Origin of the sequence: Campylobacter sp. CFSAN093238, from assembly GCF_012898015.1 — a bacterium.
Lineage (GTDB): Bacteria > Campylobacterota > Campylobacteria > Campylobacterales > Campylobacteraceae > Campylobacter_D > Campylobacter_D jejuni.
This window is the reverse complement of record NZ_CP040611.1, coordinates 286,560-401,902: the sequence shown is the minus strand read 5'-3', so window position 1 is coordinate 401,902 and position 115,343 is coordinate 286,560. Positions and strand designations below refer to the sequence as shown.

Genomic DNA, 115,343 nt, shown 5'->3' with positions numbered 1-115,343 from the left:
AAGGTTTGGAAAAATTTATCATTTTTCCATCAAATTCTATTGTTTTTCCTAAATTAAGTTTATCCAAAAGTAAAGCAAAAAGTTCTTCGGTTAAATCCATTAAATCTTTATAATTATGATAGGCCCAATAAAATTCTATAGTTGTAAATTCGGGATTATGAGTTAAATCCATACCTTCGTTTCTAAAACAACGATTGATTTCAAAAACCGCCTCAAAACCACCTACTATAAGTCTTTTAAGATAAAGTTCTGGAGCAATTCTTAAAAATCTTTCTACGCCTAAAGAATTATGAAAAGTTACAAAAGGCTTAGCGTTTGCTCCACCTGCAATCGGATGCATCATAGGAGTTTCTACTTCTAAAAAGCCTTTATTTTCAAAAAAATGACGGATTAAACTCACCACTTTAGAACGCACTAAAAAATCTTTTCTAACTTCGACATTCATTATCATATCAACATAACGTTTACGATATCTTTGCTCAATATCTGTTAATCCATGATATTTTTCAGGTAAAGGAACAATAGCTTTTGTAGCGAGTTTTACTTCGCTTGCATGCAAACTAAATTCACCTGTTTTAGTTACAAAAGGAAAACCTTTAACCAAAACAATATCACCCACCTCTAAATTCTTTTTTAAAATCGTATAAAGCTCTTCGCCTACGCTATCTTTACTAAAATAAATTTGTAAATTTGTATCCTCATCTTCAATGTTTGCAAAAATTGATTTCCCAGCTATACGCAAAAGTTTCAAACGTCCTGCAACAACAGCATTGACACTTTCATCTCTTTTTTCAACTTGCTCTAAAATATAAGAAAATTTATCCTTAAAAGTCTTTAAAGACATTTCCTTTTCTAAAAAATGAGGATAAGGATTAATCCCTAATTTTTTTAACTCTTTAGCTTTTTCTATTCTTTGCTGCTCTAAAATATTATCAAACATTTATATTTTTACCTTTGCTTTTTGATTATTACAATCACCACAAACACCATAAAGCTGCATCAAATGCCCTGTAAGTTTAAAACCATGTTCTTTTGCAATCAAGGCTTGCTGTCTTTCTATAATAGGATTTTCAAACTCTATAATTTTTCCGCAATTTTTACATATCATATGATCATGGTGAGGTTTATTAGCAAGCTCATATTTTTTACCTGCTGAACCAAAAGAAATGGAAGTTACCATTTCTGCTTCTTCAAGTAAATTTAAAGTACGATAAACAGTTGCAATTCCTACATTTAAATCAGGTTCAGCTTGTTTGATTTCCATATATAAACTTTCGGGTGTGTAATGAATATCACTGTGATAAAGAGTTTTTAAAAGTACTTCTCTTTGCTTGGTATATTTAAGTCCGCCTTGTCTTAATATTTTTTTAAATCTCTCAAGTAAAACATCATATTCCACATTTTCTATCAGCATATCACTCCCCTTTTTGAGTATTGTTTAAATCACTTACAATATCTTGCAACTTTTCACTAGCATGATCTAGACTATTTTCTGTTAAAGGTTGATTCATAATAAAAGATCCCGTTTCTTTAAGTAAATTTAAAGTATAGCTATTTTTAGCAAAATTATCTAATTTATCATTTAAAAAATCAATTCTTGCCACACAAAAAACTAAAATTGCAAAAATTAAAAAGATTTTTGCTCCACCAAATATAAAGCCACCAATACGATCTAAAAAACCTAGGCCACTTAATTTAATCAACCTAGAAAGAAAATTACCCACCAATAAACAAACTATCCAAAAAATAATTAATATGGCTAAAAATCCAGCAAATCCAGCTAAGCTTTGATTTTCTATCTTATAAAAAGTACTTTGTATAAATTCAGCTGCTTGAGTTGCATATTTTGAAGCAATAAAAACACCACCAATAATACCCAAAAGTCCAAAAATTTCTTTTATCAAACCATTGATAATACCCTTAAGCCCTAAAAGCAAGGTAAATCCTAAAATAAAAGCATCAAACCAATAAAAATTCATTTCAATCACTCTCTGATTTTTTTGTTTTAAATTTATTCTACAAATAAGCACTAAATGCTAAGTTAATCATTCTATGATTTTAGGAACAACAAAAAAATGTTCTTGTTTTTTTGGAGCACAATCTAAAACCTCATCAATAACATTGCTATTTCTTATCTCATCAATCCTCAAAGGAGCTCCACCTTTTATAGTACTCACAGTAATCTCTTGGGAATCTAAATCAAGTTCGTTTAATTTTTCAACAAAATTCACAATTTCACTTAACTGTGCAATAGTTTCATTTCTGTTTTTTGTTATTTGTAAAGCACTTAATTTTTCAAGCTTGCTTAATAATTTCTCATCTATTTGCATTTCTTAAACCTTAATAAAAAAGTTAAAATTTTGAAAATTATATCATAAAAAGCTTTAAATTGTTTAGGATATTTTGCAATTTATATGATACAATATCATAATTTTTCTATACAAAAATAAAAATATTTTTTCAAGGATAAATTTTGGGACTAAAAGATAATTTAAAAGCTGTTAAAAATGAACTTAACACAGAAGAACAATTTATAGAAAATTTTATCAAAGGAGAGAGATTTATACGCAAGTATAAATTTTATATATCTGCTGTTGTGATAATTTTAGTTGCTTGGTTTGCTGGAAATTTTATAATCTCAAAAATAAACGATTATAAAACAAAAGAAGCAAATGAAATTTATGCCAATCTAATACAAGATCCTAGCAATAAAAATCTTTTAGAACAACTTAAAAATAAAAATACTAATCTTTACACTATCTTTTTACTAAAAGAAAATATTAATGATCTTAATAATACAGCCTTTCAAAATGAACTAAAACAAATTTATAATAATGCTCAAACAAACACTTTACTTAAAAATATTATTGCATTATCTTTAGGAGATAAATCAATATTTTTAAAAAATTATGATAAATTATTAGAAGCTTACAAACTTTTAGAGCAAAATAAAATCGAAGAAGCTAATGTTTTACTTTCTCAGATAAAAGAAAATTCAAGTTTAAATCAAATAGCTAAAAACCTCAAACATTATCAAGGCATTACACAATGAAAAAAATATTTTTAACACTATTTTGTTTAATATTTCTATGTGCTTGTGGCACCAAAAGACAATATTTTGAACCAAAACAAACCGATGGAGATTTAAGTCATAATAGCAATTTAAAAAGTAAAATCGTTGATTGGAATCTAGTTTCTGCAAAACTTAGCAATAATACAGCTATCTTAAAAAATAATATCTCCATAGACAAGTTTAAACTTCCTAAAAATTATATGCTTCTAGCTTATCAAGATGGGGAATATTTTACTGCAGATAATAATGGAAATTTAAAAATTTTTGACAATTCTTATAATGAAATTTATAATTTTCAATTTGACGCTAGTGTTGTAGGAGTAGCTTCTAATGGAGATGATTTAGCCCTTGTACTTGCAAACAATACTATAGTTCTTGCAAATCGTTCTTTGGGTATTAAATTTAGTCAAACCCTAACCTCAGCTCCAGCTCAAGACAGTCGTACCGCTAATCCTATATTTTTAGACAATATCATCGTATATCCAACGCTAGATGGCAAAATTTTAATTCTTTCAAGAAACAATCTTCAAGTCATTAAAGATGTGGTTATTTCAGCAGAAAATTTTTTCAACAATGTAATCCATCTAAGTGTAATCGGAGATAAACTTATAGCAGCAACAGCTAAAAAAATCATTGTTGTAAGCCCTGCTAGAACTCTTTATCTTGACGCTGACATAAAAGATGTTGCACTTAGTGATGATGGTATTTTTATACTAGAAAAAGATGGCACTATTATTAAAACTGATTATAACTTAAGAAAAATTGCAGAAAAAAAATTTGAATTTGCTATTTTTGTAAAAAGCAATATATACAATAATTATTTATATATTTTTGAAAAAACAGGCTATCTTATCAAAATGAATCTAAATTTAGATAATACACAAGTATTTAAACTTTCAGAAGCTGTTGATAAAATTTCTTTCATGGGGAATGGTAAATTTTACTACGGAGATAAAATTTTAGATTTGCTATGATAAAAATTTTAGAACAAACAATAAAGTCTTTAAAATTAAATTTAAAGCCCTATGACTTAAGTATGTTGACTAGAAAAAAAAGTTATATTTGTGCTAAAGATCAAAATAACATTCTTTTTATGTATACAGGAAAAACAAAATTTTTAATGAAAGATGCCTTATTTTTAGAAAATCTAGCACAGCAAATTAACATAAATAACAAATATTTTTTTAGTATGGCTTCTCTTTGCTCTAAAGCAAAAAATCATCTAGAAATGAAAGGATTTAATATCTATGTTGCTCTGTGATATTGGGAATTCAAATGCTAATTTCCTAGATGATAACAAATATTTTACTCTTAGTATAGATCAGTTTTTAGAATTTAAAAATGAACAAAAAATTTTTTATATCAATGTCAATGAACATCTCAAAGAACATTTAAAAAATCAAAAAAAATTTATCAATCTTGAACCTTATTTTTTATTTGATACAATTTATCAAGGATTAGGAATCGATCGCATAGCAGCTTGTTATACTATTGAAGATGGAGTTGTTGTAGATGCAGGTAGTGCTATTACAATTGATATTATTTCTAATTCTATACATCTTGGTGGTTTTATCTTGCCAGGTATTGCAAATTATAAAAAAATTTATAGCCATATTTCACCGCGATTAAAAAGTGAATTTAATACTCAAGTTAGTCTTGATGCATTCCCGCAAAAAACTATGGATGCTTTAAGTTATGGTGTTTTTAAAGGAATTTACCTACTGATAAAAGATGCCGCTCAAAATAAAAAGCTTTATTTCACTGGTGGAGATGGACAATTTTTAGCAAATTATTTCGATCACGCAATTTATGATAAACTTTTAATCTTTCGAGGAATGAAAAAGATTATAAAAGAAAATCCCAATTTACTTTATTAAAAATGTTACAAAAATTCTCATTGATATCAAACCTTAATGAAATTTAACTTTTTGTAAAACAAATTCAATTAAACTTTATTTAGAAAAAAGTTTATTAAAATAAAAAAAGGAAAAACAATGAGCCAACAAGAATTTGATGTGCTTGTCATCGGAGCTGGAATTTCGGGAGCAGCATTATTTTACGAGCTTGCAAGATATACAAATATTAAAAATATTGCTTTGATAGAAAAATATAATACAGCTGCAACATTAAATTCTAAGGGAACGAGTAATTCTCAAACCATTCATTGTGGAGATATTGAAACCAATTATACTTTAGAAAAAGCGCGAAAAGTAAAAAGAACAGCTGATATGATAGTTAAATATGGACTCATGCAAAATGCGCAAAATAATTTCATGTTTTCTCATCAAAAAATGGCTCTAGCTGTTGGAGATATAGAATGTGATTATATGAAAAAACGCTATGAAGAATTTAAAGAACTTTATCCTTATATAAAATTTTTCGATAAAGCAAAAATCAAACAAATTGAACCCAAGGTTGTTTTAGGAGAAGATTGCAATCAAGATAGACCTGAAAATATCTGTGCCATGGGTGTTGAAAGCGGCGAGGTTTTTACAACTGTAGATTTTGGGAAAATGAGTATAAATCTAATAGAACAAGCCCAAAAACAAAATAAAAATACTTTCGTTGCCTTTAATCAAGAAATTATTCACATAGAAAAAAAAGATGATATTTTTATATTAAAAACCTCAAATCATCAAGAATACCATGCCAAAAGCGTAGTTGTCAATGCTGGGGCGCACTCTTTATATTTAGCACATAAAATGAACTTAGGTATGGATAAGTCTTGTTGGCCTGTTGCAGGAAGTTTTTATTTAACCAAACAAAAACTTTTAAATGGCAAAGTTTATATGGTGCAAAATCCTAAACTTCCATTTGCAGCCCTTCATGGAGATCCTGATTTGCTTGCTGATATGAACACTCGCTTTGGACCTACTGCACTTGTTATTCCAAAACTAGAACGTTATCATGGTCTAAAATCAGTTCCAGAATTTTTTGAAGCACTAAAACTTGATAAAACTGTTTTAAAAGTAACTTTTAATATGTTTAAAGATGCAACAATTAGAAATTACATCTTTTATAATTATCTTTTTGAACTACCTTTTATTGATAAAAGCTTATTTGTTAAAGATGCCAAAAAAATAGTCCCAAGTCTTAAAGCAAGCGATATTTATTATGCGAAAGGTTTTGGAGGCGTAAGACCACAAGTTATTGATAAAACTAAAGGAGAATTAATGCTAGGTGAAGCAAGCATCACAGAAACCCCTGGTATTATTTTCAATATGACTCCAAGTCCTGGGGCAACAAGTTGTTTAGGAAATGCTGAAAGAGATGCAAAGCTTATATGTAATTACCTAGGAATGGAATTTAACGAAGATAAATTTTCTTCAGAATTATTGTAATCATTTTGTTTCTATTTTTAGCTACAATAATTTCAAAAGGAGTTTACCATGCTTAAAAAAACAAAAATTGTAGCCACAGTAGGTCCAGCAAGTGAAAAGGAAGAAATTCTACGCCAAATGATTATCAATGGTGTAAATGTTTTCCGTTTAAACTTTTCTCATGGAACACATGAGTATCATAAAAAAAACTTAGATACCATAAGAAGAGTAGCTAAAGAATTGCATACTCGTATTGGAATTTTACAAGACATTAGTGGTCCTAAAATTCGTACAGGTGAACTTAAAGAACCATTTGAATTAAAAAAGGGTGATAGACTTGATTTTTATCGTGAAACAATTTTAGGGGAGAAGATTGCTCAAAATCATTATAAAATCAGTATTAATCAAAAATCTATTTTAGATATGTTAAAAATTGATGAATATATTTATCTATATGATGGATCAATTCGTGCTAAAGTAGAAAACATAGATGATCAAAAAATTGAAACCATTATAGAAAATGATGGTTTTTTAAACTCAAATAAAGGTATTAATTTTCCGAATACTAAAATCAATATTGATGTTATTACACAAAAAGATAAAAATGATTTACTTTGGGGTATAAAAAATGAAGTAGATTTTTTAGCAATATCTTTCGTACAAAATGCACACGATATTGATGAAGTTCGTGAAATTTTAGCACAAAATAACGCAAAAATATCTATTTTTGCAAAAATTGAAAAATTTGATGCAGTAGAAAATATTGATGAGATTATTAAATCTAGCGATGGTATAATGGTTGCAAGAGGAGACTTAGGTATTGAGGTACCTTATTATAAAGTTCCTAATATCCAAAAAGAAATCATACAAAAAGCAAACAATGCCTCTAAGCCTGTTATTACTGCGACTCAGATGCTTTTTTCATTAGCCAAAAGCAAAACCGCCACAAGAGCTGAAATTTCAGATGTTGCAAATGCTGTTTTAGATGGAACAGATGCAGTAATGCTAAGTGAAGAAAGTGCCGTTGGTATAGATCCTGCAAACGCTGTTGATATAATGTGCCAAACTATAATAGAAACAGAAAAACGCTATCCATATAACAAATTTAATGATTTTAATGATTTAGACAATACAGATAAAATCATGCGTTCTTCAGCTCATCTTGCAACAGATCTTAACGCTGATGCTATTTTTTCTTTAACAAGTAGCGGAAAATCTGCTATTAAGATTGCGAGATATCGTCCAAATATAGAAATCATAGCAGTAGGGCATTCTGAAAAAACCTTAAACTCTTTAAGTATAGTTTGGGGAGTTAATCCTGCGATCTTGGTTAACAAAAGTAATGAACTTACAGAATTATTAAAAGACTCTGTAAGATCAAGTGTTGAAAAAGGTTTTATGGATGAAGATAAATGCTATCTTCTAACTGCAGGCTTTCCAACAGGAGTAGAAGGTACTAGCAATCTTATCCGCATTCTCAATAAAGAGCAAATTGCTTATTATCTACAATAAAACATTAAATTCCTTTGAAAATAAGGAATTTAATGTCCTTATAAATTTTTTAAGTCAAAAGTCGATATAAATTAAAGCCTCACACAAAGGAGCAAATATGCAAGTGAATACTTTTTCAAATATCGCTAGCATGGCACAAACACAAGTTAGCAATAAGAAGGCAGATGATGCTAAGGAAAACACAAAAGACAAAAATGTTCAAAGTGCTAATTCTAGCAAGGATGTAGATAAAAATACCCTTGAAAAATTAAATGCACTTGGTGGAAAAGGCATTACACAAATTTACCTAGTTCAGTTTCAACAGCAAACAATGAATGCTGTAATAGGTTCGAGCAATGCCCAAACTGGACTAGATAGTCTTTTAAATGGTGCCAATTTAGATGCTGCGAAATCTATACTTACAAATATTGATTTTGCATCCTTAGGCTACAGTGGCAAAAATCCACTTGATATGAATACAGATGAACTTCAACAACTTGTAAGTGAAGATGGTTTTTTTGGAGTGGAAAATACAGCCAATCGCATCGCGGATTTTGTTATTAAAGGCGGTGGCGATGATGTTGAAAAATTAAAAAAAGGTCTTGAAGGTATGAAAAAAGGATTTGAGCAAGCAGAAAAAATGTGGGGTGGAGAACTTCCTCAAATCAGTCAAGATACAATAGATGCGGCACTTAAAAAAGTTAGCGATCGCATCGATGAACTAGGCGGAAAAACTCTAGATCTTCAAGCTTAACTAAAAATGCTTAGAAATTTCTAAGCATTTTTAGTTGTTATTAATATCAAAAGTAAAAAATTCACTCTTAAAATTATTAGGTAAAGTTTTATACTGAGATATCGCAGCTTCATAGTTCTTTACTTCTTGATACAACATACCAAGAGCTGCTTTACTCTCTTTGTTATTTTTATCTGTAAGTTTAGAAAGCTGCAAAAGCGCTATAGCTGAATTTGGATTATTTGCACCTACGGCTGCTACGGCTGCTAAAAATAAAGTTTTAGTATCTTTAGCTCCATAATCATCAATCAAAGAATTATAAAGCGCATAAGCCTCCTCGTATTGCTGTGCAAAAATATCCAAATAAGCTAAAGTTTGTAAAATACCCTCATCTTTTGCTCCTGAAACATTAATCAACTCTTTAAATTTCTGTCTTTCTAAATTTAAAAGCCCTGCAATATGCATTAAATTAACATAAAATTCCCTAGCTATATTTGGCCCACCAAAAACACTACGATAATCAAGTTTTAAATTTTTAAAATGAATTTGAGCATTTTGAGCATATTCTTTAATATTTAAATTTGAATTTAAAGAATTAAAATACAAAATATTTGCCAAAATATCTTCAGGCAACTCTGAACGCAATTTAGCAATTTTCACATCTACTTGATTATTAAGGTTATTATTTTTAGCAACAATAGCTTCAAAAATCAAACTCAAAGGCGTATCTTTTTTTGTTTCATCTAAATAAGGAAGTATAGAAATATAATTATTATTAACTAAAAATAACATACTTTTTTGCATATTAGCTTTAAAATTAGAATCAGCAGCTATATTATCAAGAATTTCATTGTAAAGTTTAGTTGTATCAATATCAATTAATTTTGCACAAAACATAGCAAAAGCACCTGCTAAGTAATTTTTAGGATTAAGATGATATGAACTTGAAAAATGCTTATAAGCAAGTTCATAATTTTGCATTTGGGCATAAGTTAAAGCCAAATTATAATGTAAAATACTATGTTCTGGATAATCCTTGATAAGTTTTTGAAATTCTTGGTTAGCAAGGCGTAACTTCTGATTTAATGCATAGTTAATAATATTGGCAATTTTTACATTGGTAGATGAAAGAGCCTTGCTTATATTAAGATAAATTCCCACATCAGTACTATCATCAACGAAATCTGTAACATTAGCTTTTTTAATATATAAAGCAGCCTGCTTACTATCAAAAACCTGATAAGGTGCAAAATAAAAAAGCAAATCGAATTGATCTTTTTGTTTTTTTAGCAAATCTTTTGAAAAAGAATTTTGAGCAACTGCTATATTAAAAAGATCCTTATTTAAACGAACTTGAATTTTATAAGTATCTAAAATCTTATATCTATCTTTATCGTTATCATAAGAATTTTGCAAGCGCGCTAACATATCTTGATAATTTCCTGTTTTAATATCAACCAATGTTAAAGCCGCCAAACTCTGATTAGAATCTCTTTCAATTTTCATCGCTGTACTTAAAGCGACTTTAGCTTTAGCATATTCTCCTATTCTAGCGTATAAAAGACCTAAAGATAAACTAGATTCAAAATTGCCTTGAGAATTTAATTGCTGTATAGCCTTGGAATCAAAGTCCATTTTTGCATAAATTTTAGCAGACAAATACTTTGCAACATCAGAATACGGCTCCACATCTGTTCTTTGTAACATTTGTAAGGCCTCAGGGTAATATCCTTTGTAATAATTAATCAAGCTTAAATAATAATCATATAATTTTGATTTTCCTTCTTTTGGAAGATACACTTGAGCTAAATCAATATAATATCTAAATTTTTCCTTATCATTAAGCTTTAAAGCACAAACAGCAGCATTGATAGCAGCTACACTTTGATTTTCTCCATTGGCTATAGCTTTCTTGAAGCTTTCAAAAGCTTCTTGGAATTTATTCTCATTCATTTGAGAAACGCCTAAATTATAATTAGATAAAGATTCGTTATATACGGCAACTTGCTCATAAACTTTTAAAGCCTGTTCAACCTCACCCTTTAAATATAAAGCATTTGCTTTTTGGATCATACCATCAATTCTTTGCATATCATTGTATTTATATGATTCATCAGGCATAACAACAGGTTGTTCTAAAGGCTTAGAAGCTATAATATCTGGTTTAATTTTTCCTTCACTAAAAGTTAAATAAAAAAGTGTAAAAACTAAAATACAAATAATCCCCAAAGATAAACCCACAAGAGACATAAACTTACGATCTTTATACCAAGGCGTAGGCTCTTGACTTTCAACTTCTTCAAAAGTTGATACATCTTCAGGCGCACTTTCTCTTGTAAATTTAAAACCACTATCACTATTTTCTTGAGGTAATTCTTCTGGCAATGATGCAAATTCTTCATCTTCTGGAGCTTGCCCCTCTTGCCCCTTAAATCCCTCTAAACTCTCATCAAGTCTTGGTTGATTTAAGCCATCTTCGGGTTTTTCTAGTATTATATCTTCTTGTTCAGCCATCTATACTCTTTAAAAATATTTTTTCAAAACATCAGGAATATGAATTTTTCCTTCTTTATCTTGATAATTTTCCATAATCGCTACCAAGGTTCTTCCTACTGCCAAAGATGAGCCATTAAGAGTGTGGACGAGTTCATTTTTTCCTTGTTCGTTTTTATAGCGAATTTTAGCGCGTCTTGCTTGAAAATCACGACAATTTGAAACCGAGCTGATCTCACGATATTTATTTTGTCCTGGAAGCCACACTTCAAGATCTACAGTTTTTGCTGCACTAAAACCCAAATCTCCAGTGCAAAGCATCAAATGTCTATGCGCTAAACCTAAAGAACTCAGCAAATCACTTGCACACTCAAGCATTTCATTAAACACACTATCACTTTGCTCAGGTTTAGTGATACTTACAAGCTCTACTTTTTCAAACTGGTGTTGTCTTATAATACCCCTTGTATCACGCCCTGCACTGCCTGCTTCTTTTCTAAAACAAGCACTATAACAAGTCATTTTTATCGGTAAAGTTTCACTCGCTAAAATTTCTCCGCTGTAAAGATTGGTTACTGGAATTTCAGAAGTTGAGATCAAATACAAATCCTCATCATCTACCTTATACATATCTTCTTTAAATTTTGGCAACTGACCCGTCCCAAACATAGTAGCACCATTTACCAAAAAAGGTACATTAACAAATTCAAATCCACGACTTCTATTAAAATCTATCATATAATTTACCAAAGCACGGCTTAATAAAGCTCCTTCATTTTTAAGCACACAAAAACGACTTTGTGAAATTTTTACCCCACGCATAAAATCAAGCCAATTTAAACTCTCGCCTAATTCAAAATGTTCTTTTGGAGTAAAATCAAAGCTAGGTGGATTTAAAACTTTTTTAAGCTCCACATTTTCATTTTCATCTTCACCCACAGGCACACATTCATCAGGGATATTTGGGATGGCATGAGCGATTTCCTCAAGCTCATTTTCTAAAGCATTTACTTTAGCGCTTTGCTCATTAATTTTGCTTTTATTTTCGCTTAATTTTGCTTTTAAACTTTCTTTATCTTCGGCTGTAGCAAGCTCTTTACTGAATTTATTTTGAAAAGCTTGAAATTCTTCCAAGGCTATTTTTTCTTTTTTTAAACTTGCAAAAAGTTCAGCAAGTTTTTTTAAGATATTTTCATCAACTTTTTTATTTTTTAACTTTTTAGCTACTTCATCAAAATTATTTTGCAAATTTTTTAAATCTAGCATTTTCTACTCCTTAAAGTCCGATTTTTTCATAAATTTTTTGCATTTTTTCTTGGGCGATTTTTCTTGCTTTTGTCGCACCAAAATCCAAAATTTCTTTCAAATGCGAAGGCTTTTCTAAAAGCTCATTATATTTTTCTCTTGCTTCTTTAAAATAAGCATTTACAAGCTCGTTTAAATATATTTTAAAATGTCCATAACCCTCACCACCTTTTTCATAGCGTATTTGTAATTCTTTTTGCCCTGATTCATCTAAAAAAAGCTTTGCGATTTTAAAAATATTGCAGTTTTCATGATCTTTTGGATCTTCTAAAGCGGTACTATCTGTAACTATGGAAGAAATTTGTTTTTTTAAGGTTTTTTCACTGCTAAAAATATCTATAGTATTTTGATAAGATTTACTCATTTTTGCTCCATCAGTACCCACAACCACAGCTACTTCTTCATTAACTCTCGCTTCTGGAAGGGTAAAAATTTCACCCCATTCATTATTAATTTTTAAAGCAATATCGCGTGCGATTTCAACATGCTGGATTTGATCTTTTCCTACAGGGACAATTCGTGTATCAAAAAGTAAAATATCTGCCGCCATTAAAACAGGATAAGAAAAAAGCCCATGTGAAGCACTAAGTCCCTTAGCAACTTTATCCTTGTAACTATGTGCACGCTCTAATAAACCCATAGGAGTAAATTGCGATAAAATCCAATAAAGCTCCATAACTTCCTTAACATCACTTTGCAACCAAAAAACGCTTTTTTGAGGATCTATACCAAGGCTTAAAAAAGCCGCAGCAGCTTTTAAGGAATTTTGTTTAAGTTTTTCTCCATCTTGAGAAGAAGTCATGGCATGATAATTAGCAATAAACATAAACATTTGGCTTTTTTCTTGTGCATCTACCATTTGCTTAATCGCACCAAAATAATTACCTATATGCAAATCGCCACTTGGCTGAAGGCCTGTTAATACTCTCATTTTATCACCTTTTTAATCTCGCTTAAAAGCTCATCTATATTTTTATTTTCTATATTTAAAATAAAATTTGCCTTTTGTTCATACTTGCTTAAACGCTCATTATATAATTTTTTTGCTTTAATTTCATCATAAAATAAAGGTCTTTTAGAAATTTCATCTTTGTCTAAACGCTTTTTTAAATATTCAAAATCTGCTTTTAAATAAATACAAAAACCTGCTTTTTCTAAATTTGAAACATTAACAAAACCCCCACCTGTAGCAATACAAGTTTTCTCACAAGAACTGAAAAAATCAGCCATTTTTTGCTCTTGTTCTCTAAAAAAATTTTCCCCTTTTTGTTCAAAAATTTCACTGACTTTTTGATTAAATTTTTGTTCTATTAAAAAATCACTATCTAAAAAAACAAGATCTAAATCCTTAGCTAAAGCTCTTGCTAAAGTGCTTTTTCCAGAACCCATAAATCCTATAAAAACGATATTTTTAGCTTTCATCATTTTCTTTACTGCCCTTTTTACGCGAAGCAATCACTAAAGGCACACCTTCAAAATTAAATTCTTTTCTGATTTGATTTTGTAAATAACGCTTATAGCTAAAATGCAAGGCCTTAGGACGATTCATAATAAGTGCAATTTTTGGCGGTGCTAAGTCATATTGTACTGCATAATAAATTTTAACCAATTTCCCATAATCATGCGGCAAAGGATGTGCTCTTGTGGCATTTTCTATCAAGATATTAAGCTTAGAAGTTTGGATTTTTTGAGTGAAATTTTCAAAAATTTGCAAAATTTTATCGAGTAAAACATGCACCCTTTTTCCACTTAAAGCTGATACGCTAATCACGGGTGCGTAAGCTAGAAATTTAAAACGATCAAGACGCAATTCTTTTACAGTCTTATCAAAATCCATCTCACTTTTATCCCATTTATTTAAAACAATAATCACACCCAAATAATGCTTAGCCACAAGCCCAGCAATGCGTTCATCAAGCTCGTTAAAGCCCTCATGCGCATCTAAAACCAAAAGTGCTATTTGAGAATGAGATAAAATTTTTTCCGTGCGATTTAGGGCAAAGCGTTCGAGTCCTTGAATTTTACCCCTTTTTCTAATACCTGCAGTATCAACAAATTCTATCACTTTATCTTTATGAACTACACTTTCATTAACAGGATCTATAGTAGTTCCTGCAATAGAACTTACAACACTGCGTTCTTGTTTAACCAAAGCATTTAAAAGACTTGATTTTCCAACATTTACACGCCCTACAATACCCACTCTGATATGATTTTGATCGACTTCTTTAAATTGAAATTCTTTTCCTTCTTCATAATACTCTAAAAAATCTTCTAAATTTTCTTCTTCATCGGGGATTAAAAACTCTTCATGTAAAAATTTTTCAAGCCATTCATAAAGTTCATCTAAGCCTACATTATGGGTTACTGAAAGATTAAAGATTTCCTTTATACCAAAATTTGCAAACTCCCAAGCCCTTTCTTCATCTTTTTTATTATCTACTTTATTAATCACTAAGGCTATAGGTTTTCCAAGTTTTTTTAAAGAATAAAAAAATTGTCTATCCTCATCATCAGGCGCTAATTTCCCATCAACTAGATAAAGTATGATATCGCTTTCTTTGGCTACTTTTAAAGTGTTTTTTTTCACATTTTTAAAAAGTTCATCACTTTCATCAAGCCCTCCACTATCAATAAGCATGGCTTTTTTTGAATGAATATGAATTTGCGTTTTATTTGTATCTCTAGTTGTACCTGAAATATCACTTGTAATAGCTATTCTTTGTCTTGCCATTCTATTAAAAAGGCTTGATTTACCAACATTTGGCTTGCCTATAAGTATGATGCTTTGCATTTTTTTCCTAGAAAATTATATTTTTAAAATTATATAAAATTTGGCTTAATATTAAGCAAAAAAAGACTAGAATTAACCCAGATTTTAGTCAAGGAAAAAAATGCTAAAAGTAATCAAGCATAATTTAGGAATTTATTTCATGATTTTAGCATGTTTGGATTTTGCACTTATGGGAGCTTGTGCAAAAATTCTTAGCAAGGAAATGAGTTCTATAGAAATTATGTTTTTTAGAAATATCATAGGAATTTTTTTCATAGTCTATCTTTTAAAACGATCTAAGGCGCATAAAGAAGGGGGACATTTTTGGCTCTTGGTATTTCGTGGAGTAGTAGGCACGCTTTCACTATATATGTTTTTCTATAATGTTTCAAATATTACACTAGGTGGAGCTTTTGCTTTTCAAAAAACTGCTCCTATTTTTATTACTTTAATAGCTTTTGTTGTTTTTAAAGAAAATATTGGTATCAAAGGCTGGATAGGAATTTTAATAGCATTTGGTGGAGTACTTTTAATCGCTCAGCCTTGGGCTCATAATTTAAATCATTCAGGCTTTGATTTAAAAAATTCAGTTATAGGTATCACGAGTGGATTTTTAGCCGCTTTAGCTCTTACAAGTGTAAGAGAACTTAGAAAATCTTACACTACAGAACAAATTGCCTTTTCTTTTATCCTTTTAGGAACCTTAATGCCTTTAATTTCTATGATCAGTGCTGAATTTTTTGAACCACAGCATCTTGATTCTTTACATTTAGATTTCATTCTAGCGCCTTTTGTGATGCCAAGTCTTGCAGCTTGGCTTATCATTGCCATTATGGGAACTTTAGGCACCATTTATCAAATTCATGTCACTAAAGCTTATGGTATCGCTAAACAAGCAGGAGTGGTTGCCGGAGTTAGTTATCTTGATGTAGTATTTAGTATGATAGTTGGGATAATTTTGGGAGATAATTTACCAAGTACTATGGTTTTTTTAGGTATAATAGGCATTATTTTTGGTGGATTAATTTTAGTTAAGAACAAAGGAAAAAAATGAAAAAAATGATACTCATTGCTGGTCCTTGCGTGATAGAAAGCAAAGATTTGATTTTTAAAGTTGCTGAACAGTTAAAAAATTTTAATGAAAATCCAAATATAGAATTTTATTTCAAATCAAGTTTTGATAAGGCCAATCGCACAAGTATTAATTCTTTTCGAGGTCCTGGTCTTGAAGAAGGATTAAAAATTTTACAAAGCGTAAAAGATGAATTTGGTATGAAAATCTTAACCGATATACACGAAAGCAATCAAGCAAACCCTGTAAGTGAAGTAGCTGATGTCTTGCAAATTCCTGCTTTTTTATGTCGTCAAACCGATTTACTTGTAGCCGCAGCAAAAACTAAGGCAAAAATTAATATCAAAAAAGGACAATTTTTAAACCCAAGCGATATCAAATACAGCGTTAAAAAAGTTCTACAAACCCGTGGTATAGAAGATGAAGGCTATGAAGCTGCTCAAAGAAATGGTGTTTTTGTAGCTGAAAGAGGGGCTAGCTTTGGCTATGGAAATTTAGTAGTAGATATGCGTTCTTTAGTTATCATGCGTGAATTTGCTCCAGTTATTTTTGATGCTACCCATAGCGTACAAATGCCAGGGGCTGCAGGTGGAAGTAGCGGAGGGAAAAGCGAATTTGTAGAACCTTTAGCAAGAGCGGCAGCAGCCGTAGGCATAGATGGCTTTTTCTTTGAAACACATATTAATCCTTGCGAGGCTTTATGCGATGGACCTAATATGCTTAATCTTACACGCCTTAAAAATTGCGTTAATACATTACTAGAAATACAAAATATCATAAAGGAAAACAAATGAATATTATTGAAGGAAAATTAAATTTAGACTCAAATACAAAAATTGCTATCATTAATGCAAGATTTAATCATATCATCACAGATCGCCTTGTAGAAGGAGCAAAAGATGCTTTTTTAAGACACGGGGGCAAAGAGGAAAATCTAAGCCTTATACTTGTTCCTGGTGCTTTTGAACTTCCGTATGCGTTAAAAAAAGCTATAGAAAGCAAAAAATTTGATGCAATTTGTTGCGTAGGCGCAGTAATTCGTGGCTCAACTCCGCATTTTGACTATGTTTCAGCAGAAACCACCAAAGGCATAGCCAATGTGAGTTTAAATCATAATATCCCTGTAAGCTTTGGTGTTTTAACTACAGATACAATAGAACAAGCCATAGAAAGAGCTGGAAGCAAAGCAGGCAATAAAGGCTTTGAAGCTATGACAACTGTAATCGAGATGTTAAATTTAAGCAAGGAGCTTTAATGGCAACGCGTCATCAAGTTCGCCAAAGCGTCATCTCCTTACTTTATGCTTTTGAATTAAATTCTCAAAACAACGTTTTTGTAGATGAAATTTTAGATGAAAAAAAAATACGCAATGAACAAAAAAATTTTACTTTAAATTTATATAATGGAATTTTAGATAATTTAAACAATATTGATGAAACCTTAAATTCATTTCTAAATGATAATCAAATTACAGCTTTAGGACATGTAGAAAGAGCTATACTAAGACTTGGAGCTTATGAGTTACTTTTTACCGATACTCCTAGCGCCATTGTCATCAATGAGGCTATAGAACTTGCTAAAGAACTTGCTAATGACAATTCTCCAAAATTTATAAATGGAGTTTTAGATGCCTTAATAAAGGCTAAAAAATGAAGCTTTGTGTCGCACTTGATCTTTCTACAAAAGAAGAATGCTTACAACTTGCCAAAGAATTAAAAAATTTAGACATATGGTTAAAAGTAGGTTTAAGAGCATATTTAAGAGATGGTTTTAAATTCATAGAAGAACTTAAAAAAGTTGATGATTTTAAAATATTTCTTGATCTTAAATTTCATGATATTCCCAACACTATGGCAGATGCTTGCGAAGAAGTATCAAAACTTGGTGTTGATATGATCAATATCCACGCAAGTGCTGGAAAAATAGCCATACAAGAAGTTATGACACGGCTTAGCAAATTTTCAAAAAGACCTTTAGTTTTAGCAGTTTCTGCTCTTACGAGTTTTGATGAAGAAAATTTCTTTAGTATTTATAGACAAAAAATTGAAGAAGCTGTAATTAATTTTTCAAAAATATCCTATGAAAATGGACTTGATGGTATGGTATGCTCTGTTTTTGAAAGCAAAAAAATTAAAGAGCACACAAGTTCAAATTTCTTAACCCTTACTCCTGGAATTCGTCCTTTTGGAGAAACAAATGATGATCAAAAACGTGTTGCTAATCTTGCAATGGCTAGAGAAAATTTGAGTGATTATATCGTTGTGGGAAGGCCTATATATAAAAATGAAAATCCTAGGGCTGTATGTGAAAAAATTTTAAACAAAATACACAGAAAAAATATAAGCGAAAACGATATAGAGCAAAATTATGAAGTAATTCAGCAAAAAGAATGGGATATGTGTAATCACTTTGAAGAATGGATTAAAACTCAGCCTGATAAAGAACATGCTTTAAAAGAATTTTATGCTAAGTGTGGGATAAAATATTGAATTATCAACAATTAGAATGCGATTACTTTAATCTTTACAATCAGTTTCTTAGCGTGGATTTTCAAATTTCATTATTTGAAAAAGATCATAAAGGTTTAATTAAAGATTTTATATTTTTTTATTATCAAATTTTAAAACAAAAAGACTTGAGCTACTTGCTTGAGGTAAGAAATAAAATTTCCCTGAAAGTTTATAATTATATGCAAGAGCACTCCACTTCTCCAAAAGATTTAAGTCTTATTTGTCTAAGAGAAAATAAACATATTGAATTTTTTCAAATATTTTACAAGGCTCTCGCTTATTTTGTAGCCTTTAGAAAAAAACTTGATGGAGAACAAAAAATTAAAAATTTGATTTCAAATATCAATGACTGTTTTGGCTATCATTTCTTGAATTCTGACTTTAACAATCTTCAAAATTTTCAAAAAAGCGATTTGTTCACCTTACCTGAAAAACATCTTAAATATTTTCACTTCGCCATGATTCATCTTTGTTTCATGGTTTTAAATCCTTTAAATTTTAAAGACTCTAATCGGCATCTTGATAAAGCGATTAATTATCTTGTCGATGGAACTTTTGAAATTTATGAGCTCATCTTTAAAGAATATTTTTTATTGTTTTCAAAAGATAAAGAGCTCAAGGATGAACTTAGAAAATTAAAAAAATTAGAATTTAAAATTCTAATGCAAGAAACTTCAAAAATTAAACTACTTAATCATTATAAAGAATTTTGCGAAGAAATATTCTACAATATAGAACTTGAAAAAATCACACAAAATTAATCCTGTATTAACATTGTTATAGTTTAATAATAAAAATTTTTAATAAGGAAAAATTATGCTTATAACACCTGAAAAACTTTATAAACAAAGGAGAAATTTTTTAAAACTTGGAGCGGGTGCTTTAATAAGTTCAAGCGTGCTTGCTTCTAAACTATCTGCTTTAAATTTCACAAGCGATACTAATCCAAACAAACTTGAAATCAGCGATGAAGAACTAGCTACAAATTATGTCAATTTTTATGAATTTTCAACAGATAAAAGAAAGGCTGTATCATTGGCACAAAATTTCAATACTCAAAATTGGAAAATCGATATCAGTGGAGAAATAGAAAAACCTTTAACTTTAAGCATGGAAGATATTTTAAAATTTCCACTAGAAGAAAGAATTTATCGTTTTCGCTGTGTTGAAACTTGGTCTATGGTGGTACCTTGGGTAGGCTTTGAATTGCGTCGTTTGATTGAAATGGCAAAACCTACAAGCGAGGCAAAATTTGTTAAATTCACCACTCTTTTAGATAAGAGTCAATTTCCCGATCAAGACGCTTTATTTCCAACTATAGACTATCCTTATGTAGAAGGACTTCGCATGGATGAAGCTATGCATCCTCTTACCTTGCTTGCAGTAGGAATGTATAAAAAAGCCTTAAAGCCTCAAAATGGCGCTCCAATACGCCTTGTTGTTCCTTGGAAATATGGCTTTAAAAGTATTAAATCTATAGTTAAAATAGAATTTACTAAAGAACAGCCTAAATCCACTTGGGAAAGTTACGCTCCAAGTGAATATGGTTTTTATGCCAATGTCAATCCTAATGTTTCTCATCCTAGATGGTCTCAAGCTAACGAAAGGGCTTTAGGAGACTTCTTTACCAAGCCTACTTTAATGTTTAATGGTTATGAAAAAGAAGTGGCAAGTTTATATAAAAACATGGACTTGAAAGTGAATTTTTAATGCAGACAAAATACTTTAAATTTCTTGCTTATTTTAGCTTTATCATAAGTTTAATCTATGGCTTTTATCATATCATAAAAGCCTTTGATTTTGTAAAAGAAGCCTATATTTACACCGGAATATTTGCTTTAATCTTTTTAAATTTAAGTCTTTTATTTTCTTTACTTAAATTTAAAAAAACAAAAAATTATCCTAAAATTTTAGGTATTTTTGCAGCTTTTTGGGCGATTTTGCACTTTTTAAATTATTTTATTTTTGATAGAAATGCTCAAATTTTAAGGCTTTTTGATGATATTTCACATCGTTTATTAGAAGCAATTGGATTTATCGCATTTTTAATCATATTTTTAATGCTTTTAAGTTCTTTTAAAATCTTTAAAAAACTTAGTAAAATCAGAAAACTGGGATATTTATGCTTAATTTTGGCAAGTTATCATTATTTTTTAACCCCAAAAATTCCTATGTTTTGGGAATGGAGTGCTTTAATTATAGCTTTGTTTTATTTTATAGTTCGCTATACAAAAACATTAAAAAGTTAAAATCCAACAATCTTACTTTTATCAAAACTTGAATTTAATTCTTTTTGTATACTTTCTATAAAATCTTGCATTTTAAAAACCCCATCTTGTGATACAGCTACTTTCAAAGCTGTATTCTTCACTACCATTAAAATTTGTGCTCCGCTTAATTCATAATTTGATAAAATATTTATATTAAAATCTTTTTCAAATAATGCTTTTTTAGGTAGAAATTTTTCCCAAATTTTAAGCCTATCTTTAAAATCAGGTTTTTTAAATTCTATCTTATAATCAAATCTTCTTGAAAATGCACTATCTAAGCTTTCTAAAAAATTTGTCGTAGCGATAATCACACCACTAAAACGCTCAATTTGCTCTAAGAATATATTTTGCATTTGATTATGCATTTTATCGCTACCACTACTTCCATCTACACGCGTACTTAAAAACTGATCAGCTTCATTGAGAAGTAAAATAGGACTTTGTTTGCAAGTTTGCACGATATTTTTATAAGTATCAAAAATTTTTCTTACATTTTGCTCACTCTCTCCAACCCATTTGCTCAAAATTTTAGAACAGTCAAAACTAAGAACAGGTTTTTTCATTGATTTAGCCATAGCTAAAGCTGACATAGTTTTTCCAGTACCAGCAGGACCATAAAAAATAATTTTAGCTTCTATATTTTTATTACTCTTTATACCCCAAGAATGAAGTCTTTCTAGGACTTTTTTATCTTGTTGTTTTAAAATATTTTCTAAAAGCTCTTTTGTATTTTCAGGCATAATAATATCATTGATGTCAGCGCTTGGTTCTATAAGCTCGAAAATATCTTGATCTTTTAAAACACTTTCAATTTTGATTTTTTTACTTTGTTTTGGTTCAAAATTTATAATTCTTTGTAAAATTTCATCGATAATAAAAAAACTTTTAGAAATATCTCCAAAAGCATTTAAATATTCATCATACTCGATTAAGTTTAAAAGAGGAGCATTTTCTTGTAATAATTTTTTGTTTTTATGTCTTTCTAAATCATTTTCACTGATTAAAGAAAGTAAAGAATTCATTTCTCTAGAAATCGAACTTTCATTACTTAAGGCGTATTCTTCTTTTAAAAGTGCTAGAAAAATAATTTGTTCTTTATGTTCAAGATTGTATTCTTTAAAAATATCAGCCAATACATTATAAAATTTACTTTTTTTTAGTCTTTCTTTGATATGTTTTTCATAAAGTTTAATTTGATTTTTTATTTCACTATTATAAGCACTTTTTTGTATAAAACTTAATCTTTCGTATAATTGAATACGCGCAAATTCATCTTTTAAATATTCTAAATAATCTGCATAAGCCTCTTGTTTCTCAAAATTTAAACGAGGTTTTGCTTCTAAAAATTCTAAAAAATATTCACTTAGACTAAGCTCACTTTGCAATAAGGCAAGAGTTAATGTTTGAGTTTTATTATTTTCTAAACTTTTAAAAAAACTCGAATTTTGATTTACAAAACCTCTTTCGATAAGTTTTTTTAAATCCTCCAAAGCATCAAGATAAAGATACTTATCATTTCCAAAAATTGTCGATAATAAAGTAAAGGCATTGATAGAAGAAATAGAAACGACATAATTTCTACAAAGTTCTCTAAGAATCAAAGCCTCATTTTTAGCACACTTAAGCTCTTTATAAATTTGAGTATCTTCTATATTTTTCAAACTTAAAAAATTTTTTAATTTTTCCATTATTTTTTAAATTCCTTAAGCTCATCTTCGTTAAATTCTACGCAAATATTTTCATCTAAAAAATGACCTTCAAAAGGTAGATAACAAATTTTTAGTTTTCCATTATTAAGCAAAAAATTATTATTAAATTGTAAATTTTGCAGATCTTCAAAACACTCATCACATGTATTTTTAAGCTTCTCATGTAAAAGATTTTGAAATTTTTGATTTTCAGTATTATACAAATCATTTAGTTTTACAAATGCGTGAGCATTAATATCATAAACAAAATTATTTAACTCTAAAATAGCACGGCTCATACCATCTTCATAAAAATAATACCATTCTTCAAAACTAATTTTTCCATCTTGTAAAAAAATAGGCTTTTGGCGAATTTGTTCAAAACTAAATACACTCTTATGAACAGGATGAAATTCTTTAAAATCATCATTAAAACCTATAAAATCAAGACTACGCTTTATACGAATGCCATCTTGCGTTTCGACAAGTTCTAAAGTAGTTGTTCCTAAATTTTCTCCTTGAAAATTTTTATTATCATATGTAAGCATTTTAGAAGAATTGATTTTATATTTTTTACGCTCATCCTGCCAAAAATCATTTGTCTTAACGAGCGGAATCTCTAAATTTCCATTTATATCATCAATAATTAAAAAACTAGAACTTGTTTGATTTTTATCCCTGTCAAAAAGTGGAGTCATAGGCGCATTATCATAAACTATGGCAAAAATTTCTTTATCCTGCAAATGATAAAAATACAATTCACCTTTATAAACTTGCGCTAAAGCTAGATTTACAAAGCAAAATACCAGTAAAAAAAATTTCAAACTCTATCCTTCAATTTTGAATATGCGTTAAGATAATTTTAGTATGTGAAATTTTATCAAAAAAACTTACTTTATTATCACAAACTTGATAAAAAATTTCATAATTTTTTGCTTTTAAATTTTGTTCAAAACCACAATCAGTTTTTTCTAAATTTTTACCCTGCCATAAAGCATTTGCCTTTAAAATATCACTTAAAATATCATCATAATATACATTTTTAAAAAATTTTTGATTAAACACTTTTTTATCATAACACACTGCATTGATACAAATTTTATCTTTGATTTTGAGTTCAAAAAAAGCTTGCCCTAGTTTATAAACTTCTAAATTTAAAGCATTATTTTCTTTTTTTAAAAAAGCTGCGTCATTGATTTTTATCATAGGAGAAGCAATCAAAACCATCAAGCTTTGACTCGAAAAATTTTGATTTTTCACACTACAAGCACAAAGAAAAAAAATAAAACACAGGGCTAAACAATGCTTCAAATTTGACCTTATTTAAGATTTTTAAAACTGATATTTAACTCTAAATCAAGCTCTTTTACAAGCTTCATCACAGCTTGTAAATCATCAATTTGTTTTGCTACAACACGAATTTCTTCACCACGAATCGAAGAATTAACTTTAAGTTTGCTATCTTTGATAGCTTTATTGATTTTTTTGGCATTTTCACTATCAATAGCATCGTTTGCTTTCAAATTTAAACGAAACATTGCTCCACTTTCACGAGAAAGCTCTTTAATAGCTTTAGGATTAATTCCTCTTTTGATAAGTTTAGAAATCACTATATCTTTTAAAACATCAAGCTTTCCTTCACTAGAAGAACTGAGTTTAAAAATACTCTCTTTTTCGCTTAAATCAATCTCACACTTAATTCCTTTTAAGTCATAACGACTATCAAGTTCTTTTTTAGCTTGTTCAAAAGCATTTTTTAACTCTTGTTTATCTAAAGCTGCTGAAATATCAAAACTATGTTCACTTGCCATTTTCTATCCATTCTTTTAAATTATTATAAACTATATCCATTAAAGCATTTAAAGCCTCCTTGCTCGCCCACGCAACATGAGGAGTGATAATAAGATTTTCTTTATTTTTAATGCTTAAAAGTGGATGATTTTTCATCATAGGTTCAATTTCTAAAACATCAAGCCCTACACGAATATTTTTTTCATCTATGATTTTAGCTAAATCATTTTCATTGACAATCCCACCTCTTCCTACATTAATCAAAATCGCATTATCTTTTAAAAGCTTTAATTCTTCAAAGGCGAGTAAATTTTTGGTTTTTTCATTTAAAGGTGCGTGGATACTTATAATATCGCAAGTTTTTAATAAATCTTTTAATTCCAAATGTACAAAATCTGCGTTTTTATTAGCTCCACTCGTAGAATAATAATAAATTTCGGCTCCAAAAGCCTTTGAAATTTTTGCCACTTCTTTACCTATGGTTCCTAAACCTATAATACCATGTTTTTTACCACTTAAGGTGTTTAAAATTCTACTATAATCTGTAAAAATAGGACTTTCACACCATTTACCCTCTTTGCTCCATTTGTCATAATAAAGCACTTGATTTAAAAAAGCAAACATAAACGCAAAAGTATGTTGCACCACACTCATAGTAGAATACCCAGCAGCATTTTTTACAATAATACCTTTTTCTTTAGCATACTCAATATCGATATTATTAACCCCTGTAGCAGTTTCCAAAATGAGTTTTAAATTTTTACAAGCATCAATCACATCTTTATCAATTACAACCTTGTTTGTCATGGCGACATTAGCATCTTTTAAACGCTCTATGGTTTGCTCTTTATTTGTTGTGGTATAAATTTGCAAAGAACCAAATTTTTCAAAAACACTTAAATCATAATCCCCTAAAGTTGCCGCATCTAAACAAACAATTTTCATTTTTCAATCCTTTATAATATGTCCTACAAATTTAGAATAATTATCAAGCACAAGTCCTCCTTTTCTAAATCCTAAGCCACACCCTTCATAAGCAAAGAAAACACCTGCTTGATAGTATTCGTTTTCACATGAATTAAACTCTACATATTCTTGATAAATAGCCTTATTATTCCCATAAGGACCTACATTCTCATGCAAAGTTTTTCCATCTTTAATTATACTGATGTTTGCACCTTCTCTACCAAAAACAGGTTTTTTAACATAGTTTTTACCTTCCAAAGGAGTATCTTTTGTTTCTAAAAGTAATGGATGATTTGGATAAAGTTCCCATAGAATTTTTAAAATTCCCTTAGATTGAAATAAAAGCGTATAAGCAGGATTTAAAATAATTGCTCTTTGATTACGCATGATTTGAGTTAAAAGCATGGCAAGTTCACCCTCTTCTATGGCTATATCTTCCCAAGGAATAAGCTTAAACCAATACTCATAATTTTCGCCCTCTTTAAAAATACCCTCTTCGCTAAATTCCACCTCATCCACAAAGGAAAAATTAGTTTGAAAACCTGCTTCATTGGCTATATGTGCAAGCAATTTTGTAGTGATTTCTTCTTCTTTACTTCCTGCAACACTTGAAAAAAGAATTTTCCATCCTTGATAATGCTCTTCAAACCCTTCAACACTTTCATCAAGGGTAATAAGTCTTTTAAAATTATCCATCAAACTTTCATAAATGCTATTAAATTGTGCGCTTTCATCCATTCCATTTTGTTTTAAAAGTGCCCATTGTAAAATCGCACTTTCAAAAAGAGCAGTAGGGGTATCAGCATTAAATTCTATAAGTTTTATAGGCTTGCCATCAAGTCCACCCGCTAAATCAAAACGCCCATATAAATGCCAATGAACCTCATTTTCCCAACTCATCTTAATTGCATCAATAAGATTAAAAGGAATTCCAAGCTCATCAAAACGATCATTATCAATCACTTCTTGCGCTGCAGCAATAAACATATCATAAAGCTCATTTACCGCTTCATAATAAGCATTAGCTTCACTTTCCTTAACACAAACTAACTTATTGCTAATATAATCACTTCCATCTTCATCTGTATACCAAGAAAAACCTATATTTTCTAAATAATCTTTTTGAAGTTTATCTACTTGTAGTAATTGCATTATTTATCCTTAAGAACCAAAAGAAGAACTAGAACTTGTGGCTTTAGAGCCTCCGCCAAAAAAGCCTGATTTTTTAGCACTTGAAGCAGAGCTTGTTGTGCCTGCTTTATTAAAACTATTAACACTCCTTTGATAAGCACTTTGATTTGAAAAAGCACCGCGTTGTTGGTTGGCAAAATTTTGATTATTGAAAAGTTTTGAACCTATCCAACTTCCTAAAATAGCACCTGCAGCACTTGCGAGTAAAGTTTCCCCTAAACTCAATCCCCCACTACTGATTTGTCCATTGTCTTTAGTTAAATTTGAAGTTCCATTATCAATTTTAGCTGCTTCTTCTTTAATCAAAGCATCCATTTCTTCTTTGGATAAAATTCTTTCTGTGCCATTAAGATCTTTTAAAACTACCCTTGTTTCATCACTTGGATATTGATCTTTGATTTTATACTGCCCTGGAGCTGTTTCTTCGATAATTACAAAAGCTCCTTGAGCATTAGCTGCTTGATTTAAAGTATCTGAATTGTCATTATTACTTCTACAACCTGCTAAAGCACCTCCAGCAACAGCTGCTAAACCACCTATCATACCAATTTGAATGATTTTTTTGATTTTTTTCATAAGTTTATCCTAAAAACAGAAAATTTAAATTAGAAATTTTAACAAAAAATAATAAATACTTTTTAATTTAATACCAAATGAAGTTTGTAGATATAAAAAAGCCCTTTCGGGCTTTTGGGTTAGAGTCTTGACTCGTAGCGTCTAAGCATATAAAGTCTTTTAAGCATTTTTTTGCGTGCTGAAATTTTTTGTTTTTTGCGAATTTCAGTCATAGGCTCAAAAAATCTTCTTGCTCTTACTTCAGTCACAACTAGATTTCTATCTACTTGTTTTTTGAATTTACGATACGCTTCATCAAAAGACTCGTTAGGATGCACCTTGATTCCTGGCACAGTCCTCACCACCTTTCTGTGTAAATTTTTGTTGTGAAATATAATTATAAAACACTTCTTATTAATTCTAACTTAGAAAGCATTTAAAAATTGTTTTAGTTTTTATCGGTTATAATCCTTAATTACAAAGTACTAAAAAATTATAATTTAAGGTCTAAAAATGCAAGGACACATTACAAACTATACAAAAGAACGATATTTTGTATATTTAATTGCAAGTATTATCATATTTGCCCTACCTTTCATAAGAATTAATGAGAATCATTTTTTTCTTTTAAGTTTTGATCATTCTAAATTAAACCTATTTTTTATTTCTTTTTCAACACAAGAATTTTATCTCATGCCTTTTGTTCTTATATTTCTTTTTTTATTTATTTTTTTTATTACAACTTTAGGTGGAAGAATTTGGTGTGCTTGGAGTTGTCCACAAACGATTTTTAGAGTTATATATAGAGATATCATACAAACTAAATTTCTTAAAATTCGCAAAAATATCAATAACAAACAAAAAGAATATGAGGGACAATATTTTAAAAAATTTCTTGGAGTAATATTTTTTTATTTTATATCTTTAGTTGCTGTTAGTAATTTACTTTGGTACTTTATTCCTCCTGAAGATTTTTTCAATTATATTCAAAATCCTGGCGAGCATCTACTTTTACTTGGAATTTTATTTTGTGCTAGCTTACTTTTTACTTTGGATATTACCTATTTACAAGAAAAATTTTGTGTTTATGTCTGTCCTTATGCAAGAATACAATCTGTAATGTTCGATCATGATACAATGCAAGTGATCTACGATGAAAAACGCGGGGGCTTGATCTATGATGGACACACCAAACTTCATAAAAAACCGCCTGAGGGAGAATGCATAGGTTGCGAAGCCTGTGTTAGCATCTGTCCAACTCATATTGACATACGCAAAGGAATGCAACTTGAATGTATTAATTGTCTTGAATGTGCCGATGCTTGCTCTAAGGTTCAAAGCAAATTTAATCGTCCAAGTTTGATCAATTGGACAAGTGCAAAAGCTATTGAAACGCGTTCTAAAGTTCATTATTTAAGATTTAGAACGATAGCATATTTTATAGTTCTTCTAATTGCTTTACTGGCTTTAATCATCATGGGAAGCAAAAAAGAAAGCATGCTTTTAAATATCAATCGTAGTAGTGAATTATATAATATTTCAAATGTTAAAGGTGAATTAGTCATTTCAAATGCTTATACCTTTTTGTTTCAAAATACAGATTCTAAACCTCATGAATATTATTTTACAGCAAATTTAGAAGGAATAAATGATGGAATTGAAATCATAAGACCAAACAAACCTTTTAAATTAAAAGCAGGAGAACAAGTCAAAAAAATAGTTGTTATCAGGGCTACAAAAAATTTAGCAAATAATGATAAAAAAGACGTAATCTTTCCTTTACATATAAAAGCTTACGCAAAGGATAATGAAAAAATTTCGGTTTTTAGAAAAAGTATATTTGTATACCCTAAAAGCACTCTTATAAAGGATAAAAATGAACTCAAATAGAACACCATCACAAAAAGTTTTAGCCAGACAAGAAAAAATCAAAGCAGTGGCCTTAGAGCTTTTTTTAACAAAAGGATACCAAGAAACAAGTTTGAGTGATATTATTAAATTATCTGGAGGATCTTATTCTAATATTTATGATGGTTTTAAAAGTAAAGAAGGGCTATTCTTTGAAATTTTAGATGACATATGTAAAAAACACTTTCATCTTATTTATTCCAAAACACAAGAAATTGAAAATGGCACTTTAAAAGAAATTTTAACTTCTTTTGGTTTAGCTTTTATAGAAATTTTCAATCAACCAGAAGCTGTAGCTTTTGGTAAAATTATCTATTCTCAAGTTTATGACAAAGATAGACATCTTGCCAATTGGATAGAAAACAATCAACAAAATTTTTCCTATAACATACTTATGGATTTTTTCAAGCAACAAAATAATTCTTATATGAAAAAAAATGCAGAAAAACTTGCTGTTCTTTTTTGCACTATGTTAAAAGAACCTTATCATCATCTTAATGTTTTAATTAACGCTCCTTTGAAAAATAAAAAAGAACAAAAAGAACATGTTGAATTTGTTGTAAATGTTTTTCTAAATGGAATCAATAGCTCCAAAGCTTAAAAAATAATTTTATTAACCAAAATTAAGATATAATTAGCCAAAAATTTTTGTAATAAAAATTACAATTTTTAATTTAATTTTTCAAGGCAAAACCATGAAATTATTTCAAAAAAATACTATTTTAGCTTTAGGTGTTGTGCTTTTACTCACTGCTTGCAGCAAAGAAGAAGTACCAAAAATACAAATGCCGCCTCAACCTGTAACAACCATGAGTGCTAAATCTGAAGATTTACCACTTAGTTTTACTTACCCTGCTAAACTTGTCAGTGATTATGATGTCATTATAAAACCTCAAGTTAGCGGCGTAATAGTAAATAAACTTTTTAAAGCTGGAGATAAGGTAAAAAAAGGACAAACATTATTTATTATAGAACAAGATAAATTTAAAGCTAGTGTTGATTCAGCTTACGGACAAGCTTTAATGGCTAAGGCAACTTTCGAAAATGCAAGCAAGGATTTTAATCGTTCTAAAGCTCTTTTTAGTAAAAGTGCAATCTCTCAAAAGGAATACGACTCTTCTCTTGCTACATTTAACAATTCAAAAGCTAGTCTAGCAAGTGCTAGAGCACAGCTTGCAAATGCAAGAATTGATCTAGATCATACCGAAATAAAAGCTCCTTTTGATGGTACTATAGGAGATGCTTTAGTTAATATAGGAGATTATGTAAGTGCTTCAACAACTGAACTAGTTAGAGTTACAAATTTAAATCCTATTTACGCAGATTTCTTTATTTCAGATACAGATAAACTAAATTTAGTCCGCAATACTCAAAGTGGAAAATGGGATTTAGACAGCATTCATGCAAATTTAAATCTTAATGGAGAAACCGTTCAAGGCAAACTTTATTTTATTGATTCTGTTATAGATGCTAATAGTGGAACAGTAAAAGCCAAAGCTATATTTGACAACAACAACTCAACACTTTTACCAGGTGCTTTTGCAACAATTACTTCAGAAGGTTTTATACAAAAAAATGGCTTTAAAGTGCCTCAAATAGCTGTTAAACAAAATCAAAATGATGTTTATGTTCTTCTTGTTAAAAATGGAAAAGTAGAAAAATCTTCTGTACATATAAGCTACCAAAACAATGAATATGCCATTATTGACAAAGGATTGCAAAATGGCGATAAAATCATTTTAGATAACTTTAAAAAAATTCAAGTTGGTAGCGAAGTTAAAGAAATTGGAGCACAATAATGTTTTCTAAATTTTTTATCGAAAGACCTGTTTTTGCTTCAGTTGTTGCAATTATCATTTCTTTAGCTGGAGTTATAGGTCTTACAAATTTACCTATAGAACAATATCCTTCTTTAACCCCTCCTACAGTTAAAGTAAGTGCAACTTACACAGGAGCTGATGCACAAACCATTGCTTCAACAGTTGCAAGTCCTATCGAAGATGCAATCAATGGCGCAGATAATATGATTTACATGGATTCAACTTCAAGTTCTTCAGGAACTATGAGTTTGACTGTTTATTTTGATATCGGTACAGATCCTGATCAAGCCACCATAGATGTTAATAATAGAATTTCAGCCGCAACTGCAAAAATGCCAGATGCAGTTAAAAAACTTGGAGTAACAGTTAGAAAAACTTCCTCAACAACACTTGCTGCAATTTCTATGTATTCAAGTGATGGCTCAATGAGTGCAGTAGATGTATATAACTATATCACTTTAAATGTTTTAGATGAGTTAAAAAGGGTTCCAGGAGTTGGAGATGCAAACGCTATAGGAAATCGTAATTATTCTTTAAGAATTTGGCTCAAGCCTGATTTATTAAATAAATTTGGAATCACAGCTACTGATGTAATTTCTGCGGTTAATGACCAAAATGCCCAATACGCAACTGGTAAAATTGGCGAAGAACCTGTAACCCAAAAATCCCCTTATGTTTATTCAATCACTATGCAAGGAAGACTACAAAATCCTAGTGAATTTGAAAACATTATTTTAAGAACAAATAATGATGGATCATTTTTAAGACTTAAAGATGTAGCTGATGTGGAAATAGGATCACAACAATACAGCTCACAAGGACGATTAAATGGCAATGATGCAGTTCCAATTATGATCAATCTTCAATCAGGGGCAAACGCATTGCATACAGCAGAACTTGTTCAAGCCAAAATGCAAGAACTTTCAAAAAATTTTCCAAAAGGTTTAACATATAAAATTCCTTACGATACAACAAAATTTGTAATAGAATCAATCAAAGAAGTTGTTAAAACTTTTGTTGAAGCTCTAATTTTAGTTATCATTGTTATGTATATGTTCTTAAAGAATTTCCGTGCAACACTTATTCCTATGATAGCTGTACCTGTTTCATTGTTAGGAACTTTTGCTGGACTTTATGTTTTAGGTTTTAGTATTAACTTGCTTACGCTTTTTGCTTTAATTTTAGCCATAGGGATCGTTGTAGATGATGCGATTATAGTTGTAGAAAATATTGATAGGATTTTACATGAAAATGAGCAAATAAGCGTAAAAGATGCTGCTATCCAAGCGATGCAAGAAGTTAGCTCTCCGGTTATTTCAATTGTTCTTGTGCTTTGTGCTGTTTTTGTACCAGTTTCTTTTATATCAGGTTTTGTTGGAGAAATTCAAAGACAATTTGCTCTTACCTTAGCTATATCTGTAACCATATCAGGTTTTGTTGCTCTTACCTTAACACCTTCTTTATGTGCACTCTTTTTGCGACGCAATGAAGGAGAGCCATTTAAATTTGTAAAGAAATTTAATGATTTTTTTGATTGGAGCACCTCTGTATTTAGCGCAGGAGTAGCATATATCCTAAAAAGAACCATTCGTTTTGTTTTAATTTTTTGTATTATGCTTGGAGCAATTTTTTATCTCTATAAAGCAGTACCAAATTCTTTAGTTCCTGAAGAAGATCAAGGTTTGATGATTAGCATTATTAATCTTCCTTCAGCTTCAGCACTCCATAGAACAATTTCAGAGGTTGATCACATAAGCCAAGAAGTTTTAAAAACTAATGGAGTTAAAGATGCAATGGCTATGATAGGATTTGATCTTTTTACAAGTTCACTCAAAGAAAATGCCGCTGCAATGTTTATAGGTTTGCAAGATTGGAAAGATAGAAATGTAAGCGCTGATCAAATTATAGCCGAACTTAATAAAAAATTTGCTTTTGATCGCAATGCTTCAAGTGTATTTATAGGCTTACCTCCTATACCTGGATTAAGTATCACAGGCGGTTTTGAAATGTATGTTCAAAACAAAAGCGGAAAAAGCTATGATGAAATACAAAAAGATGTAAATAAACTTGTTGCTGTGGCCAACCAAAGAAAAGAGCTATCAAGAGTAAGAACAACCCTTGATACAACTTTCCCTCAATACAAGCTTATAATTGATAGAGATAAATTAAAACACTACAATCTTAACATGCAAGATGTTTTTAACACGATGAATGCAACTATAGGCACTTATTATGTTAATGATTTTTCTATGCTAGGTAAAAATTTCCAAGTAAATATCCGCGCAAAAGGTGATTTTAGAAATACACAAGATGCGTTAAAAAATATTTTTGTAAGATCAAATGATGGAAAAATGATACCACTTGATTCTTTCTTAACTTTACAAAGAAGTTCAGGGCCTGATGATGTAAAACGATTCAACCTTTTCCCAGCAGCACAAGTTCAAGGTCAACCCGCACCAGGTTATACTTCAGGTCAAGCTATAGAAGCGATTGCTCAAGTAGCAAAAGAAACTTTAGGGGATGATTATTCCATAGCTTGGAGTGGATCAGCTTATCAAGAAGTTTCTAGTAAAGGAACAGCAAGTTATGCTTTTGCTTTAGGTATGATATTTGTCTTTTTAATTCTAGCTGCTCAATATGAAAGATGGCTTATACCTTTAGCAGTCGTAACAGCTGTACCTTTTGCGGTATTTGGATCATTTTTATTGGTATATTTAAGAGGATTTAGCAATGATATATATTTTCAAACAGGACTTTTGCTCTTGATTGGACTTTCAGCTAAAAATGCTATCTTAATCGTAGAATTTGCAATGGAAGAGCGCTTTAAAAAAGGTAAAGGAGTTTTTGAAGCAGCTGTTGCAGCAGCAAAACTTCGTTTTCGTCCTATCATAATGACTTCTTTGGCATTTACTTTTGGGGTCTTACCAATGATTTTCGCAACAGGAGCAGGAAGTGCTTCAAGACACTCTTTAGGAACAGGGCTTGTTGGTGGAATGATCGCAGCATCAACTTTAGCGATATTCTTCGTGCCTTTATTTTTCTATCTTTTAGAAAATTTTAATGAATGGCTAGATAAAAAAAGAGGTAAGGTTCATGAATAAAATAATTTCAATTAGCACTATAGCAAGTTTTACTCTTTTGATTTCAGCTTGCTCTTTAAGTCCAAATTTAAATACTCCCGAAGCAAACTATAGCATTGATAATAAGCTTGGAGCCTTATCTTGGGAAAAAGAAAACAATAGCTCTATCACAAAAAATTGGTGGAAAGACTTTGATGATGAAAATTTAAATAAAGTGGTTGATTTAGCACTTAAAAATAATAATGATTTAAAACTTGCCTTCATACACATGGAACAAGCTGCTGCTCAATTAGGTATAGATTTTAGCAGTTTGTTGCCAAAATTTGATGGTAGTGCAAGCGGAAGTCGTGCAAAAACAGCTATAAATGCTCCAAGCAATCGAACTGGGGAAGTAAGTTACGGTAATGATTTTAAAATGGGACTTAATTTAAGCTATGAAATCGATCTTTGGGGAAAATATCGCGATACATATCGCGCCTCAAAATCAGGCTTTAAAGCAAGTGAGTATGATTATGAAGCTGCAAGACTTTCTGTTATTTCAAATACAGTTCAAACTTATTTTAATCTTGTAAATGCTTATGAAAATGAAAATGCTCTTAAAGAAACCTATGAATCGGCAAAAGAAATTTATAGGATTAATGATGAAAAATTTCAAGTTGGTGCTGTAGGTGAATATGAACTTGCTCAAGCAAGAGCCAACTTAGAAAGTATGGCTTTGCAATATAATGAAGCAAAGTTAAATAAAGAAAATTACCTTAAAGCTTTAAAAATTTTAACTTCAAATGATTTAAATGACATACTTTACAAAAATCAAAGCTATCAAGTTTTTAATCTTAAAGAATTTGACATTCCAACTGGAATTTCAAGTACCATCTTGCTTCAACGTCCAGATATTGGCTCTTCTTTAGAAAAATTAACTCAGCAAAATTATCTTGTTGGAGTAGCTCGCACGGCTTTCTTACCTAGCCTTTCTTTAACAGGATTATTGGGATTTGAAAGCGGGGATTTAGATACCTTGGTTAAAGGAGGTTCTAAGACTTGGAATATAGGTGGAAACTTTACTCTGCCTATTTTTCATTGGGGTGAAATTTACCAAAATGTAAATTTAGCCAAGCTTAATAAAGATGAAGCTTTTGTAAATTATCAAAATACTTTGATTACTGCTTTTGGAGAAATTCGCTATGCTTTAGTAGCTAGAAAAACTATACGCTTACAATACGATAATGCACAAGCAAGCGAACAATCTTACAAAAGAATCTATGAAATTGCTAAAGAACGCTATGATATAGGAGAAATGTCTTTGCAAGATTATTTAGAGGCACGTCAAAATTGGCTTAATGCTGCCGTTGCTTTTAATAATACTAAATATTCTTATGCCAATTCCATAGTAGATGTAATCAAAGCATTTGGTGGAGGATTTGAGCAAAATGAAGACACGAGTAAAAATATAAAAGAAGAATCAAAAAATTTAGATATATCTTTTAGAGAATAGTTCGTTCTATTCTCTAAATAAATTAAAAATCTTTATCTAAATCTGTATCTGTAATTTCATAAACCTTGTAAATAGCAGGCAATAATTTTCTTATAGCATAATCAAAATGATAAAATTGCTTATATACCTCTTCTGGATTTAAATTTTTAGCATTCTTAAAATCAAATACTTCAGTATCATTGATTTTGGCAATATTTTCATCAAAATAAGAGTAAAACTCTGCTCTTTGTTTAAACAAAGCATTTAAATTTTGAACAATTTTGGCTTTATCCATTTTATATCCTTTTTAAATAATTTAAAAACTTAATCCCATTTTTTATTTAAGAAATAAAAAATTTACTCCTATTTTAGCTAAAAATTGATAAAGTTATATCTTAAATATTTTAATATATAGGCCACTTATGAATTTATTTCAAAATTTAGCTTTAAAATACTCTCATACTATGATGGAAAAATCCCTCCAAAAAGGTTTCAATGTCGAACTTTTAAAACAACCCGAAGAAAAAATTCCAAAACAAGACAAAAGCTATATGCTTTATGCCCATGTACCTTTTTGCCATACTTTTTGTCCTTATTGTAGCTTTCATAAATATTATTATGATGAAAATTTAGCCAAAGTATATTTTCAAAATCTTAGAGAAGAAATTAAAATCATGAAAAATAAAGGTTTTGATTTTACCTCCATGTATGTGGGTGGTGGTACAACACTGATTGATGAAGAGGAATTATTAAAAACCTTAGAACTTTGTAAAAAGTTATTTAATATAAAAGAAATTTCATGCGAAAGCGATCCAAATCATATTGATCCAAATAAGCTTTCTATGTTTAAAGGTATAATTGATCGTTTAAGTTGCGGGATTCAAAGTTTTGATGATGAAACTTTGAAAAAAGTGGCAAGATATAATAAATTTGGTTCATCTAAAGAACTTCAAGAAAAAATTTCAAAAGCTTTAGGAATTTTACCTATTTTTAGTATAGATCTTATTTTCAATCTTCCAGGACAAAACGAAAAACAACTTTTAAATGACTTAGAAATTGCTAAAAATTTAGCCCCGCAACAAATCACAACCTATCCTTTAATGAAATCAAATCTTACCAAAGATAATATCGCTAAAAGTCTAGGAGTGAGCATTAAAGATAATGAATTTACTTATTATCAAATCATACGAGAATTTTTTAAAGACTATACCCAAAACAATGGTTGGAGTTTTTCTTTAGAAAAAAACAAGCTTAATGACGAATATGTCAGTTCTCATCATGAATACCTAGGAGTAGGCAGCGGAGCTTTTAGCTTTTTAGATGGGGAGCTTTTAATCAATGCATTTAATCTAAATGATTATGCTAAATTTATACAAGAAAAACAAAATGCTAATATAGCCAAAGCTTGTTTTGATAAAAAAGAAATTATCAAATATGTCTTTTTAACTGAAATTTTTTCAGGGAAAATAGAAATTGATAAATTTAATAAAACTCTAAATTGCAATCTCGAAAAAGAACTTTTCATAGAACTTTTAGGACTTAAAACAAGTGGTGCCATCATAAAAGATCAAAATGCTTTAATCGCAACTGAATTTGGTCAATATCTTTTTGTGGTTTTAATGAAAGATTTTTACACAGGAATGGATCTTGTGCGCGCAGTATTTAGAGATGATAAGCGTCTTAAAAATAAAGATTATATCGATATCATGAAAGAAAATATTGATCCGCTTAACTCCGCTAGTATGGAATTTAAAGCGGAGACAAACTAAAAGGGACGAACAACCATCATTAAAGCGATGATAATAAACATTATAGTTGGAAATTCATTATAAATTCTAAAATATTTTCCACTTTTAGTAGAAGTATCATTTGCTAAAGCTTTTAAACAATAATAATTATGTATATGAAAAATAATCAAAAGTGTAACACAGGTAAGTTTAACATGCATAAAACCCGCACCTACCATTAAAACTTCCTTATGAGCATGCAACATTAAACTTCCTGTGATTAAAGTCACAATCATGGCAGGAGTTTGTATATAATAATAAAGCTTTCTTTCTTGAATTTTTACAACCTCGACAAAACCTTTATTGTCTTTATGTTCAGCATGATACACAAAAAGACGAGGTAAATAAAAAAGACCCGCCATCCAAGAAACAAATGCCAAATAATGCACCCATTTAATCCAAAAATAATAATCATTAATCCATTCTGTCATCTTTTTTCCTTTTTTTAAATATTTCTTGTATTAAAATCAAAGCCACACTTATATTTATCATGACATCTGCAACATTAAAAATAGCAAAATTAAACCATTTATGCCAAAAAAACATATCCACTACACCTCCATGTATAAAACGATCCAATAAATTTGAAACGCCGGCACCAAGCATCATTCCAAAAGCTATGCTATGAGTTTTTAAAAGTGTTCTTTGCCAAAAAAGATAAATAAAAAGCACGCCAATTAAAGCAAGATGTAAATATTTTAAATTATGTTCTAAAAAACTCAACATTGAAAAAGCTACGCCTGTATTTAGAGCATAAGTTAAATCTAGGTATTCACTCTGCCATCTAAATCCTGCTAAAGTTAAGGATTTTACCCATTGATCAAGGGCAAAAACCAAAACAAAGGCACCCCAAAAATAAAAAATAAATTTAAAAGTTTTAGTCATTTAAAGCTTTCTTAAAAAACTCCACAACATTTTTCATTTCTTTTTCTAAGAGCTTAATATCTCTGGCTTCTAGTAAAAGTCTTATCAAATTTTCTGTTCCAGAATAGCGAAATAAGGTATTAATATTTTTATTTTCTAAATCTTTTTTTAATTCTTTTAAACCTTTAATTTTATCTAAATCTTTTTTTTCTGCAATTTTAAGATTGGTTAAAAGCTGAGGATAAGGTTTGACTTGACCCAAAATAGAGCTTGCAGATTTTTTCTTAGAAAGCATTAAAGCACTAAATTGCAAAGCAGCTATCAAACCATCTCCAGTTTTTGCATAATCACTAAAAATAATATGCCCACTTTGCTCTCCACCAAAATTTCCACCATTGGCTTTTAATTTTTCAAGCACATATTTATCGCCCACATTACAAGTATCAAGTTCTATACCATGTTTATTTAAAAATTCTTTTAAAGCACCATTACTCATTATAGTGGCTACAACACTTGATTGTAATTTACCTTGTTCTTTAAGATAAAGTGCTAAAACCCCTAATAAACTATCTCCATTAGCCACTTCGCCTTTTTCATCTACAACCACCAAACGATCTGCATCACCATCAAAAGCAAAGCCCACATCTGCACGCAAACGCTTTACCTCAGCAGCTAAATTTGCAGGATGTAAAGCTCCACAATTTTCATTGATATTAAGTCCATTAGGTTTATCGCTCATTACTATAACTTCAGCACCTAATTCCTTAAAAACAGTAGGTGCTACCTTATAAGCTGCCCCATGAGCCACATCTAAAACCACACGCAAAGACTTTAAAGTAAGATCTTTTGGAAAAGAATTTTTAATAGAAACAATATACCTTCCTATAACATCATCAATTCTTTTCGCTTGACCAATTTTCTCCATATCTACCTTAGAGGCTTGTATAAGCTTATCATCAAAATAAATTTCTTCTATTTTTTTCTCTATATCTTCACTGAGTTTGTTTCCATGAGCATCAAAAAATTTAATACCATTATCATAATAAGGATTGTGAGAAGCTGAAATCATAATCCCTGCATCACAACGCATATCTTCAGTTAAGAATGCAATCGCAGGAGTTGGCATAGGACCAATTTGTATAACATTATATCCTATAGAAGTAAGCCCTGAAACAATAGCATTTTCTATCATATAGCCGCTTCTTCTTGTATCTTTTCCTACTAAGATATTATTAGTAATACTTTTATCTTTAAAATAAATACCCGCAGCCATTGCTAAACGCATAGCCAAAAAACTATCTAAAAATTCACCCGCTTTTCCACGAACTCCATCAGTTCCAAAAAGTTTCATTGCAAACCTTTCTAGCAAAATTTAAAGACAATTATAACAAAGCTAAGATAAAGAAATTTAAACAAGCTCTAAAATTAGAGCTTGTTTGGAACCTTATAGTTCAGGTTTAGGAGTTTTTTCAGTAGAAATAGGAAGTTGTGGATAAACAATTGCTGGTTTTGTTCCTGTTAAAGATTTTAAGAAAGTTTCAATACTTTTTGCTTCTTTATCAGAAATTTTAATGCCAAGTTGCACACTACCCATTTCCTTAATAGCATCTTTTAAATTCCAAATCGCACCATTATGAAAATATGGAGCAGTTTCAGCAACATTTCTTAAAGTTGGAGTTTTTACCATGCCATTTGCATCACCTTTAAAATCACCTAAATTTGCAAATTTATATTTACCAGCAACTTCAAACGCTTGCATATTGCCACCTAAATTCACACCATTATGACAAGCTACACAACCTTTATCTATAAAAAGCTTTAAGCCTTTTTGTTCTTCTTTTGTTAAAGCTTTTTCATCGCCTTCTAAAAATTTATCAAAACGAGATGGAGTGATCAAAGTTCTTTCAAAATTTGCAATTGCATCAGCAATATTGTCAAAATTTACACCGCTTTTACCATAGATTTTTTTAAACTCACTCACATATTCAGGCAAAGATGAAATTTTTTCTACTGCAAGTTTAGCAGGAGTTGCCATTTCAGGATCAGCTTGGATTGGACCTTTAGCTTGATCGGCTAATGTTCCTGCACGACCATCCCAAAATTGAGTATTATTTAAAACTGCATTATAAACTGTTGGTGAATTTAAATGATGAGGATTTGCTGTCCATTTATGACCTATTGCAGTACTGATTCCATCTGTTCCACCAAGTCCTACATTATGACAGGTATTACAAGAAATGATACCACTTTTTGAAAGACGTGGTTCAAAATAGAGCTTTTTGCCAAGCTCTGCTTTTTCAAGAGTAAATTCACTAGCCTTTACTCCATTTTGTTTTAAAATTTCATCAACGCCTTTTTGATCTTTTGGTAAGGCAACAAGACCTGAATTTTTAGCTTCATCTATAAGACTTGCAGCATTTAAGCTTGAAAAAGCAACTAAGGATGCGATTAGCAATGATTTTACTTTCATTTATAAACTCCTATTAAAGATAAATTAAAATAAAATAATAATCATTTAGAGCTTAAATAAAAATAAATATTATTAAAAAATATTTACAATTAATTAATACTATTTTTATCTTAAAAATTATTTTTTGTTTATTTATTTTCATAAGATATAATTTTTAGTTATAAATCTTAAAATTTTAAGATGATTTGAAAAGGATATTATGGAAAATTTAATAATTTACGCTTTTATATATCTTTTAGGTTCAATCCCTTTTGGGCTAATCCTAGCTAAATTTTTTGCTAAAACTGATATCAAAAAAGAAGGTTCAAAAAGTATAGGAGCAACCAATGTTTTAAGAGTAGTAAAAGAAAAAAATCCCAAACTAGCAAAAAAACTTGCCATTGCTACAATAATTTTAGATTTTGCAAAAGCAGCTATTCCTTTACTAATCTTGAAATTTCTTCATTATGATCAAGCTTTGCTTTGGAGCGTCGCAGTTTTGGCTATTTTTGGACACTGTTTTTCAATTTACTTGTTATTTGAAGGAGGGAAAGGCATAGCAACAGGAGCAGGCGCTATGATAGTTTTACTTCCATTGGAAGTGCTTACAGCATTTATTGTGTGGGTAGTTATTGGAAAAATTTTTAAAATATCTTCGCTAGCTTCTTTGGCAGCGTTACTTGCTTTTGTTATAAGTTCTTTTATATTTAATTATGACTTAGAAATTCATACACATGCACCCGTTTTCATTATCGCTTTTATTATAGTATATAAACATCTACCTAATATTAAAAGATTGATTTTTAAAGAAGAATGCAAAGTCATATAAAAATAAAATTTCACTTTAAGTGTATTATTGGTATATTAGATTTCGAAAGAAAAAAAAAACAAAAAATTATTATCAAGCTTAAAGCTAAAGCAAATGAATTTTTAAATTATGCAGAGGTAATTACCAAAATTAAAACATGGTATAAAAAAGAAGAATTTTACACCCTTGAAGAGTCTTTAGACTTTGTAAGCTTAAATTTAAAAAAAGATTTTCCTAATTTAACCAATCTTAACATAAAAATTTTCAAACCCCATATAATAAAAAATGCTACAGTTGGGGTTAAATTGAAAAAAAAATATTAATTTTTTTTTAAAGATATCTAAACATTTACTTAAGCTATGATATAATTCTTTAAATTTTTCTTAATAAGGATAGAACAAATGAGAATTTTAGTTATAGAAGATGAGATTAGCCTAAATAAAACAATTATAGACAATCTTAATGAATTTGGTTATCAAACTGATTCTTCTGAAAATTTTAAAGATGGAGAATACTTTATCGGCATTAGACATTATGATTTAGTTTTAGCAAACTGGACTTTACCTGATGGAGATGGAGCGGAACTTGTTAACACTATTAAGCATAAATCTCCAAGAACTTCGGTTATGATTATGTCTTCAAAAACAGACAAAGAAACAGAAATCAAAGCTTTGAAAGCTGGAGCTGATGATTTTGTTAAAAAACCTTTAGATTTTGATATTCTACTCGCAAGAATTGAAGCAAGACTAAGACTTGGCGGAACCAATGTTATTAAAATTGAAGACTTAGTTATTGATCCAGATGAGGAAAAAATTACTTATAAAGGTCAAGATATAGAACTTAAAGGAAAACCTTTTGAAGTTTTAACGCACTTAGCAAGACATTCGGATCAAATTGTATCCAAAGAACAACTTTTAGATGCCATCTGGGAAGAACCTGAGCTAGTAACTCCAAATGTTATCGAAGTAGCTATCAATCAAATTCGTCAAAAAATGGATAAACCATTAAATATATCTACCATAGAAACAGTTCGTCGTAGAGGATACCGTTTCTGCTTCCCTAAAAAATCTTAACAATTTTGCACCTTCGGTGCAAAAAATTTATCTTTATTTCTATTTTTATATTTTATTTAAGTTTGGTTATTGTATAAACTAAAATTATTTTTTAAATTTTTGAAAGGTTATGATGTCTCTTTTAATTACAAAAGACTGCGTATGTTGTGATGCTTGCAGAGAAGAATGTCCTGATGAAGCTATTTATGAAAATAGTCCAATTTATGTAATAGACCCTGATCTTTGTTCAGAGTGCGTTAATGATTTTTCAGAGCCTGCCTGTATTGTTGCTTGCCCATATGAATGTATCATTCCTGATCCTGATAATGTAGAAACTATAGAAGAATTAAAACTCAAACATAGAGATAGAGAATTTTAATGGCAAAAAAAACAGCCGTTGTTGATCTTGGCTCAAACTCCATTAGAATGGTGATTTTTGAAAAAACTTCTAGATATGGTTTTTATACAACTTACGAATACAAACGCAAAGTAAGACTTGGAGAAAATGCTTATAATAATGGCAAAATTCTCCAAGAAGAAGCCATGCAAAGAGCCGAAGATGCCTTAGCTTTTTTCAAACAATGCGCTTTAAAGCATAAGTGCAAAAAAATATTTATAGTAGGCACATCAGCCTTAAGAGATGCCCCAAATTCAAAAAATTTCATTAAAAGAATCAAAGATAATCTGTCTTTAAATATACGCTGTATAGATGGAAAAAGCGAAAGTTACTTAGGTGGTCTTGCAGCTCTAAATTTATTAAGTCCTTTTAAAGATGGAACCACTTTAGACATAGGTGGTGGTTCTAGTGAATTGTGTTTAATAAAAAATAATAGAATTATTTCTTGCATATCTCTTGATATTGGCACTGTTAGGCTAAAAGAATTGTTCTATGATACTGGAAAAATGGATTCTTTAGAAGAATTTATAAAACCAATTTTAGAACAAATTCCTAAAGAATTTTGCAATCAAAACCTTATTGCAATAGGTGGAAGCTTAAGAGCAATATCTAATTCCATCATGCAAAAAAATTCCTATCCACTGAAAAATTTACATGATTTTCGCTATATGCTAGATGAAGAAAAAGGGCATATTTTAAAAATTTTTAATTCAAACTTAGACTCTTTAATCAATTTTGGCATAAAAAAGGATCGTTTTGATACCATTAAAGAGGGTATATTTATTTTTTTAAAGATTGCGGAAAAAATAAAAGCCAAACAAGTTATCACGAGTGGGGTTGGAATCAGAGAAGGAGTTTATTTGCAAGATTTACTTCGTCCTAAAATCACTTTTCCACCAAATTTTAATCCTAGTTTAAAATGTTTACAAGATAAATTTTTACAATCAAAACAAAAAAATAAAACTCCACATTTTGCTCTGCAAATTTTTACAACCCTTAAAAATCTTCATAAACTTAACGATAACTATAAGCATACTTTACTAAATGCTGCTAAATTATGCCATATTGGAGAATATTTAAATTTCTATTTTGCTAATGAACACTCTGCTCATTTTGTACTAGGTGGATTAAATTATGGATTTTCACATAAAGAAAAAGCTTTAATTGCTAGCATTATTAAGCTTAATGGAAAAAAAGTTAACCCCTATAATCTTGAACCCTATAAACAACTTTTACCCAATATTCATACCATTTCATGGCTTAATTTTATTTTGTGCCTAGCTAAAACTTTAAGCACAAATGAAGATAAGATTGATTTTGCTTTTGCAAACAATACTCTTTATATATATCAAGAAAACAAAATTCTTAATTTACCCAAAGATGAGCTCAAAAAAATTGCAAAACCAGCTACCATAGCATTAGCAATCAATCAAAAAATTTAAGATTTTTTACCTTTTTGACGCTGCTCTATAAGATTTTGAATTCTTTTTTTATTCTCTTCAAAAAAAGAATCAAAATTTTTCTCTGTTTTTTCTGTATGTTTTATTATTTGTTCCTCTGGAATTTCAACACTTTCTAAAAGCACATTGGAATTACCTATTATCATTGTATAACGTTTATTAGCGTGATCAAAAACAACAAGTTGATTATTTTTATCTAAAAATCTTTGGAAAATCATAGTAAAATCTCTAGAAACATTGTTATTTTTATAAACCATAGTCTTTTTAAACCACCAAAGCACTATTAACAAAATAACTAAAATCAGCATTACTAAGATATAATTTGTATAATCATACCCTTCTAAACTTGTACTTTTTGGTTTAGGCATTAATTCTTGAGAATTATTCGCAGTAGTTGTAGGTACAGATTCGATATTTGCTTTTCCTTGCTCTATAGCTCGTATTCTTACTCCAAATTTATCATTGATAGAACTAAGTTCTAAATTAATATTTTGTTTGTTTTGTAGCATAATATAGGTATTATTATTTTTAGAACTAATACTAATTTTATCTACAAGTTGAGAGTTAAGTTCTTTTAATTCATCTTTAGAATACGTTAAATCACTAAAAGTTAAAAGAGTTAAATTTTTTTCTTTTTTTTGAGAAATCTTGCCATTATAGGCATTATCAAAAGAAAGCATTAAATCTACTCGATCATTTCTATCGTAGATATTATAACTAATCAACTCAACACTATATAAAGGTAAAATTAAAAAAAATAATACTAGCAATCTCATTTAAATTTCTTTTTTAAAGTATTGAAGCACAGTCTTAGAATCCAAAATTTCATTAATTCTTATAGCGAGATTTTTTTCATAAACCATAACCTCGCCTTTACCAAAAATTCTTTTATTGATATAAAGCTCAACGCTTTCTCCAGCAGGCTTTTCAAGATCAATAACCGAGCCTACTTCAAGTTTTAAAAGCTCCGCTACACTCATATTTGTAGTTCCAAGCTCGCTTACAAAATCTACTGTAATATCTAAGATATCTTCATAAGATTGTAAAAGCCCATGATGAATGTTAAACTCTATATCATCGCTCATTATTTGCAATATCCTATTCTAAAATAACAATTTTCAAATTTATAAGTTAAAGCTTCATCTAGAACTATTTCAGAAAAATCAACTTTTCCTAAATATTCCGGAATTCCGAGTTTATACTCGTCATCACCCTTGGCATCATTTAACAAATTTTTAGCATAACCTATAATCTGATTGGCACATTCTTTAGTTAAATCGCACCAGTCATCTTCTTTAAATTTTTCATCATTAATTAAAATTTCTGCAATTTTTTTTAAAAATTCTTTTGGAAAAAATAAATAAAAATTACATTCTCCTTCGCTTTTGCCCATGATAGGAATACTCGCTCCATAAAGTTCACCGCTTATATCTTGAGCTGCTTCAATGCGAAGTCTTAAGATATGCTCGCAAAAATGAGTGATGGAATACTCAAGAATCTTTAACATAACTACCACCTTTATAAAAAACTTAATTTAAAATTATAGTAAATATAAAATAAAAATATGTTTTAAAATTTTATTTTTTGAAAATTTCTTCAATATCTTTCATTATTATATCCAAATTTCCTTGTTTAAAACACTTTACTATACTAGTTCCTACAATCACTCCGTCAGCAACTTTTCTCATTCTTTTTACATCTTGATTATTTTGAATACCAAAACCTACAAAAATAGGCAAATTTGTAAAAGATCTGATTTCTTTTACTTTATCTTGCAAGATTGCTTCTTCGACACTTTTCGTACCTGTAATACCTATACTTGCTAATAAATAAATAAAACCTTTAGCATGTTTTACTAACTTTTTAACCCTTTCTTTAGGGGTTGTAACGCTTACAAGTGTGATTAAAGCTATATTATATCTTTCACACTCTTTAATTAAATCATCACTTTCTTCAAAACTTAATTCAGGTACAATCAAAGCACAAATCCCTAAAGATTTTGCTTTTTTCACAAATTTTTCCAAGCCATAAGAAAAAATTAAATTATAATAAACCATAAAAACCAAAGCTTTTTTAGTTTTTATCCTAGCTAAAAGCTCAAAAACACTATGAATATCCACGCTTTGATCAAGAGCTATTTTTGCCGCATCTGCAATAATCTCACCATCGGCAATAGGATCACTATAAGCAACACCAAGTTCTAAAATATCAATAGGGCTTTGATCCAATCTTTGCAAAAAAGCTTCACTTGTTTGAAGATTTGGATAACCTAAAACCGTATAAGCCACATTTGCATTTTCTTTATAAAATTTTCTAAAATCAACCATAAATCACCCCTTTTTTATAATCTCTAATCATTTGCATATCTTTATCTCCCCTGCCTGAAAGATTTACTACTATCACGCTTTTCTTTTTTAAAGTTGGACAAAGTTTTTCTAAAAATGCCAAAGCATGCGAACTTTCAATCGCTGCAATAATACCTTCTTCTTTACAAAGTAATTTTAAAGCCTGCATACATTCTTCATCACTTATAGCATGATATTGCGCTCTTTTGCTTTCAAATAAAAAAGCATGCAAAGGACCAATTCCTGGATAATCAAGCCCTGCAGAAACACTATGTACAGGCAAGATATTGCCTAAATCATCTTGTAAAACCTTGGTTTTCATACCGTGAATAATGCCTGTTTTTCCCTTATTTAAAGTCGCTGCATGATAAGGCGTATCAATGCCAAGCCCCCCTGCTTCAATACCTATAAGTTTAACATTTTCATCTTTGATAAAATCATAAAAAATCCCAGCTGCATTGCTTCCACCCCCAACAGCTGCGATAATATAATCTACTTTTTTATTGAGTTTTTGAAGTTGCATTTTGCATTCTTTTCCTATAATACTTTGAAAATGCATTACCATTTTAGGATAAGGATAAGGACCTACCGCACTTCCAACCACATAAAAAATATTTTTAATATCTCCAACCCAAGCTTGAATAGCCGCAGTAGTAGCTTCTTTTAGAGTTTTAAGCCCACTTTGTACTGCATGAATTTTAGCACCCAAAAGCTCCATTTTATAAACATTTAAAGCCTGTCTTTGCACATCGGTTGCCCCCATATAAATTTCACATTCAAGTCCTAAAAGTGCTGCTGCAGTGGCTGTTGCAAGCCCGTGTTGACCTGCTCCTGTTTCTGCTATGATTTTTTTCTTTCCCATTTTTTTTGCTAAAAGGGCTTGAGCGATGGCATTATTGATTTTATGTGCTCCGGTATGATTTAAATCCTCGCGTTTTAAATAAATTTCATGCTGATATTTTTTGCTTAAATTTCTAGCAAAATAAAGTGGAGTAGGACGCCCTACATAAGTTTTTAAAAGCTCGTTTAATTCTTTTTTAAAGAGTTTATCTTTAGAAAATTTCAAAAAAGCACCTTCTAGCTCATTTAAAGCAAACATTGCACTTTCAGGCAAAAACTGCCCACCAAAATCCCCATAATACGCTTTTTTCATTTTTTCAACTCCTTTAAAATTTGTTTTATTTTGTTGATATCTTTTAAGCCTTTTTCATCTTCAAGTTTTGAATTAAGATCTAAAATTTTAGCTCCCGTTTGTACAGCCTTATGAACATTATCCAAACCTATGCCTCCGGCTAATATAAAATCTTTAGTATAAGAACCTAATAAAGTCCAATCAAAACTTATTCCATTACCGCCCTTTAAAATTCCCTTAGCATCAAAAAGTACTAAATTAGCAAAAATTTCACTTTTTAAATCTAAACTATTTTCCACACTAATCACCTGCCAAACAAAAACATTTTGCACCTTTAAAATTTCAAATTCTTCTTTGGTAATAGTGCGATAAATTTGTATCCCATCAAGCTTAGCTTCTTTAATACATCTTAAAATTTGTTCCAAATTTTCATCTACAAAAACACCGACAACTTTTTTATCTTTTTCATGAAAAATTGCACTTAAATTTCTTGCTTGTTCTAAACTCACTCTTCTTGGACTTTTAGCAAAAATAAGTCCAAAAAAATCAATATTTAAAAAAGCTAAATCTTTGGCATTTTTTTCATCTTTAATACCACAAATTTTAAGCTTTAGCATAAGCTTGATACTCCTTAAAATATTCTATAACCTTACCTGAATAAATGGCTTCTAAAATCATATCTTTAGCCACTAAAGGCGAACTTGCTTTATTGGCTGTATAAAGTGCAAACATAGCATTTAAAACTACCAAATCAAATTTTGCCCCTTGCATTCTACCGCTTAAAATATCTTTTAAATCTTTAGCGTTGTCATATGCACTAGATCCTATGATTTCACTATGAAAAGCTCTTTTAAAACCAAATTGTTCAGGACAGATAGAATACTCTAAAATTTCTCCTTCACAAAGCTCATAAATTTTACTTTCATCGCAAATACTAAGCTCATCCATACCATCATTTCCTCTTACCACTAAAGCTTTTTTGCGTCCTAAATTTTTTAAAACCTCTATCAAAAGCCTATGCACAGGTGCGTGATAATTTCCCATAAGTTGATATTTTAACTTTAAATTAGGGTGCAATAAAGGACCTAAAACATTAAAAACCGTTCTTACTCCAAGTCTTGATCTGATCTCTTTAAGTTCTCCTACTAAAGGATGAAAAAATGGAGCATGTAAAAAACTAAGCCCTTGATTATTTAGTTGTTTTAAAACTGATTCTAAAGTGTTTGGAGTAGTTATATTTAAAGCTTCTAACACATCTGTACTTCCGCTAGAACTTGAAATGGCACGATTTCCGTGTTTGGCTACTTTTACTCCTAAAGCTGCTAAAATAAAAGCACTAGTCGTAGAAACATTGATACTTTTAAAACCATCTCCACCTGTTCCACAAATATCAATCATCTCACTCTCATCACTAAAAGTTTGAGAATATCTTAAAATTTGTCTTACAAAAGCACTTAAAGATTTTTCGTTTAAAGACTTTTCAGTGATTAAAATCAACAAAGCCGCTACTTGTAAAATTTCATAATCTTTAGACATAATAATCTTACAAATTTGCTCAAAATCATCGCTTTGTAAAAAATGATTTTCACTCATTTTTTGCAAATAAAAACTTAAAGGATTTTCTTGTTTTTGTGGTTTTTTTATATCTTGTTTTAAAAAATTAGAAAAAAGTTGTAAGCCATATTCACTAAAATAGCTTTCAGGATGAAATTGCACACCATAATAAGGTAAATTTTTATGTCCCAAAGCCATAATCACACCCTTTTCATCAAGGGCTAAAATTTCAAGCTCATCACTAAGCTGTTTAACCTCTAAAGAATGATAACGCATTACACTAAAATTTGAAGGCAAATTAGAAAATAATTCATTTTCCCTGCACTGTTTTATCAAAGAATTTTTTGCATGCATAGGCTCTTGCATCTTAACCACTAAAGAATCAAAAGCTAAAGCTAAAGCTTGATGTCCTAAGCAAATGCCCAAAACAGGGATATTAAGCCTTGCTTTAAAAATTTCAAGACAAATCCCACTTTGACTTGGATGCTTTGGACCAGGACTTAAAATAATATGAGTAGGATTTAAATTTTTAATTTCACTCAGAGAAATTGCATCATTTCTTCTTACTAAAATTTCATCATTGCTGAGTTGCTCTAACATGCTTTTAACATTAAAAACAAAAGAATCATAATTATCAATTAAAAGTATCATTGATTTTCCTTTTTTAAATTTTCAAAAGCTACCAAAAGCGCCTTGCGTTTAGCACAAATTTCTGCATATTCTTTTTGACTCTCACTTTGCAAAACAATACCCGCCCCACTTGCCAAATAAGCCTTATCTTGAGTAAAAAAAGCGCAACGGATTAAAATCGCTAAAGTTATGTCTTCGTTAAAATTTAAAAATCCTACCGCACCACCATAAATTCCACGATCGCAATCTTCAAGCTCGCTAGTGATCTCTAAAGCTCTTATTTTAGGAGCTCCGCTTAAAGTTCCCGCTGGAAAAACTGCTTCAATCACATCAAAAATACTCGCATCTTCTTTCATATTGGCATACACTTCACTCACTATGTGCATTACAAATTTATTTTTAATAATAGAAAAAAGATTTTCCACTCTTGTTTGAGTGCCAAATTTAGAAGCATCATTTCTTGCTAAATCTACAAGCATCTTATGTTCACTAAGTTCTTTTTCATCACTTAAAAGATCTTTTTCTAAAGCTAAAAGATCACAGTTATTTTCCAAATTTCTAGTTCCAGCAATAGGGGCTAAATAAATCTCTCTTTTTTTAATTTTCAATAAAAACTCTGGAGAAGAACCCAAAACAACACCATATTTACTTGGAAAATAAAACATATAAGCGCTTGGATTTAAAGCACTTAAATTCTCATAATAATCAAAAGCATTTACTTGATGTTTGATACAAAGTTGCTTACTTAAGACCACTTGAAAAATATCTCCACTTAAAAGATATTCTTTGGCTTTTTCGCACATTTTTAAAAAATCATTTTTTTCATCTTCTAAAGAATTTAAAATTTCAAAATCATTTTTTTGTTTCTTTTTCATTGGTTCAATATCATCTTTTAAATATTCAAAATATTTTGAAGCACCAAATTTAAAAAACATCTTGCTATTTTTCTCATAAATCAAATAAGCTTTAGCATTGGCAAATAAAAATAAAGGAAAATCATAATTTTTCTTAGAAGAAAGTGGAATTTTTTCAAACAAAGATACAAAATTTGCACTAAAAACTCCAAAAAATCCAGCAAAGTCGCAAATTTTATTCTTGCTTAAAGCTTCATAATATTTTGCCTTAAACTCGCTAAAGGATAATTCATTAGCATCTAAATAATCACAATCAATCCCTATAATTACCTTAGTCAAATCCTCTGCAAAATAAGAATTTTCAAATTTTTCAAGGATTTGTCTGTAATAAAAATTTACATTTTTAACAAACATAATAAACCTTTTTTTAAAAAAAATAAATTAAAATAATATTAAAGAAAAAATTTAGATAAAAAGAAGTTTAGAAACGCCAAGAGCGAAGAGTGTGTGTAAGTTTTAAAATCAAAGAATTACTAAAAAAATCATTTTCACTCATCTTTTACCTTTCTTATAAAATATTTCAAAAATTAAGACTTTTATGAAAATTTTTAAAGTCTTAATTAATTTTAATCAATAAATATAAATTTTGCTTTAAATTTAAAATAAATATTATAAAATCTTTATATTTTATAATATTTTGAAACATTTTTACGATGCTTAAAGTTACCAAAAAAATATTCTATTGTTATAAAAAACTAAGATAATACTTAGCTTAATAAGATAAAATTATTCCGTATTTGAAATATTTAATATTTTTTAGGAAAAGCTATGGAAATCACAGATTTACCTTATCTAATCATAGGAATCATTTCAGGTATTGCTTCTGGACTTTTTGGCATTGGTGGAGGTATGATTATCGTTCCTTCTATGTTCGCACTTGGAGCAAGTGCTCACCATGCTATCGGAATTTCAGTATTGCAAATGATTTTTGCAGCAGTTTTTGGCTCTTATATTAATTATAAGAAAAAAAATCTAAATCTTAAAGATGGTATTATGATAGGTTTTGGAGGGCTCATAGGGGCAAGCTTTAGCGGAATGCTTTTAAAAGCTTTAAGTGATGTAGCTCTTACTAGCGTATTTTTGGCGGTAAGTTGTATATTTTTTATCAAATATGCTTTTGGAATTAAAGAAAACATTGTGCAAAATCAAAGAAGCGTTTGGGTAAAGAATGTCATTTTATTTATTGCTGGAGCTTTTACTGGTATTTTTGCTATTTCTTTGGGAATTGGTGGCGGACTTTTAATTGCTCCGATTTTAGCTTATTTTTTAGGCTATGATAGTAAAAAAGTTGTTTCCTTATCCTTGTTTTTTGTTATTTTTGCTTCAGTCTCTGGTATTATATCTTTTTCAAATTCTGGAGTTATAGACTCTGAAGTTATTCATAAAGGAATACTAGTAGGTATAGCTTCTATGGTTGGAGTTTTTATAGGAATTAAAATCATAGAAAAAATGCATATTTCAGCTCATAGAAAAATTTTACTTTGCGTATATACCTTATCAATACTTGGAACCACCCACTCTTTGCTTAATAAGCTAAATTTTATAAATTTTTAACTTGGATTTATCCAAGTTCTTTTAATATTATTATGCTAAAATCTTAAATTTATTTAATGTTTAGGAAAGACTATGAACGATACCATAAAAATCATTGGCGCAAGAGAAAATAACCTAAAAAATATCCACCTTGAAATTCCCAAAAACAAACTCATTGTTTTTACAGGACTGAGCGGAAGTGGAAAATCAACCCTTGCTTTTGGAACTCTTTATACTGAAGGACAACGCCGTTATATAGAAAGTTTAAGTGCTTACGCCAGACAATTTTTAGATAAGGTAGGCAAACCTGATGTCGATAAAATCGAAGGTTTAACTCCAGCCATTGCCATAGATCAAAAAACTACTTCTAAAAATCCACGCTCTACTGTAGGAACCATCACTGAAATTTATGATTATCTAAGACTTTTATACGCAAGAGTTGGCATTCAACATTGTCATCAATGCGGACAAAAAATTTCATCTATGAGTGTAAGTGATATAGTCAGTGAAATTTTAAAATTTCCAAAAGGTGCAAAAATCATCATCTACGCCCCACTCATACGAGAAAAAAAAGGAACTTATGCAGATTTGCTTGAAAATTTACGCAACAAAGGCTATGTAAGAGCTCAAATTGATGGAGTTTTGGTAAGACTTGATGAAGAAATTGAACTAGCCAAAACCAAAAAACACACCATTAAACTTGTCATAGATAGGCTTGAAATTCAAGAAGATTTACTTTCTCGTCTTGCAAGCGATATAGAAAAAGGCTTACAAGAAAGCTTTGGAGAAATAGAAATAGAAGTTTTAAATCATGAGGAAATAAACCTTAATAAACACTATCATTTTAGCGAGCATTCAGCTTGTTTTGATTGTAAAATTTCCTTTGTTCCACTCGAGCCTTTAAGCTTTTCTTTTAATTCTCCAAAAGGAGCATGTGAAGCTTGCGATGGACTTGGAATTCGTTATACTTTAGATATGAAAAAAATCATCGATGAAAATTTAAGTCTCGAAAACGGTGCTGTTAAAATCATGTATGGTTTTAATAAAAGTTATTATTATAAATTCCTAATCGCCTTTTGCGAGCAAAATGAAATTCCTATCAAAATACCTTTTATGCAATTAAACGAAGAACAAAAACGTCTTGTATTGTATGGTAATGCCAAAACTATAGAATTTCTTTGGAAAAGAAATCGCCTAAAACGCACTTTTGAAGGCGTGGTTAAAATGGCTTATGAAATGCTAAAAGATGAAAAAGATTTAGCTGAATATATGAGTGAAAAAATTTGTAAAGACTGCGGTGGGCATCGTTTAAAACCCGAAAGTTTAGCCGTGAAAGTAGCCAAAAAAAGCTTGGGTGAAATTTTAGATATGAGCATAGAAGATAGTACGGCTTTTTTTGCAGATGAGAAAAATTTTTCTTATTTAAGCGAGCAACAAAAACTTATTTCTAAACCTATCCTAAAAGAAATCAACGAAAGATTGTTTTTCTTGTATGATGTGGGGCTAGGTTATCTTTCTTTAGGGCGCGATGCAAGAACGATTAGTGGGGGTGAAGCACAAAGAATCCGCATAGCTTCACAAATTGGCAGTGGTTTAAGCGGAGTGATGTATGTTTTAGATGAGCCTAGCATAGGACTTCATGAAAGAGATACTGCAAAACTGATTAAAACTTTAAGAAATTTACAACAAAAGGGCAATACCCTAATTGTCGTAGAGCATGATAAAATGACCATAGAAGAAGCAGATTTTATTGTAGATATTGGTCCAAAAGCAGGAAAATTTGGGGGTGAGGTTGTATTTAGTGGAACTTATAAAGAACTTTTAAAAAGCAAAAGCGAAACTGCACTTTATATGAATGGTAAAAAACAAATTTCACAACTTCAAAACAGAACACAGAAAGAATGGCTTGAGCTTAAAAATGTAAATATTAACAATATCCAAGATTTAAGCGTAAAATTTCCTTTGCAAAATTTAGTCGCTATAACAGGAGTTTCAGGTTCTGGAAAAAGCTCTTTGATACTTCAAACCCTACTTCCTTTTGCACAAGAGGAATTAAACCGTGCGAAAAAAGTTAAAAAACTTGGCGGAGTACAAATAGAAGGACTTGAAAAACTTGATAAAGTCATTTATCTTGATCAAAGCCCAATTGGGCGCACACCACGTTCAAATCCTGCCACCTATACAGGTGCTATGGATGAAATCAGAAATCTTTTTGCCGCCACTAAAGAAGCCAAAATGCGTGGTTATAAAGCTGGACGCTTTTCTTTTAATGTCAAGGGTGGAAGATGTGAGAAATGTAGCGGAGATGGAGAAATCAAAATAGAAATGCATTTTTTACCTGATGTTATGGTAGTTTGTGATACTTGCGAGGGCAAACGCTACAATGATGCCACGCTAGAAATCAAATATAAAGGCAAAAATATCAGTGAAATTTTAAATATGAGTGTTTTAGAAGCGAGTGAATTTTTTACAGCCGTTCCTAAAATCAAACAAAAATTAGATACTCTAGTAAAAGTGGGTTTAGATTATCTAACTCTAGGACAAAATGCCACCACCTTAAGTGGAGGTGAAGCACAAAGAATCAAACTTGCTAAAGAACTAAGCCGTAGCGATACAGGAAAAACGCTTTATATACTTGATGAACCTACAACAGGACTGCATTTTGAAGATGTCAATAAACTCATCTTAGTTTTACAACATTTAGTTGATCTTAAAAATTCTGTTTTTGTGATAGAACATAATTTAGATGTGATTAAAAATGCTGATTATATCATCGATATGGGGCCTGAAGGCGGAGTTAAAGGTGGAAAAGTTATAAGCACAGGAAGCGTGGAAAAAGTCGCTAAAGAACACAAAAAAACCCGTTCTTACACAGGATATTATCTAGACTTAGAGCTTAAAAATACACAAAAATCATAATTTTATGTTTGATTTTTTATATAATGATATTAGCTATTTGGGGCTTTTCATGGTGTGTTTTCTTTCAAGCACACTATTACCGTTAGCAAGTGAAGCCTTTGTTTTAGGCTTTATAAAACTTGATTTTACTCCGAATTTGGTACTTATCGTAGCCACTTTGGGTAATACCTTAGGAAGTTTAAGTACTTATGCTTTAGCGTATTTTGGAAAAGAAAAAATTTTAGAAAAATACTTTAGCAAATCCTTAAAAAAATTAGAAAATTTCAATGCTAATTTTGCTAAATTTGGAAGTATATTTGCTTTTTTTACTTTTTTACCTTTAGTAGGAGATCTTTTTGCCTTGGGACTTGGTTTTGCGAAATATTCTTTTTTAAAAACTATATTTTTTATCTTACTTGGAAAATTAAGTCGTTATGCTTTCATAATTTTCATAGCAAACTCCTTTTAAAAACCTCTCTTTTATAAGTTTTAAAAGCTTTGCATTGTCTACATTTTTTAGAATTTTAACACAATTTTTAGTGCTTAAATCCACCCCCATACTCATTTTTGGTTCTTTAAAACAACGCCAACTCATACCTCTTGCCAAAGAACTATCGCAAATAACATCAGCATAACACTCATCAAAATCTGCAATACTAGAATCTAATGCGTAAGCTATCGTTAAAGCATCATGTATCCAAGTTCCCTTTATACCACGTGTTTTAGAGGCATAATCAATCCAAACACCTAAAGTTTCAACGATAAAATCACATAAAATATTCTTACCTTGCAACTCTTTTAAATCCTCGTGTGTTAATAAAGTCTGCATGGTTGCATTATAAGGTATGAGTGTAATTTTAGCTCTTGAATTTAGCACTATACTAGCCGCCTCAGGATCAAAACCAAAATTTGTATCTTTAGTGTAATAAGGCATATCAAAACTGCCGCCCATAATAAAAAGCTCTTTAAGATTTATATCAAAATCTTTAAAAATTTTCATAGTCATAGCGATATTTGTCAAAGGTCCTATCGCACAAATAGAAATTTCTTTAGGATTTTTACTCACCAACTCACCCATTTTAAAAATCGCATCAGGATTTATATTTTCTAAAATTTCAGGACTTTTTATATTTTCCCAAAGATATTCAAGTTTAAAATTTTTAACACTTTCATCAAGTCTTTGACGCCAAGCTTTACTTGGTTCTTTTAGGGCTTCATTCGCTCCCAAATAAACGGGGATATTTAAATTTAAACGTTTAAATAAATCCTTAGCCACACTATAGGCAACAAGGCTTGGAACATTACCGCAAACTGTGCTTAGCATTTCAAGTTTGATTTCTTTAGATGACAAAATCAAAGCAAGTGCTAAACCATCATCAGTATTTGCTCCTGCAATAGCATTGCCTATGTCCGTGTCTAAGATAAGTCTCATATCGCATCTTCTATTTTATTTAAATCTCTACCTCTAGTTTCTGGCGCAAAAAATGTAGTCGCAAAACCTATACCTGCAGTTAATACAAAATATGTCGCGATAGGCCACCAAGCGCCATAATATGCAAGCAAAGCAGAAGCCACCATAGGCGCTGTTCCTCCTGAAAGAATAGAACCTAGCTCCTTAGCAAAAGCCATTTTTGTATAACGGTTTTTTACCCCAAAAAGCTCCACACCCCAAGCCGCTTGCACACCAAAAATCCCTAAAGATGCTAAAGACATACCTACAATAATAGTTAAAATCACAATAATTTCATTTTTACTATCTAAAAGCATAAAAGCAGGAAAAGCATAAATCATTAAAAGCAAACAAAACATTCTATAAGTAATACATCTTCCAAATTTATCACTTAAATAACCCGCCAAAGGAATAACTAAAAACCCTACCAATGAAGCTATCATTACCGCTGTAGTAGCTACTGATTTGTCTAAAAGTAAAATTTTAGTCACATAACCTACAATAAAACCTTGCGCAAGATAAGAAGGTCCATTTTCGCCTATTCTTAAGCCCACCATAGTCCAAAAAGCACGACTTCTTTGCCAAAAACTTCTTTCATCTTTTTTCATATGCTTTTCGTTATTAAGACGCAATTTCATCATTTCATTTTTTTGCTTTTCAAAAACAGGGGTTTCTTTGACATGAAAACGAATATATACAGCAAAAAGAGCGATTAAAATACTTCCCATAAAAGGAACTCTCCAGCCCCATTCTTTAAAACTTGCTTCATCCATTTGTACCATCAAAAGCCATACAAAAGACGCAAGCAAAGTTCCACTATTTGATCCTAAAGCAATCACAGAAGAAACAAGCCCTCTTCTCTTGCTAGGAGCATATTCTCCTAGCATAACTGTTCCACCTGAAAGTTCAGCTCCTGCGCCAAAACCCTGCATAAAACGCAATGCAACCAAACAAATAGGCGCCCAAACACCAATCACTGCATAACTTGGGATAAAACCTATCAGAGTAGTTGAAATTCCCATTAAAGCTATTGTAGCCATCATAACATTTTTTCTTCCGTGTTTATCACCTAAATGACCAAAAAACAAAGCCCCAATAGGTCTTGCAATAAAACCTATGCCATAAGTTACAAAACTAAGCAAAAGTGCAATTACTGGAGTTTGCTCAGGAAAAAATTGTTGCAGCTGCTAAACCATAAAGTGCAAAATCTGCATATTCCATAGCAGTTCCCAACCAGCAAGAAAAAACTGCCTTTTTAAAAACTTTTCTACCTTCAGGTGTGTTAAAATTCTTATCTGCAATTCCATCAATTTGCTGATTTGTCATTACATTTTCCTTACATTATTCATATAAAATTTTTACTCTACTCGATATTATGACTAAAAATTGAAGTATTTTCGCTTAAATATCTTTAAATTTCGAGACATTTTAAGCAAAATTTTGAAATAATATAACCAAAAAATATATTTTATCAAAAGAAGAAATTATTATGAAAACTTTAACTATTATTGATACTTTTGGATTTTTTTTCAGACTTTACTACGCATTAAAAGGTTTTAAAAATTCACAAGGACAAGCTAGTGGAATGATTAGCGGTTTTGCAAATTTTATTTATAACTTAAAAAATGAATATAAAAGTGATTATATTGTTTTTGCATTAGATTCCAAAGGAAAAACTTTTCGTAGTGAAATTGATCCAAACTATAAACAAAATCGCACTCCACCACCGCCTGAACTTCTAGAACAAATTCCAATTTGCATAAAGATGATAGAAAAAATGGGTTTTATAAGCGTTTCTCAAGAAGGTTATGAAGCCGATGATATCATCGCTTCTTTTGTAAAAACTTGTGAAGATAGGGATATTTTTGTACGCATTATCACTCAAGATAAAGATCTTTATCAACTCATAAAAGATGGCAAAACAAGCATTTACAGTCCTATTTCTAAAAACGACTATGATGAAGCAGCGTGTTTAGAAAAATACGGAGTAAAACCTAATCAAATCAGAGATTTTTTAGCTCTTTGTGGGGATAGTTCTGATAATATTCCAGGCGTTAAAGGTATAGGTGCAAAAGGAGCTAAAACCTTGCTTGATGAGTTTGGTAGCATAGAGGGAATTTATGAAAATTTAACCCTAGTACGTAACGAAAGAAGTCGTAACTTGCTTTTAGAGGGTAAGGAAAATGCATTTTTAAGCAAAAAATTAGCTTCTTTGTATGACAATTTAGAAGTACAAAATCTCATAGAAAAAGCCACTTATCCTGATGAAGAACCTCTTTTAAAAATACTTGAAATTTTAGAACATTACGAACTTAATACTTTGCTTAAAAAACTGCGTCAAAATCCTGATAATAAAGATAAAAATTTAGGTTTTAAAGCCACTTTAGTACAAGATGAAAACAAACTTTTTGAAATTTTAAATACCCTTGATAAAGAAAGTATTATTGCTTTTGATACCGAAACCACAGGACTTGATACTAAAGAAGCAAAAATTGTTGGTTTTAGTTTTTGCATGAATGAAAATGAAGCCTTTTACGTGCCTTTAACTCATAATTATCTTGGAGTAGGTGAGCAAATCTCATTGCAAAGTGCCAAAAAAGCTATAGAAGTAATCTTTAATCATTTTGTTATAGGGCACAATCTCAAATATGATTTTAAAATCATTCAAAACAATTTTGACTTAAATTTACCTCAAAAATACGCAGATACAATGATTTTGGCATGGCTTAAAAATCCTTCTTTAAGAGTAAATATGGATGATTTAGCCTTAAGACTTTTTAATTACGAAACCTTGCATTTTGAAAGCCTTGTTAAAAAAGGAGAAAATTTTGCAAGTGTAGAACTTGAAAAAGCTTGTAAATACGCTGCAGAAGATGCTTATATCACTTTAAGATTTTATCTTTATTTTTTAAAAAATCTTGAAACTCCTTTATTAGAACTTGCTAAAAACTGCGAATTTGATTTCATTAAAATCATTATGATGATGGAAGAAAATGGCATAAAGCTTGATACAAATGCACTTGAAATCCTTATGAAAAAATTTGAAAATGAAATCAAAAATTTAAGTGAAGAAATTTATACTCTTTGCGAGGATAGATTTAATCTAAATTCACCTAAACAAATGGGTGATATACTTTTTGAAAAACTCAAACTCCCAAGCGGAAAAAAAGGAAAAACAGGATATTCTACCGATGAAAAAGTTTTAAATATACTTTTAGATAAACATCCTGTAATTGCTAAAATTTTAGATTATAGAGAACTTGCCAAACTTTATTCCACTTATTGCGAACCTTTGTTAAAACTAGCGTTAAAAGATAAAAATTCACGCATTTATTCAAGTTTTTTACAAACTGGAACCGCTACAGGACGTCTTTCATCTAAGGATCCAAATTTGCAAAACATCCCTGCACACGGACAATATGCAAAAGATTATAAATCTTGCTTTGTAGCTAAAGATGGATTTAGTTTTATCTCTCTTGATTATTCTCAAATCGAACTTAGAATACTTGCACATTTTAGCGAAGATGAAAAACTTTTAAATGCTTTTGCCAATGATGAAGATATACACGCAAGAACAGCAATAATGATTTTTGGTGAAAGCAATTATGAAACCAGAAGTGTTGCAAAAAGTATAAATTTTGGACTTATTTATGGTATGGGTTATAAAACCTTAAGTCAAAATTTAAAAATAGAAGCTAATTTAGCCAAATCTTACATAGAAAAATATTTTGAAAATTTTACTAGTATTAAAAAATATTTTGAAACAGTTAAAAATGAAGCTAAACAAAATGGCTTTATCACTACTTTAAGCGGTCGCAAGCGTTATTTTGATTTTGAAAACGCAAAACCTATGCAAATTGCCATGTATGAAAGAGAAAGCATTAATTCAAGCTTGCAAGGCTCAGCAGCAGATGTAATCAAGCTTGCAATGCTAGAAATCAATAAGGAATTAAATGAAGATAAAAAGCTTATTTTACAAATTCATGATGAATTAATTTTTGAAGTAAAAGACGATTTGTGTGAAAATTTTGTAAAAAAAACTAGAGATATTATGGAAAATATAGTAAAATTAAAAGTAAAATTAAAAACAAGTTCAAGTATCGCCAAAAATTGGGGCGATTTAAAATAATCAAGGAGATAAATTAATGGATCTTTCAACCATATTAGGAATGGTGCTTGCAGTTACTAGTATTTCGGTAGGAGATATACTAGAGGGAGGCAATCCTTTGCATGTTGTGCATCTTTCTTCCTTTCTCATAGTTATGCCAACAGCTGCATTTTGCGCAATGACTTCTACGCATAAAAAAATTGTAAAAGCAGCCTACAAAGAACTCAAAGTTGTTTTTAAAGGTTCTGGAGTAAATTTACCCGAAAGGATAGCCCAGCTAGTCGAATTTGCTATTATTGCAAGACGAGATGGTCTTTTAGCGTTAGAATCAAGAACCAGTGAGATTGAAAATGAATTTTTAAAAAATGCTATGATGATGCTTGTAGATGGTAAAAGCTTTGAAGAAATTCATGAAAGCATGGAAATACAAACTGAACAACTTGAAGAGCATTATAAAGAATGTGCAGAATATTGGATAGTATTTGGAGAGACTTGTCCTACCATGGGGCTTGTTGGAGCGGTTTTTGGACTTATTTTAGCTCTTAAATTACTAGACAATCCTCAAGCAATGGCAGCAGGTATTTCAGGTGCTTTCACGGCTACAGTTACGGGAATTTTTGGCGCTTATGCACTTTTTGCTCCTTGGGGGAAAAAATTAAAAGCTAATGGAATGGATCTTGTAAAAGAGCAAATTGTCATTACTGAAGCTATAAAAGGAATTGCAGAAGGTGCTAATCCTAGAGATTTAGAAGCTAAACTTTTTAACTTCTTAAGTCACGATGATCCAAGAATTTCACAATTTGACAAAGGTTAAAAATGGCTAAAAAACATAAATGCCCAGAATGTCCAGCAGGCGAAAAATGGGCTGTACCTTATGCGGACTTTCTAAATTTGCTTTTGGCACTTTTTATTGCTCTTTGGGCAATTTCTAAAACAAATCCTGCTAAAGTAGAGGCTTTAAAAACTGAATTTGTTAAAATCTTTGATTACACCTCTACTCAAACAGTCAAAGAAGAGAGTAAAACCCAAGAAAAATATAAAGGCGCAGCAAAAGAAGAAAGCGATGAACTCAAATCGTTAAAACAAATGACTATGACACAGCAAGAAACTATCAAACGTCTTCAAGCAGCTCTAGATCAAAGCGATAATCAGGTTGCTCTTAACCTTCCATCTAAAGTTGAATTTGAAAGAGGTAGTGCTCAAATCGTTTCAGCTGATATACAAGATTATTTAAAACGTATGGCTGAGCTAACAACATATTTGCCACCTCAAGCAAAAATAGAAATTAGAGGCTATACAGACAATAGCGACTCTATTATAAGAAGTTATGAACTCGCCTACCAAAGAGCGGAAAATGTATTAAAATATTTTATAGAAGGTGGAGCAAATTTGAAAAATATTAGCATTAAAAGCTACGGGCTTAATAATCCCATCAATGGAAATCCGCAAGCCCTAGAAAATAATAGAGTAGAAATATATTTTAAAGTCGATACGGCAGATACAAGCACTCAAAAATCAGTTCTTGAACTTATCAATAAAATAGGAACTAAAGCACCTTAAAAGTTTTAGTTTCCTTTTTTTACTTGACCAGCTAAACGACTCTTATTATTTGTATTATAAACAAATCCTAGCACCTCAGCTACAGCTTTAAACATTTCCCTAGGAATGAGATCATTAACATCACAAGCTTTATAAAGCTCCCTTGCTAAAGGAGGATTTTCATAAACTACAACATTATTTTCATAGGCTACTTGTTTTATACGAAGTGCGAGAAAATCCACTCCTTTGGCAACAACTCTAGGAGCTTGTTCTTTACTTGTATCATAACGAATAGCTACGGCATAATGAGTTGGATTTGTAATCACTACATCCGCACCTGCAACATCTTGAACCATGCGGCGACGGGCAGCTTCCATTTGAAGTCTACGAATTCTACCTTTAACCTGAGGATCTCCTTCCATTTGTTTATATTCATCTTTTATTTCTTGTTTGCTCATACGCAAACCTTTAAAATACTGAAAACGCACCAAAAAAACATCTAAAACAGCAATAATTAAAAAAGCAACTATAACAATAGCTGCTAAAACAATAGCCCTATCTCTTAGCCAAGTAAGCTGTGCAACCATAGTATAAAGCTCAACTCTTGGAAGCTCTTGCATAAATTTAAGCAAAACTATAAAAGCTATAGTAAAAACAATACCCACTTTTAAAATAATTTTTATACTTTCAACAATTTTTTTCAATGAAAAAAGGTTTTTTAAACCTTTCAAAGGATTGATTTTTCCTAAATTTGGCATAATAGGTTTGGTTGTAAAAATAAAACCAAATTGCATAATATTTCCCAAAACCCCAGCAATCATAATACTTAAAACAATAGGTGCAAGAATAATTAAAACCTCAAAAATGCTTTTAATCATAATGGCTTGAATAATACGCAAATCAAATTCAACACCAATAAAACTTTGATAGTATCTATATAAATTTACAATTCTCTCGCCCATAAAACTCATCATAAATAAAGTTATAGTTACTCCAATTATCAAAGTTACAATAGCTGCCGCATCTTGAGACTTTGGAACATTACCTTCTTTACGCGCATCTTCTATCTTTTTGGACGTGGGTTCTTCTGTTTTTTCTTGATCTTCGCCTGCCATATTTTAGCCTAAATAAAAATTTTAATATGTGTGTAAAATTATAGTAGAAAATTTATGAATTTCAATTAAAGAATAAAAATGAAGAAAAAGCCTCGTAAAGAGGCTTTATACTAAGAAATTAAAGTTTAGCTTCGTTTTTGCCAAGATATTCAGCCACGCCTTTAGGGTTAGCTTTCATACCTTCATCGCCCTTATTCCATCCTGCAGGACAAACTTCACCATGCTCATTTGTAAAAAGCATAGTATCAACCATTCTTAACATTTCATCTATATTTCTACCTAGTGGTAAATCATTAACCACAGCATGGCGAACTGTTCCATCAGCATCAAGCAAGAACGAACCACGAAGGGCAACTGCTTCTGCATAAAGTACATCAAAATTTCTAGCAATCTGCTTAGTTAAGTCAGCAACAAGCGGAAATTTAACCTGACCAATACCACCTTGATTTACTGGAGTATTTTTCCAAGCAAAATGTGAAAATTCATTATCTCCTGAAATTCCAATTACTTCAATGCCACGATTTTTAAATTCTTGATATCTTTTGTCAAAAGCTATAATTTCTGAAGGACAAACAAAAGTAAAATCTTTTGGATAAAAGAATACTACCGCTCCTTTTGGACCTATGTTTTTATAAAGATTAAAATCTTGAACAATTTCATTGTTTCCCAATACTGCTGGAGCAGTAAAATCTAAAGCTTTTTTAGTAACTATCATATTTTCTCCTAAATAATAAATTTTATTGATAACGAAATTATATCGTTTAAATCTTTATTTTTTTTTAAATATCTAAAATAATATTAAAAATTTAAGAAAGTTATAATTATTATCAAATAATGTAAATTTTTGATTATCAAAATTTACATTATTTAAGAATTTTATGCTAAAATCTTTTAAATCTTAATATTAAAAAGGAGAAAAAATGGCTGTAAAAATTACAGATATATGTATTGCTTGTGGTTCTTGTATTGATGAGTGTCCAGTGAGTGCTATCGTTGATGATGCTAACAATCCAGAAGGTGAAGATAGATATTATGTTTATGCAAACAAATGCGTTGAATGCGTAGGACATAATGATCAACCAGCTTGTGCCAGTGCTTGCCCAACAGATGGATGTATAGTTTGGAGTGCTGTAGAATCAGGACAACCAAGTCGTGATAATATTGGCGCTGATATGAGAAGTGGGGACACTCCAGTTTTTGCATAATTTTAAAAAATTAAAAAGCTAGAGATTCCTAGCTTTTTCTTTTAATTTAACTTTCTTTAAACAAATTCAAGTATAATTTTAAGCTTTATTAAAATAAGGAGTTATTACAAAGATGGAAAAAACTTTATCTATAATTAAACCTGATGCTGTTAAAAAAGGTGTTATAGGAAAAATTTTAGATCGTTTTGAAAGCAATGGATTAAGAATCGCTGCAATGAAAAAAGTTCAACTTAGTAAAGAACAAGCTGAAAATTTTTATGCTGTTCATAAAGAAAGACCTTTTTTTAAAGACTTGGTTGAATTTATGATTAGCGGTCCTGTTGTTGTTTCTGTACTAGAAGGAGAAGGTGCTGTATTAAAAAATAGAGATTTAATGGGAGCGACAAATCCTAAAGAAGCTAAAGCAGGAACAATTAGAGCCGATTTTGCTGAGAGTATTGATGCTAATGCTGTTCATGGAAGTGACAGCTTGGAAAATGCAAAAATAGAAATTGATTTTTTCTTTAAACCAAATGAAATTTGCTAAATGAAAATCCCTTTTTCTAAGATTAATACAAAGGAATATCCTTTTAAACTTAATCTTGAAAATATGATTTTTGAGGGAAATTTAGTAAAAATAAATCCTAAGCTTGTTAAAATAAATGCTATTATGCAAGGTTTTATCTATAGACCTTGTGATAGTTGTGGAACTGAGTTAGAACTTGAAATTAAAGAAAATTTAGAACTTTTTGCAAGTGATGGTATTTTTAAAGATGAAGCAAACGAATTGAGCAATACTATAGAATTTTTTGATGGACATATTGATTTAATAGAAGTTGCTATTAGCGAGCTTGAAGCTTATTTGAGTGATTATTTTTATTGCATAAATTGCAATAATTAATTAAATTTTATAAAGGAGAAAAAATGGCAGTACCAAAGAGAAGAGTGAGCAAAACTCGTGCAGCTAAACGCAGAACTCACTATAAAGTTAGTCTTCCTATGCCTATAAAAGACAAAGATGGAAGCTACAAAATGCCTCACCGTGCGAATCCAACAACTAAGGAATATTAAAATCAATGATTAACATTGCCATTGATGCAATGGGTGGTGATTTTGGAGAAAAACCCATTATAGAAGGCGTTTTAAAGGCACTAGAAGCAAAACCTTTTAACGCTATCTTAGTGGGAAATTCTAAAATTCTAAAACCTTTAATACCAAAAAAATTAGAACAATATATACAATACGAAGAAGCTAGTGAAATTTTTTCGATGAATGGAAATGCCACAGATGCTTTAAAAAATAAAGAAACAACCATATACAAAGCTATTAATTTATTAAAAGAAAAAAAAGTAGATGCTGTAGTTTCAGCGGGTCATAGTGGAGCAAGTATGTCTTTGGCTACCTTAAGGCTTGGAAGACTTAAAGGTATTTCAAGACCTGCTATTGCCACTTTAATGCCAAATATCGTTAACAGAACTTTACTTTTGGATGTTGGAGCTAATACAGATTGTAAAGCTGAAAATTTATTTCAATTTGCCATAATGGGTGAAGTTTATGCTAGAGAAATTATGCAAATTCAAAAACCACGCCTTGCTTTACTTTCTAATGGTGAAGAAGAATGCAAAGGCAATGAACTTACCAAAGAAAGTCATCAGCTTATGAAAAAAATTCCAAATTTTATAGGTAATGCTGAAGGTAGAGATATTTTCAATGGTGAAATAGATGTTTTAGTCTGCGATGGTTTTGATGGAAACGTTATCTTAAAGGCTTGTGAAGGTGTAGCAACAGCTATTTTTCAGCTTCTAAAAAACGAAGTAAAGCAATCTTTTATTTCTAAAATAGGTGCTTTACTTATGAAGTCATCTTTTAAAAAATTAAAAAAACACACAGATTGGCAAGAATATGGCGGAGCACCCCTTCTTGGAGTTAATGGCTGCGTGATCATAAGTCATGGAAAAAGTGATTCTAGAGCTATTAAAAATGCAATTTTTCAAGCTATAAATTTTAGCCAATCTCATATCAATGAACTTATAGAAAATGAACTTGGGAAATACAATGCTTAAAGCCGGTCTTAAAAGTATAGCTTCTTATATTCCAGAAAAAATTTTAAGCAATGCTGATCTTGAAAAAATAGTAGATACCACCGATGAATGGATCACTAGACGCACAGGTATTAAAGAAAGACGCATTGCTAGTGAAAATGAAAATTCTAGCGATTTGGGCACAAAAGCTGCATTAAAAGCCATAGAAAGAGCAAATTTAAAACCTGAAGATATTGATGCGATTCTTGTAGCCACTTTAAGTCCTGATTATTTTACTATGCCTTCAACGGCTTGTAAAATTGCTTCAAATTTAGGACTTGTAAATATTAGTGCTTTTGATATTTCAGCAGCTTGTTCTGGTTTTATCTATTTGCTTGAACAAGCTAAAGCCTTAGTAGAAAGTGGTTTGAAAAAAAATGTTTTAATCGTAGGAGCTGAAAAAACAAGTTCAATTATGGATTACAATGACAGAAGCATTTGCATACTCTTTGGAGACGGTGCGGGTGCTGGAGTTGTAAGTTTGGACAATGAAAATCATATCCTTGATGTACATACTGCAAGCAATGGTAATTATGGAGATCTTTTAATGACTCAAAGATCGCAAAAATCAAGTCTATGTCAAACACTTTCTATGCAAATGAAAGGCAATGAAGTTTTTAAAATAGCAGTAAACACGCTTAGCAATGATGTTGTAGAAATTTTAGCTAAAAATAACATTTTAGCACAAGAAATTGATCTTTTTATTCCTCATCAAGCTAATCTACGCATCATTAAAGCCGTCCAAGAAAAACTCAATCTAAGCGATGAAAAATGTGTGATTACCGTACAAAAATATGGCAATACTTCAGCTGCTTCTATACCTATGGCAATGAATGATGCCTATGAAGAAGGACGACTTAAAAAAGGAAATCTGATCTTACTAGATGCTTTTGGCGGTGGTTTTACTTGGGGATCTGCGCTTTTAAAATTTGGAGGAGAGAATTTTTAATTCTCTCTTAGCTTTCCAAAAGCTTGAATTTCTACCAAATAACCCTCTGCTAAAGCACTTCCTACACAAGCTCTAACAGGTTTAGGATAATTTTTAATCCAAGCATCATAAGTTTCATTCATTGCATCAAAATCTTGCATATTAGCTAACCAGATTTGAATTTGAATCAAATCTCCTTTGCTTGCGCCTATTTTTTCAAACAAAGCATCAAGTTCTGCAAGTGCTTCTTTGGTTTGTTTTTTAATATCTCCGCTAGGTTCAAAAGCCACTTGTCCTGCAGTCTTAAAATATTTATCAAAAACAATAATTTGCGACATTCTATCGCACTCATCAAAACGCTTTATCATGCATATTTTCCTTGAAATTCTTTCATAAATTCACACAAGGTTTTTACCTGATCCAAATTAAGCGCATTATAAATACTTGCACGAATTCCTCCTAAAATTCTATGTCCTTTAAGTCCTATCATTCCAGCTTCTTCGGCTTCCTTTACAAAAAGAGGCTCTAAATCTTTATTTTTAGCAATATTAAAACTCACATTCATTAAAGATCTGTCCTTTTTATCTGCATGTCCTTTATAAAATCCATTACTTAAATCAATACACTCATAAAGCATAGCAGCTTTTTGAGAATTTTTCTCATGTACTTTATCAAGTCCGCCTTGATTTAAAAGCCAATCCATTTCAAGATTAAACATATAAATGGCAAAGGTTGGAGGCGTATTAAACAAGGACTGATTCTCAGCATGAGTCAAATAATTTAACATACTAGGAATTTGTTTATTTTTAGATCTTTCTAACATATCTTTACGGATAAAAATACAACTTAAACCCGAAATTCCAGCATTTTTTTGCACTCCGCCATAAAAAAGAGCAATATTTGAAAAATCTACTTTTCTAGAAAAAAAATCACTCGATGCATCCACAATCAAAGGAGTTTTAGTTTTAGGATAATTTTGATATTGAGTGCCGTAAATAGTATTGTTAGAACAAATATAAGCATAATCAGCATTATCTCTAAATTCCACTCTAGGAATATGATTAAAATTACTTTCCTCGCTACTTGCTACGGTTTTAACATTGACACCTAAAATTTGTGCTTCTTTAATTGCTTTTTTTGTCCAAACTCCTGTATTTGCATATTCACAAATCCCATTTAAAGCCAAATTCATAGGAATCATAGCAAATTGTAAACTTGCTCCACCTTGTAAAAATAATACTTCATAATCATCATTTAACCCGTAAAGTTTTTTAGCTTTCTCTTGTGCTCCAAAATGCACTTCTTCAAATACTTTTGTGCGGTGAGAAATTTCCATTATAGAATAACCCCTACCCTGATAATCACAGAGTTCTTTTTGAGCTTGCTCTAAAATTTCTAAAGGTAAAGTCGATGGCCCTGCACTGAAATTGATTTTTCTCATAATCTATCCTTATAAAATTTTTGCTTCTTTTTGAGAAGTTTGAGAACTTAAAATAACGATATCATCACTCTTAAGATCTTCTAAATTTGCTATTTTACCATTTTTTCTGATACAAATAAACTTTTTGCTTTTATTAAAAAAATTCTCATGTTGCAAATAAGCATTTTGCAATTTATCTAATTTTAATTCATTATAACGCATTTGATTTGCCAATAGATGATTTAATTGCTTTTCTATATTATGGCTTTGTTTTATTTTTTCATCTATTATTTTTGGCAAAGAATTAAATTTGAAAAATTTGCTTAAATTTAAAAGCAAATTTTCATAATTTTGTATTTTATAATTCCAAAGTTGCATTAATTTTTCTTCCATTAAATCCAAACTTTGCTCTATATCCAACTTAGAATAAAACAAAGTATCTATAGCAGCTGAAGGCGTTGGAGCTCTAAAATCTGCAACAAAATCACTAATAACATAATCAATCTCATGTCCTATGGCTGAAATAATAGGAGTTTTTGCTTTAAAAATCTCTCTTGCTAAATTTTCATCATTAAAACAAAAAAGATCTTCTCTGCTTCCTCCACCACGTGCTATAATAAGAACATCTAAATCCATATCATCGGCTTTTTTTAAAGCTTGTATAAGAGAAAAAGGAGCATTATTTCCTTGAGTTAAAGCATCAAAAATATAAATTTTTGCCAAAAAATATTCTTTTTGGTGAATAAGTTTTAACATATCTTGCAAAGCAGCAGAAGTTTTTGAAGTGATAATGCCTACTTTTTTAGGAAATTTTGGCAAAGATTTTTTAAAGCGTGGATCAAAAAGTCCTTCTTTTTGCAAACGCTCTTTTAAAGCCAAAAACTGTGCTTCCAAATCCCCAAAACCTGCTTTTTTCATACTAGTAGCGATAAATTGATAACGACCACTTTCAGGATATAAACTTACACTTCCACAAAGCTCTAAAAAATTCCCCACAGCTGGTTTAAATCCGACTTTTAAATTAGCTCCTTTAAACATAGCACAAGCAATGCTTGATCTTTCATCTTTTAAATCAAAATACCAATGTCCTGAACCATGCAAAGTAATTTTTGAAATTTCTCCACTTAAAACTATATCATCAAAATGTGTTTCTAATAAAGCCTTTGCTTTAAGATTTAATTCTGTTGGTGTCATAGTTTTTTTGCTATAAACATTGAACTCACGCCAAAGCTAAAACTTTTATAATCAAGTATTTCAAAACCAGCATTTTTAAGTTCTAAGATGAACTCTTCCTTACTTAAAAATCCTTCAATAGAGTTTGGCAAATACTCATAAGCACTTTTATTTTTACTGATTATCCCACCTATACTTGGTAAAATATTTTTAAGATAAAAATCTCTACAAGCTGCTATAAATCCACCCTTTTCTCTTTTTGTAAATTCCAAAACTACCAAAATACCATCTTTTTGAAGTACTCTAGCAAATTCACTTAAGGCTTTTTGTCTTTCTACAACATTGCGAATGCCATAACTAATGCTTAAAATATCTAAACTTTGACTTTCTAAAGGTAAATTTTGCGCCCCTGCTTCTATAAATTCGACATTTGGAAATTTTTCTTTTGCAACATTTAGCATGCCACTACTTGGATCAATACCTTTAATATTTAGAATATTTTTTTCCATTTTTAAAGCACTCTCTTGCCAAATCTCTATCATATCCCCTGTGCCACAGGCAATATCAGCGATTTTTAAATCTTTTTTTAAATACAAACTCATCACTCTTTGACAAGCTTTTTTGCGCCACGCTACATCAGCTCCAAAGCTTAAAATTCTATTCGCCTTATCATAAGTAGGTGCAATTTGATTAAACATTTCTATAATTTTTTCTTGTTTTTGCATTTTTATCCTTTGTAAATTTTCAAATTTTTACTTGATTTTTTAAGCAATTTACAAAATTTATTTTTATTATTGATTATTTTGGAAAAAATATTTTTATCCCTATCTTTGCAATATTTTTCATAAAGTTTGTTTAAATTTTTTATCTCTAAAAAACGATAAAAATATTCTAAAAATATTGCCAATTCAAAAAAACTATTTTCAAAAAGCTCTAAATCAAAATTTTTTAGTATATTTTTTCTAAATAAAATAATTTTTTTTCTAAGTTCTAACGCAACAAGTTGTTTAAAAAACCTATCTTTGCAATCACCTTCATAAAAAGAATTTTCCTTTATGAAAAAATCAAAATCATTAAACAAATCTTGGATTTTTTCATCGCTTAAAAATAGTAATAAATCTTGATTTGAATTTTCACTTGCTAAAATATCTTGAGTTTTTTTCGTTATATCTTTAAACTTTAAAGCCAAAATATTACTCAAATTTTTATCTAAAATAGTATTCATACTTGATAAAACTATATACAAGCTTCTTGAATAAAATAAAAATTCACATAAACTTTGCTTATCTTTTCTCTCTAAAGATAAAGTCCAATAAAATTTTAATTTTTTAAATAAATAAAATAAAAAAATTCTAAATCCATCATAAGCATTAATATAATTTGGAAAATCCAAACTAAAATTCTGATTTTTTTCTATAATTTTAAAATATTTCTCTATATCAAAATTTTGATATTCAAAACCATATAAAACGATATGTTTAGAATTTAAATCATGATGTAATTCTTTTTGAATTTTAAAATCTTTAGGAATTTTAAATTCATTGGAACTATCCAAAGTTGGAAAAAATATTTTTAAAATACAAATTTTAGGCTCTTCATAAATATCAATATAACTTTTTAAAGAGCAAAATTTAAATTCGAAGCGTTCTTTTTTAATACTCTTTCCTATAATCTTTTTTCGAGCTTTTTCAAATTTTTTTTTAGAAATTTTCTCTTCTTGATTCTGTTCTAAAATTGAATTATTAAATTTTGTAATTTTATAAAATTCATTGCAAAAACTTTGAAATTTAACACTATGATTTGAAGTTATTTGAGTATAAAAAGTTTCAAATTTAGAATTTCGAAAAGGTATATTATCTTTTTTTAAATTCTCTAAAAGAGTGCAATCAGATAGTAAAAAGTTTTTTTGAATTTCATAAACCATTAAAATAACCCTTAAAATATATGGGTTATTTTAACCTTATTTTGCTTAATGACACTTTTTGCAACTATCAACATAAGCACAAACAGACAGATGATTGACGAGATTGCCTATCTTTTTTTCTAAATGCTCTTGATATTCATAAAGCTTAGCATCTTTAAAACTTAAATCCTCTATACCACCACATTTGGCGCAAACAACATGAATATGTTCTTCTTCATAGATATCGTAACAAGTTTTTTGATTTAAAACATTGATTTCAACAACTAAACCTTGTTCTTGTAAAGTATTAAGATTTTTATAAACCGTCGCTAAAGAGATTGAAGGGTATTCTTTTTTAATTTCTGTATATAATTCATCAATATTAGGATGCTCATGTCTTTTTAAAATTTTTAAAACACATAGTCTTTGCGGAGTAGCTTTTAACTCATGTTTTTTAAGCATTTGTAGTAATTCCATTTTATTTATTCCTTACTTTTTTAAGTAAAAATAATAATAAAATTTTTATTAAAAGAAGTTTATATTAAATAATATTTTTTATTATTTAATGATAAAATTTTAAAACTTTCGTCAACAAACTATTGACATCTTTTTCTAGATTTTTTTCCACCTCACTTGTTTTTCCATGTTCAATAAATTTGTCTTCATATTCAAAGCTAACAACTTTTACATGCAAATCATATTTTTGTAAAAAATTATTAATTAAACTTTCTATACCGCCAATTTTAACATTTTCACTAAAAATAAACCAAATTTTACTTTTTTTAGCAAGCTCACACAAAAGCTCTTCATCTAAAGGTTTAGCAAAAATTAAATCAATCAAATTAGCATTATTATTCATTTCTTGCAAGGCTCTTAAGACTTGCCACGCTTTTGCCACACCTTGTCCATAACCTAAAAAAGCAATTTCACTACTATTTTTTACAAGCCATTGCGCCTTACCAAGTTTTATCTCACAAGGATTAAATTCTTTATCCAAAATAAAACTCCCTCTAGGATAACGAAAAGCAATAGGTCCTTGATGTAAATAAGCATACTCCATTATATTTTGCATCATTTGTTCATCTCTTGGAGCTAAAAGAGTGAAATTTGGCAAAGGAGCTAAAAAACTAAGATCAAAAACACCTTGATGCGTCTCCCCATCTTCGCCTACTATCCCTGCCCTATCCATAGCAAAAACCACATTTAAATTCATAATCGCACAATCATGGATCACTTGATCATAAGCACGCTGCAAAAAAGTGCTATATATTGCAATAAAAGGTTTAAATCCTTCTTTTGCCATAGCGGCCATAGAAGTTACTGCATGCTGTTCTGCAATAGCCACATCCCAAAAACGGTTTGGATATTTTTCTATAAGCTTATCAAGACCTGTTCCACTTGGCATAGCCGCCGTAACCCCAACAATATTTTCATATTTTGAGGCTAAATCAAGCAAATTCTTAGAAAAAATTTCAGTAGCAGATTTTTTAGTATCACTTTTTTTAACACTCTCTCCACTATCTATATCAAAAGCTCCCACCCCGTGCCATTTAGCATGTTTTCCTTCGGCTAAAGCATAGCCTTTACCCTTTATGGTTTGAGTATGTATCACACAAGGCTTTTGCATAGCTTTTGCTTGTTTTAATGCAGAAATAATTTCACCTAAATTATGTCCATCAATAGGCCCTATATATTCAAGCCCTAATTCTTCAAACAAAAGCCCAGGAGTAATAAGTTTAAAACTCTCTTCAAAACGCTTGGCCATATAAGTAGCACTATCAGGCAATATATCCAACATTTTAGCAATACGCTTTTTAAAACTTTGATAAAACTGCGTTGCCATAGCTTGAGAAAGATACTTTGAAATTGCTCCAATTGGTTTTGAAATACTCATTTCATTATCATTTAAAAGTATTACGCAAGGAAATTTAGAATCACCCAATTCATTTAAAGCCTCATAGGCCATACCCGCACTTAAAGCACCATCTCCAATCAAAGCAACAGGAATACGCTTTTCACCTTTTAAAGCAATGGCCTTACAAGCACCTACTGCCAAAGAAATAGAGGTGCTAGAATGCCCTGCTACAAAATAATCTCCCTCGCTAGGTTTTGTATAACCACTTAAACCATTGATTTGTCTTAAAGTATCAAATATTTCTTCTTTTCCGCTTAAAAGCTTGTGTGTATAAGACTGATGCGACACATCAAAAATAAAAGGATCTTTTTTTGCATCAAAAACCAAATGCATTGCTATACTAAGTTCTACAGCACCCAAATTTGAACTTAAATGCCCACCATTTTTACTCACAACTTGTATGATTTTTTCACGCATAGATGCTGCTAAATTTTCTAATTCTTTTAAACTTAGCTTTTCTAACTCTTCTTGAGTATGGGCAAATTTTTTACTCATTATTCACCATTTTTTTAATTTTAGTTAGACGAGAGTTAAGATTGGATTCTATATTGCCTGCGTCACTTATAATAACAACACTTCCTTTGCTAATTGCATCATCAAGACTTATTTTAATATGAGCATTCTGATCAAATTGCTCTTTTAAATACTCATAATCCTCTGCATTAACCTTAAGCTCAATTGCACTAGCACCCTTAAGCTCACCGATTAAATCTTTAGCCAAAGCATAAGCTATCTTACTTGAATTTAGTTCAAGTTCTTTTAAGATTACTTCTTTAGCGATATCTATAGCAGTATCTGCTAATTCTTTCTCATTTTTTTCTATGAAATTTTCAAGATTTTCGCAAGCATTATCAAGTTTGGCTATACTTTTTAAATACTTATCTTTAAAATCACTCAATTCCTTTTGAAATTCTTCTTTTGCTTTCTCATAACCCTCTTTGGTAAATTTTTCTTTAGCATTTTCAAGTTCTGAATTTAAGCGGTTATTAAATTCATTCTCTTGGCTTTCTATTTGCATTTGAAGTTTAATAATATTGCTTGACATTTCATCTGTTTTTTTAAGTAAATCTTCAACAAAGCTTGGTTGAAATGTTGGAATTTGAGTTTCCATAACAGCTTGTGTAGAGGCAATGACTTGATTTTCTTCGACTGGTTTTTCGTCATTTAAAGATATATTAGTATTTTCTTCATCTGGAGTTTGAGTATGTTTTTTTTCACCTGTATGATTATCAAATTCTGAAATAACTTTAAAACGATATCCTTCAACAACATGCTGATCAGAAGCCCCACCAGAAATTACATTGCTACGATTAACCATCTCTCACCTACTCTATCATTTCATCCGCATCGCCTGTTTGAACAAGACCTTGTTCTGCAAGTTTTTGCACCACTTCAACAACCTTTCTTTGTGCATCTTCAACATCTTTAACACGCACAGCACCCAAAAAACCCATTTCTTCAAGAAAAGCTTCGCTTGCACGCGTAGACATATTGGCTAAGAATTTTTGCTTTAACTCTTCACTTGCACCTTTTAAACCTATCATTAAATCACGCTTATCGGCTACTTTTAAAATTTCTCTTATAGCCTGAGTGCTAAGTTTTTGTATATCATCGAAAGTAAACATAAGCTCTTTAATAGTCTCTGCTAAGCGTTCATCACTTTGTTCAATATAAGTAATGGTTGATTTGCTTGCTTTTTGACCCAAGCGATTAAGCACTTCTGCTACCGCTCTTGGGCCGCCCACTTCAACCTTATAAGAGGTAAGACTTTCAAGCTTGCTTTCTAACACTGCAGAAACTCTTTTAATAATACTTGGAGAAATATCGCCAAGATTTGCCATTCTTATAACCACCTCAGCCCTTAATTCATCACTAAAATACTCTAAAGTTTCTGCCGCATGAATAGAATCCATGTGTGCCAAAATAAGAGCGATGGTTTGTGGGTGCTCTTTGGTAATAAAGTCTGCAAGTTGCTGTGGTTTAATTTGCGCCAAATAAGCAAAATTTTGATTATTCTCCATACTTTTAGTGAGTTTTTCAAGAATTTTATTTGCAATCTCTGGCCCAAAAGTACGAAAAAGTATTTCTTTAGCATATTCCAAACCACCACTTTTAATATATTGATTTGATTGAAGCAGAGTGTAAAATTCTTCTAAAACCGCAGTAGCTACAGATCTATCAACATTTTTAGCCATAGCAATATAACGTGAAATTTCTGTAATTACATCAATTTCCATATGTGAAAACACAGAAGTTGTTGCATCTTCGCCAAGTTGTATAAGAAATATCGCTACCTTCTCAGGCATCGATAAATCATCATAGACCATTTTTTGTTCTTCACTTAGCTTTATCATCACATATCCTTTTCGCCAAATTCGCTATCATTTTGAATTAAGTTTTGCAAAAGTGCTGCAATTTCCTCACCTTTATCACTTACCAAACCACGCAATTTTTCAAGCAAAACCTCATACTGGATAGAATCTTCATTAAAATTATCCCCAAAACCAAGTTGTTCTTCAACTTTTTTCCTTGCTGCATTAAATTTCTCTAAAGCATCTTCAGCATCATCTAAAACAGCATTTGGACCTTGCTGCATCTCCTCTTGTGCTGCGACATCTTCAAGCATTTTTTGAGTAAATGGAGCAATAACTTTTTTGTAAAAAATAAAAAGTAAAATCGCTGCAATAAAGTATTTAACCGGCGGAATAAATGGCTCAACAAAACGATTGTAAAAAGTTTTAACTTTACTCTCAACTCTAATCGACTCACGATGAAATGGTAAATTTTGCACCACAACGCTATCACCTCTAGTAGCGCTAAAATTAATAGTATTTTTAACTATACTCTCAACACTTGCAAGCTCTTCTTTAGTCAATGGAACATATTCGCTTTTCACATCCCCATTTTCATCAACCACATCTTGATATTTTCCATCTATAGTGACAGCTGCCGAAGTGCGTAAAACTGTTGCAAATTGTTTTTTTGTATTTGTGATAGTTTTAGAAAGTTCATTGTTTGTAGTAACTTGATTTTTTTTATAAGTGTCAATTTGACCTTTATTGTCAAGTCCTTCAACAGGACCTATATTAGAAACAGCACCTGGAACACCCTGAATTTCTGGATCTTTTCTACCTGTTCTTTCCTCGTTTAAAGTTTGCTCACTACGCACTATAGGATTTGGATCATAAATTTCACTTTGAGATTCTTGCTTGGAAAAATCAAAATCTATATTTACACTCACTTTTACTTTATCCATACCACCTGCAAAAGGAGCTAAATTTTCTATAATCTTATCTTCTAAAGCTTTTTCTTGATCACTTTTAAATTTAATTTGCGCACGAACCAAGTCATCTTCATATGCTTCTTGCTCATCTAAAGGCACACCACTTTGATCACTAATCTTAACATTTTCTTTAGTAAGTTTTGGAACTGCCGCTGAAACAATATTTTTTATACCATCAATTTGTTTTCTAGTAAGCTTTAAACCTTCGCGAACATTAACAACAACTGAAGCTGTAGGCGGAATTTGCCTTTCGGTAAAAACACTATCTTTAGGAAATGCTATGTGTACAACAGCGCTACGAATAGGTTCTAAAGTCTCAATAGTTCTTGCAAGTTCGCCTTCTATGGCTCTTTGGTATTTTACCTTTTGCTCTTCATTTGTAGCTCCAAAAGCTTGAGTATCAAAAGCTTCAAAACCCACGCGACTATCTTTTATAAGACCTTCGCTTGCAATAAACATTCTTTGACGATAAACCTGATCTTGTGGAACTAAAATTTTATTTTCACTTTCTAATTTATAGGGAATATTATTTTGTTCAAGTTTAGCTACAATTGCAGCAGAAGAACTTGGGCTTACATTTTCAACTAAAACTGCATATCCATTATTTGCATTACTACCACTTCCACGAAATAAAGCTAAAAAAACCAAAAACCCAACCACAACTATAATAGATGCAGCAATCACTATACGCTGCTTGCGAGTTAAATTTTGATAAAGTTGCCCAATTTGATGAAGCATATTTTTAAAATCCATTAATTCTCATCCCTTAGTTTAGCGAATTTTACATATTTTTATTTGATTTATCTATCTTAAAATCTTATCAAATTCTGTAAAAAATTTTTCATTTTCATAAGATGTTCCTATAGTAATGCGTATAGCATTTAAACCATAGCTTTTTAAATTTCTTATTATTATACCCTTTTTAAGCAATTTTTCAGACAAATCTGTACTATTTTTTTCATCAAAAAAATAAGTGATGAAATTTGTATAACTATCGATAATTTTGATATTATGTTTTTTAGCAAATTCTTTATAAAGCTCCATTTGAGAAAAATTATTCTCTAAAGTTTTTTTAGCAAATTCATCATCATTTATTGCTGCAACTGCTGCTTTTAAAGCAAGATTACTCACATTAAAAGGCGCACGAAGCTTGTAAAATGCACTAATAATATTAGCATTAGCTATACCATAACCAATGCGTAAACCTCCTAATCCATAAAGCTTAGAAAAAGTTCCTAAATAAAGTACATTGTCAAATTCTTTAATCAATTCGCAAAGTTTTAAATGTTTTTTGCTATCTTTAAAACTTGCAAATTCATTATAAGCTGCATCAATCACAACTAAACAATCCTCATTTACACCTTTAATAAACTCGGTCGCCTCACTTGCATCCAAACACTCGCCTAAAGGATTGTTTGGTAAGCATAAAAAAATAAGTTTAATTTCATCTTTGTGCGTTTCATAAAGTTTTTTAAACTCATCTAAATTATGAGTAATACTTTGAGTTTTATAACACTTTGCACCACATTGTTTGGCATAAATTTCATACATAGCAAAGGTAACTCCAGCTTGCAAAAAAGCATTTTTAGAATTTAACTTAGCATGTATAGCAAATTCAATCACTTGATCACTGCCTGCACCGATGATAATATTTTCATTTTGAACTTTGTATTTTTGAGCCAATGTGCTTTTAAGTTCTATCATACTATCATCAGGGTAAAGATGGGCTTTGTTTGCATTTTGTCTTAAACATTCTATAGCTTTTGGTGGCGCGCCAAAAGGATTTTCATTGCTTGCTAATTTTATCACTTCTTTAACGCCATATTCTTTAGCAATAACTTCTATATCTTTGCCGGGTTCATAATTGCTTAAATTATTTAAAAATTCATTAAATTTCATCTTTTTCTCCTGATAAATAAGATCCAAGCCAAACAATCTCTTGTATATCTTTTAAGGCTTTTTTTACATTTTCATCATCAATATGCCCTTCAAAATCTATATAAAAACTGTGTAAAAATTCTTTTGATTTTACAGGGCGAGATTCAAGCTTAGTAAGATTGATATTTTCTTTTTTAAACTGCTCTAATAAAAAGCTAAGTCCCCCAGGTTTATGTGCTGTGTGTGCTAAAATAGAAGTTTTACAATTTGGCATTTTAGGATTTTTAATATCGCTTAAAATTAAAAATCTTGTTTTATTGGCTGCATTATCTTCTATTTTATCAAAAAGTACAGGCACATTATAAAGCTTAGCCGCTATTCTAGAACAAATTGCTGCCGCATATTTATCTTGCGAAGCTAGGTAAGCTGCATTAGCTGTAGATTTTGAAGGAACAAATTCTATAGCACTAAGTTCATGACTTTCTAAAAATTTACGACATTGATTATAACCTTGCGGATGCGAATAAATGCGTTTGATTTCTTTTAAATTTTCATTAATTCCTACAAAAGAATGATGAATATCCATATAAATTTCGCCAAAAATTTTAAGCTCATTATACTTACCTAGACAATCTAAAGTAATGCCCACTGCACCTTCGGTATTATTTTCTATAGGTACAACACCGTATTTTGCTTCTTTGTTGCTTAACTCTTTAAAAACATCTTCGATATTAGCCAAGGCTATATAACGACTCATCGCACCAAAACGACTTCTTGCTGCTTGATGTGTATAAGTTCCTTCAGGCCCTAAATAAGCTATAGTTTGAGGCATTTCTAAATTTCTTGAAACTGCAAAAATTTCTTGATAAATTGCCTCTATGGCATTTTGATCTAAAAGTCCTAAATTTGCATTTTTTAAACGATTGATAATGGCTCTTTCACGCTCAGGACGATAAATACTTCCCCCACTACTTTGCTTAAGCTCACCTATACTTTTAACATAAGTCATTCTTTCATTTAAAAGATCTAAAATTTTATCATCAACCGCATCGATTTTATTTCTAAATTCTTCTAAATTTGGCATTTTAGATCCTTTAAAAACTCAAAAACACTAGGATAAACTCCATCAAGCAAATCCGTATCAAGCCCTTTTGTGTCGCTTATCTTGCCGCTTAAAACTAGCAAGGTTTTCATGCCAAGTTCTTTTGCCTTAAGCAAGTCACCCCTAAAATCATCACTAATGATTTTAATATCTTCAAAATCGATTTTTGAATTTTGTCTTCTTATTAAATTTAAAGCTTCTTTATAAAAAGCAATGCTAGGCTTACCCACAACCTCGTATTCAAAATCAATAGCATTTTTAAGCATAGCCATAATGCTACCTACACCAGGATAAGGCCTACCATCTTTTTTATAAATACTAGTTTCGTGCATAGCTATAAATCTAACTTCTCTTCTAGCCAATTCTATCATAGTGGCAAAATCTTTAAATTTAAAATCATCATAACTAGCCACAAGCACAGCACTAGGATTTACAAAATCGAGCTCAAAACCAAGATTTTCAAGACTTTTTATAAACTCATCTGCACCAAAAGCCGCAACTTTACAAGGTCTTAAAAGGTGTTTTAAAACGCTGAAAGGATCAATATAAGCATTTTCTTTTATAGCCAATCCTTTTTGCTGTAATTTTTCTAAAAAATCAAGTTTTTTTGTATTGTTAGTGATGATAAGATAAGGAAGATTTTTTGCATTTAAAAAATCGATCAGTTCTTTAGCACCATGGATTAAAGATTTATCATGATCAGAAATTAAAGTCCCTTGAACATCTAAAAAAAACATTTTAAGCCTTTAAAAATTTCTCTTCTAAAGCGATTTGATCTTCAAAATTTTCTCTTTGACGGATCAATCTTACCTGTCCTTCTTCAAGGGCTAATTCGCAAACTTTATTACGAGTATTGTAATTACTACTCATGCTAAAACCATAAGCTCCAGTATTTTTAATAACCATTATATCACCACTTTGAGTGCCAGGCAAAGACCTTGCTTTAGCAAAAAAGTCCCCACTCTCACAAATTCCACCTACAACATCACATAAACTCTCTTCGCCTTGATTATAAGGTAAGATTATTTCATGATAAGCCTCGTATAAACTTGGGCGTATAAGATCATTCATCGCTCCATCTACTACAACAAAACGCTTGGTTTTATTTTGTTTTTCATAAAGCACTGAACAAACAAATTCTCCACTTTTAGCAACTAGATACCTTCCGGGCTCCATTCCTATAGTTAAATCAAGCCCATGAAGTTGTGCTAATATACCTTGTGCATAATCATAAAGATCAGATTCACACTCATCTTTTTTATAAGCCACACCCAAACCACCGCCTATATCAAAAAATTTAAGATCGATTTGCAAGGCTTTTAACTCTCTTACAAGTTTTGCAACGATGCCTGCTGCTTCATGAATGGGAGAAATATCTAAAAGTTGCGAACCTATATGAAAATGCACTCCAACGGGCTCTAAAAAAGATGAATTTTTTGCATAAAGATACATTTTTCTTGCTATATCAATTTCGACACCAAATTTATTTTCATTTAATCCTGTAGAAATATAAGGATGAGTTTTTGCATCAACATTTGGATTAACACGAATACTGATTCTTGCCTTTAGATTAAGTTCTTTAGCCACACTTTCTAAAAGCATCATTTCAGCTTCGCTTTCAAGGTTAATATATAAAATATCATATTCTAAAGCTTGTCTTAACTCTTCTTTGGTTTTTCCTACTCCACTAAAAATAATCTTATAAGCTTTTGCTCCTGCTTTTAAGGCACGCTTTACCTCGCCTATACTCACACAATCAAATCCACTATCTAAATTTGCAAGCATTTGCAACAAACTTAAATTTGAATTGGCTTTTACAGCGTAAAAAATTTGAGATTTTCTAGCCTTAAAAGCCTCTTTGAGATTTAAAAAACGCTCTTTTATGAAATCAAAATTGTAAATATAAAAAGGGGTATTAAATTCTTGTTTTAATTGTTTATAATCCATATTTAACCTTTAATTTTTATAATTTTACTACACAAAGCTTAATTTATCGATGCTTATAATACATATAAGCACTTAAACAACCCAAAATTATAATAGGCACTACAATGCCAATTTCACTTGCAATCACACTATTTTCGCTTAATCTAGTAAGCAAAAACAAGACTCCCCAAATCATCAAAGTCGCTACAAAAGCTACAAAAGCTACAATAGCAAGATTAAAAAATCTTGCTATTACAGGAAAAAAATAATACATAATAAGCATTAAAAATGGTGCAAAAAAAGGAGTAAAAACAAATTTATAAAGATTGATTTTAAGAGTATCTGTATTGACATTTTGCGCCTTAAAAAGCTCAAAACTTTCAAGTGCATCAGATATTGAATAATCACTATTACTAGCAACCCCTTCTATAATCTTTGGTTTAAAACCTTCAAGTGATTTAAGCTCGGAGAAATCTTGTATCTTTAAACCATCATTAGCAAGTTCATAATTTTTAGGTAATAATGTAATATTACCATCTCGCAAAATCCAGCTTTCACCTTCAAAATGGGCATTTTTAGCACTTACAAAAGAGCTTAAATTTAAATCATTAATATTAAAAATTTTTATATTTTGAGCACTATTTTGTCCATTGTTTATCTTTGAAATATAAACAAAATTATTGTTAAATTTCAAAAACACTTCTCCACTTTGATTCATAATAGTGCCATTTTTCAAAATATTTCTCTTATAATCATTTGCATAAGCAAAAGAAGTAAAATTCAATCCTATATAAATACAACAAAAAAATAAAGCCCATAAAAAAGGAAATAAAATAACATAATTTCTACTCAGTCCTAACGCATAAAGACTTACAAATTCATTTGCTCTGATCATAGAAATCAAAGAAACTACCAAAGCAAAAATCAAAGAAATGGGTAATACATAAGGCACTGCCGAAAAAGATAAAAACATAACATAAAGCAAATCAAGATTTGCGGCTTTTGGTAGATCTTTAAAATTTAAGAGTAAATCAATACCGCAATAAAAACCAAGTAAAGAAAAAAATATAATAAAAAAATTTTTTAAATAAATCCCTGAAATAAAACGAAAAAATATCCACATCTTAAGCCTTTAGGCTGTATTTGGATGATATAGCAGACAAATCATCATTTTCAATAAGCTCAAGCAAAGCTTTTTTTGTATGCTCTAAAACTTTGCTTAAAGTTATTTCTTCTTCGGATTTAAATTTACCTAAAACATGGGAAATCACATTTTCACCCTTTCCCACTCCTATACGCACTCTTTCATAGTCATTTCCACATAAAGTATCTATGCTTTTAAGCCCATTATGTCCACCACTTGAACCGCCTTTTTTAAAGCGCAAGGCTCCTAAATTTATATCTATATCATCATGGATAACTATCATTCTTTCGCATTTATAAAAATCATTCACTGCTTTTACGCTAAGTCCTGAATTATTCATATAAGTACTAGGTTTAAGAAGAAGTAAAGAAGAACCTATTTTAAAAAGCTCTCCTTTAAATTTAGAGTTTGTAAGATTTGTAAAATTGCTTTCTTTTAAAAGTAAGTCAATTAGCATAAAACCGACATTATGACGGGTATTTTCATACTCTACGCCTATATTGCCAAGCCCTACGACTAAAATCATCTAGCTTTTTCTACACCTACAACCGCTACTCTATCAGCATCAATCATAGTTACTCCCGCAGGAACTACAATATCACGAACAAGTAAAGCATCACCCACATCAAGTTTACTTACATCAAGTTCGAAGAAATTTGGTAAATTTTCAGCTGCACATTTTACTTTTAATCTTCTTTTTGATTGGATTAAAACACCTTTATTTTTAAGACCTATAGCTGTTCCTGTGATTTTAACTGGGACCATGTATTTAGAAATCACACCTTTTTGTGCAACTTTTAAATCCACATGTTTAAGTTCTGCAGTTACAGGATCTTTTTGATAATCTACAACTACAACGCTTAAAGTTTGAGAACCTACTTTTACATCAAAAATTAAAGTAGTTTTTTTACGAACTTCCTTAATAAACTCATTTACTTTAAAAGCGGCATTGATGTTTTCTAATCCTTTTCCATAGATGTTTGCGATTAGATAACCATCTCTTTTTAAAGCTTTAGCAGCTTTTCTACCGATACTCTCTCTAACGATGCCTTCTAACATCTTTTGTCCTTTCTTAAAAAATGAGCTTTGATTATATCTAATTTTGGCTTATGGAAAAGTAAATTTATAGCTTCTTTTAATTTCTTTAAGATATAATTTGTTTTACAAATATTATGTTAATTTAAGGCTTCATGTGAATGAAAAATTCAATATTAATATAGCTTGGTTTTTAATAATCTTAGGTGGAATTATAGAATGCTTTTGGGTAAGTGGACTTAAATATTCTACAGAAATTTGGCAGTATATTTTAACAGCCATTGGGGTTTGTATTTCTTTTACTTGCTTTTTAAAAGCTTGTGAAAGACTTGAAGTAAGTATTACTTATAGTGTTTTTGTAGGCATTGGCACTATTGGGGTGGTTTTAAACGAAATGTTTATTTTTAACGAAGCTGTTTCTATAATTAAACTTGTGCTTATAGCAATTTTACTTTTAAGTATTATAGCCCTTAAATGGGTAAGCAAGGAAGCTTAGTTATGGAATGGTTTTATTTGTTTTTAGCTACTGCCTGTGAAATTTTTGGCGTGGTGATCATGAAAGAACTTGTAAGCACTAAAAACAAGCTTTACCTTTTAGCTTTGATAGTGTGTTTTGGATTTTCTTTTACTTTTTTAAGCTTAAGTATGCAAAATATCGCTATGAGCGTTGCTTATGCTATATGGACAGGAGCTGGAACCGCTGGTGGGGTAATGATAGGAGTGCTTTTTTATAAAGAAAGTAAAAGTTTTTTAAAACTTTTTTTAATCACTGTGATTATTGCTTGTACAGTAGGTTTAAAATTTCTTTCTTAAGGATTTTTTGTGCAAATTTATGTGAGTGGAATACATACTGATGTAGGAAAAACACATTTTAGTGCAGCTTTTTGTGCGAATTTTAACTATGATTATTTTAAACTCATTCAAGCAGGAACTCCAACAGATAGCGAGTTTATTGCAAAATTTAGCCCAAAAACAAAGATTTTTAAAGAAGGTATTTTTTTGCAAACTCCAGCTTCTCCTCATCTTGGAAAAATCAAAGAAAAGCTTGATTATAAAGCCTTAGATATCATTTTACCAAAAAGCAAAAACCTACTTATTGAGCTTGCGGGTGGGCTTTTTTCTCCTATGGATGAAAATTACACTATGATTGATTTTGTGAATATTTTCAAACACCCTACGATTTTGGTAGCAAAATACTATCTTGGAAGCATTAATCATATCTTGCTTAGCATTGAAGCTTTAAAGCAAAGAAATATCAATCTTTTAGCCCTTGTAATGATGGGTAAAAAAGATATCTTACAAGATGATTTTATAAAAAATTATGCAAAAATTCCTATAATCAATCTTGATTTTTTTGATGAAAATAGCATTTTAAATAAAGATTTTAAAGAGCAAATGCAAGAAATTTTACAACTTAAAATTCCTTAAAAATCTGCTCTAAACTCTCTAGTATATAAACGATTTGTTCTTTTGTGATGATGTAAGGAGGCATAAAATAAATCGTATTTGCTAAAGGTCTTAAAAGCAAACCTTTTTCTAAGGCTTTTTGAAATACAAAAAGTCCTACGCGTTTATACTTGGTGCTTAAAATATCAAAAGCACTGATCATCCCGCAAGTTCTAAAATTACCCAAAAAGTCAAATTTTTCAAGTCTTGAAAATTCTTTTTTGATAAACTCGCTTAAAATTTGATTTTTTACTAAAATATTTTCATCCTCAAAGATATCTAAAACCGCATTTGCTGCCGCGCAAGCTAAGGTATTTCCCGTATAGCTATGAGAATGTAAAAAAGCCTTTTGGCTTTCATAAGTATCATAAAAAGCATTATAAATTTCATCTCTTGTAAGCACTACAGAAAGTGGCATAAATCCACCCGTTATCCCTTTTGAAAGACAGATAAAATCGGGGCTTTGTTTGCATTGATGTAAGGCAAACAAAGTTCCTGTGCGTCCAAAGCCCACTGCAATTTCATCAAAAATCACTTGCACTCCAAATTGATGGCAAAGCTTTATGGCCTCATCAATGAACCCTGCTTCATACATATGCATATTTCCCGCACATTGCACCAAAGGTTCAAGTATAAAAGCGCAAATTTCACTTGCATTTTTTTCTAAAATATCTTTTAAAATTTCAAGCTCTTGAGTGTAATCTTTACTTTGTGGCACAGGCGTGCTTAAACACTCTAAAAGTAAAGGCTTATAAGTATCTTTATAAAGTGCTACATCTCCTACACTTAAGGCTCCTAAGGTTTCACCATGATAAGAATTACTTAAAGATAAAAATTTACTTTTTTTCACTCCCTTATTTAAATGATAATGAAAGCTCATCTTAAGTGCGACTTCAATAGCGCTTGAACCATTATCTGCGTAAAAACATTTGTTAAAATTCCTGCCTACTTTTTCGCAAAGTCTTGCAGAAAGCTTGATGATGGGCTCATGTGTAAAACCTGCTAAAATCACATGCTCTAGCTCATCAACTTGTTTTTTAATGGCATTTGCGATTTTTTCATTACAATGCCCAAAAAGATTTACCCACCACGAGCTCACACAGTCCATATAAGCCTTATCATCAAAATCATAAAGCCACACTCCTTTAGCTCTTTTTATAGGAATGAGTGGCAAATTTTCATGATCTTTCATTTGCGTACAAGGGTGCCAAATATGCTCTAAATCGAGATTTTTTAAGATTTGATTTTGCATTATAACTTCTTTTTTAAATATATTTTGGCAAAATAATACTTTAAATTTCTGAATTTTAGGAAAAAAATGAGCCTTGAAAATATCTTAGAAGCCCTTGAAAAAAATCACAATCTTAGAAAACTTACAAGCCTCAAACATGAAGGAAATTTTGTTTTTAAAGAGGGTAAAAAGCTTTTAAATTTAGCGGGGAATGATTATTTAAATTTAAGCTCTTGCAAATCTTTAAAAGATGAATTTTTAGATAATGTCAAAGAACAAGACTTATTTTTTTCAAGCTCAAGTTCAAGGAGCTTGAGTGGAAATTTTACAATTTATGAGGAATTAGAAAGCTTTTTAAAATCCAAATTTAAAGAAAAAGAAATCTTACATTTTAACAGCGGTTATCATCTTAATATCTCTTGTATAGCTGCACTTGTGAGCATTCCAAATACACTTTTTTTAGCAGATAAATTCATCCATGCAAGTATGATTGATGGACTAAAACTTGGCGGAGCAAAATTTTTTCGCTTTCATCATAACGATATGAATCATTTAGAAAATTTAATTCAAAAACATTATGATCATTATGAAAATATCATCATTTTAAGCGAAGCATTATTTAGCATGGATGGTGATTTTTCTGATTTTAATACACTCATCGCCTTTAAAGAAAAATACCCTAAAATCAAACTTTATATCGATGAAGCGCACAGCGTGGGTTGCTTTGATGAGGAGGGCTTGGGACTTGTTAAAGCTTTAAATTTGGAAGAAAAGGTTGATTTTATAGTTTTTACCTTTGGCAAGGCTCTTGCTTCTATGGGTGCTTGCATAATTTGTAATAATCTTTATAAAAGCTTTTTTATCAACAAAGCTAGAGCTTTTATTTATTCTACAGCGCTGCCTCCTATCAATATAGCTTGGACAAAATTTATTTTTGAAAAAATGAGCGAGCTAAAAGAAAAAAGAGAAAAATTACAAATCATAGGCAACTTTTTTAAAAATCAACTCATAGAAAAAAATCATCAAATTTTAGGCGATGCTTACATCATCTCCTTGGTTTTGGGAAAAAATCAAAAGACTATAGAATTAGCAAAAAAACTTGAAACAAATGGCATTTTTGCACCCGCTATAAAAGAACCTACGGTGCCTAAAAATACAGCTAGAATTCGTTTTTCTTTGCATGCAGGACTTAGTAAAGAAGATTTAAAGAAAGTGATAGAACTTTTATGAAAATAAGCAATTTAATTCAAAATGAAAACTCACAAGAACTTATCTTAGTATTTGGCGGTTTTGCTTCACATCCTAGCCATTTTGCACATTTAAAAAGCGATAAAAATGTAGTTTTGGTTTATGATTATGAAAATTTAGACTTTAAATTTGATTTAAAGTCTTTTTCTAAAATCACTCTCATAGCTTTTTCTATGGGAGTTTGCGTAGCAAGTAGAGTTTTAAAAGATATAGAGTTTTCGCAAAAAATAGCTATCAATGGCACTCCTTTTGGCATAGATAAATTAAAAGGAATTCATCCTGCAATTTTTGCTAAGCAAATTAAAAAATTTGATCTCACGGCTTTTAAAAAATCTTTATTTAAAGAGCGCAAAAATGAAGCAAAAAACTTTATTTTTAAAGATGAAAAAGATTTAAAAACCGAGCTTGAAAAACTTTTCGAATTTGCCTCAAAAGAGTGTAATGAAAACTTTATTTGGGACAAAATTTACTCAAGCAATAATGATGAAATTTTTCCTCAAAATGCTTTAAAAAACACTTTTTCAAAGCTTATTTTCCTAAATGAGCCACATTTTGCTTTTTTTCATTTTAAAACTTGGGATGAAATTTGAATTTTTTAAAAGCAAAAGATTATCAAAAACACGCAAAAGTGCAAGATTTAATGGGTTTAAAACTTTGTGAAATTTTAAAAAATTTAGAAATTTCGCATTTTAAAAAAGTGTTTGAATTTGGTTGTGGTAGGGGCGAATTTAGCGACAAACTTTCAAAAATTATCACTTTTGATGAATATCTAAAAAATGATATTTTGGATTATCCTGACAATCTTAATGTAGAAATTTTTGATATGAATACCCTAGCTACACAGATTTTAAGCAAGCAAAAATTTGATCTTATCACTTCTAATGCGAGTTTGCAATGGCTTGATTTAAAGCAGGTTTTGCCCACACTAGCAAATATGTTAAATGAAAAAGGAATTTTACTTCTTTCTACTTTTGGAAAAATGAATTTAAAAGAGATCAAACAAAGCACAGGCTTGGGTTTAAAATATTTTAGCACAAAAGAACTTGAACAAATTTTTAAACCCTATTTTTCTGATATTAAAATCACTGAAGAAATTGTAAATTTGGAATTTCAAAACGCTTTAGAGGTTTTTAAGCATTTGAAATTAAGCGGGGTAAATTCTTTGGGATTTTATCGCTTAAACAAGCAATTCTTAAAAGAATTTGAAGAAAAATTCCAAAATAAACTCACTTATCATCCTATTTTTATTTTATGCAAAAAAGATACAAAATAAAATTTCTTATGTTATAATACAAAAAATCAAGATTATCTACAAAGGAAAGTGCAGTGAAAAAGCTTGTGTTAATTTTTATAGTGTTGTTTTTATCTTTAAATTTAAATGCACAAAATTTAAGTGTTTTCGTAGCTTCTTCAGCTTCAAAAGCTATGGAAGAAGTCAAAAATGAATTTTTAAAATCACACCCTAATGACAATATAGATCTTGTTTTTGGTGCTTCGGGAAAGTATTATCAACTTTTGAAACAAGGGAGAGAATTTGATCTATTTTTTTCAGCCGATACAAAATACGCGCAAGCAATTTATGAGGATCAAAACGCTTTAGATAAACCAAAAGTTTATGTTTTAGGTATCTTAGCCTTATATAGCTTAGATGAAAGCTTACTTGAAGGTGGGATAGAAAAGCTAAAAGATAAAGCAAATAAAATTCATCACCTAAGCCTTGCAAATCCAAAAGTTGCTCCTTATGGAGTAGCTGCTAAAGAAGTACTTGAAAATTTAAAATTAGACAAACTCTTTGAAGATAAAATTGTTTTAGGTGAAAATATCTCCGTGCCCGTTTTACATGTCGATAGCAATAATGCGGATTTGGGTATTGTGGCTTATTCTTTAGTATCTTCTATCAATCATCCTAAGGGCAAAGCTATTTTAATCGATCAAAAATACTTCACCCCTTTAAAACAAAGCTATGTCATCACAAGATACGCTAAAGATAAAAAATTAGCCTTTGAATTTAGCGATTTTATCAGCTCACAAAAAGCAAAAGAAATCTTTAAAAAATACGGATTTGACACACCTTGAATATCTTAAATGGCAAGATTATAGAGCTTTTAAATGAGGGTGAGATTGTCATCGTTAAGATCAGTATTAAAGAGCATATTTTTAAAGTTTTAATGCTTGATCTTCATTCTTTGCAAGATCTTAAAATAGGTACAAAAATTCAAGTGCTTTTTAAAGAACACGAACTTGGCTTTGCCTTGCCTCATTCTATTTTAAGTGTGGAAAATTCATTTCTAGCAAGGATTAAAAGTATTAAAAAGGGCAAAATTCTATATCATATCTTTTTTGATTTTGAGGGTGATGAAATTTCTAGCATTATCGCTAAAGAAAAAGCCTTAGAGCTTAAGCTCGAAGAAGGACAAGAATGGCTTTGCTTTGTCAAGGAAAACGATATCATTTTAAAGGCTATTTATGGATAATGATTTTTTACAAACCCTTTATCTTACCTTTAAACTTGCATTTATCACTACCTTTATACTCTTTTTCATCGGAGTATTTTTAGCCTATCTTTTAAGCTTTGTGAAATTTCCTTTTAAAAGCTTGGTGCAAACCTTTGTAGCTTTGCCCTTGGTTTTGCCTCCAAGTGTTTTGGGATTTTATTTACTCATAAGCTTTTCACAAAACAGCTTTTTAGGACAATTTTTAAAAGAATATTTTAACCTTTCTTTGGTTTTTAGCTTTGAAGGTTTAGTATTTGCTTCTTTGATTTTTTCTCTGCCCTTTATGGTAAATCCTTTACAAAGTGCTTTTTCATCAATCAATCAAAACCTACTTGATGCTTCTTATGCTCTAGGAAAGGGTAAAATTTATACACTTTTTAGAGTGATTTTACCCAATTCTAAAGTAGGGATTTTTAGTGCTTGCGCGATGAGTTTTGCACACACCATTGGTGAATTTGGAGTGGTGATGATGATAGGTGGACACAAAAAAGGTGAAACTTTGGTCGCAAGTATTGCTATTTATGATGAGCTTGAAGTTTTAAACTATACCTTAGCACATCAATACGCTTTTACTTTATTTGCGATTTCTTTTGCTATACTCTTAAGTCTTTATTTTGTGAACAAAAAAATCGCTCTATAGGCCAATTTTATGATAAAAATCGATATAAAACTTCCCATTAACACAGCAAAAGGCAAGAAGCAACTAGAATTAAACACTTGCCTAAAAGCAAATGAAATCACTGCTATTTTTGGAGAAAGCGGTGCGGGAAAAACGACTTTACTTAAAATCATTGCAGGACTTATAAAACCTGAATTTGGGCGCATAGAAGTAGGAGATGAGCTTTGGCTTGATACCCAAAAAAATATCAATTTAGCCATACAAAAAAGAAAAATCGGCTTTGTTTTTCAAGATTATGCTCTTTTTCCAAATATGAGCGTAAAAGAAAACATTTCTTACGCTGCGACTTCAAAACAAAAAGTAGAAGAGCTTTTAAGCTTAATGAATTTAGAAAATTTAGCCAAAATTTATCCCAAAAATTTAAGCGGTGGACAAGCACAAAGAGTGGCTTTAGCAAGGGCTTTAGCGAGAGAACCGCAAATTTTACTTTTAGATGAGCCTTTGAGTGCATTAGACTTTAAAATGCGATCTTTTTTGCAAGATGAGCTTGTGAAAATTTTACAACATTTTAAAATCACTACTTTATTGGTAAGTCACGATTTGGCTGAAATTTACAAATTAAGTCATAGAATTTTAGAGCTTAGTGATGGAAAAATCATCAAAGATGCAAGAACAAATGAATTTTTTACCTCATCAAATTTAAGTGCGAAACTGCGTTTAAGTGCAACTTTGCTTGAGATTAAAAAAAGTGATATTTTGATGATTTTTACCCTACTTTTAAATCAAGATATCGTTAAAATCACACTTAGCGAAGAAGAATTTTTAAGAACTTATAAAAATGTAAAAATCGGCGATACGCTTTTACTATCCATAAAAGCCTTTAACCCTATCATCGTAGGAAAACTTGATAAACAAAAGTAAAAATTTAATTTTTCTACAGAAATTTTCCAAAATTGTAACCATTAAAACAATCCATTAATTAAATATATTTTGTTTTATCGTTTATTTACTATTTATGAAAATTTATATGCTAGTTTTTTGCTTACTATTTTATAGCTAAACGAGGTATTTTAAATGAGAAAAAGTATTCTTAGTTTTTTGGAAAAAAAAGGTAAAAATGAAAAAATAACCATGGTAAGTGCCTATGACTACCATAGTGCAAAAATTCTAGATAATTGCGATATAGATATCATATTGGTTGGAGATTCATTAGCTATGACAGTGCTTGGCATGCAAGATACTTTAAGTGTGACCATGGATGAAATGTTGATCTTTACCAAAGCTGTTTCTCGCGGAGCTAAAAAGTCTTTCGTACTTGCGGATATGCCTTTCATGTCTTATCAAAGCTCGGATCGTGACGCTATCTTAAATGCCTCAAGATTTATCAAAGAAAGCCATGCAAATGGGGTAAAAGTGGAAGGGGGTATAGAAATCGCAAGCAAGATTAAATTAATTTCCCAATCAGGAATACCCGTCGTTGCTCACCTAGGACTAACCCCACAAGCTGTAAATATGCTAGGTGGATATAGAGTTCAAGGTAAAGATTTACAATCGGCTCAAAAAATCATAGATGATGCAAAAGCTGTGCAAGATGCGGGTGCTTGTATGTTGGTTTTAGAATGCGTACCTGTAAAATTAGCACAAAAAATAAGCTCTATTTTAGAAATTCCAACAATCGGCATAGGTTCAGGTAAATACTGCGATGGACAAGTTTTAGTTTATCATGATCTTTTAGGTTTAAATAAAGATTTTAAAGCAAAATTTGTAAAGCATTTTGATAAAATTGACCCTCAAGTAGGAGTTGAAAAATATAGAGATGAAGTTAAAAGCGGTATTTTTCCTTCCGAAGAGCACAGCTTTGATTATTTAGATGATGAATTATTAGATAAATTATACTAAGGATACAAATATGGAAGTCATTACTTCTATCAAAGAAGCAAAACAAATTGTAAAAAATTGGAAATCACATAACCTTAGCATAGGCTATGTTCCAACCATGGGCTTTTTACACGATGGGCATTTAAGTTTAGTCAAAAATGCCAAAACACAAGATAAAGTCATAGTAAGTATCTTTGTAAATCCTATGCAATTTGGCCCTAATGAAGATTTTTCTAGTTATCCAAGAGATTTAGAACGCGACATTAAAATGTGTCAAGATAATGGCGTTGATATGGTTTTTATCCCCGATGCAGCTCAAATGTATCTTAAGAATTTTAGCACCTATGTGGATATGAACACGATCACGGATAAGCTTTGTGGAGCTAAAAGACTGGGGCATTTTAGAGGCGTTTGCACAGTTTTGGCTAAATTTTTTAATATCCTAAACCCTGATATAGTCTATATGGGGCAAAAAGACGCGCAGCAATGCGTAGTCGTTAGACATATGGTTGATGATTTAAATTTTGATTTAAAAATTCAAATTTGTCCTATCATTAGAGAAGAAGATGGCTTAGCTAAAAGCTCTAGAAATGTATATCTTAGCGAAGAAGAAAGAAAAGCGTCACTAGCTATATCTCAAAGCATTTTTTTAGCTGAAAAATTAGTCCAAGAAGGAGAAAAAGATACTTCCAAAATTATCCAAGCTATGAAAGATATTTTAGAAAAAGAAAAATTAATCAAAATCGATTATATAGAATTAGTTGATTTTAACACTATGGAAAATATTAAAAATATCGCCGATAATGTTTTAGGAGCAGTGGCTGCTTTTGTTGGAAAAACAAGACTCATTGATAATTTTTTAGTACAAGGATTAAAATGAACATTACTTTACTCAAATCAAAAATACACCGTGCAAACATAACAGAAGCTAGGCTTGATTATGTAGGAAGCATAAGCATAGATGAAAAATTATTGCAAGCGAGTGGAATTTTAGAATACGAAAAAGTTCAAGTAGTCAATGTCAATAATGGCGCTAGATTTGAAACCTACACCATCGCTACACAAGAAGAAGGGGTTGTATGCTTAAATGGCGCTGCGGCTCGTCTTGCTGAAGTAGGAGATAAAGTGATCATTATGTCTTATGCTGATTTTAACGAAGAAGAAGCAAAAACATTTAAACCAAAAGTTGTCTTTGTAGATGAAAATAACACTGCTACAAAAATAACAAATTATGAAAAACACGGAGCTATTTTCTAATATCTAACTATTTTTGTAATTTTTTCTATCTTAGATAAATGAATTTATCTAAGATAAATATTTAAATTTCAATCTTATCTAGCAAGAACTTTTCTTAATGCTAAACTTGCTAAAGCTAAACCAAAAGATGCAGTCACACCCATGAAAGATCCAAGATCTTTACAATGCGCTTCCTCATCTGAAAAAACCACATCAAAATTTCCTTTAAAACCTGATTTTCTAAGCTCGTAACGAAATTTTTTTGCTAAAGCATCTCCGTGGGTTTTAAATATACTTGTAGTTTTTATACGCGTAGGATCAAGCTTTCTAGCCCCACCTGTAGAAGAGATAAAAATTTGACGCTTAAAATCGATCAAATTGGCAAGTGCTACTTTTGCAGGGATATCATCAATTGCATCGATGATTAAATCAAATTCACTTAAATCAAAATTTGCTAAAAATTCATTGTCTATTTTACTTACTATACCCTTAGCATTGTAAATTCTAGCAAAAACCTTAGCTTTTTCTTCGCCTAAATTTTCACTATGAATTTGGCGGTTTTGATTGGTGATTTCAAATTTATCCGCATCGATTAAAGTAAGATTTTGAAAACCGCTACGATAAAGCGCATCAACGCAAATTCCACCCACTCCACCAAGTCCGCAAACCAAAACTTTTGTTTGTGAAATTTTTTGAAATTTTTCTTCTCCAACTAGCCATTTTATACGTGTAAATCTATCATTCATCATTTGCCTTTAACCATTTTTTAACTTTTTTCATTCTTTCATAAGCTGTAAGATCCAGCATTATAGGTGTTATTGTAGCGTAACCTTTTTTAAGTAAGGCAATATCGCTATTTTTCTCATCTTCAAAGTCTAAATTCGCCGCTGCAAGCCAATAGTACTCTACTCCTCTCGGATTGACATTTGAATGGGCTTCAAAATTATAAACCCTTTTGCCTGCTTTACAAATTTTAATGCCTTTGATTTTTGATTTTGCAGGAAAATTGATATTTAAAAATTCTTTTTTTTCCAAAGGAAAACCTTTATCAAAAATATTTTGAATGATTTTTTTGGTAATTTGTAAAGCATTTTTATAGTCTAGTTCTTTTTCGCTTTTTTTATAAAATTGAGAAAGAGCGATAGCAGGAATTCCTTGTAAAACCGCCTCCATAGCTCCTGCGCAAGTTCCTGAGTAGGTAATATCCTCGCCTACATTAGCACCTTTATTAATCCCACTTATTACAAGATCAGGCAAACGCTTTTTGTATAAAGCATGCAAAGCAAGATAAACACAATCTGCTGGAGTGCCATCATCAAGTTTGTAAAATCTTTTTCCCACTTTAACAAAACGCAAAGGTTTGGTTAGGGTTATAGAGTGCGAACAAGCTGATTTTTCACTAGCAGGAGCTACTATGGTGATCTTGGCTTTAAATTCTTTTGTTAACATCTTAATGAGTTTTTTAAGTCCTTCGCTTTCATAACCATCGTCATTAGTGATAAGAATTTCTTTCATTGTCTTCCTTGCAAAAGATAAAAATCTGGATTTTAACATATTTTTTTAAAGCTTCATAGTATAAAATTTTAATTTTTAAATTATATAAATTTCGTATTATTTTTAATTATTTTTTTATTTTATATCGATTAACATTATTTAAACTATAAAAATATAAAGTTAGTAAGGATGGTTTAAATATGTTTGATTTTTTCAAACCTAAGGCAAAAGCTATTAAATTTCCTCTTTAGGAAATTTTACCTAGATATTACAAAATGAGAACTTGGAGTTTAAGTGGGGTTTTTATAGGATATATGGGATATTATCTTGTGCGAAATAATATCACTCTTTCAACTCCATTTATACAAAATCAACTTAATCTCAGTAAATCAGACATCGGAACAATCACAGGCTCAATGCTTATAGCTTACGGGATTAGCAAGGGTGCAATGAGCGTTATAAGCGACAAAGCTGGTCCTAAAAAATACATGGCTTTAGGTCTTATTTTATGTGCTCTTGTAAATGTTTTACTTGGTTTTTCAAATTCTTTTTACGCTTATGTAGGTTTTGTTATCGCGCTTGGGGTTTTTCAAGGTATGGGGGTAGGTCCTTCTTTTATCACTCTTGCAAACTGGTATCCTAAAAAAGAGCGGGGAATTTACACGGCCGTTTGGAATATCTCACATAATATAGGAGGCGGGATAGTTGCTCCTATAGTTTCGCTTTCAGGTTTTGCTTTAGCAGCATTATTGGGTGTGAGTATGGCAAATTTTAACGAAACATATTGGCACATGAATCATTTTTATACTCCTGCTGCTTGTGCAGTTATCATTAGTCTTTATGCGCTTTATGCAGTTAAAGGAAATCCTAAAAATGAAGGTTTGGTTGATATTACTGAAATCAATGAAATGCGAGGGATTAAAATAGAAGAAATCAAAGCTATAGAAACTCCAAATTTAAGCAGTTTTGAAATTTTTTATCATTATGTACTTAAAAACAAAAATGCTTGGCATGTGGCTTGAATGGATACTTTTGTTTATATGGTGCGTTTTGGGCTTATTTCTTGGCTTCCTATTTACTTGCTAGAAACAAAAGGCTTTAATAAAGAACAAATAGGTATTGCCTTTTGGCTTTTTGAATGGGCTGCTATACCTTCTACTTTACTTGCAGGATATATTTCAGATAAAATTTTTAAAGGCTATAGAATGCCTCCTGCTATAGGCGCCATGGTGATTATTTTCTTTATGATTATTGGATATTTTACTTCAAATAATCTTTATATGGTTATTTTCTTTGCAGCTATGGCGGGGTGTTTAGTCTATATACCACAATTTTTAGCAAGTATGCAAACTATGGAAGTCGTTCCTGCTTTTGCAGTAGGATCTTGTGTAGGACTTCATGGCTTTATGAGTTATGTAGTCGGCGCTTCACTTGGAACAAAAGCATAGGTTGGGCTGTGGATTACTATGGTAGTTGGAATGCTGGTCTTATCATGCTCCTTAGTGCTTGTATTCTTTGTATACTTTGTTCTACTTTATGTCATTTTAGCGCTAAAAAGAAGCATCAATAACAATTTTAACTTTTGCTTGCAAAAATACCAAGCAAAAGTTAGATTTTAATAATATTTTTGTTACATTATAACTATTTATTAACATATAATTTCTAAAATCTTACCTTCAATCAATAAAAATTTATCATAAAAGGAAATACTATGAAAAAAATTATTACTTTATTTGGTGCATGTGCCTTAGCTTTTAGTATGGCAAATGCAGATGTAAACCTTTACGGACCAGGTGGCCCACACACGGCCTTAAAAGATATAGCAAACAAATATAGCGAAAAAACAGGCGTTAAAGTAAATGTAAATTTTGGCCCTCAAGCGACTTGGTTTGAAAAGGCTAAAAAAGATGCAGATATTTTATTTGGCGCTTCAGATCAATCGGCTTTAGCTATAGCGAGTGATTTTGGAAAAGATTTTAATGTGAGTAAAATCAAGCCTTTATATTTTAGAGAAGCCATCATACTTACTCAAAAAGGCAATCCTTTAAAAATCAAAGGTTTAAAAGATTTGGCTAATAAAAAAGTAAGAATCGTTGTGCCTGAAGGTGCTGGAAAGAGCAATACTTCTGGAACTGGAGTTTGGGAAGACATGATAGGTAGAACTCAAGATATAAAAACCATACAAAATTTTAGAAACAATATCGTGACCTTTGTTCCAAATAGTGGAAGTGCAAGAAAGCTTTTCGCACAAGATCAAGCCGATGCTTGGATCACTTGGATTGACTGGTCAAAAAGCAATCCTGATATAGGAACTGCCGTAGCTATAGAAAAAGATTTGGTTGTTTATAGAACTTTTAATGTGGTAGCTAAAGAAGGTGCGAGCAAAGAAACACAAGATTTTATTGCTTATTTAAGTTCTAAGGAAGCTAAAGAAATTTTTAAAAAATACGGCTGGAGAGAATAAACCTTCATACACGCTTTTTAGCGTGTATTCTTGCATAACTTCTTTTAATTAAGTCAAAATAAGATAAAATGTTTAAAATATTGATAAGGAAATTTTTTGAAAACCTTTTTAGTTTGTGCTTTAGAGCCTTCAGCAAATTTGCATTTAAAAGAAGTTTTAAAAGCTTATAAAAAAGATTTTGGTGAATTTGAACTTCATGGGATTTATGATGAGAGTTTATGCAAAGAATTTGATTTAAATTCTAAACCACTTTATAGCTCACATGAATTTAGTGCTATGGGTTTTATAGAAGTTTTACCTTTGATTTTCAAAGCAAAAAAAGCGATCAAAGAATTAGTGAATCTAACTTTAAGCCAAACAATGGACACAGTTTTATGTATCGATTCTCCCGCTTTTAATATCCCTTTTGCCAAGGCTTTAAAAAAAGCAGGCAGTAAAATTCCACGCATTTATTATATCTTGCCTCAAGTTTGGGCGTGGAAAAAAGGTCGCATACCTATCATAGAAAGTCATTTTGATATTTTAGCTTCTATTTTGCCCTTTGATAATCAATTTTTTAACAAAAGCACCTATATAGGCCATCCGCTTTTAGATGAGATAAAAGAATTTAAAAATCAAGAAGATATTAATCATACATTTTCAAAAAAAGATGATGAAAAAACTATAGCCTTTTTACCAGGTTCAAGGCGTAGTGAAATTAGGCGTTTAATGCCTATTTTTAAAGAACTTTCTCAAAAATTTAAGGGTGAAAAAATTCTTTGCGTTCCCTCATTTAATCTTGAAAAATTAGAAGTTTATGGTGATATTAGCGAATTTAAGATAGAAAGTAACACTCCAAAAGTGCTTAAAAAAGCTGATTTTGCCTTTATTTGTAGTGGAACAGCTACTTTAGAAGCAGCTTTAGTGGGAACTCCTTTTGTTCTTGCTTATAAGGCAAAGGCTATCGATATTTTTATCGCAAAACTTTTTGTAAAATTAAAACATATAGGACTTGCAAATATTTTTTGTGATTTCGCTGGAAAAGAAGCTTTAAATCCTGAATTTTTACAAGATAAAGTCAATGTTTTAAATTTATATGAAGCTTACAATAAATATGATTATAAGGCATTTTTTGCTAAAGTTGATTTTTTAAAAGAATATTTACAATTTGGAAGTGCTAAAAATTTAGCAAAAATCCTAAACGAAATATAAAAGGATAAATCATGCAAAAAGAACCAATGAGTCAATTTGGCTATGATAAGTTAGCCGCAGAATTAAAAGATTTAAAAGACAATCAACGCCCTGCCGTTGTAATAGAAATCGATACAGCAAGAAGTCATGGGGATTTGAAAGAAAATGCTGAATACCATGCTGCAAGAGAAAAGCAAGCTTTGATAGAAAGTCGTATTGCAGAGCTTAGTGACTTGCTAGCAAGAGCTCAAGTGATCGATCCTTCAAGTTATGAGCACGATAGTGTGAAATTTGGTTCAAGTGTTGTGATCATGGATTTGGATACAGAAAAAGAAAGCAAATATACTCTAGTAGGAATTTGCGAAGGAAATTTAGATAAGGGTTATATTTCCATCGCATCTCCAATAGCAAAAGCTATGCTTGGAAAAAAAGAAGGAGATGATTTTAAAGTGCGTTTGCCAAAAGGTGAAAGTGAATTTGAAATCCTTTCTATAAATTATGAGCCTTTGAAATTTTAAGGATAAAAAATTTTACTACAAAATGGAGCGATTTTAATCGCAGATGCTCATGAAAATGAACAAAGAAAGGGATTTTGGGAATTTTTACAAGCCTTAAAAAAAGGTAAAATTTCCACCCCTCAACTCATACTTATGGGTGATATTTTCGATTTGCTTATAGGCGAAATCTCTGCTACACATGAATTTGCTAAACCTTACATAGAACTTTTAGAAGAATTGGCCTTAAAAATTGAAATTATCTACTTAGAAGGCAATCATGATTTTAATCTTTCTTGTTTTTTTAAAAGGGTAAAAATTTTTAACTTACAAGAGCAGCCCATAAAACTTAATTTGCATACAAGTAAAGGTAATAATCTTGTTTTAAATAATGCTTTTATAAAATTAGCTCACGGAGATATTTTTTTACCACCTCTTTTACAATTTACTCTGAAAACATTAAGAAATCATTATTTGCTTGTATTTTTGAATTTTTTAAATATTATTACTCGTAATTTTATTTCAAATAAAATTCTTCAAAATCAAAACAAAAAAAACCTTTTTTATCAAATAAAAGATTTTGAAAATTTAGCGAAAAAAAGATATGAAAAATATGAAAATTTAGGATTTTGGGTATGTGAAGGACACTATCATCAAAATCATCAAATCAACAAAGAAAACATTAAATATCTTAACTTAGCTAGTTTTGCATATAAGAGAAGTTTTTTTGTAGTAGAATATCAGCAAGAAATCAAATTTCGAGAACAGAAATTGAGGGGTCAAAATGTTTGATGAAAATATCGTGAAAACGGGTTCAAATGAAATGGAGCTTGTCGATTTCCGTATCTTTAAGCAAGGGCACGATAAAGTCTATGAAGGAATTTATGGTGTAAATGTTTCTAAGGTAAGGGAGATTATAAAAATCCCAAGCCTTACAGAACTTCCAGGTGTACCTGATTACATCGAAGGTATCTTTGATCTTCGTGGAGTGGTTATACCTGTAGTCAATCTTGCCAAATGGATGCAAATCACTGAGCCAGAAAGCACTATGCTAAAACCTAGAGTTATTATTACTGAATTTAGCAATATTCTTATTGGTTTTATAGTTCACGAAGCAAAAAGAATTCGTAGAATAAACTGGAAAGATATAGAACCAGCAACTTTTTCTACAGGATCAGGTGCTTTAGATAAAGGTAAAATTACAGGTGTAACACGCATTGAAAATGATGAAGTGTTGCTAATTTTAGATCTTGAAAGTGTTGTTGAAGATTTAGGAATTTACGCTCCAAAAACAGATATAGATTTTGGAAAAATAGAAAAATTTACTGGAACAGCACTTATACTTGATGACAGCATGACTGCTAGAAAACGCGTCAAAGAAATGATGCAACAGATGGGCTTTCAAGTTGTTGAAGCTAAGGACGGCGTAGAGGGCATAAACAAATTAGAAGAATTAAGCCAAATTTATGGTGAAAGTTTAAACGATACTTTAAAAATTATAGTAAGCGATGTCGAAATGCCACAAATGGATGGTTTCCACTTTGCTGCACGCATTAAAGAAGATCCAAGATTTAAAGATATTCCTATAGTCTTTAACTCATCTTTATCAAATGAATTTATGAATGAGAAAGGTGTTCAAGAAGCTGGTGGAGAAGGCTATCTTGTCAAATTTAACGCTAGCGATTTCTTCAATGAAATTGCAAAGGTTATTAAAAAACATCAATCTCAAGAACAGGGGTAAAATATGGAAGATATGCAAGAAATACTTGAAGACTTTTTGGTTGAAGCTTTTGAGCTTGTTGAGCAAATCGACCATGATTTAGTAGAGCTTGAATCAAATCCAGAAGATTTAGAATTATTAAATAGAATTTTCCGTGTTGCACATACGGTTAAAGGATCATCAAGCTTCTTAAATTTTGATGTTTTAACAAAGTTAACTCACCACATGGAGGATGTTTTAAACAAAGCAAGACATGGCGAGTTAAAAATAACTCCAGATATCATGGATGTGGTTTTAGAGTCTATTGATAGAATGAAAACTTTACTTAATTCCATTCGTGATAATGGCAACGATACTGCTATTGGTATGGATATAGAACCAATTTGCGCAAGATTAACAGCTATTTCAGAGGGAGAGTCTCCTGTTGTGGCAACAGATTCAAATGAAAAATCTACTCCACAAGCAGAACTAGAAGCACCAAAACAAGAAATAGCTACTCCAGAACCTGAAGTAGATGTTAATCAATTAAGTGATTCTGAAGTTGAAGCTGAAATAGAAAGACTTTTAAAAGTTAGAAAAGCTGAAGATCAAGCTCGTCGCGCACAAAAGAAACAAACAACAAATGCGGCACCTAAACCGACTAACAATACAGCGAATAAACCTACGGAAAGTGGAGAGAAAAAAGTTCCTGCTTCAGGTAGTAATGCTAGCAGTATGGATCAAACCATACGCGTGGAGGTAAAAAGATTAGATCACTTAATGAATCTAATTGGGGAGCTTGTTTTAGGCAAAAACCGTTTGCTTAAAATTTACGATGATGTTGAAGAGCGTTATGAAGGAGAAAAATTCCTTGAAGAACTTAATCAGGTTGTAAGTCAATTAAGTATTATTACAACTGATGTTCAGCTTGCTGTGATGAAAACAAGAATGCAACCTATAGCAAAAGTTTTCAATAAATTCCCAAGAGTTGTTCGTGATTTAAGTCGTGAATTAGGAAAGCAAATAGAACTTGAAATTACAGGTGAAGAAACTGAACTTGATAAATCTATCGTAGAGGAAATTGGCGATCCTATCATGCATATGATTAGAAATTCATGTGATCATGGTGTTGAGGATCCAGCAACTCGTGCAGCGAATGGAAAACCTGAAAAAGGTATAGTCCAACTTAAAGCTTATAATGAGGGCAATCACATCGTTGTAGAAATTACAGATGACGGTAAAGGACTTGATCCAAATGGCTTAAAAGCAAAAGCTATAGAGAAAAATTTGATTACCGAAAGAGAAGCAGATCAAATGACAGACAAAGAAGCTTTTGCTTTGATTTTCAAGCCTGGTTTTTCAACTGCGGCTAAAGTAACAAATGTTTCAGGTCGTGGCGTAGGAATGGATGTTGTTAAAACCAACATCGAAAAACTTAATGGGGTAATTGAAATTGATAGTGAGTTAGGTAAAGGAAGTTCATTTAAACTTAAAATTCCTCTTACCTTGGCAATCATTCAATCTTTACTTGTAGGAACTCAAGAGGAATTCTATGCAATTCCACTTGCAAGCGTTCTTGAAACAGTTAGAGTGCCAATTGATGATATCTATACTATCGAAGGTAAAAATGTATTACGCTTAAGAGATGAAGTGCTTTCTCTTGTGAGACTTTCAGATGTATTTGGAGTTAAACAAGTCCTTGAAAGCGGTGATCAAACTTATGTCGTTGTTATAGGGGTAGCAGAAAGCAAGCTTGGTATTATAGTAGATACTCTTGTAGGACAAGAAGAAATAGTTATTAAATCCATGGGTGATTATTTACAAAATATCCAAGGTATAGCAGGAGCTACAATCCGTGGTGATGGTAGGGTGACATTAATCATTGATGTAGGCGCTATGATGGATATGGCCAAAGAAATTAAAGTTGATATTAAAGCGCAATTAGAATCAAGTGCGAAAAAACCTAAAGAACAACCAAGTGATTATAAAGTCTTAATTGTAGATGATTCTAAAATGGACAGAACTTTAATGCAAAAAGCTTTAGAACCGCTAGGAGTTAGTTTAATCGAAGCAACAAATGGTGTTGAAGCATTGAATATTATAAAATCTGGCGAACATGATATTGATGCAATGCTTATAGATATCGAAATGCCAAGAATGGATGGATACACCTTAGCTGGTGAAATTAGAAAGTATTCTAAATATCGCAACTTACCATTGATAGCAGTTACTTCAAGAACAAGTAAAACTGACCGTTTAAGAGGTGTTGAAGTGGGTATGACTGAATATATCACTAAACCTTATTCTCCAGAATACTTGGAAAATGTGGTTAGAAAAAATTTGAAACTAGGATAAGAATATGAGTAATGAAAAATTAGAGCAAATTTTGCAAAAACAGCAAACTCAGATGGCTGGTCCTGATGTCGATCAAAGAGAAGATGATATCATCCAACTTGTTGGCTTTGTAGTTGGAGATGAGGAATATGCGATTCCAATTCTTAATATACAAGAAATCATCAAACCTATAGAATATACTAGAGTTCCTAGTGTACCTGATTATGTTCTAGGGGTTTTTAATATGCGTGGTAATGTTATGCCGCTCATTGATCTAGCTCAACGCTTTCATTTAGGAAGTTCTAAAATGACACCTCAAACAAGATATATTGTTTTAAGAGGTGAGACAAATGGAACTGGAGTTGGAGGAAATGCTGGTTTTGTTATAGATAGATTAACTGAAGCAATTAAAATTCACAGAAACAGAATCGATCCACCACCTGAAACTTTAGTTAAAGACAAAGGTATGATTTATGGTATAGGAAAAAGAGATGAAAATATCTTAACTATACTCAAAGTAGAAGCTTTGCTTAAGCGCGAATTTTAATGATTAAACTTTGTGTTTTTGACTTTGATGCTACTTTAATGGATGGTGAAACCATCGATATTTTAGCTACAGCGCATGGCAAGGGTAATCAAACAAGCGAAATTACCCGCCATGCTATGACTGGAGAACTTGATTTTTTCGAAAGTCTTCAAAAACGAGTAAGCTTTTTAAAAGGTATGTCTTATAAAAAAGTTTTAGAATTAAGTAGCACACTTCCACTAATGCGTGGAGCACATGAACTTATCCAATATTTAAAATCTAAAAATATACAAATTGTTATTTTTAGCGGTGGTTTTCATGAAGGCATAAATCCTGCTATGCAAAAACTTGGAATTAACCTCGGTTTTGCAAATTATCTGCATCATAAAAATGACATTTTAACAGGGCTAGTTGGTGGGGAAATGATGTTTTCAAATTCAAAAGGCTTAATGCTACAACGATTAAAAAGCTTTTTAAATTTGAAAACAGATGAAGTGATGTGTGTTGGCGATGGGGCAAATGATTTGGCAATGTTTAACGAAAGTGGATTAAAGATTGCATTTTGTGCTAAAGAAATTTTACGTTCTCAAGCTGATATTTGCATAGATATAAAAGACTTAAAAGAAATAATAAAGGTAATATAATGAAAAATTTTTCTCTTTGGTGTGATTTTATAGAAAATAGTTTTTTAGATAATGAATTTTTAAATTTATTATCACATGGAATTAATGGCGCTACTTCAAATCCTGCTATTTTTAAAAATGCTATTTTAAATTCTCCAATTTATAAAGATAAAATTCTTAAATTAAAAGAAAAAAAAACAAAAGATATTTATGAAGAATTAGCAATTTCTGATATTCAAAAAGCAGCTGATAAATTAGCTCCTCTTTTTTATCAAAAAAATGATGGATTTATAAGTATTGAAATAGATCCAAGACTTCATGATAACACAACTCTTAGTTTAGGTGAAGCTAAAAGACTTTATAGTGCTATTGGCAAAGAAAATATAATGATTAAAATTCCAGCTACAAAAGCTTCTTATGAAGTAATGTATGAACTTATGAAAAATGGTATTAGCGTCAATGCTACCTTAATTTTTTCTCTTGAACAAAGTCAAAAATGTTTTGAAGCTTTAAATGCAGGTTTAGTCGAATTTAGAAAAAACAATATAGCCTTAAAAGAACAAAACACTAGAACACCACAAGCTGTTATAAGTATTTTTGTAAGTCGTTTTGATAGACTTTTAAATCCTAAGGCTAAGGAGCAAAATCGTATTGGAATTTTAAATGCAAATTTAGCTTATAACAATATCTACTCAAAAAATGAACCTAATATTCGCGCCTTGTTTGCAAGCACCGGAGTTAAAGGAGATGATCTGCCAAAAGACTATTATATCAAAGAACTTCTTTTTGAGAATTCTGTTAATACTGCTCCTCTTGATGCAATAGAGGCATTTAAAGGAAAAATGCATTTTAAAAAACCTTTAATGAATTTTGAAATTTATACAGAACTTAATCAAATCATTTCTCAAAGTGAACGAGAAAAAGCTTGCAATGATTTATTAAGTGATGGCCTAGAGCAATTTTGTATTGCTTTTGAAGATATTTTAAAAGCTCTTTAATTAACGTATTTTTATCATTTTATTCTTTGAAAGTTTTAATATTTTTGATGGGATATTTTCGAAAAATTTCTCATCAAGTATTATATCGGCAACACTTCTAGCCCATTCTTCATCAAATTCTTTTCCATGCTTGTTTGCCGAAGATGAATAAAAATAGCCATTTTTACTTAAAAAATTCGCATGTTTACACTCTTTCACAATACGAATGGCCTGATTATTGGGATAAATAAAAGTTGTTTTTTTAGAACGACGTACTAAATTTTTAAAAGATTTTGGAATTCTTGCTAAACTTTTTAACTCGCAAAATTTCGCAGAAGTGATTAAGCAAGGCTGATTTTTATCTCTACCTTTTAAAGCATTAATCTCTTCTAAATTTTTACTTAAAAATCCTACCGTAGTATCTGTTTGAGCTAAATAAATCAAGATTTAAGCCACTCTTGCAAACTCTTTACATCTAGGCAAGATTTACTCTGTATAGCTTTAATCGATTTTGCACCTGCTAAAGCTGATCGTAAATTTGTAAAATAAGGTATTTTAAAACGAATAATATTTTCACGAATTTTTTTCGTATCGCCTTTAAAACTGTGACTATCGCTTGTATTGATAACTAAGTGAATTTCCCCATTTTTCAATTTATCTTCAACATTGGGGCGTCCTTCTGAAATTTTATGTACAAGTTCGCACTCAAAACCACTTTCTAAAATTTCCTTGCAAGTTCCCCCTGTTGCCATAAGCTTAAAGCCAAGCTTTACATATTCTGCAGCGATTTTTTTGGTATATTTTTTATCCTTATCTTTTAAGGAGATAAATACCACGCCTTGCTCTGGAAGATGATTAAACGATGCAATTTGACTTTTCGCATAAGAATTTGCAAAATCCTTGCTTATACCCATAACTTCACCCGTTGAACGCATTTCAGGGCCTAATTCTAAATCACTTCCACTAAGTTTTGCAAATGGAAATACTGCTTCTTTCACGCTCATATATTTTGGAGTTTTAGGGCGTAAAATTTTAGTATCAAAATTAACCACTTTAAAAGTATCATAAAATTTTAAAGCTTCTTTTAAATTTCCTTGCCACATCACACGCGTTGCCACTTTTGCTAAAGGAATACCCGTAGCTTTACTAACAAAAGGTACGGTACGACTAGCTCTAGGATTTACCTCTATCATATAAAGCTCATGATTATGTAAAGCAAATTGTATATTTAAAAGCCCTACAACTCCCAAATTTAAAGCAATATCTGCGGTTTTTTGTGCAATAAATTCTTGCATTTTTTCATCGATATTGCAAGGCGGCAAAGAACAAGCACTGTCACCTGAATGAATTCCTGCTTCTTCTATGTGCTCCATAATTCCTGCAACATAAACATCTTTGCCATCACAAATCGCATCAACATCAATTTCTGTAGCATTGTCTAAAAACTGATCGATCAAAACAGGGCTTTTATCGCTTACATCCACAGCTTCTTGCATATAGAGTCTCAGTTCAGCCTCATCATTTACCACGCGCATCGCACGCCCACCTAAAACATAACTTGGTCTTACAAGCACAGGATACCCTATATCACTAGCCTTAAAAACCGCTTCTTCTACGCTTGTTGCAGTAGAATTTTTTGGCTGATTGATACCTAGCTTTGTAATAAATTCGGCAAATTTCTTTCTATCTTCTGCCATATCAATTACTCTTGAGCTAGTACCTATAATCTTAGCTCCAAAAGCACTTAAACGCTTAGCAAATTTCAAAGGAGTTTGTCCACCAAAATGCACAATCACTCCATCAGGTTTTTCACGCTCAATCACCGCTCTTAAATGTTCGAAATCAATAGGCTCGAAATACAAAATATCACTTGTATCATAGTCAGTCGAAACGGTTTCAGGATTACAATTATACATAATAGTTTTAATACCCATATCTTTAAGCGCAAAAGAAGCATGTACGCAAGCATAGTCAAATTCTATACCTTGTCCTATGCGGTTTGGCCCCCCACCTATAATCATCACTTTTTTTTCTTTTTTATCCTTAGTATCGTTTTTACTTTGAGTGAGTTCGCTTACATTGATACTTGAATAAAGATAAGGAGTTAAAGCTTCAAATTCACCCGCACAAGTATCCACTTCACTAAATTCTGCGATGATTTTTTGCTTCATTCTTGCATAATAAATATCATTTTGGCTTAATTCTAAATTATCTTTCAAATTTACAAGCAAAGCTATCATTTTGTCTGAAAAGCCCATAGTTTTTGCTTTTCTCAAAAGAGCTTTATTGTTTAAAATATCCATATCAATTTGCTCTTCAAAATCTACAATTTCTTTAATCTGTGTTAAAAACCAAGGATCTATTTTACAAAGCTCATAAAGTTCTTCTACGCTAAAACCTTCCCTAAAAGCTTGAGCAACATAAAGTAAACGCTTTTCATTGGCATTGCGAATTTTAAAAACAAGATCATTTCTATCTTCAAATTTTACTCTATCAAAACCACTTAAAGAACGCTCAAGCGAACAAAGTGCTTTTTGTATACTTTCTTTAAAAGTGCGTCCTATAGCCATCACCTCACCCACACTTTTCATAGCTGTACCTAAAGTTGTGTTTGCTCCTGGAAATTTTTCAAAGGTAAAGCGAGGAATTTTTGTTACAATATAATCAATCACAGGCTCAAAAGATGCAGGAGTTCCTGTAATATCATTTTTAATCTCATCTAAACTAAAGCCTACTGCCAAAAGTGTTGCAACCTTTGCTATAGGATAGCCCGTTGCCTTAGAAGCTAAAGCACTTGATCTTGAAACTCTTGGATTCATTTCTATAACTATCATTCTTCCATTTTTTGGGTTGATAGCAAACTGCACATTACTTCCGCCTGTATCTACGCCAATTTCACGCAAAATAGCAAAAGAAGCATTACGCATAACTTGATATTCTTTATCCGTCAAAGTTAATGCTGGAGCTATTGTAATACTATCTCCTGTATGAACTCCCATAGGATCGATATTTTCTATGCTACAAACTATGATACAATTATCCGCTCTATCGCGTATAACTTCCATTTCATATTCTTTCCAACCTAACAAACTTTCTTCAATCAAAATTTCATGGATAGGTGATAAAGCTAAAGCAGTATTGGCAAGTTCTTTAAATTCGTCCATATTGTAAACCACGCCACTTCCAGCACCCCCTAAAGTATAAGAAGCACGGATCATCAAAGGAAAGCCAATTTCATCTACAGCTTTTAAAGCTTCATCATAATTATACGCATACATCGATTTTGGCAAATCCATGCCAATTTTTTTCATACATTCTTTAAAAACCTGACGATCTTCGCCTTTTTTAATCGCCTCAGGATTTGCGCCTAAAAATTTCACATCTCCTAAAAGTCCGCTTTCATAAACTTCCATAGCAACATTTAACGCTACTTGTCCACCCATAGTTGGCAAAATTGCATCAATTTTTTCTTTTTTAATAATACTTAAAATACTTTCTTTTGTTATGGGTTCTATATAAGTCGCATCTGCAAATTCGGGATCTGTCATGATGGTTGCAGGATTTGAGTTGATTAATACTACACGATATCCTAATTCTTTTAAAGTCTTTGCGGCTTGAGTTCCAGAATAATCAAATTCACAAGCTTGTCCTATCACAATAGGACCACTTCCTATAAGTAAAATGCTTTTAATATCTGTTCGTTTTGGCATAAATTTTCCTAAGAGCATAAATTTGGGCTGATTATAACAAAAATTAGTTTTATAAACTTTGAAATTATCGATATAATTTTAAAAAATAAACACTCTGCTTTTAATCTAGGAAATAATACATAAAGAAATTTAAGATTTTTTATAAAATTCTCATTCAATTATAAACATTTATTTGATAATTTAACAAAATTTTTAGCATTAAACAAAGTTATAATAATTAGCAAAAATATAGAAAATTTTTAAAAAGTCTAATCCTTGACTTATAAATTATCTACTACATATAAATAAGCAGGAATACTAATCTTAACATAAGGCTTTACTTCTACACTTTGATACATATCTTCATCATTAACTCTATTCACAATACCAACAGGTATATCTGAAAAGAAAATATTATCAAGTCCACTTGTTAAAATTTCATCTCCGGTATTAATTTTTGCCCATTTTGGAATAAATTTAACCACAATCCTGCCATCTTCACCCTGGATTAAACCTGGAGCTTTGGATTTTCCTATATAAACAGAAAAAACACACTGATCATCACCTTGTAAGAGAGCCATTGCTCTACCATTTTTATTAATAGCTATACCTGCAGTATATCCTTGATATATTAAACCACGATTTTTACCAACTGGAATTTTGCTCCAATCTAACCATAATTTTTTATAATCATTCAATTGAACGTAAGAAATAACTCTAGTTAAAGAAACTTGAGGTAAATATTTTGTAGAATTTTGATCCTCTAAAATACGATTTAATTGATTTGCAAAACTAGTTACCTTTACAGCAATATCTTCTAATTCTTTATTTCTAGCTTTTAGTTGCTGAATTTGATTTGCTTGATTAAAGTGTTCTGAAATTTTTTTTCCCAAATAATCTTTAATATTATAAAAATTACCTATAACAAAATCATTAACACGGAGAACATTTTGCTTGATAAGTCCTCCATAATAAAAAGATATAAAAACCAAAAAGGCTAAGACAAGAACATAAAAAATCTTATTCTTCATTGGTTAATTGTTGCAATAATGAAATTTCCTCTAAAGCTTTACCCGTTCCTTTTGCTACAGCTAAAAGCGGTTCATCTGCGATATAAACTGGCAAACGTACAATTTCACTTAAGTATTTATCAAAACCACGAATCAATGCTCCACCACCTGTTAAAACTACACCATTTTCTACTATATCACTTGCTAAATCAGGCGGCATCATTTCAAGAACCATTTTTAAAGCATCAGCAATTTCTTTTAAATACTCACGCATTGCTTCTCTTACATCTTCACTTGTAAGTTCAATACGACTTAAAAGTCCACTTACTTGATCGCGTCCTTTTACCACCATAGAAAGTTCTTTTGGAAGTTGTATTGCTGAACCTATGGTGATTTTGATCTCTTCGCCTGTTCTTTCACCTATGATAAGATTGTATTTTTCTTTTACATAATTAACTATACTCATATCAAGCTTATCTCCAGCTGTACGAATAGACTTTGAAATCACAAGTCCACCCAAAGAAATCACTCCGATCTCAGTAGTTCCACCCCCTATATCTACTACCAAATTTCCTTTAGGTTCTTGTATAGGTAAACTTGCACCAATAGCTGCTGCCATAGGCTCTTCGATCAAAAATACCTCTCTTGCACCTGCACTTAAAGCACTTTCTCTTACCGCTTTTCTTTCTACTTGAGTTAAACCATAAGGAACAGAAATAATAATTCTAGGGCGTAAAAAACTTTTTCTACGATGTGTTTTTTCTATAAAATAGCGGATCATTTTTTCAGTCATATCAAAATCTGCAATCACGCCATCTTTCATAGGACGAATAGCTTCGATGTTACCTGGAGTTTTTCCCACCATATCTTTAGCTTCTTTACCTACGGCTAAAATTTTTGCTTTGGAACCATACCTTTCTCTTTCAACTGCCACAACAGAAGGCTCGTTTATCACTATACCCTTATCTTTTACCAAAACTAGCGTATTAGCTGTTCCTAAATCAATCCCCATATCACTAGAAAAAAATCCTATAAGTTGATCTAATATCATTTCTATCCTTTTAACTTATTTTTCTTTTTATTAATAATGCCTTTGCATTGTCTTTAACAACTTCTTTGGTTATTACAATATCATAGTTTTTATACTCTGGTAACTCAAACATTAAATCTACCATCATTTCTTCTATAATACTTCTAAGCCCCCTAGCCCCTGTTTTTCTCTCCAATGCAAGCTGTGCGATAGCTCTTAGAGCATCTTCTTCAAATTTTAAATTTACCCCATCAATAGCAAAAAGCTTTTGATATTGCTTAATAATGGCATTTTTAGGTTCAGTTAAAATTCTTACCATATCTTCTTCATTAAGCTCATTTAAAGATGCAATCACATGCAAACGACCTATAAGCTCAGGAATCAAACCAAAATGCACCAAATCATCAGGTTCAATTTTCTCAAGTAAAGCTTTATTTTCTTCTTTTGCATCATCAAAAAAACCTACAACTTTATCTCCAAGTTTTCTTTTTAAGATAGTTTCCAAACCATCAAAAGCTCCACCACAAACAAATAAAATATTTGAAGTGTCAATTTGTATAAACTCTTGATTTGGATGTTTTCTCCCCCCCTTTGGTGGAATATTTACCAAACTTCCTTCGATAATCTTAAGTAAAGCTTGTTGCACACCCTCTCCACTTACATCACGAGTAATAGAACGATTTTCACTCATTCTGGCAATTTTATCAATCTCATCAATAAAAACTATACCTTTTTGAGCTCTTTGCACATCTCCATCTGCAGCTTGTAAAAGACGTGTTAAAATATTTTCTACATCCTCACCTACATATCCTGCTTCAGTTAAAGAAGTTGCATCACAAATTGCTATAGGTACATCTAAAAATTTAGCTAAAGTTTGCGCCAATAAAGTTTTTCCACTTCCTGTTGGCCCAACAAGTAAAATATTTGACTTAAAAAGCTCTGTATCATCATCTTGAAGTTCAGCTTTAAAAAGTCTTTTATAATGATTGTATACTCCAACACTAAAAACTTTTTTAGCTCTATCTTGTCCTATGACATAACGATCTAAATAAGCTTTTAATTCTTTTGGAGTGATATCTTTAAATTCTGTATTATAACTTTGTTTAGGTTCTTTAAATTCTTTTTCTTCTCCATAAATAATACTATAAGCACCTTCAACGCAATATTCACAAATAAAAGCATCATCATTTTCATTTGCTAAAATTCTTCTTTGTGGATTCTCCACTTCATTGCAAAAACTACATTTTCTAGGCATTATTTTTACCCCTATAGACAGGAATTCCACGCTTTGTTTCTAATATAAAATGGCACATTTTTTTAACATTTTCACTTTCTTGATTTTCAAGCAAATTTTTAGCATTTTCTTTTAAATCTCCTTGTCTAAATAAAGTTTTAAAAGCTCTACTAAGTCTATCTACTTCATCTTTATCAAAACGACGACGAGTACCTACTAAATTTAAACTTCTAATACTTGCACGATTTCCTTCTGCTAAACAAAACGGTACTATATCCTGAGAAAGTGCACTTGCTCCTGCTATCATACAACCCTCACCTACTTTGACAAATTGATGAATAGGTGTAAGCCCGCCTACAACCGTAAAATCTCCAAGCTCTACATGTCCTGCCAAAGTTGCATTATTAGCTAAAATAATATTATTACCTAAAAGACAATCATGAGCAATATGACAATAAGCCATAATAAAAGCATTATCGCCTATACGAGTAAAACCATCTCCTTTAGCTGTACCTGAATTTATCGTTGCAAATTCTCTAATAGTTGCATTTTTCCCTATAACAACACCGCTTTTTTGCTCTTCTTTATAAGATATATCCTGAGGAATATCGCCTACTATAGCATAAGAAAATACACGAGAATGATCACCTATAGTTGTATCTGAAAGAATTCGAGCACCTTGTTTGATGACAACATTATTACCTATTTTAGCATCTTTGCTTACATAAGCATAAGCTTCTACTACAACATCGTCACCAAGTTGTGCACCCTCTTCAATCACCGCACTTGGATGAATTTTTTTCATTATTTATCCACTATCATAGCTTTAAGCTCGGCCTCTGCAACTAAATTTCCATCTACAAAAGCTTGCCCTTTAAAAATCCACATATTACCACGATTTTTAACCACGCTCATTTCATAATCAAGCCTATCTCCAGGACGCACAGGATTTCTAAATTTTGCTCCATCTATGCCTGTGAAATAAACTACTTTACTTTTTGGATCCACTTTATCTTCCATACTTTCAAAAGCTAAAACTCCACCTGTTTGAGCCATACCTTCTAAAATCAAAACTCCAGGATAAATAGGATGCCCTGGAAAATGTCCCATAAAAACATGATCACTTATACTGATGTTTTTATATCCTCGCACCACTTCTTTAACTTTTAATTCTGTAATTTTATCTACTAGTAAAAAAGGATAACGGTGTGGTAAAATTTCTTGAATTTGCATTACATCTATCATTATTAAATTAACCTTGAAAACAATTAAAAATTTTATTATATAAAAAAATCATTAAAAATTATATTAACAAAAAAAGTTTTTCTTAATAAATTTCTTAAATTTTTACAAGCACCTCTTGATTATCATGATAAATTTCACTTTTTGCTATCACTTCATATCTTGAAGGTAAAATATTTTCGAGGATGATAATAGGACTAAGATTATAAGTTCCAAACAATTTATTACGCCATTTAATTTCTGCTTGAACACTTAAAGGTCTTTTTAAAAAATCTTCAAAATTTTTCCATTTGTTTTTAAAAAATGCATTAAAACGCCAAAATTCCACTAAAACTATTTCATCTTTAGTACTTCTATAAAAGCCTTCTTTTAAATTTTGTTTTAAATTTTCCTCATCCAAAGAAAATCTTGTATAAGCGTTTTTAAAATGCGAATAAAATAAAATATGAGATTTAACGGGCTTTTTATCTAATTTTATCAAAGCACTTAAAAGACGATAATTTAAAAATTTCTCTCTTAAAATTTCAAATTTTATACCTTTTTTTTCCCATAAAACTACTTTTTTATAAAGAGCTATTCTTGCTTCTATACTTGCAGGTAAAATTTGCTTATTTACAGGAGACATTAATTCATCAATAAAATTCTTATCTTGTTTTTGTTTTTTAAGCCCATAAATGCAGCCGCAAT

General features: G+C 30.7%; 124 protein-coding genes and 1 pseudogene (2 of these 125 cut by a window edge). 62 read left to right on the top strand and 63 right to left on the bottom strand.

Annotated features, from left to right (window positions below; genetic code table 11):
- The 4 genes from lysS to gatC form a co-directional block, all read right to left on the bottom strand.
- Nucleotides 1-940, bottom strand: the 5' portion of a protein-coding gene (gene lysS / locus FBF21_RS02170; protein ID WP_002869930.1) for a lysine--tRNA ligase. It extends 566 nt beyond the left edge of the window; 940 of the gene's 1,506 nt are visible here — the first part of the coding sequence; its start codon is at nt 938-940; its stop codon lies beyond the left edge, outside the window.
- A complete protein-coding gene (locus FBF21_RS02165) occupies nt 941-1,414 on the bottom strand; it encodes a Fur family transcriptional regulator (RefSeq protein ID WP_002869931.1) in 474 nt (157 codons plus the stop codon).
- Between the two features lies 1 nt (nt 1,415).
- Nucleotides 1,416-1,979, bottom strand: a complete 564-nt coding sequence (locus FBF21_RS02160) for a CvpA family protein (protein ID WP_002869932.1) — start codon at nt 1,977-1,979, stop codon at nt 1,416-1,418.
- Nucleotides 1,980-2,045: 66 nt separating this feature from the next.
- The gene (gene gatC, locus FBF21_RS02155) at nt 2,046-2,330 is read right to left on the bottom strand and encodes an Asp-tRNA(Asn)/Glu-tRNA(Gln) amidotransferase subunit GatC (protein ID WP_002858734.1); all 285 of its coding nucleotides are present in this window, start codon (nt 2,328-2,330) and stop codon (nt 2,046-2,048) included.
- Between the two features lie 143 nt (nt 2,331-2,473).
- Here gatC and FBF21_RS02150 point away from each other — a divergent pair, with 143 nt between their 5' ends.
- From FBF21_RS02150 to FBF21_RS02120, 7 genes are all read left to right on the top strand, one after another.
- On the top strand, nt 2,474-3,052 hold the full coding sequence (locus tag FBF21_RS02150; protein WP_002859477.1) for a hypothetical protein: 579 nt from the start codon (nt 2,474-2,476) through the stop codon (nt 3,050-3,052).
- Nucleotides 3,049-4,047: a hypothetical protein gene (locus FBF21_RS02145; protein ID WP_002869933.1), complete on the top strand. Its 999-nt coding sequence runs from the start codon at nt 3,049-3,051 to the stop codon at nt 4,045-4,047. Before FBF21_RS02150 ends, FBF21_RS02145 begins: the two co-directional genes overlap by 4 nt.
- Complete coding sequence (locus FBF21_RS02140) at nt 4,044-4,334, top strand: hypothetical protein (protein WP_002859475.1); 291 nt, start codon at nt 4,044-4,046, stop codon at nt 4,332-4,334. The genes FBF21_RS02145 and FBF21_RS02140 overlap by 4 nt, the downstream gene beginning before the upstream one ends.
- Complete coding sequence (locus FBF21_RS02135) at nt 4,321-4,950, top strand: type III pantothenate kinase (protein ID WP_002860273.1); 630 nt, start codon at nt 4,321-4,323, stop codon at nt 4,948-4,950. The genes FBF21_RS02140 and FBF21_RS02135 overlap by 14 nt, the downstream gene beginning before the upstream one ends.
- A gap of 117 nt (nt 4,951-5,067) precedes the next feature.
- Nucleotides 5,068-6,414: an FAD-dependent oxidoreductase gene (locus FBF21_RS02130; protein ID WP_002869934.1), complete on the top strand. Its 1,347-nt coding sequence runs from the start codon at nt 5,068-5,070 to the stop codon at nt 6,412-6,414.
- 48 nt (nt 6,415-6,462) lie between these two features.
- A complete protein-coding gene (gene pyk / locus FBF21_RS02125) occupies nt 6,463-7,905 on the top strand; it encodes a pyruvate kinase (RefSeq protein WP_002869935.1) in 1,443 nt (480 codons plus the stop codon).
- A gap of 97 nt (nt 7,906-8,002) precedes the next feature.
- Nucleotides 8,003-8,638, top strand: a complete 636-nt coding sequence (locus tag FBF21_RS02120) for a hypothetical protein (protein ID WP_002869936.1) — start codon at nt 8,003-8,005, stop codon at nt 8,636-8,638.
- A 30-nt stretch (nt 8,639-8,668) separates the two neighbouring features.
- On the opposite strand, the gene pflB is transcribed toward FBF21_RS02120, so the two are convergent.
- From pflB to der, 5 genes are read right to left on the bottom strand one after another with little or no spacing between them, the layout of a single operon-like run.
- Complete coding sequence (gene pflB, locus FBF21_RS02115; RefSeq protein ID WP_168985429.1) at nt 8,669-11,131, bottom strand: motility protein PflB; 2,463 nt, start codon at nt 11,129-11,131, stop codon at nt 8,669-8,671.
- A gap of 9 nt (nt 11,132-11,140) precedes the next feature.
- Entirely contained in the window at nt 11,141-12,376 is a 1,236-nt protein-coding gene (gene serS, locus FBF21_RS02110) for a serine--tRNA ligase (RefSeq protein ID WP_002858681.1), read from the bottom strand.
- Nucleotides 12,377-12,386: 10 nt separating this feature from the next.
- Nucleotides 12,387-13,346 carry a tryptophan--tRNA ligase gene (trpS, locus tag FBF21_RS02105; RefSeq protein ID WP_002860279.1) on the bottom strand — a complete coding sequence of 320 codons (960 nt, stop codon included), beginning with the start codon at nt 13,344-13,346 and terminating at the stop codon, nt 12,387-12,389.
- Nucleotides 13,343-13,840, bottom strand: a complete 498-nt coding sequence (locus FBF21_RS02100; RefSeq protein ID WP_072227258.1) for a shikimate kinase — start codon at nt 13,838-13,840, stop codon at nt 13,343-13,345. Before FBF21_RS02100 ends, trpS begins: the two co-directional genes overlap by 4 nt.
- A complete protein-coding gene (gene der, locus FBF21_RS02095; protein ID WP_002869749.1) occupies nt 13,827-15,209 on the bottom strand; it encodes a ribosome biogenesis GTPase Der in 1,383 nt (460 codons plus the stop codon). Before der ends, FBF21_RS02100 begins: the two co-directional genes overlap by 14 nt.
- Before the next feature lie 100 nt (nt 15,210-15,309).
- Here der and FBF21_RS02090 point away from each other — a divergent pair, with 100 nt between their 5' ends.
- From FBF21_RS02090 to FBF21_RS02055, 8 genes are read left to right on the top strand one after another with little or no spacing between them, the layout of a single operon-like run.
- Complete coding sequence (locus tag FBF21_RS02090; protein WP_002860282.1) at nt 15,310-16,242, top strand: DMT family transporter; 933 nt, start codon at nt 15,310-15,312, stop codon at nt 16,240-16,242.
- Nucleotides 16,239-17,054: a 3-deoxy-8-phosphooctulonate synthase gene (kdsA, locus tag FBF21_RS02085; RefSeq protein ID WP_002858652.1), complete on the top strand. Its 816-nt coding sequence runs from the start codon at nt 16,239-16,241 to the stop codon at nt 17,052-17,054. Before FBF21_RS02090 ends, kdsA begins: the two co-directional genes overlap by 4 nt.
- Nucleotides 17,051-17,515, top strand: coding sequence for a 6,7-dimethyl-8-ribityllumazine synthase (gene ribE, locus FBF21_RS02080; RefSeq protein WP_002854278.1), 465 nt, complete (start codon nt 17,051-17,053; stop codon nt 17,513-17,515). Before kdsA ends, ribE begins: the two co-directional genes overlap by 4 nt.
- The gene (nusB, locus tag FBF21_RS02075; RefSeq protein ID WP_002824771.1) at nt 17,515-17,913 is read left to right on the top strand and encodes a transcription antitermination factor NusB; all 399 of its coding nucleotides are present in this window, start codon (nt 17,515-17,517) and stop codon (nt 17,911-17,913) included. The genes ribE and nusB overlap by 1 nt, the downstream gene beginning before the upstream one ends.
- Nucleotides 17,910-18,749 (top strand): orotidine-5'-phosphate decarboxylase, encoded by an 840-nt coding sequence (pyrF, locus tag FBF21_RS02070; protein WP_002869748.1) that lies wholly within the window; start codon nt 17,910-17,912, stop codon nt 18,747-18,749. Before nusB ends, pyrF begins: the two co-directional genes overlap by 4 nt.
- On the top strand, nt 18,746-19,531 hold the full coding sequence (locus tag FBF21_RS02065; protein ID WP_002824766.1) for a hypothetical protein: 786 nt from the start codon (nt 18,746-18,748) through the stop codon (nt 19,529-19,531). Before pyrF ends, FBF21_RS02065 begins: the two co-directional genes overlap by 4 nt.
- 55 nt (nt 19,532-19,586) lie before the next feature.
- On the top strand, nt 19,587-20,480 hold the full coding sequence (gene msrP / locus FBF21_RS02060; RefSeq protein ID WP_002858649.1) for a protein-methionine-sulfoxide reductase catalytic subunit MsrP: 894 nt from the start codon (nt 19,587-19,589) through the stop codon (nt 20,478-20,480).
- Nucleotides 20,480-21,019, top strand: coding sequence for a sulfite oxidase heme-binding subunit YedZ (locus FBF21_RS02055; protein WP_002858705.1), 540 nt, complete (start codon nt 20,480-20,482; stop codon nt 21,017-21,019). The genes msrP and FBF21_RS02055 overlap by 1 nt, the downstream gene beginning before the upstream one ends.
- Here the strand turns inward: FBF21_RS02055 and FBF21_RS02050 are convergent.
- The 8 genes from FBF21_RS02050 to rpsU form a co-directional block, all read right to left on the bottom strand.
- Complete coding sequence (locus FBF21_RS02050; protein WP_002869747.1) at nt 21,016-22,728, bottom strand: ATP-binding protein; 1,713 nt, start codon at nt 22,726-22,728, stop codon at nt 21,016-21,018. The genes FBF21_RS02055 and FBF21_RS02050 overlap by 4 nt on opposite strands.
- Complete coding sequence (locus FBF21_RS02045; protein ID WP_002869746.1) at nt 22,728-23,552, bottom strand: hypothetical protein; 825 nt, start codon at nt 23,550-23,552, stop codon at nt 22,728-22,730. Before FBF21_RS02045 ends, FBF21_RS02050 begins: the two co-directional genes overlap by 1 nt.
- A 10-nt stretch (nt 23,553-23,562) precedes the next feature.
- Nucleotides 23,563-24,039 carry a hypothetical protein gene (locus tag FBF21_RS02040; protein WP_002854442.1) on the bottom strand — a complete coding sequence of 159 codons (477 nt, stop codon included), beginning with the start codon at nt 24,037-24,039 and terminating at the stop codon, nt 23,563-23,565.
- 8 nt (nt 24,040-24,047) lie between these two features.
- Nucleotides 24,048-24,539 carry a YajQ family cyclic di-GMP-binding protein gene (locus tag FBF21_RS02035; protein WP_168985428.1) on the bottom strand — a complete coding sequence of 164 codons (492 nt, stop codon included), beginning with the start codon at nt 24,537-24,539 and terminating at the stop codon, nt 24,048-24,050.
- The gene (locus FBF21_RS02030; protein WP_002854730.1) at nt 24,529-25,464 is read right to left on the bottom strand and encodes a D-2-hydroxyacid dehydrogenase; all 936 of its coding nucleotides are present in this window, start codon (nt 25,462-25,464) and stop codon (nt 24,529-24,531) included. The genes FBF21_RS02035 and FBF21_RS02030 overlap by 11 nt, the downstream gene beginning before the upstream one ends.
- A gap of 3 nt (nt 25,465-25,467) precedes the next feature.
- Complete coding sequence (locus tag FBF21_RS02025; protein WP_057035130.1) at nt 25,468-26,637, bottom strand: glutathionylspermidine synthase family protein; 1,170 nt, start codon at nt 26,635-26,637, stop codon at nt 25,468-25,470.
- A 9-nt stretch (nt 26,638-26,646) separates the two neighbouring features.
- Nucleotides 26,647-27,252, bottom strand: a complete 606-nt coding sequence (locus tag FBF21_RS02020; RefSeq protein WP_002869745.1) for a UPF0323 family lipoprotein — start codon at nt 27,250-27,252, stop codon at nt 26,647-26,649.
- 119 nt (nt 27,253-27,371) lie between these two features.
- The gene (gene rpsU, locus FBF21_RS02015; protein ID WP_002780697.1) at nt 27,372-27,584 is read right to left on the bottom strand and encodes a 30S ribosomal protein S21; all 213 of its coding nucleotides are present in this window, start codon (nt 27,582-27,584) and stop codon (nt 27,372-27,374) included.
- Between the two features lie 160 nt (nt 27,585-27,744).
- On the opposite strand from rpsU, the gene ccoG reads away from it, so the two are divergent.
- The 5 genes from ccoG (at nt 27,745) to cmeC (ending at nt 35,531) form a co-directional block, all read left to right on the top strand.
- Nucleotides 27,745-29,121, top strand: coding sequence for a cytochrome c oxidase accessory protein CcoG (ccoG, locus tag FBF21_RS02010; protein ID WP_168985427.1), 1,377 nt, complete (start codon nt 27,745-27,747; stop codon nt 29,119-29,121).
- The gene (gene cmeR, locus FBF21_RS02005) at nt 29,108-29,740 is read left to right on the top strand and encodes a multidrug efflux system transcriptional regulator CmeR (protein WP_002886252.1); all 633 of its coding nucleotides are present in this window, start codon (nt 29,108-29,110) and stop codon (nt 29,738-29,740) included. The genes ccoG and cmeR overlap by 14 nt, the downstream gene beginning before the upstream one ends.
- Nucleotides 29,741-29,834: 94 nt before the next feature.
- On the top strand, nt 29,835-30,938 hold the full coding sequence (cmeA, locus tag FBF21_RS02000; RefSeq protein WP_002886250.1) for a multidrug efflux RND transporter periplasmic adaptor subunit CmeA: 1,104 nt from the start codon (nt 29,835-29,837) through the stop codon (nt 30,936-30,938).
- A complete protein-coding gene (gene cmeB / locus FBF21_RS01995) occupies nt 30,938-34,060 on the top strand; it encodes a multidrug efflux RND transporter permease subunit CmeB (RefSeq protein WP_002886249.1) in 3,123 nt (1,040 codons plus the stop codon). The genes cmeA and cmeB overlap by 1 nt, the downstream gene beginning before the upstream one ends.
- The gene (gene cmeC, locus FBF21_RS01990) at nt 34,053-35,531 is read left to right on the top strand and encodes a multidrug efflux transporter outer membrane subunit CmeC (RefSeq protein WP_002859456.1); all 1,479 of its coding nucleotides are present in this window, start codon (nt 34,053-34,055) and stop codon (nt 35,529-35,531) included. Before cmeB ends, cmeC begins: the two co-directional genes overlap by 8 nt.
- 22 nt (nt 35,532-35,553) lie before the next feature.
- Here cmeC and cmeU read toward each other — a convergent pair whose 3' ends face one another.
- Nucleotides 35,554-35,805: a CmeU family protein gene (gene cmeU, locus FBF21_RS01985; RefSeq protein WP_002859455.1), complete on the bottom strand. Its 252-nt coding sequence runs from the start codon at nt 35,803-35,805 to the stop codon at nt 35,554-35,556.
- Between the two features lie 127 nt (nt 35,806-35,932).
- Between cmeU and FBF21_RS01980 the strand changes: the two genes are divergently transcribed.
- On the top strand, nt 35,933-37,279 hold the full coding sequence (locus FBF21_RS01980) for a coproporphyrinogen III oxidase family protein (RefSeq protein ID WP_002851099.1): 1,347 nt from the start codon (nt 35,933-35,935) through the stop codon (nt 37,277-37,279).
- Here the strand turns inward: FBF21_RS01980 and hemJ are convergent.
- The 4 genes from hemJ to FBF21_RS01960 all read right to left on the bottom strand — a co-directional run bounded on the left by hemJ (nt 37,276) and on the right by FBF21_RS01960 (nt 40,631).
- Nucleotides 37,276-37,728: a protoporphyrinogen oxidase HemJ gene (hemJ, locus tag FBF21_RS01975; RefSeq protein WP_002854237.1), complete on the bottom strand. Its 453-nt coding sequence runs from the start codon at nt 37,726-37,728 to the stop codon at nt 37,276-37,278. The two genes, FBF21_RS01980 and hemJ, sit on opposite strands and share 4 nt — an antisense overlap.
- Nucleotides 37,712-38,182 carry a signal peptidase II gene (lspA, locus tag FBF21_RS01970; RefSeq protein WP_002875814.1) on the bottom strand — a complete coding sequence of 157 codons (471 nt, stop codon included), beginning with the start codon at nt 38,180-38,182 and terminating at the stop codon, nt 37,712-37,714. The genes hemJ and lspA overlap by 17 nt, the downstream gene beginning before the upstream one ends.
- Complete coding sequence (gene glmM / locus FBF21_RS01965) at nt 38,175-39,512, bottom strand: phosphoglucosamine mutase (RefSeq protein WP_002875815.1); 1,338 nt, start codon at nt 39,510-39,512, stop codon at nt 38,175-38,177. Before glmM ends, lspA begins: the two co-directional genes overlap by 8 nt.
- 93 nt (nt 39,513-39,605) lie before the next feature.
- The gene (locus tag FBF21_RS01960) at nt 39,606-40,631 is read right to left on the bottom strand and encodes a cytochrome-c peroxidase (RefSeq protein WP_002857587.1); all 1,026 of its coding nucleotides are present in this window, start codon (nt 40,629-40,631) and stop codon (nt 39,606-39,608) included.
- A gap of 199 nt (nt 40,632-40,830) precedes the next feature.
- Here FBF21_RS01960 and plsY point away from each other — a divergent pair, with 199 nt between their 5' ends.
- The 5 genes from plsY (at nt 40,831) to FBF21_RS01935 (ending at nt 44,309) form a co-directional block, all read left to right on the top strand.
- A complete protein-coding gene (plsY, locus tag FBF21_RS01955) occupies nt 40,831-41,439 on the top strand; it encodes a glycerol-3-phosphate 1-O-acyltransferase PlsY (RefSeq protein ID WP_002860289.1) in 609 nt (202 codons plus the stop codon).
- Nucleotides 41,424-41,741, top strand: coding sequence for a dihydroneopterin aldolase (locus FBF21_RS01950; RefSeq protein WP_002869738.1), 318 nt, complete (start codon nt 41,424-41,426; stop codon nt 41,739-41,741). The genes plsY and FBF21_RS01950 overlap by 16 nt, the downstream gene beginning before the upstream one ends.
- A 78-nt stretch (nt 41,742-41,819) precedes the next feature.
- Nucleotides 41,820-42,491 carry a homeostatic response regulator transcription factor HsrA gene (hsrA, locus tag FBF21_RS01945; protein WP_002857553.1) on the top strand — a complete coding sequence of 224 codons (672 nt, stop codon included), beginning with the start codon at nt 41,820-41,822 and terminating at the stop codon, nt 42,489-42,491.
- Nucleotides 42,492-42,603: 112 nt separating this feature from the next.
- On the top strand, nt 42,604-42,849 hold the full coding sequence (locus FBF21_RS01940; protein ID WP_002854647.1) for a YfhL family 4Fe-4S dicluster ferredoxin: 246 nt from the start codon (nt 42,604-42,606) through the stop codon (nt 42,847-42,849).
- Nucleotides 42,849-44,309, top strand: a complete 1,461-nt coding sequence (locus FBF21_RS01935; protein ID WP_002860290.1) for a Ppx/GppA phosphatase family protein — start codon at nt 42,849-42,851, stop codon at nt 44,307-44,309. Before FBF21_RS01940 ends, FBF21_RS01935 begins: the two co-directional genes overlap by 1 nt.
- Here FBF21_RS01935 and FBF21_RS01930 read toward each other — a convergent pair.
- The 9 genes from FBF21_RS01930 to FBF21_RS01890 all read right to left on the bottom strand — a co-directional run bounded on the left by FBF21_RS01930 (nt 44,306) and on the right by FBF21_RS01890 (nt 51,548).
- Complete coding sequence (locus tag FBF21_RS01930) at nt 44,306-45,103, bottom strand: hypothetical protein (RefSeq protein ID WP_002860291.1); 798 nt, start codon at nt 45,101-45,103, stop codon at nt 44,306-44,308. The two genes, FBF21_RS01935 and FBF21_RS01930, sit on opposite strands and share 4 nt — an antisense overlap.
- A complete protein-coding gene (fliN, locus tag FBF21_RS01925; RefSeq protein WP_002824739.1) occupies nt 45,104-45,412 on the bottom strand; it encodes a flagellar motor switch protein FliN in 309 nt (102 codons plus the stop codon).
- On the bottom strand, nt 45,412-45,834 hold the full coding sequence (locus FBF21_RS01920) for a chemotaxis protein CheX (protein WP_002854524.1): 423 nt from the start codon (nt 45,832-45,834) through the stop codon (nt 45,412-45,414). The genes fliN and FBF21_RS01920 overlap by 1 nt, the downstream gene beginning before the upstream one ends.
- 70 nt (nt 45,835-45,904) lie before the next feature.
- Nucleotides 45,905-46,654: a tryptophan synthase subunit alpha gene (trpA, locus tag FBF21_RS01915; RefSeq protein ID WP_002875816.1), complete on the bottom strand. Its 750-nt coding sequence runs from the start codon at nt 46,652-46,654 to the stop codon at nt 45,905-45,907.
- A complete protein-coding gene (gene trpB, locus FBF21_RS01910; RefSeq protein ID WP_002854204.1) occupies nt 46,647-47,825 on the bottom strand; it encodes a tryptophan synthase subunit beta in 1,179 nt (392 codons plus the stop codon). The genes trpA and trpB overlap by 8 nt, the downstream gene beginning before the upstream one ends.
- Nucleotides 47,822-48,421, bottom strand: a complete 600-nt coding sequence (locus tag FBF21_RS01905; protein ID WP_002859444.1) for an N-(5'-phosphoribosyl)anthranilate isomerase — start codon at nt 48,419-48,421, stop codon at nt 47,822-47,824. Before FBF21_RS01905 ends, trpB begins: the two co-directional genes overlap by 4 nt.
- Nucleotides 48,408-50,009 (bottom strand): anthranilate phosphoribosyltransferase, encoded by a 1,602-nt coding sequence (gene trpD, locus FBF21_RS01900; protein WP_002868916.1) that lies wholly within the window; start codon nt 50,007-50,009, stop codon nt 48,408-48,410. Before trpD ends, FBF21_RS01905 begins: the two co-directional genes overlap by 14 nt.
- A complete protein-coding gene (locus FBF21_RS01895) occupies nt 50,006-51,256 on the bottom strand; it encodes an anthranilate synthase component I family protein (protein ID WP_168985426.1) in 1,251 nt (416 codons plus the stop codon). Before FBF21_RS01895 ends, trpD begins: the two co-directional genes overlap by 4 nt.
- Before the next feature lie 202 nt (nt 51,257-51,458).
- Nucleotides 51,459-51,548: a hypothetical protein gene (locus FBF21_RS01890; protein WP_042635777.1), complete on the bottom strand. Its 90-nt coding sequence runs from the start codon at nt 51,546-51,548 to the stop codon at nt 51,459-51,461.
- Nucleotides 51,549-51,670: 122 nt separating this feature from the next.
- Here FBF21_RS01890 and FBF21_RS01885 point away from each other — a divergent pair, with 122 nt between their 5' ends.
- From FBF21_RS01885 to FBF21_RS01875, 3 genes are all read left to right on the top strand, one after another.
- Complete coding sequence (locus FBF21_RS01885; protein WP_002869736.1) at nt 51,671-52,456, top strand: sulfite exporter TauE/SafE family protein; 786 nt, start codon at nt 51,671-51,673, stop codon at nt 52,454-52,456.
- A 72-nt stretch (nt 52,457-52,528) separates the two neighbouring features.
- The gene (gene uvrA / locus FBF21_RS01880) at nt 52,529-55,354 is read left to right on the top strand and encodes an excinuclease ABC subunit UvrA (protein WP_002869735.1); all 2,826 of its coding nucleotides are present in this window, start codon (nt 52,529-52,531) and stop codon (nt 55,352-55,354) included.
- 4 nt (nt 55,355-55,358) lie between these two features.
- On the top strand, nt 55,359-55,802 hold the full coding sequence (locus FBF21_RS01875; RefSeq protein ID WP_002868165.1) for a YqaA family protein: 444 nt from the start codon (nt 55,359-55,361) through the stop codon (nt 55,800-55,802).
- Here FBF21_RS01875 and FBF21_RS01870 read toward each other — a convergent pair.
- Nucleotides 55,758-56,765: a nucleoside hydrolase gene (locus FBF21_RS01870; protein WP_002869734.1), complete on the bottom strand. Its 1,008-nt coding sequence runs from the start codon at nt 56,763-56,765 to the stop codon at nt 55,758-55,760. The two genes, FBF21_RS01875 and FBF21_RS01870, sit on opposite strands and share 45 nt — an antisense overlap.
- A pseudogene (locus tag FBF21_RS01865) lies at nt 56,762-58,109 on the bottom strand (MFS transporter). Before FBF21_RS01865 ends, FBF21_RS01870 begins: the two are co-directional and overlap by 4 nt.
- Nucleotides 58,110-58,272: 163 nt before the next feature.
- Between FBF21_RS01865 and polA the strand changes: the two are divergent.
- From polA to motB, 3 genes are read left to right on the top strand one after another with little or no spacing between them, the layout of a single operon-like run.
- A complete protein-coding gene (gene polA / locus FBF21_RS01860) occupies nt 58,273-60,912 on the top strand; it encodes a DNA polymerase I (protein WP_002869733.1) in 2,640 nt (879 codons plus the stop codon).
- A gap of 16 nt (nt 60,913-60,928) precedes the next feature.
- Entirely contained in the window at nt 60,929-61,705 is a 777-nt protein-coding gene (motA, locus tag FBF21_RS01855) for a flagellar motor stator protein MotA (RefSeq protein WP_002869732.1), read from the top strand.
- Between the two features lie 2 nt (nt 61,706-61,707).
- Entirely contained in the window at nt 61,708-62,451 is a 744-nt protein-coding gene (gene motB / locus FBF21_RS01850; RefSeq protein WP_168985425.1) for a flagellar motor protein MotB, read from the top strand.
- Between the two features lie 5 nt (nt 62,452-62,456).
- Here motB and flhB read toward each other — a convergent pair whose 3' ends face one another.
- Entirely contained in the window at nt 62,457-63,545 is a 1,089-nt protein-coding gene (gene flhB, locus FBF21_RS01845) for a flagellar biosynthesis protein FlhB (protein ID WP_002857279.1), read from the bottom strand.
- 118 nt (nt 63,546-63,663) lie between these two features.
- Nucleotides 63,664-64,260 carry a peroxiredoxin gene (locus FBF21_RS01840; RefSeq protein WP_002854219.1) on the bottom strand — a complete coding sequence of 199 codons (597 nt, stop codon included), beginning with the start codon at nt 64,258-64,260 and terminating at the stop codon, nt 63,664-63,666.
- Between the two features lie 205 nt (nt 64,261-64,465).
- Between FBF21_RS01840 and FBF21_RS01835 the strand changes: the two genes are divergently transcribed.
- The 6 genes from FBF21_RS01835 to FBF21_RS01810 all read left to right on the top strand — a co-directional run bounded on the left by FBF21_RS01835 (nt 64,466) and on the right by FBF21_RS01810 (nt 67,759).
- Entirely contained in the window at nt 64,466-64,750 is a 285-nt protein-coding gene (locus FBF21_RS01835) for a 4Fe-4S dicluster domain-containing protein (RefSeq protein ID WP_002854354.1), read from the top strand.
- 112 nt (nt 64,751-64,862) lie between these two features.
- Nucleotides 64,863-65,276 (top strand): nucleoside-diphosphate kinase, encoded by a 414-nt coding sequence (gene ndk / locus FBF21_RS01830; RefSeq protein ID WP_002854376.1) that lies wholly within the window; start codon nt 64,863-64,865, stop codon nt 65,274-65,276.
- Nucleotides 65,277-65,630 (top strand): hypothetical protein, encoded by a 354-nt coding sequence (locus FBF21_RS01825; RefSeq protein WP_002857618.1) that lies wholly within the window; start codon nt 65,277-65,279, stop codon nt 65,628-65,630.
- A gap of 23 nt (nt 65,631-65,653) precedes the next feature.
- Entirely contained in the window at nt 65,654-65,800 is a 147-nt protein-coding gene (gene rpmF / locus FBF21_RS01820; RefSeq protein WP_002858674.1) for a 50S ribosomal protein L32, read from the top strand.
- A 5-nt stretch (nt 65,801-65,805) separates the two neighbouring features.
- Entirely contained in the window at nt 65,806-66,792 is a 987-nt protein-coding gene (gene plsX, locus FBF21_RS01815) for a phosphate acyltransferase PlsX (RefSeq protein WP_002860304.1), read from the top strand.
- Nucleotides 66,785-67,759 (top strand): beta-ketoacyl-ACP synthase III, encoded by a 975-nt coding sequence (locus FBF21_RS01810; protein WP_002869731.1) that lies wholly within the window; start codon nt 66,785-66,787, stop codon nt 67,757-67,759. Before plsX ends, FBF21_RS01810 begins: the two co-directional genes overlap by 8 nt.
- On the opposite strand, the gene FBF21_RS01805 is transcribed toward FBF21_RS01810, so the two are convergent.
- The 17 genes from FBF21_RS01805 to FBF21_RS01725 all read right to left on the bottom strand — a co-directional run bounded on the left by FBF21_RS01805 (nt 67,756) and on the right by FBF21_RS01725 (nt 84,541).
- Nucleotides 67,756-68,106, bottom strand: coding sequence for a RidA family protein (locus FBF21_RS01805; RefSeq protein ID WP_002860306.1), 351 nt, complete (start codon nt 68,104-68,106; stop codon nt 67,756-67,758). The genes FBF21_RS01810 and FBF21_RS01805 overlap by 4 nt on opposite strands.
- Nucleotides 68,103-69,179: a phosphoserine transaminase gene (gene serC / locus FBF21_RS01800; RefSeq protein WP_002860307.1), complete on the bottom strand. Its 1,077-nt coding sequence runs from the start codon at nt 69,177-69,179 to the stop codon at nt 68,103-68,105. The genes FBF21_RS01805 and serC overlap by 4 nt, the downstream gene beginning before the upstream one ends.
- Nucleotides 69,180-69,188: 9 nt before the next feature.
- Complete coding sequence (xseA, locus tag FBF21_RS01795) at nt 69,189-70,352, bottom strand: exodeoxyribonuclease VII large subunit (RefSeq protein WP_002859429.1); 1,164 nt, start codon at nt 70,350-70,352, stop codon at nt 69,189-69,191.
- Nucleotides 70,349-71,056, bottom strand: a complete 708-nt coding sequence (gene ubiE / locus FBF21_RS01790; protein WP_002859428.1) for a bifunctional demethylmenaquinone methyltransferase/2-methoxy-6-polyprenyl-1,4-benzoquinol methylase UbiE — start codon at nt 71,054-71,056, stop codon at nt 70,349-70,351. Before ubiE ends, xseA begins: the two co-directional genes overlap by 4 nt.
- Before the next feature lie 2 nt (nt 71,057-71,058).
- Nucleotides 71,059-72,255, bottom strand: coding sequence for a hypothetical protein (locus tag FBF21_RS01785; RefSeq protein ID WP_002860308.1), 1,197 nt, complete (start codon nt 72,253-72,255; stop codon nt 71,059-71,061).
- 45 nt (nt 72,256-72,300) lie between these two features.
- Nucleotides 72,301-72,711, bottom strand: coding sequence for a peroxide-responsive transcriptional repressor PerR (perR, locus tag FBF21_RS01780; RefSeq protein ID WP_002854244.1), 411 nt, complete (start codon nt 72,709-72,711; stop codon nt 72,301-72,303).
- 85 nt (nt 72,712-72,796) lie between these two features.
- On the bottom strand, nt 72,797-74,644 hold the full coding sequence (dxs, locus tag FBF21_RS01775; RefSeq protein WP_002859427.1) for a 1-deoxy-D-xylulose-5-phosphate synthase: 1,848 nt from the start codon (nt 74,642-74,644) through the stop codon (nt 72,797-72,799).
- On the bottom strand, nt 74,637-75,467 hold the full coding sequence (gene fliH / locus FBF21_RS01770) for a flagellar assembly protein FliH (RefSeq protein ID WP_002858748.1): 831 nt from the start codon (nt 75,465-75,467) through the stop codon (nt 74,637-74,639). The genes dxs and fliH overlap by 8 nt, the downstream gene beginning before the upstream one ends.
- Nucleotides 75,468-75,474: 7 nt before the next feature.
- On the bottom strand, nt 75,475-76,503 hold the full coding sequence (gene fliG / locus FBF21_RS01765; RefSeq protein WP_002854670.1) for a flagellar motor switch protein FliG: 1,029 nt from the start codon (nt 76,501-76,503) through the stop codon (nt 75,475-75,477).
- Entirely contained in the window at nt 76,503-78,185 is a 1,683-nt protein-coding gene (gene fliF, locus FBF21_RS01760; protein ID WP_002859425.1) for a flagellar basal-body MS-ring/collar protein FliF, read from the bottom strand. The genes fliG and fliF overlap by 1 nt, the downstream gene beginning before the upstream one ends.
- A gap of 51 nt (nt 78,186-78,236) precedes the next feature.
- On the bottom strand, nt 78,237-79,331 hold the full coding sequence (hisC, locus tag FBF21_RS01755) for a histidinol-phosphate transaminase (RefSeq protein ID WP_002869727.1): 1,095 nt from the start codon (nt 79,329-79,331) through the stop codon (nt 78,237-78,239).
- Nucleotides 79,321-80,394 carry a prephenate dehydratase gene (pheA, locus tag FBF21_RS01750; RefSeq protein ID WP_002858741.1) on the bottom strand — a complete coding sequence of 358 codons (1,074 nt, stop codon included), beginning with the start codon at nt 80,392-80,394 and terminating at the stop codon, nt 79,321-79,323. The genes hisC and pheA overlap by 11 nt, the downstream gene beginning before the upstream one ends.
- Complete coding sequence (locus FBF21_RS01745) at nt 80,382-81,149, bottom strand: HAD-IIA family hydrolase (protein ID WP_002869726.1); 768 nt, start codon at nt 81,147-81,149, stop codon at nt 80,382-80,384. The genes pheA and FBF21_RS01745 overlap by 13 nt, the downstream gene beginning before the upstream one ends.
- 1 nt (nt 81,150) lies before the next feature.
- Nucleotides 81,151-82,359 carry a diaminopimelate decarboxylase gene (lysA, locus tag FBF21_RS01740; RefSeq protein WP_002869725.1) on the bottom strand — a complete coding sequence of 403 codons (1,209 nt, stop codon included), beginning with the start codon at nt 82,357-82,359 and terminating at the stop codon, nt 81,151-81,153.
- A gap of 43 nt (nt 82,360-82,402) precedes the next feature.
- Nucleotides 82,403-83,461 (bottom strand): LptF/LptG family permease, encoded by a 1,059-nt coding sequence (locus tag FBF21_RS01735; RefSeq protein WP_002869724.1) that lies wholly within the window; start codon nt 83,459-83,461, stop codon nt 82,403-82,405.
- Nucleotide 83,462: 1 nt separating this feature from the next.
- The gene (gene pth / locus FBF21_RS01730) at nt 83,463-84,008 is read right to left on the bottom strand and encodes an aminoacyl-tRNA hydrolase (RefSeq protein WP_002857525.1); all 546 of its coding nucleotides are present in this window, start codon (nt 84,006-84,008) and stop codon (nt 83,463-83,465) included.
- Nucleotides 84,005-84,541 (bottom strand): 50S ribosomal protein L25/general stress protein Ctc, encoded by a 537-nt coding sequence (locus tag FBF21_RS01725; protein WP_002791314.1) that lies wholly within the window; start codon nt 84,539-84,541, stop codon nt 84,005-84,007. The genes pth and FBF21_RS01725 overlap by 4 nt, the downstream gene beginning before the upstream one ends.
- Nucleotides 84,542-84,674: 133 nt before the next feature.
- Here FBF21_RS01725 and FBF21_RS01720 point away from each other — a divergent pair, with 133 nt between their 5' ends.
- Genes FBF21_RS01720 through bioD form a run of 3 tightly spaced genes read left to right on the top strand, consistent with a single transcriptional unit; the run spans nt 84,675 to nt 85,945 of the window.
- Nucleotides 84,675-85,013: a multidrug efflux SMR transporter gene (locus tag FBF21_RS01720; RefSeq protein ID WP_002783219.1), complete on the top strand. Its 339-nt coding sequence runs from the start codon at nt 84,675-84,677 to the stop codon at nt 85,011-85,013.
- A 2-nt stretch (nt 85,014-85,015) separates the two neighbouring features.
- Complete coding sequence (locus FBF21_RS01715) at nt 85,016-85,330, top strand: multidrug efflux SMR transporter (protein ID WP_002857436.1); 315 nt, start codon at nt 85,016-85,018, stop codon at nt 85,328-85,330.
- 9 nt (nt 85,331-85,339) lie between these two features.
- Nucleotides 85,340-85,945 carry an ATP-dependent dethiobiotin synthetase BioD gene (bioD, locus tag FBF21_RS01710; protein ID WP_002816248.1) on the top strand — a complete coding sequence of 202 codons (606 nt, stop codon included), beginning with the start codon at nt 85,340-85,342 and terminating at the stop codon, nt 85,943-85,945.
- On the opposite strand, the gene FBF21_RS01705 is transcribed toward bioD, so the two are convergent.
- Nucleotides 85,932-87,215 carry an adenosylmethionine--8-amino-7-oxononanoate transaminase gene (locus tag FBF21_RS01705; RefSeq protein ID WP_002876220.1) on the bottom strand — a complete coding sequence of 428 codons (1,284 nt, stop codon included), beginning with the start codon at nt 87,213-87,215 and terminating at the stop codon, nt 85,932-85,934. The genes bioD and FBF21_RS01705 overlap by 14 nt on opposite strands.
- A 66-nt stretch (nt 87,216-87,281) precedes the next feature.
- Here FBF21_RS01705 and FBF21_RS01700 point away from each other — a divergent pair, with 66 nt between their 5' ends.
- The 10 genes from FBF21_RS01700 (at nt 87,282) to panD (ending at nt 94,691) form a co-directional block, all read left to right on the top strand.
- The gene (locus FBF21_RS01700) at nt 87,282-88,424 is read left to right on the top strand and encodes a pyridoxal phosphate-dependent aminotransferase family protein (protein WP_002876223.1); all 1,143 of its coding nucleotides are present in this window, start codon (nt 87,282-87,284) and stop codon (nt 88,422-88,424) included.
- The gene (locus FBF21_RS01695) at nt 88,421-89,032 is read left to right on the top strand and encodes a pimeloyl-ACP methyl esterase BioG family protein (RefSeq protein WP_002854367.1); all 612 of its coding nucleotides are present in this window, start codon (nt 88,421-88,423) and stop codon (nt 89,030-89,032) included. The genes FBF21_RS01700 and FBF21_RS01695 overlap by 4 nt, the downstream gene beginning before the upstream one ends.
- The gene (gene bioC / locus FBF21_RS01690; protein WP_002854349.1) at nt 89,029-89,715 is read left to right on the top strand and encodes a malonyl-ACP O-methyltransferase BioC; all 687 of its coding nucleotides are present in this window, start codon (nt 89,029-89,031) and stop codon (nt 89,713-89,715) included. Before FBF21_RS01695 ends, bioC begins: the two co-directional genes overlap by 4 nt.
- A gap of 53 nt (nt 89,716-89,768) precedes the next feature.
- Complete coding sequence (gene modA, locus FBF21_RS01685) at nt 89,769-90,518, top strand: molybdate ABC transporter substrate-binding protein (protein WP_002854529.1); 750 nt, start codon at nt 89,769-89,771, stop codon at nt 90,516-90,518.
- A complete protein-coding gene (locus tag FBF21_RS01680) occupies nt 90,515-90,916 on the top strand; it encodes a molybdenum-pterin-binding protein (RefSeq protein ID WP_002787993.1) in 402 nt (133 codons plus the stop codon). Before modA ends, FBF21_RS01680 begins: the two co-directional genes overlap by 4 nt.
- Nucleotides 90,909-91,577, top strand: a complete 669-nt coding sequence (gene modB / locus FBF21_RS01675; protein WP_002854336.1) for a molybdate ABC transporter permease subunit — start codon at nt 90,909-90,911, stop codon at nt 91,575-91,577. Before FBF21_RS01680 ends, modB begins: the two co-directional genes overlap by 8 nt.
- Nucleotides 91,578-91,586: 9 nt before the next feature.
- Entirely contained in the window at nt 91,587-92,477 is an 891-nt protein-coding gene (locus tag FBF21_RS01670; protein WP_002854406.1) for a sulfate/molybdate ABC transporter ATP-binding protein, read from the top strand.
- A 153-nt stretch (nt 92,478-92,630) separates the two neighbouring features.
- Nucleotides 92,631-93,455, top strand: coding sequence for a 3-methyl-2-oxobutanoate hydroxymethyltransferase (panB, locus tag FBF21_RS01665; RefSeq protein ID WP_002854572.1), 825 nt, complete (start codon nt 92,631-92,633; stop codon nt 93,453-93,455).
- Nucleotides 93,456-93,465: 10 nt separating this feature from the next.
- A complete protein-coding gene (gene panC / locus FBF21_RS01660) occupies nt 93,466-94,314 on the top strand; it encodes a pantoate--beta-alanine ligase (protein WP_002867741.1) in 849 nt (282 codons plus the stop codon).
- Nucleotides 94,311-94,691 carry an aspartate 1-decarboxylase gene (gene panD, locus FBF21_RS01655; protein ID WP_002798651.1) on the top strand — a complete coding sequence of 127 codons (381 nt, stop codon included), beginning with the start codon at nt 94,311-94,313 and terminating at the stop codon, nt 94,689-94,691. The genes panC and panD overlap by 4 nt, the downstream gene beginning before the upstream one ends.
- 74 nt (nt 94,692-94,765) lie before the next feature.
- Here the strand turns inward: panD and FBF21_RS01650 are convergent, their stop codons facing one another.
- Together FBF21_RS01650 and surE are read right to left on the bottom strand one after the other, a co-directional pair.
- Nucleotides 94,766-95,419, bottom strand: a complete 654-nt coding sequence (locus FBF21_RS01650) for a ThiF family adenylyltransferase (protein ID WP_074482889.1) — start codon at nt 95,417-95,419, stop codon at nt 94,766-94,768.
- Entirely contained in the window at nt 95,409-96,185 is a 777-nt protein-coding gene (surE, locus tag FBF21_RS01645; protein WP_002854555.1) for a 5'/3'-nucleotidase SurE, read from the bottom strand. The genes FBF21_RS01650 and surE overlap by 11 nt, the downstream gene beginning before the upstream one ends.
- A gap of 254 nt (nt 96,186-96,439) precedes the next feature.
- On the opposite strand from surE, the gene FBF21_RS09425 reads away from it, so the two are divergent.
- From FBF21_RS09425 to FBF21_RS01595, 11 genes are all read left to right on the top strand, one after another.
- Nucleotides 96,440-97,186, top strand: coding sequence for an MFS transporter (locus tag FBF21_RS09425; protein ID WP_348981004.1), 747 nt, complete (start codon nt 96,440-96,442; stop codon nt 97,184-97,186).
- The gene (locus FBF21_RS09420) at nt 97,187-97,612 is read left to right on the top strand and encodes an MFS transporter (RefSeq protein ID WP_198429840.1); all 426 of its coding nucleotides are present in this window, start codon (nt 97,187-97,189) and stop codon (nt 97,610-97,612) included.
- A 263-nt stretch (nt 97,613-97,875) separates the two neighbouring features.
- Nucleotides 97,876-98,628 carry an AcfC family glycoprotein adhesin PEB3 gene (peb3, locus tag FBF21_RS01635; protein ID WP_002869717.1) on the top strand — a complete coding sequence of 251 codons (753 nt, stop codon included), beginning with the start codon at nt 97,876-97,878 and terminating at the stop codon, nt 98,626-98,628.
- A 96-nt stretch (nt 98,629-98,724) separates the two neighbouring features.
- Nucleotides 98,725-99,819, top strand: a complete 1,095-nt coding sequence (gene lpxB, locus FBF21_RS01630; RefSeq protein ID WP_002869716.1) for a lipid-A-disaccharide synthase — start codon at nt 98,725-98,727, stop codon at nt 99,817-99,819.
- 11 nt (nt 99,820-99,830) lie between these two features.
- The gene (gene greA / locus FBF21_RS01625; RefSeq protein WP_002858660.1) at nt 99,831-100,316 is read left to right on the top strand and encodes a transcription elongation factor GreA; all 486 of its coding nucleotides are present in this window, start codon (nt 99,831-99,833) and stop codon (nt 100,314-100,316) included.
- Nucleotides 100,317-100,325: 9 nt separating this feature from the next.
- The gene (locus tag FBF21_RS01620; protein WP_323469532.1) at nt 100,326-101,084 is read left to right on the top strand and encodes a UDP-2,3-diacylglucosamine diphosphatase; all 759 of its coding nucleotides are present in this window, start codon (nt 100,326-100,328) and stop codon (nt 101,082-101,084) included.
- Nucleotides 101,077-102,033 carry a chemotaxis protein gene (locus FBF21_RS01615; protein WP_002851778.1) on the top strand — a complete coding sequence of 319 codons (957 nt, stop codon included), beginning with the start codon at nt 101,077-101,079 and terminating at the stop codon, nt 102,031-102,033. The genes FBF21_RS01620 and FBF21_RS01615 overlap by 8 nt, the downstream gene beginning before the upstream one ends.
- A 3-nt stretch (nt 102,034-102,036) precedes the next feature.
- Nucleotides 102,037-104,346: a chemotaxis protein CheW gene (locus FBF21_RS01610; protein WP_002859840.1), complete on the top strand. Its 2,310-nt coding sequence runs from the start codon at nt 102,037-102,039 to the stop codon at nt 104,344-104,346.
- Between the two features lie 4 nt (nt 104,347-104,350).
- Entirely contained in the window at nt 104,351-104,872 is a 522-nt protein-coding gene (locus FBF21_RS01605) for a chemotaxis protein CheW (RefSeq protein ID WP_002826355.1), read from the top strand.
- Entirely contained in the window at nt 104,872-105,495 is a 624-nt protein-coding gene (serB, locus tag FBF21_RS01600; RefSeq protein WP_002851598.1) for a phosphoserine phosphatase SerB, read from the top strand. Before FBF21_RS01605 ends, serB begins: the two co-directional genes overlap by 1 nt.
- Nucleotides 105,495-106,472: a transaldolase gene (locus FBF21_RS01595; protein ID WP_002851728.1), complete on the top strand. Its 978-nt coding sequence runs from the start codon at nt 105,495-105,497 to the stop codon at nt 106,470-106,472. The genes serB and FBF21_RS01595 overlap by 1 nt, the downstream gene beginning before the upstream one ends.
- Here FBF21_RS01595 and FBF21_RS01590 read toward each other — a convergent pair whose 3' ends face one another.
- The 8 genes from FBF21_RS01590 to FBF21_RS01555 all read right to left on the bottom strand — a co-directional run.
- Nucleotides 106,473-106,895, bottom strand: coding sequence for a hypothetical protein (locus tag FBF21_RS01590; protein WP_002851686.1), 423 nt, complete (start codon nt 106,893-106,895; stop codon nt 106,473-106,475). It lies immediately after the preceding gene.
- The gene (gene carB / locus FBF21_RS01585) at nt 106,892-110,161 is read right to left on the bottom strand and encodes a carbamoyl-phosphate synthase large subunit (protein ID WP_002869714.1); all 3,270 of its coding nucleotides are present in this window, start codon (nt 110,159-110,161) and stop codon (nt 106,892-106,894) included. The genes FBF21_RS01590 and carB overlap by 4 nt, the downstream gene beginning before the upstream one ends.
- A 260-nt stretch (nt 110,162-110,421) precedes the next feature.
- Complete coding sequence (gene mreC, locus FBF21_RS01580) at nt 110,422-111,171, bottom strand: rod shape-determining protein MreC (protein ID WP_002859838.1); 750 nt, start codon at nt 111,169-111,171, stop codon at nt 110,422-110,424.
- Nucleotides 111,161-112,201 (bottom strand): rod shape-determining protein, encoded by a 1,041-nt coding sequence (locus FBF21_RS01575; protein ID WP_002857495.1) that lies wholly within the window; start codon nt 112,199-112,201, stop codon nt 111,161-111,163. The genes mreC and FBF21_RS01575 overlap by 11 nt, the downstream gene beginning before the upstream one ends.
- Before the next feature lie 10 nt (nt 112,202-112,211).
- Nucleotides 112,212-113,435, bottom strand: a complete 1,224-nt coding sequence (gene clpX, locus FBF21_RS01570; protein WP_002874131.1) for an ATP-dependent Clp protease ATP-binding subunit ClpX — start codon at nt 113,433-113,435, stop codon at nt 112,212-112,214.
- Nucleotides 113,428-114,219 carry an acyl-ACP--UDP-N-acetylglucosamine O-acyltransferase gene (gene lpxA / locus FBF21_RS01565; protein ID WP_002859836.1) on the bottom strand — a complete coding sequence of 264 codons (792 nt, stop codon included), beginning with the start codon at nt 114,217-114,219 and terminating at the stop codon, nt 113,428-113,430. Before lpxA ends, clpX begins: the two co-directional genes overlap by 8 nt.
- Nucleotides 114,219-114,659 carry a 3-hydroxyacyl-ACP dehydratase FabZ gene (fabZ, locus tag FBF21_RS01560; protein ID WP_002851782.1) on the bottom strand — a complete coding sequence of 147 codons (441 nt, stop codon included), beginning with the start codon at nt 114,657-114,659 and terminating at the stop codon, nt 114,219-114,221. Before fabZ ends, lpxA begins: the two co-directional genes overlap by 1 nt.
- A 94-nt stretch (nt 114,660-114,753) precedes the next feature.
- On the bottom strand, nt 114,754-115,343 hold the 3' portion of the coding sequence (locus tag FBF21_RS01555) for an epoxyqueuosine reductase QueH (RefSeq protein WP_168985424.1). It continues 502 nt past the right edge of the window; only the last 590 of its 1,092 coding nucleotides appear in the window; its start codon lies beyond the right edge, outside the window — the gene reads right to left on this strand; its stop codon occupies nt 114,754-114,756.

Excerpts from the sequence above, each read along its gene's own strand:
- FBF21_RS01885 (WP_002869736.1), top strand. The coding sequence starts at position 51,671 with ATGGAAATCACAGATTTACCTTATCTAATCATAGGAATCATTTCAGGT.
- FBF21_RS01610 (WP_002859840.1), top strand. The coding sequence starts at position 102,037 with ATGGAAGATATGCAAGAAATACTTGAAGACTTTTTGGTTGAAGCTTTT.
- FBF21_RS01670 (WP_002854406.1), top strand. The coding sequence starts at position 91,587 with ATGATAAAAATCGATATAAAACTTCCCATTAACACAGCAAAAGGCAAG.
- pyrF (WP_002869748.1), top strand. The coding sequence starts at position 17,910 with ATGAAGCTTTGTGTCGCACTTGATCTTTCTACAAAAGAAGAATGCTTA.
- FBF21_RS02035 (WP_168985428.1), bottom strand. The coding sequence starts at position 24,539 with ATGGCAAGTGAACATAGTTTTGATATTTCAGCAGCTTTAGATAAACAA.
- msrP (WP_002858649.1), top strand. The coding sequence starts at position 19,587 with ATGCTTATAACACCTGAAAAACTTTATAAACAAAGGAGAAATTTTTTA.
- FBF21_RS02025 (WP_057035130.1), bottom strand. The coding sequence starts at position 26,637 with ATGCAATTACTACAAGTAGATAAACTTCAAAAAGATTATTTAGAAAAT.
- FBF21_RS01960 (WP_002857587.1), bottom strand. The coding sequence starts at position 40,631 with ATGAAAGTAAAATCATTGCTAATCGCATCCTTAGTTGCTTTTTCAAGC.
- FBF21_RS02145 (WP_002869933.1), top strand. The coding sequence starts at position 3,049 with ATGAAAAAAATATTTTTAACACTATTTTGTTTAATATTTCTATGTGCT.
- FBF21_RS01870 (WP_002869734.1), bottom strand. The coding sequence starts at position 56,765 with ATGAGACTTATCTTAGACACGGACATAGGCAATGCTATTGCAGGAGCA.
- FBF21_RS02160 (WP_002869932.1), bottom strand. The coding sequence starts at position 1,979 with ATGAATTTTTATTGGTTTGATGCTTTTATTTTAGGATTTACCTTGCTT.
- FBF21_RS01905 (WP_002859444.1), bottom strand. The coding sequence starts at position 48,421 with ATGCTAAAGCTTAAAATTTGTGGTATTAAAGATGAAAAAAATGCCAAA.
- FBF21_RS01950 (WP_002869738.1), top strand. The coding sequence starts at position 41,424 with ATGCAAAGTCATATAAAAATAAAATTTCACTTTAAGTGTATTATTGGT.
- ccoG (WP_168985427.1), top strand. The coding sequence starts at position 27,745 with ATGCAAGGACACATTACAAACTATACAAAAGAACGATATTTTGTATAT.
- ribE (WP_002854278.1), top strand. The coding sequence starts at position 17,051 with ATGAATATTATTGAAGGAAAATTAAATTTAGACTCAAATACAAAAATT.
- FBF21_RS01805 (WP_002860306.1), bottom strand. The coding sequence starts at position 68,106 with ATGATAAAGCGTTTTGATGAGTGCGATAGAATGTCGCAAATTATTGTT.
- dxs (WP_002859427.1), bottom strand. The coding sequence starts at position 74,644 with ATGAGTAAAAAATTTGCCCATACTCAAGAAGAGTTAGAAAAGCTAAGT.
- FBF21_RS01695 (WP_002854367.1), top strand. The coding sequence starts at position 88,421 with ATGAAAATAAGCAATTTAATTCAAAATGAAAACTCACAAGAACTTATC.
- FBF21_RS02020 (WP_002869745.1), bottom strand. The coding sequence starts at position 27,252 with ATGAAAAAAATCAAAAAAATCATTCAAATTGGTATGATAGGTGGTTTA.
- FBF21_RS01930 (WP_002860291.1), bottom strand. The coding sequence starts at position 45,103 with ATGAGATTGCTAGTATTATTTTTTTTAATTTTACCTTTATATAGTGTT.
- fliN (WP_002824739.1), bottom strand. The coding sequence starts at position 45,412 with ATGAGCGATGATATAGAGTTTAACATTCATCATGGGCTTTTACAATCT.
- FBF21_RS02165 (WP_002869931.1), bottom strand. The coding sequence starts at position 1,414 with ATGCTGATAGAAAATGTGGAATATGATGTTTTACTTGAGAGATTTAAA.
- FBF21_RS02050 (WP_002869747.1), bottom strand. The coding sequence starts at position 22,728 with ATGGAAAAATTAAAAAATTTTTTAAGTTTGAAAAATATAGAAGATACT.
- FBF21_RS01920 (WP_002854524.1), bottom strand. The coding sequence starts at position 45,834 with ATGTTAAAGATTCTTGAGTATTCCATCACTCATTTTTGCGAGCATATC.
- fliG (WP_002854670.1), bottom strand. The coding sequence starts at position 76,503 with ATGATAAAGCTAAGTGAAGAACAAAAAATGGTCTATGATGATTTATCG.
- FBF21_RS02120 (WP_002869936.1), top strand. The coding sequence starts at position 8,003 with ATGCAAGTGAATACTTTTTCAAATATCGCTAGCATGGCACAAACACAA.
- cmeB (WP_002886249.1), top strand. The coding sequence starts at position 30,938 with ATGTTTTCTAAATTTTTTATCGAAAGACCTGTTTTTGCTTCAGTTGTT.
- pyk (WP_002869935.1), top strand. The coding sequence starts at position 6,463 with ATGCTTAAAAAAACAAAAATTGTAGCCACAGTAGGTCCAGCAAGTGAA.
- panD (WP_002798651.1), top strand. The coding sequence starts at position 94,311 with ATGAACATTACTTTACTCAAATCAAAAATACACCGTGCAAACATAACA.
- perR (WP_002854244.1), bottom strand. The coding sequence starts at position 72,711 with ATGGAATTACTACAAATGCTTAAAAAACATGAGTTAAAAGCTACTCCG.
- FBF21_RS01840 (WP_002854219.1), bottom strand. The coding sequence starts at position 64,260 with ATGATAGTTACTAAAAAAGCTTTAGATTTTACTGCTCCAGCAGTATTG.
- FBF21_RS01980 (WP_002851099.1), top strand. The coding sequence starts at position 35,933 with ATGAATTTATTTCAAAATTTAGCTTTAAAATACTCTCATACTATGATG.
- uvrA (WP_002869735.1), top strand. The coding sequence starts at position 52,529 with ATGAACGATACCATAAAAATCATTGGCGCAAGAGAAAATAACCTAAAA.
- FBF21_RS01745 (WP_002869726.1), bottom strand. The coding sequence starts at position 81,149 with ATGTTTTTTTTAGATGTTCAAGGGACTTTAATTTCTGATCATGATAAA.
- kdsA (WP_002858652.1), top strand. The coding sequence starts at position 16,239 with ATGAAAAAAATGATACTCATTGCTGGTCCTTGCGTGATAGAAAGCAAA.
- serB (WP_002851598.1), top strand. The coding sequence starts at position 104,872 with ATGATTAAACTTTGTGTTTTTGACTTTGATGCTACTTTAATGGATGGT.
- FBF21_RS01825 (WP_002857618.1), top strand. The coding sequence starts at position 65,277 with ATGAAAATCCCTTTTTCTAAGATTAATACAAAGGAATATCCTTTTAAA.
- motB (WP_168985425.1), top strand. The coding sequence starts at position 61,708 with ATGGCTAAAAAACATAAATGCCCAGAATGTCCAGCAGGCGAAAAATGG.
- hsrA (WP_002857553.1), top strand. The coding sequence starts at position 41,820 with ATGAGAATTTTAGTTATAGAAGATGAGATTAGCCTAAATAAAACAATT.
- FBF21_RS01940 (WP_002854647.1), top strand. The coding sequence starts at position 42,604 with ATGTCTCTTTTAATTACAAAAGACTGCGTATGTTGTGATGCTTGCAGA.
- FBF21_RS01615 (WP_002851778.1), top strand. The coding sequence starts at position 101,077 with ATGTTTGATGAAAATATCGTGAAAACGGGTTCAAATGAAATGGAGCTT.
- nusB (WP_002824771.1), top strand. The coding sequence starts at position 17,515 with ATGGCAACGCGTCATCAAGTTCGCCAAAGCGTCATCTCCTTACTTTAT.
- FBF21_RS01735 (WP_002869724.1), bottom strand. The coding sequence starts at position 83,461 with ATGTGGATATTTTTTCGTTTTATTTCAGGGATTTATTTAAAAAATTTT.
- FBF21_RS01705 (WP_002876220.1), bottom strand. The coding sequence starts at position 87,215 with ATGCAAAATCAAATCTTAAAAAATCTCGATTTAGAGCATATTTGGCAC.
- pflB (WP_168985429.1), bottom strand. The coding sequence starts at position 11,131 with ATGGCTGAACAAGAAGATATAATACTAGAAAAACCCGAAGATGGCTTA.
- fliF (WP_002859425.1), bottom strand. The coding sequence starts at position 78,185 with ATGGATTTTAAAAATATGCTTCATCAAATTGGGCAACTTTATCAAAAT.
- mreC (WP_002859838.1), bottom strand. The coding sequence starts at position 111,171 with ATGAAGAATAAGATTTTTTATGTTCTTGTCTTAGCCTTTTTGGTTTTT.
- panC (WP_002867741.1), top strand. The coding sequence starts at position 93,466 with ATGGAAGTCATTACTTCTATCAAAGAAGCAAAACAAATTGTAAAAAAT.
- gatC (WP_002858734.1), bottom strand. The coding sequence starts at position 2,330 with ATGCAAATAGATGAGAAATTATTAAGCAAGCTTGAAAAATTAAGTGCT.
- FBF21_RS01875 (WP_002868165.1), top strand. The coding sequence starts at position 55,359 with ATGTTTGATTTTTTATATAATGATATTAGCTATTTGGGGCTTTTCATG.
- hemJ (WP_002854237.1), bottom strand. The coding sequence starts at position 37,728 with ATGACAGAATGGATTAATGATTATTATTTTTGGATTAAATGGGTGCAT.
- ndk (WP_002854376.1), top strand. The coding sequence starts at position 64,863 with ATGGAAAAAACTTTATCTATAATTAAACCTGATGCTGTTAAAAAAGGT.
- cmeU (WP_002859455.1), bottom strand. The coding sequence starts at position 35,805 with ATGGATAAAGCCAAAATTGTTCAAAATTTAAATGCTTTGTTTAAACAA.
- FBF21_RS01835 (WP_002854354.1), top strand. The coding sequence starts at position 64,466 with ATGGCTGTAAAAATTACAGATATATGTATTGCTTGTGGTTCTTGTATT.
- motA (WP_002869732.1), top strand. The coding sequence starts at position 60,929 with ATGGATCTTTCAACCATATTAGGAATGGTGCTTGCAGTTACTAGTATT.
- FBF21_RS02090 (WP_002860282.1), top strand. The coding sequence starts at position 15,310 with ATGCTAAAAGTAATCAAGCATAATTTAGGAATTTATTTCATGATTTTA.
- serC (WP_002860307.1), bottom strand. The coding sequence starts at position 69,179 with ATGAGAAAAATCAATTTCAGTGCAGGGCCATCGACTTTACCTTTAGAA.
- FBF21_RS01785 (WP_002860308.1), bottom strand. The coding sequence starts at position 72,255 with ATGGTTTATGAAATTCAAAAAAACTTTTTACTATCTGATTGCACTCTT.
- serS (WP_002858681.1), bottom strand. The coding sequence starts at position 12,376 with ATGCTAGATTTAAAAAATTTGCAAAATAATTTTGATGAAGTAGCTAAA.
- FBF21_RS09425 (WP_348981004.1), top strand. The coding sequence starts at position 96,440 with ATGAGAACTTGGAGTTTAAGTGGGGTTTTTATAGGATATATGGGATAT.
- pheA (WP_002858741.1), bottom strand. The coding sequence starts at position 80,394 with ATGCCAAATTTAGAAGAATTTAGAAATAAAATCGATGCGGTTGATGAT.
- FBF21_RS01595 (WP_002851728.1), top strand. The coding sequence starts at position 105,495 with ATGAAAAATTTTTCTCTTTGGTGTGATTTTATAGAAAATAGTTTTTTA.
- surE (WP_002854555.1), bottom strand. The coding sequence starts at position 96,185 with ATGAAAGAAATTCTTATCACTAATGACGATGGTTATGAAAGCGAAGGA.
- rpmF (WP_002858674.1), top strand. The coding sequence starts at position 65,654 with ATGGCAGTACCAAAGAGAAGAGTGAGCAAAACTCGTGCAGCTAAACGC.
- hisC (WP_002869727.1), bottom strand. The coding sequence starts at position 79,331 with ATGAAATTTAATGAATTTTTAAATAATTTAAGCAATTATGAACCCGGC.
- fabZ (WP_002851782.1), bottom strand. The coding sequence starts at position 114,659 with ATGATAGATGTAATGCAAATTCAAGAAATTTTACCACACCGTTATCCT.
- lpxA (WP_002859836.1), bottom strand. The coding sequence starts at position 114,219 with ATGAAAAAAATTCATCCAAGTGCGGTGATTGAAGAGGGTGCACAACTT.
- FBF21_RS02030 (WP_002854730.1), bottom strand. The coding sequence starts at position 25,464 with ATGAAAATTGTTTGTTTAGATGCGGCAACTTTAGGGGATTATGATTTA.
- FBF21_RS02140 (WP_002859475.1), top strand. The coding sequence starts at position 4,044 with ATGATAAAAATTTTAGAACAAACAATAAAGTCTTTAAAATTAAATTTA.
- FBF21_RS09420 (WP_198429840.1), top strand. The coding sequence starts at position 97,187 with ATGGATACTTTTGTTTATATGGTGCGTTTTGGGCTTATTTCTTGGCTT.
- plsY (WP_002860289.1), top strand. The coding sequence starts at position 40,831 with ATGGAAAATTTAATAATTTACGCTTTTATATATCTTTTAGGTTCAATC.
- FBF21_RS02135 (WP_002860273.1), top strand. The coding sequence starts at position 4,321 with ATGTTGCTCTGTGATATTGGGAATTCAAATGCTAATTTCCTAGATGAT.
- fliH (WP_002858748.1), bottom strand. The coding sequence starts at position 75,467 with ATGGTTAATCGTAGCAATGTAATTTCTGGTGGGGCTTCTGATCAGCAT.
- FBF21_RS01890 (WP_042635777.1), bottom strand. The coding sequence starts at position 51,548 with ATGTTTCAAAATATTATAAAATATAAAGATTTTATAATATTTATTTTA.
- lspA (WP_002875814.1), bottom strand. The coding sequence starts at position 38,182 with ATGACTAAAACTTTTAAATTTATTTTTTATTTTTGGGGTGCCTTTGTT.
- clpX (WP_002874131.1), bottom strand. The coding sequence starts at position 113,435 with ATGCCTAGAAAATGTAGTTTTTGCAATGAAGTGGAGAATCCACAAAGA.
- ubiE (WP_002859428.1), bottom strand. The coding sequence starts at position 71,056 with ATGCAAAAACAAGAAAAAATTATAGAAATGTTTAATCAAATTGCACCT.
- FBF21_RS02100 (WP_072227258.1), bottom strand. The coding sequence starts at position 13,840 with ATGATGAAAGCTAAAAATATCGTTTTTATAGGATTTATGGGTTCTGGA.
- flhB (WP_002857279.1), bottom strand. The coding sequence starts at position 63,545 with ATGGCAGGCGAAGATCAAGAAAAAACAGAAGAACCCACGTCCAAAAAG.
- FBF21_RS02055 (WP_002858705.1), top strand. The coding sequence starts at position 20,480 with ATGCAGACAAAATACTTTAAATTTCTTGCTTATTTTAGCTTTATCATA.
- FBF21_RS01895 (WP_168985426.1), bottom strand. The coding sequence starts at position 51,256 with ATGTTTGTTAAAAATGTAAATTTTTATTACAGACAAATCCTTGAAAAA.
- modB (WP_002854336.1), top strand. The coding sequence starts at position 90,909 with ATGGATAATGATTTTTTACAAACCCTTTATCTTACCTTTAAACTTGCA.
- cmeR (WP_002886252.1), top strand. The coding sequence starts at position 29,108 with ATGAACTCAAATAGAACACCATCACAAAAAGTTTTAGCCAGACAAGAA.
- polA (WP_002869733.1), top strand. The coding sequence starts at position 58,273 with ATGAAAACTTTAACTATTATTGATACTTTTGGATTTTTTTTCAGACTT.
- FBF21_RS02130 (WP_002869934.1), top strand. The coding sequence starts at position 5,068 with ATGAGCCAACAAGAATTTGATGTGCTTGTCATCGGAGCTGGAATTTCG.
- trpB (WP_002854204.1), bottom strand. The coding sequence starts at position 47,825 with ATGAAAAAAGCGTATTATGGGGATTTTGGTGGGCAGTTTTTGCCTGAA.
- pth (WP_002857525.1), bottom strand. The coding sequence starts at position 84,008 with ATGATTTTAGTCGTAGGGCTTGGCAATATAGGCGTAGAGTATGAAAAT.
- trpA (WP_002875816.1), bottom strand. The coding sequence starts at position 46,654 with ATGGTTGATTTTAGAAAATTTTATAAAGAAAATGCAAATGTGGCTTAT.
- der (WP_002869749.1), bottom strand. The coding sequence starts at position 15,209 with ATGCAAAGCATCATACTTATAGGCAAGCCAAATGTTGGTAAATCAAGC.
- trpD (WP_002868916.1), bottom strand. The coding sequence starts at position 50,009 with ATGATACTTTTAATTGATAATTATGATTCTTTTGTTTTTAATGTTAAA.
- glmM (WP_002875815.1), bottom strand. The coding sequence starts at position 39,512 with ATGAAACTTTTTGGAACTGATGGAGTTCGTGGAAAAGCGGGTGAATTT.
- plsX (WP_002860304.1), top strand. The coding sequence starts at position 65,806 with ATGATTAACATTGCCATTGATGCAATGGGTGGTGATTTTGGAGAAAAA.
- FBF21_RS01725 (WP_002791314.1), bottom strand. The coding sequence starts at position 84,541 with ATGTTAGAAGGCATCGTTAGAGAGAGTATCGGTAGAAAAGCTGCTAAA.
- cmeA (WP_002886250.1), top strand. The coding sequence starts at position 29,835 with ATGAAATTATTTCAAAAAAATACTATTTTAGCTTTAGGTGTTGTGCTT.
- FBF21_RS01810 (WP_002869731.1), top strand. The coding sequence starts at position 66,785 with ATGCTTAAAGCCGGTCTTAAAAGTATAGCTTCTTATATTCCAGAAAAA.
- greA (WP_002858660.1), top strand. The coding sequence starts at position 99,831 with ATGCAAAAAGAACCAATGAGTCAATTTGGCTATGATAAGTTAGCCGCA.
- FBF21_RS01605 (WP_002826355.1), top strand. The coding sequence starts at position 104,351 with ATGAGTAATGAAAAATTAGAGCAAATTTTGCAAAAACAGCAAACTCAG.
- FBF21_RS01715 (WP_002857436.1), top strand. The coding sequence starts at position 85,016 with ATGGAATGGTTTTATTTGTTTTTAGCTACTGCCTGTGAAATTTTTGGC.
- FBF21_RS01700 (WP_002876223.1), top strand. The coding sequence starts at position 87,282 with ATGAGCCTTGAAAATATCTTAGAAGCCCTTGAAAAAAATCACAATCTT.
- trpS (WP_002860279.1), bottom strand. The coding sequence starts at position 13,346 with ATGAGAGTATTAACAGGCCTTCAGCCAAGTGGCGATTTGCATATAGGT.
- lysA (WP_002869725.1), bottom strand. The coding sequence starts at position 82,359 with ATGGATTATAAACAATTAAAACAAGAATTTAATACCCCTTTTTATATT.
- FBF21_RS01650 (WP_074482889.1), bottom strand. The coding sequence starts at position 95,419 with ATGATGAATGATAGATTTACACGTATAAAATGGCTAGTTGGAGAAGAA.
- xseA (WP_002859429.1), bottom strand. The coding sequence starts at position 70,352 with ATGACACCAACAGAATTAAATCTTAAAGCAAAGGCTTTATTAGAAACA.
- peb3 (WP_002869717.1), top strand. The coding sequence starts at position 97,876 with ATGAAAAAAATTATTACTTTATTTGGTGCATGTGCCTTAGCTTTTAGT.
- panB (WP_002854572.1), top strand. The coding sequence starts at position 92,631 with ATGAGAAAAAGTATTCTTAGTTTTTTGGAAAAAAAAGGTAAAAATGAA.
- carB (WP_002869714.1), bottom strand. The coding sequence starts at position 110,161 with ATGCCAAAACGAACAGATATTAAAAGCATTTTACTTATAGGAAGTGGT.
- FBF21_RS01575 (WP_002857495.1), bottom strand. The coding sequence starts at position 112,201 with ATGATATTAGATCAACTTATAGGATTTTTTTCTAGTGATATGGGGATT.
- cmeC (WP_002859456.1), top strand. The coding sequence starts at position 34,053 with ATGAATAAAATAATTTCAATTAGCACTATAGCAAGTTTTACTCTTTTG.
- FBF21_RS01935 (WP_002860290.1), top strand. The coding sequence starts at position 42,849 with ATGGCAAAAAAAACAGCCGTTGTTGATCTTGGCTCAAACTCCATTAGA.